90 protein-coding genes and 1 tRNA gene (1 of these 91 running past the window's edge) are annotated in these 115,343 nt (G+C 64.3%); 62 read left to right on the top strand and 29 right to left on the bottom strand.

The window, feature by feature from the left end:
• From ARADN35_RS28595 to ARADN35_RS0120570, 5 genes are all read right to left on the bottom strand, one after another.
• Window positions 1-203, bottom strand: partial view of an RHS repeat domain-containing protein gene (locus ARADN35_RS28595; protein ID WP_010465571.1) — the 5' end (the start) only. The gene continues 721 nt to the left of window position 1, outside the view; only the first 203 of its 924 coding nucleotides appear in the window; its start codon is at window positions 201-203; its stop codon lies beyond the left edge, outside the window.
• Window positions 200-3,574 (bottom strand): RHS repeat domain-containing protein, encoded by a 3,375-nt coding sequence (locus ARADN35_RS28405; RefSeq protein ID WP_208856831.1) that lies wholly within the window; start codon window positions 3,572-3,574, stop codon window positions 200-202. The genes ARADN35_RS28595 and ARADN35_RS28405 overlap by 4 nt, the downstream gene beginning before the upstream one ends.
• Window positions 3,575-4,146: 572 nt before the next feature.
• Window positions 4,147-5,271, bottom strand: a complete 1,125-nt coding sequence (locus tag ARADN35_RS0120580) for a DUF72 domain-containing protein (protein WP_029414242.1) — start codon at window positions 5,269-5,271, stop codon at window positions 4,147-4,149.
• Between the two features lie 41 nt (window positions 5,272-5,312).
• The gene (locus tag ARADN35_RS0120575; protein ID WP_010465564.1) at window positions 5,313-5,723 is read right to left on the bottom strand and encodes a hypothetical protein; all 411 of its coding nucleotides are present in this window, start codon (window positions 5,721-5,723) and stop codon (window positions 5,313-5,315) included.
• Between the two features lie 233 nt (window positions 5,724-5,956).
• Window positions 5,957-7,612, bottom strand: a complete 1,656-nt coding sequence (locus ARADN35_RS0120570; protein WP_010465562.1) for an IPTL-CTERM sorting domain-containing protein — start codon at window positions 7,610-7,612, stop codon at window positions 5,957-5,959.
• A gap of 364 nt (window positions 7,613-7,976) precedes the next feature.
• On the opposite strand from ARADN35_RS0120570, the gene ARADN35_RS0120565 reads away from it, so the two are divergent.
• The 3 genes from ARADN35_RS0120565 to ARADN35_RS0120555 all read left to right on the top strand — a co-directional run bounded on the left by ARADN35_RS0120565 (window position 7,977) and on the right by ARADN35_RS0120555 (window position 12,494).
• On the top strand, window positions 7,977-10,346 hold the full coding sequence (locus ARADN35_RS0120565; protein WP_010465560.1) for a Tex family protein: 2,370 nt from the start codon (window positions 7,977-7,979) through the stop codon (window positions 10,344-10,346).
• Between the two features lie 71 nt (window positions 10,347-10,417).
• Window positions 10,418-11,245: an HDOD domain-containing protein gene (locus ARADN35_RS0120560; RefSeq protein WP_010465558.1), complete on the top strand. Its 828-nt coding sequence runs from the start codon at window positions 10,418-10,420 to the stop codon at window positions 11,243-11,245.
• A 49-nt stretch (window positions 11,246-11,294) separates the two neighbouring features.
• Window positions 11,295-12,494: a patatin-like phospholipase family protein gene (locus ARADN35_RS0120555; protein ID WP_010465556.1), complete on the top strand. Its 1,200-nt coding sequence runs from the start codon at window positions 11,295-11,297 to the stop codon at window positions 12,492-12,494.
• A 32-nt stretch (window positions 12,495-12,526) separates the two neighbouring features.
• Here the strand turns inward: ARADN35_RS0120555 and ARADN35_RS0120550 are convergent, their stop codons facing one another.
• Window positions 12,527-15,361, bottom strand: a complete 2,835-nt coding sequence (locus tag ARADN35_RS0120550) for a bifunctional diguanylate cyclase/phosphodiesterase (protein WP_010465554.1) — start codon at window positions 15,359-15,361, stop codon at window positions 12,527-12,529.
• Between the two features lie 514 nt (window positions 15,362-15,875).
• Window positions 15,876-17,012, bottom strand: a complete 1,137-nt coding sequence (locus tag ARADN35_RS0120545; RefSeq protein ID WP_010465552.1) for an iron-containing alcohol dehydrogenase — start codon at window positions 17,010-17,012, stop codon at window positions 15,876-15,878.
• Between the two features lie 199 nt (window positions 17,013-17,211).
• Between ARADN35_RS0120545 and ARADN35_RS0120540 the strand changes: the two genes are divergently transcribed.
• Genes ARADN35_RS0120540 through ARADN35_RS0120530 form a run of 3 tightly spaced genes read left to right on the top strand, consistent with a single transcriptional unit; the run spans window position 17,212 to window position 19,969 of the window.
• Window positions 17,212-18,081 (top strand): 2-keto-4-pentenoate hydratase, encoded by an 870-nt coding sequence (locus tag ARADN35_RS0120540; protein WP_010465550.1) that lies wholly within the window; start codon window positions 17,212-17,214, stop codon window positions 18,079-18,081.
• Window positions 18,082-18,140: 59 nt separating this feature from the next.
• Window positions 18,141-19,103: an alpha/beta hydrolase gene (locus ARADN35_RS0120535; protein WP_010465549.1), complete on the top strand. Its 963-nt coding sequence runs from the start codon at window positions 18,141-18,143 to the stop codon at window positions 19,101-19,103.
• A gap of 8 nt (window positions 19,104-19,111) precedes the next feature.
• On the top strand, window positions 19,112-19,969 hold the full coding sequence (locus ARADN35_RS0120530) for a YbgC/FadM family acyl-CoA thioesterase (protein ID WP_029414241.1): 858 nt from the start codon (window positions 19,112-19,114) through the stop codon (window positions 19,967-19,969).
• A gap of 64 nt (window positions 19,970-20,033) precedes the next feature.
• Here ARADN35_RS0120530 and ygfZ read toward each other — a convergent pair whose 3' ends face one another.
• Window positions 20,034-20,945, bottom strand: coding sequence for a CAF17-like 4Fe-4S cluster assembly/insertion protein YgfZ (ygfZ, locus tag ARADN35_RS0120525; RefSeq protein WP_029414240.1), 912 nt, complete (start codon window positions 20,943-20,945; stop codon window positions 20,034-20,036).
• Between the two features lie 45 nt (window positions 20,946-20,990).
• On the opposite strand from ygfZ, the gene mltG reads away from it, so the two are divergent.
• The 6 genes from mltG to ARADN35_RS0120495 all read left to right on the top strand — a co-directional run bounded on the left by mltG (window position 20,991) and on the right by ARADN35_RS0120495 (window position 25,729).
• The gene (gene mltG, locus ARADN35_RS0120520) at window positions 20,991-21,977 is read left to right on the top strand and encodes an endolytic transglycosylase MltG (RefSeq protein WP_373404758.1); all 987 of its coding nucleotides are present in this window, start codon (window positions 20,991-20,993) and stop codon (window positions 21,975-21,977) included.
• Window positions 21,978-22,036: 59 nt separating this feature from the next.
• Window positions 22,037-22,714, top strand: a complete 678-nt coding sequence (tmk, locus tag ARADN35_RS0120515; RefSeq protein ID WP_010465541.1) for a dTMP kinase — start codon at window positions 22,037-22,039, stop codon at window positions 22,712-22,714.
• Entirely contained in the window at window positions 22,711-23,721 is a 1,011-nt protein-coding gene (locus ARADN35_RS0120510; RefSeq protein ID WP_010465540.1) for a DNA polymerase III subunit delta', read from the top strand. The genes tmk and ARADN35_RS0120510 overlap by 4 nt, the downstream gene beginning before the upstream one ends.
• Window positions 23,722-23,737: 16 nt before the next feature.
• Window positions 23,738-24,097: a PilZ domain-containing protein gene (locus ARADN35_RS0120505; protein ID WP_010465538.1), complete on the top strand. Its 360-nt coding sequence runs from the start codon at window positions 23,738-23,740 to the stop codon at window positions 24,095-24,097.
• A 154-nt stretch (window positions 24,098-24,251) separates the two neighbouring features.
• Window positions 24,252-25,058: a TatD family hydrolase gene (locus tag ARADN35_RS0120500; RefSeq protein ID WP_010465536.1), complete on the top strand. Its 807-nt coding sequence runs from the start codon at window positions 24,252-24,254 to the stop codon at window positions 25,056-25,058.
• Window positions 25,055-25,729 carry an ankyrin repeat domain-containing protein gene (locus ARADN35_RS0120495; RefSeq protein ID WP_010465534.1) on the top strand — a complete coding sequence of 225 codons (675 nt, stop codon included), beginning with the start codon at window positions 25,055-25,057 and terminating at the stop codon, window positions 25,727-25,729. The genes ARADN35_RS0120500 and ARADN35_RS0120495 overlap by 4 nt, the downstream gene beginning before the upstream one ends.
• 45 nt (window positions 25,730-25,774) lie before the next feature.
• On the opposite strand, the gene msbA is transcribed toward ARADN35_RS0120495, so the two are convergent.
• Window positions 25,775-27,580, bottom strand: a complete 1,806-nt coding sequence (msbA, locus tag ARADN35_RS0120490) for a lipid A export permease/ATP-binding protein MsbA (protein WP_029414239.1) — start codon at window positions 27,578-27,580, stop codon at window positions 25,775-25,777.
• 187 nt (window positions 27,581-27,767) lie between these two features.
• On the opposite strand from msbA, the gene tolB reads away from it, so the two are divergent.
• From tolB to ARADN35_RS0120465, 5 genes are all read left to right on the top strand, one after another.
• Window positions 27,768-29,087 carry a Tol-Pal system beta propeller repeat protein TolB gene (gene tolB, locus ARADN35_RS0120485; RefSeq protein ID WP_029414238.1) on the top strand — a complete coding sequence of 440 codons (1,320 nt, stop codon included), beginning with the start codon at window positions 27,768-27,770 and terminating at the stop codon, window positions 29,085-29,087.
• Between the two features lie 44 nt (window positions 29,088-29,131).
• On the top strand, window positions 29,132-29,671 hold the full coding sequence (gene pal, locus ARADN35_RS0120480) for a peptidoglycan-associated lipoprotein Pal (protein ID WP_010465528.1): 540 nt from the start codon (window positions 29,132-29,134) through the stop codon (window positions 29,669-29,671).
• A complete protein-coding gene (gene ybgF / locus ARADN35_RS0120475; RefSeq protein WP_010465526.1) occupies window positions 29,671-30,462 on the top strand; it encodes a tol-pal system protein YbgF in 792 nt (263 codons plus the stop codon). Before pal ends, ybgF begins: the two co-directional genes overlap by 1 nt.
• Window positions 30,462-31,292: a tRNA threonylcarbamoyladenosine dehydratase gene (locus ARADN35_RS0120470; RefSeq protein WP_010465524.1), complete on the top strand. Its 831-nt coding sequence runs from the start codon at window positions 30,462-30,464 to the stop codon at window positions 31,290-31,292. Before ybgF ends, ARADN35_RS0120470 begins: the two co-directional genes overlap by 1 nt.
• 44 nt (window positions 31,293-31,336) lie before the next feature.
• A tRNA-Lys gene (locus ARADN35_RS0120465) sits at window positions 31,337-31,412 on the top strand.
• Window positions 31,413-31,554: 142 nt separating this feature from the next.
• Here the strand turns inward: ARADN35_RS0120465 and ARADN35_RS0120460 are convergent.
• Complete coding sequence (locus ARADN35_RS0120460) at window positions 31,555-32,613, bottom strand: AI-2E family transporter (protein WP_010465522.1); 1,059 nt, start codon at window positions 32,611-32,613, stop codon at window positions 31,555-31,557.
• A 244-nt stretch (window positions 32,614-32,857) separates the two neighbouring features.
• Between ARADN35_RS0120460 and ARADN35_RS0120455 the strand changes: the two genes are divergently transcribed.
• The 5 genes from ARADN35_RS0120455 to ARADN35_RS0120435 all read left to right on the top strand — a co-directional run bounded on the left by ARADN35_RS0120455 (window position 32,858) and on the right by ARADN35_RS0120435 (window position 40,465).
• Window positions 32,858-35,737 (top strand): 2-oxoglutarate dehydrogenase E1 component, encoded by a 2,880-nt coding sequence (locus ARADN35_RS0120455; protein WP_010465520.1) that lies wholly within the window; start codon window positions 32,858-32,860, stop codon window positions 35,735-35,737.
• Between the two features lie 51 nt (window positions 35,738-35,788).
• Window positions 35,789-37,063, top strand: coding sequence for a 2-oxoglutarate dehydrogenase complex dihydrolipoyllysine-residue succinyltransferase (gene odhB / locus ARADN35_RS0120450; protein ID WP_010465518.1), 1,275 nt, complete (start codon window positions 35,789-35,791; stop codon window positions 37,061-37,063).
• Between the two features lie 90 nt (window positions 37,064-37,153).
• Window positions 37,154-38,581: a dihydrolipoyl dehydrogenase gene (gene lpdA / locus ARADN35_RS0120445; RefSeq protein ID WP_010465516.1), complete on the top strand. Its 1,428-nt coding sequence runs from the start codon at window positions 37,154-37,156 to the stop codon at window positions 38,579-38,581.
• 85 nt (window positions 38,582-38,666) lie between these two features.
• Complete coding sequence (zapE, locus tag ARADN35_RS0120440) at window positions 38,667-39,764, top strand: cell division protein ZapE (RefSeq protein WP_010465513.1); 1,098 nt, start codon at window positions 38,667-38,669, stop codon at window positions 39,762-39,764.
• On the top strand, window positions 39,761-40,465 hold the full coding sequence (locus tag ARADN35_RS0120435) for a hypothetical protein (protein WP_010465511.1): 705 nt from the start codon (window positions 39,761-39,763) through the stop codon (window positions 40,463-40,465). The genes zapE and ARADN35_RS0120435 overlap by 4 nt, the downstream gene beginning before the upstream one ends.
• Before the next feature lie 155 nt (window positions 40,466-40,620).
• Here ARADN35_RS0120435 and ARADN35_RS0120430 read toward each other — a convergent pair whose 3' ends face one another.
• The gene (locus ARADN35_RS0120430; protein WP_010465509.1) at window positions 40,621-41,427 is read right to left on the bottom strand and encodes a PP2C family protein-serine/threonine phosphatase; all 807 of its coding nucleotides are present in this window, start codon (window positions 41,425-41,427) and stop codon (window positions 40,621-40,623) included.
• A 105-nt stretch (window positions 41,428-41,532) separates the two neighbouring features.
• Here ARADN35_RS0120430 and ARADN35_RS27500 point away from each other — a divergent pair, with 105 nt between their 5' ends.
• Both ARADN35_RS27500 and yoaA read left to right on the top strand, forming a co-directional pair.
• A complete protein-coding gene (locus ARADN35_RS27500; protein WP_081474686.1) occupies window positions 41,533-41,736 on the top strand; it encodes a YdcH family protein in 204 nt (67 codons plus the stop codon).
• The gene (gene yoaA, locus ARADN35_RS0120420) at window positions 41,736-43,784 is read left to right on the top strand and encodes a DNA repair helicase YoaA (protein ID WP_010465506.1); all 2,049 of its coding nucleotides are present in this window, start codon (window positions 41,736-41,738) and stop codon (window positions 43,782-43,784) included. The genes ARADN35_RS27500 and yoaA overlap by 1 nt, the downstream gene beginning before the upstream one ends.
• On the opposite strand, the gene ARADN35_RS0120415 is transcribed toward yoaA, so the two are convergent.
• A complete protein-coding gene (locus tag ARADN35_RS0120415; RefSeq protein ID WP_010465504.1) occupies window positions 43,747-44,544 on the bottom strand; it encodes an outer membrane protein assembly factor BamD in 798 nt (265 codons plus the stop codon). The two genes, yoaA and ARADN35_RS0120415, sit on opposite strands and share 38 nt — an antisense overlap.
• A gap of 188 nt (window positions 44,545-44,732) precedes the next feature.
• Here ARADN35_RS0120415 and dnaE point away from each other — a divergent pair, with 188 nt between their 5' ends.
• The 4 genes from dnaE (at window position 44,733) to ARADN35_RS28590 (ending at window position 52,584) form a co-directional block, all read left to right on the top strand.
• On the top strand, window positions 44,733-48,266 hold the full coding sequence (gene dnaE, locus ARADN35_RS0120410; RefSeq protein WP_010465503.1) for a DNA polymerase III subunit alpha: 3,534 nt from the start codon (window positions 44,733-44,735) through the stop codon (window positions 48,264-48,266).
• A 97-nt stretch (window positions 48,267-48,363) separates the two neighbouring features.
• On the top strand, window positions 48,364-48,732 hold the full coding sequence (gene clpS, locus ARADN35_RS0120405) for an ATP-dependent Clp protease adapter ClpS (RefSeq protein WP_029414237.1): 369 nt from the start codon (window positions 48,364-48,366) through the stop codon (window positions 48,730-48,732).
• A gap of 57 nt (window positions 48,733-48,789) precedes the next feature.
• The gene (clpA, locus tag ARADN35_RS0120400) at window positions 48,790-51,138 is read left to right on the top strand and encodes an ATP-dependent Clp protease ATP-binding subunit ClpA (RefSeq protein WP_010465500.1); all 2,349 of its coding nucleotides are present in this window, start codon (window positions 48,790-48,792) and stop codon (window positions 51,136-51,138) included.
• A gap of 300 nt (window positions 51,139-51,438) precedes the next feature.
• Window positions 51,439-52,584, top strand: a complete 1,146-nt coding sequence (locus ARADN35_RS28590) for a hypothetical protein (RefSeq protein WP_010465496.1) — start codon at window positions 51,439-51,441, stop codon at window positions 52,582-52,584.
• 30 nt (window positions 52,585-52,614) lie between these two features.
• Here ARADN35_RS28590 and ARADN35_RS0120390 read toward each other — a convergent pair whose 3' ends face one another.
• Window positions 52,615-53,985 carry a lytic murein transglycosylase gene (locus tag ARADN35_RS0120390; RefSeq protein ID WP_081474692.1) on the bottom strand — a complete coding sequence of 457 codons (1,371 nt, stop codon included), beginning with the start codon at window positions 53,983-53,985 and terminating at the stop codon, window positions 52,615-52,617.
• A 214-nt stretch (window positions 53,986-54,199) separates the two neighbouring features.
• Here ARADN35_RS0120390 and sbcB point away from each other — a divergent pair, with 214 nt between their 5' ends.
• The 11 genes from sbcB to ARADN35_RS0120330 all read left to right on the top strand — a co-directional run bounded on the left by sbcB (window position 54,200) and on the right by ARADN35_RS0120330 (window position 70,398).
• Window positions 54,200-55,642, top strand: coding sequence for an exodeoxyribonuclease I (gene sbcB / locus ARADN35_RS0120385; RefSeq protein ID WP_010465493.1), 1,443 nt, complete (start codon window positions 54,200-54,202; stop codon window positions 55,640-55,642).
• A 150-nt stretch (window positions 55,643-55,792) separates the two neighbouring features.
• Window positions 55,793-57,040: a cystathionine gamma-synthase family protein gene (locus tag ARADN35_RS0120380; protein ID WP_010465491.1), complete on the top strand. Its 1,248-nt coding sequence runs from the start codon at window positions 55,793-55,795 to the stop codon at window positions 57,038-57,040.
• A 31-nt stretch (window positions 57,041-57,071) separates the two neighbouring features.
• Entirely contained in the window at window positions 57,072-58,409 is a 1,338-nt protein-coding gene (locus tag ARADN35_RS0120375; RefSeq protein WP_010465489.1) for a protein kinase domain-containing protein, read from the top strand.
• Between the two features lie 1,065 nt (window positions 58,410-59,474).
• Window positions 59,475-60,314 carry a putative hydro-lyase gene (locus ARADN35_RS0120365; RefSeq protein ID WP_081474685.1) on the top strand — a complete coding sequence of 280 codons (840 nt, stop codon included), beginning with the start codon at window positions 59,475-59,477 and terminating at the stop codon, window positions 60,312-60,314.
• A gap of 15 nt (window positions 60,315-60,329) precedes the next feature.
• Window positions 60,330-61,295 carry a TRAP transporter substrate-binding protein gene (locus ARADN35_RS0120360; RefSeq protein WP_010465486.1) on the top strand — a complete coding sequence of 322 codons (966 nt, stop codon included), beginning with the start codon at window positions 60,330-60,332 and terminating at the stop codon, window positions 61,293-61,295.
• A gap of 61 nt (window positions 61,296-61,356) precedes the next feature.
• Entirely contained in the window at window positions 61,357-61,905 is a 549-nt protein-coding gene (locus ARADN35_RS0120355; RefSeq protein WP_181147578.1) for a TRAP transporter small permease, read from the top strand.
• An 11-nt stretch (window positions 61,906-61,916) separates the two neighbouring features.
• Entirely contained in the window at window positions 61,917-63,227 is a 1,311-nt protein-coding gene (locus tag ARADN35_RS0120350; RefSeq protein ID WP_010465482.1) for a TRAP transporter large permease, read from the top strand.
• A gap of 81 nt (window positions 63,228-63,308) precedes the next feature.
• Window positions 63,309-64,274, top strand: coding sequence for a TRAP transporter substrate-binding protein (locus ARADN35_RS0120345; protein WP_010465480.1), 966 nt, complete (start codon window positions 63,309-63,311; stop codon window positions 64,272-64,274).
• 51 nt (window positions 64,275-64,325) lie between these two features.
• Complete coding sequence (locus tag ARADN35_RS0120340; protein WP_010465478.1) at window positions 64,326-64,895, top strand: hypothetical protein; 570 nt, start codon at window positions 64,326-64,328, stop codon at window positions 64,893-64,895.
• A 46-nt stretch (window positions 64,896-64,941) separates the two neighbouring features.
• A complete protein-coding gene (locus ARADN35_RS0120335) occupies window positions 64,942-68,598 on the top strand; it encodes a hydantoinase B/oxoprolinase family protein (protein WP_010465476.1) in 3,657 nt (1,218 codons plus the stop codon).
• 105 nt (window positions 68,599-68,703) lie between these two features.
• Complete coding sequence (locus ARADN35_RS0120330) at window positions 68,704-70,398, top strand: methyl-accepting chemotaxis protein (protein WP_010465474.1); 1,695 nt, start codon at window positions 68,704-68,706, stop codon at window positions 70,396-70,398.
• A 72-nt stretch (window positions 70,399-70,470) separates the two neighbouring features.
• Here ARADN35_RS0120330 and ARADN35_RS0120325 read toward each other — a convergent pair whose 3' ends face one another.
• Window positions 70,471-72,171, bottom strand: a complete 1,701-nt coding sequence (locus ARADN35_RS0120325) for an electron transfer flavoprotein-ubiquinone oxidoreductase (protein ID WP_010465472.1) — start codon at window positions 72,169-72,171, stop codon at window positions 70,471-70,473.
• Window positions 72,172-72,312: 141 nt separating this feature from the next.
• On the opposite strand from ARADN35_RS0120325, the gene ARADN35_RS0120320 reads away from it, so the two are divergent.
• Both ARADN35_RS0120320 and ARADN35_RS0120315 read left to right on the top strand, forming a co-directional pair.
• On the top strand, window positions 72,313-73,095 hold the full coding sequence (locus ARADN35_RS0120320; RefSeq protein WP_010465470.1) for an SDR family oxidoreductase: 783 nt from the start codon (window positions 72,313-72,315) through the stop codon (window positions 73,093-73,095).
• 139 nt (window positions 73,096-73,234) lie between these two features.
• Window positions 73,235-73,660 carry an acyl-CoA thioesterase gene (locus ARADN35_RS0120315; protein WP_010465469.1) on the top strand — a complete coding sequence of 142 codons (426 nt, stop codon included), beginning with the start codon at window positions 73,235-73,237 and terminating at the stop codon, window positions 73,658-73,660.
• A 79-nt stretch (window positions 73,661-73,739) separates the two neighbouring features.
• Here ARADN35_RS0120315 and ARADN35_RS0120310 read toward each other — a convergent pair whose 3' ends face one another.
• Together ARADN35_RS0120310 and ARADN35_RS0120305 are read right to left on the bottom strand one after the other, a co-directional pair.
• Window positions 73,740-74,312 (bottom strand): peroxidase-related enzyme, encoded by a 573-nt coding sequence (locus ARADN35_RS0120310; RefSeq protein WP_010465468.1) that lies wholly within the window; start codon window positions 74,310-74,312, stop codon window positions 73,740-73,742.
• A gap of 178 nt (window positions 74,313-74,490) precedes the next feature.
• A complete protein-coding gene (locus ARADN35_RS0120305; protein ID WP_029414234.1) occupies window positions 74,491-75,318 on the bottom strand; it encodes an IclR family transcriptional regulator in 828 nt (275 codons plus the stop codon).
• 146 nt (window positions 75,319-75,464) lie between these two features.
• Here ARADN35_RS0120305 and ARADN35_RS0120300 point away from each other — a divergent pair, with 146 nt between their 5' ends.
• The 9 genes from ARADN35_RS0120300 (at window position 75,465) to ARADN35_RS0120260 (ending at window position 84,352) form a co-directional block, all read left to right on the top strand.
• The gene (locus ARADN35_RS0120300) at window positions 75,465-76,460 is read left to right on the top strand and encodes a Bug family tripartite tricarboxylate transporter substrate binding protein (protein ID WP_010465464.1); all 996 of its coding nucleotides are present in this window, start codon (window positions 75,465-75,467) and stop codon (window positions 76,458-76,460) included.
• A gap of 51 nt (window positions 76,461-76,511) precedes the next feature.
• A complete protein-coding gene (locus tag ARADN35_RS0120295) occupies window positions 76,512-77,450 on the top strand; it encodes an amidohydrolase family protein (protein WP_010465462.1) in 939 nt (312 codons plus the stop codon).
• Between the two features lie 20 nt (window positions 77,451-77,470).
• Window positions 77,471-78,490: a Bug family tripartite tricarboxylate transporter substrate binding protein gene (locus ARADN35_RS0120290; protein ID WP_010465461.1), complete on the top strand. Its 1,020-nt coding sequence runs from the start codon at window positions 77,471-77,473 to the stop codon at window positions 78,488-78,490.
• 66 nt (window positions 78,491-78,556) lie between these two features.
• Window positions 78,557-79,243, top strand: a complete 687-nt coding sequence (locus ARADN35_RS0120285; protein ID WP_010465459.1) for an RraA family protein — start codon at window positions 78,557-78,559, stop codon at window positions 79,241-79,243.
• Entirely contained in the window at window positions 79,240-80,181 is a 942-nt protein-coding gene (locus tag ARADN35_RS0120280; protein WP_010465457.1) for an NAD(P)-dependent oxidoreductase, read from the top strand. The genes ARADN35_RS0120285 and ARADN35_RS0120280 overlap by 4 nt, the downstream gene beginning before the upstream one ends.
• Window positions 80,182-80,335: 154 nt before the next feature.
• Complete coding sequence (locus ARADN35_RS0120275) at window positions 80,336-81,337, top strand: Bug family tripartite tricarboxylate transporter substrate binding protein (protein WP_029414232.1); 1,002 nt, start codon at window positions 80,336-80,338, stop codon at window positions 81,335-81,337.
• Window positions 81,338-81,379: 42 nt separating this feature from the next.
• On the top strand, window positions 81,380-82,336 hold the full coding sequence (locus tag ARADN35_RS0120270; protein WP_010465453.1) for a Bug family tripartite tricarboxylate transporter substrate binding protein: 957 nt from the start codon (window positions 81,380-81,382) through the stop codon (window positions 82,334-82,336).
• Between the two features lie 171 nt (window positions 82,337-82,507).
• The gene (locus ARADN35_RS0120265) at window positions 82,508-83,410 is read left to right on the top strand and encodes an amidohydrolase family protein (RefSeq protein WP_010465451.1); all 903 of its coding nucleotides are present in this window, start codon (window positions 82,508-82,510) and stop codon (window positions 83,408-83,410) included.
• Window positions 83,411-83,428: 18 nt separating this feature from the next.
• Window positions 83,429-84,352 carry an SMP-30/gluconolactonase/LRE family protein gene (locus ARADN35_RS0120260; protein ID WP_010465450.1) on the top strand — a complete coding sequence of 308 codons (924 nt, stop codon included), beginning with the start codon at window positions 83,429-83,431 and terminating at the stop codon, window positions 84,350-84,352.
• Window positions 84,353-84,413: 61 nt separating this feature from the next.
• Here the strand turns inward: ARADN35_RS0120260 and ARADN35_RS0120255 are convergent, their stop codons facing one another.
• A complete protein-coding gene (locus ARADN35_RS0120255; protein WP_010465448.1) occupies window positions 84,414-85,538 on the bottom strand; it encodes an NADH:flavin oxidoreductase/NADH oxidase in 1,125 nt (374 codons plus the stop codon).
• A 134-nt stretch (window positions 85,539-85,672) separates the two neighbouring features.
• Here ARADN35_RS0120255 and ARADN35_RS0120250 point away from each other — a divergent pair, with 134 nt between their 5' ends.
• The 3 genes from ARADN35_RS0120250 (at window position 85,673) to ARADN35_RS0120240 (ending at window position 89,420) form a co-directional block, all read left to right on the top strand.
• Entirely contained in the window at window positions 85,673-86,614 is a 942-nt protein-coding gene (locus ARADN35_RS0120250; protein WP_029414231.1) for a LysR family transcriptional regulator, read from the top strand.
• Between the two features lie 93 nt (window positions 86,615-86,707).
• Window positions 86,708-88,903, top strand: coding sequence for a catalase/peroxidase HPI (katG, locus tag ARADN35_RS0120245; RefSeq protein WP_010465443.1), 2,196 nt, complete (start codon window positions 86,708-86,710; stop codon window positions 88,901-88,903).
• 124 nt (window positions 88,904-89,027) lie between these two features.
• Window positions 89,028-89,420: a carboxymuconolactone decarboxylase family protein gene (locus ARADN35_RS0120240; RefSeq protein WP_010465441.1), complete on the top strand. Its 393-nt coding sequence runs from the start codon at window positions 89,028-89,030 to the stop codon at window positions 89,418-89,420.
• 15 nt (window positions 89,421-89,435) lie between these two features.
• Here ARADN35_RS0120240 and ARADN35_RS0120235 read toward each other — a convergent pair whose 3' ends face one another.
• The gene (locus ARADN35_RS0120235) at window positions 89,436-89,981 is read right to left on the bottom strand and encodes a PAS and helix-turn-helix domain-containing protein (RefSeq protein ID WP_010465438.1); all 546 of its coding nucleotides are present in this window, start codon (window positions 89,979-89,981) and stop codon (window positions 89,436-89,438) included.
• Window positions 89,982-90,057: 76 nt separating this feature from the next.
• On the opposite strand from ARADN35_RS0120235, the gene ARADN35_RS0120230 reads away from it, so the two are divergent.
• Together ARADN35_RS0120230 and ARADN35_RS0120225 are read left to right on the top strand one after the other, a co-directional pair.
• A complete protein-coding gene (locus ARADN35_RS0120230) occupies window positions 90,058-90,765 on the top strand; it encodes a CoA transferase subunit A (protein WP_010465436.1) in 708 nt (235 codons plus the stop codon).
• Between the two features lie 2 nt (window positions 90,766-90,767).
• A complete protein-coding gene (locus tag ARADN35_RS0120225) occupies window positions 90,768-91,406 on the top strand; it encodes a 3-oxoacid CoA-transferase subunit B (RefSeq protein WP_010465434.1) in 639 nt (212 codons plus the stop codon).
• A 124-nt stretch (window positions 91,407-91,530) separates the two neighbouring features.
• On the opposite strand, the gene ARADN35_RS0120220 is transcribed toward ARADN35_RS0120225, so the two are convergent.
• The 9 genes from ARADN35_RS0120220 to ARADN35_RS0120180 all read right to left on the bottom strand — a co-directional run bounded on the left by ARADN35_RS0120220 (window position 91,531) and on the right by ARADN35_RS0120180 (window position 104,113).
• Entirely contained in the window at window positions 91,531-91,824 is a 294-nt protein-coding gene (locus tag ARADN35_RS0120220; RefSeq protein WP_010465432.1) for a hypothetical protein, read from the bottom strand.
• 51 nt (window positions 91,825-91,875) lie between these two features.
• On the bottom strand, window positions 91,876-92,169 hold the full coding sequence (locus tag ARADN35_RS0120215) for a hypothetical protein (RefSeq protein WP_010465430.1): 294 nt from the start codon (window positions 92,167-92,169) through the stop codon (window positions 91,876-91,878).
• 274 nt (window positions 92,170-92,443) lie between these two features.
• Window positions 92,444-97,123 (bottom strand): Ig-like domain-containing protein, encoded by a 4,680-nt coding sequence (locus ARADN35_RS0120210; RefSeq protein WP_010465428.1) that lies wholly within the window; start codon window positions 97,121-97,123, stop codon window positions 92,444-92,446.
• Between the two features lie 282 nt (window positions 97,124-97,405).
• Window positions 97,406-98,587, bottom strand: coding sequence for an ABC transporter substrate-binding protein (locus ARADN35_RS0120205; protein ID WP_010465426.1), 1,182 nt, complete (start codon window positions 98,585-98,587; stop codon window positions 97,406-97,408).
• A 9-nt stretch (window positions 98,588-98,596) separates the two neighbouring features.
• Complete coding sequence (locus ARADN35_RS0120200; RefSeq protein ID WP_010465424.1) at window positions 98,597-99,445, bottom strand: class I fructose-bisphosphate aldolase; 849 nt, start codon at window positions 99,443-99,445, stop codon at window positions 98,597-98,599.
• Window positions 99,446-99,502: 57 nt separating this feature from the next.
• The gene (locus ARADN35_RS0120195; RefSeq protein ID WP_010465423.1) at window positions 99,503-100,507 is read right to left on the bottom strand and encodes an aldo/keto reductase; all 1,005 of its coding nucleotides are present in this window, start codon (window positions 100,505-100,507) and stop codon (window positions 99,503-99,505) included.
• Window positions 100,504-101,538, bottom strand: a complete 1,035-nt coding sequence (locus ARADN35_RS0120190) for an ABC transporter permease (RefSeq protein WP_010465421.1) — start codon at window positions 101,536-101,538, stop codon at window positions 100,504-100,506. Before ARADN35_RS0120190 ends, ARADN35_RS0120195 begins: the two co-directional genes overlap by 4 nt.
• Complete coding sequence (locus ARADN35_RS0120185) at window positions 101,535-103,052, bottom strand: sugar ABC transporter ATP-binding protein (protein WP_035198427.1); 1,518 nt, start codon at window positions 103,050-103,052, stop codon at window positions 101,535-101,537. Before ARADN35_RS0120185 ends, ARADN35_RS0120190 begins: the two co-directional genes overlap by 4 nt.
• An 11-nt stretch (window positions 103,053-103,063) precedes the next feature.
• Window positions 103,064-104,113 carry a substrate-binding domain-containing protein gene (locus ARADN35_RS0120180; protein WP_029414229.1) on the bottom strand — a complete coding sequence of 350 codons (1,050 nt, stop codon included), beginning with the start codon at window positions 104,111-104,113 and terminating at the stop codon, window positions 103,064-103,066.
• A gap of 180 nt (window positions 104,114-104,293) precedes the next feature.
• Between ARADN35_RS0120180 and ARADN35_RS0120175 the strand changes: the two genes are divergently transcribed.
• The 7 genes from ARADN35_RS0120175 to ARADN35_RS26630 all read left to right on the top strand — a co-directional run bounded on the left by ARADN35_RS0120175 (window position 104,294) and on the right by ARADN35_RS26630 (window position 114,342).
• Window positions 104,294-105,847, top strand: a complete 1,554-nt coding sequence (locus ARADN35_RS0120175; protein WP_010465415.1) for an FGGY family carbohydrate kinase — start codon at window positions 104,294-104,296, stop codon at window positions 105,845-105,847.
• Entirely contained in the window at window positions 105,844-107,625 is a 1,782-nt protein-coding gene (locus tag ARADN35_RS0120170) for a glycerol-3-phosphate dehydrogenase/oxidase (protein WP_010465413.1), read from the top strand. Before ARADN35_RS0120175 ends, ARADN35_RS0120170 begins: the two co-directional genes overlap by 4 nt.
• Window position 107,626: 1 nt before the next feature.
• Entirely contained in the window at window positions 107,627-108,382 is a 756-nt protein-coding gene (locus ARADN35_RS0120165) for a GntR family transcriptional regulator (RefSeq protein WP_010465411.1), read from the top strand.
• Window positions 108,383-108,939: 557 nt separating this feature from the next.
• The gene (locus tag ARADN35_RS0120160; RefSeq protein WP_035198430.1) at window positions 108,940-109,539 is read left to right on the top strand and encodes a sigma-70 family RNA polymerase sigma factor; all 600 of its coding nucleotides are present in this window, start codon (window positions 108,940-108,942) and stop codon (window positions 109,537-109,539) included.
• Window positions 109,540-109,589: 50 nt separating this feature from the next.
• Window positions 109,590-112,112 (top strand): serine/threonine-protein kinase, encoded by a 2,523-nt coding sequence (locus tag ARADN35_RS27055; RefSeq protein WP_010465407.1) that lies wholly within the window; start codon window positions 109,590-109,592, stop codon window positions 112,110-112,112.
• Window positions 112,109-113,266 (top strand): glycoside hydrolase family 5 protein, encoded by a 1,158-nt coding sequence (locus ARADN35_RS0120150; protein WP_159103203.1) that lies wholly within the window; start codon window positions 112,109-112,111, stop codon window positions 113,264-113,266. The genes ARADN35_RS27055 and ARADN35_RS0120150 overlap by 4 nt, the downstream gene beginning before the upstream one ends.
• Before the next feature lie 2 nt (window positions 113,267-113,268).
• A complete protein-coding gene (locus tag ARADN35_RS26630) occupies window positions 113,269-114,342 on the top strand; it encodes a glycoside hydrolase family 5 protein (protein ID WP_040420268.1) in 1,074 nt (357 codons plus the stop codon).
• A 204-nt stretch (window positions 114,343-114,546) separates the two neighbouring features.
• Here ARADN35_RS26630 and ARADN35_RS0120140 read toward each other — a convergent pair whose 3' ends face one another.
• Both ARADN35_RS0120140 and ARADN35_RS0120135 read right to left on the bottom strand, forming a co-directional pair.
• Window positions 114,547-114,840 (bottom strand): hypothetical protein, encoded by a 294-nt coding sequence (locus ARADN35_RS0120140; protein WP_010465402.1) that lies wholly within the window; start codon window positions 114,838-114,840, stop codon window positions 114,547-114,549.
• An 82-nt stretch (window positions 114,841-114,922) separates the two neighbouring features.
• Complete coding sequence (locus ARADN35_RS0120135) at window positions 114,923-115,210, bottom strand: hypothetical protein (protein WP_010465399.1); 288 nt, start codon at window positions 115,208-115,210, stop codon at window positions 114,923-114,925.
• Between the last annotated feature and the right edge of the window lie 133 nt (window positions 115,211-115,343).

Genomic DNA, 115,343 nt, shown 5'->3' with positions numbered 1-115,343 from the left:
CCGTAGGGCAGGTAGTTCTCCTTCCAGACCACGGCGCCATCGGCATCGGTGGCGATGGCGGGGCTGCCCAGAATGTCGTTGTGAAAGAACGTGACGGTGGTCTGGGCGCCAGCGCTGGCTGCAAAGGCGCCGAAGGCCAGCAGCAGAGCAAGGCGTGCCAGAAGGCGCAACCAGAAGGAGTGGAGCGTGGAGATCGAGATCATTGTGCGGACTCCTTCTGGGCGATCCGCTTGCCGTTCAGGTAGATGTACTGAACCAGCCTGCGGGAGCTGGGGGAGTAGTCGGCCAGCAGGTTGCCGTGGGCACCATGGAACTCATGCGTAGTGATGCCTCCCTGGATGACCTGGGTGCGCTTTTGGTCACCGTCGTAGGCGTATTGCACGCGGGTTGCGGCGGTGGAGCAGTTGATGCACTTGAGATTGGGAACGCTGTCGTACTCAAATGTTCGGGGGCCGCGCACGATGATGTTGCCCATGGCGTCGTATGAGTGATTTGCGGTGTTGCCTGGCGTTGCCGTCATGCTACTGAGCAGATTGCTGCTGTCGTAGTGGTAGGAAAGTCGTAATCCTGGAATAGTCTGCGACGTGATATTGCCAGCGCCATCGTAGGAAATACTTCCGGAACCTTGCGGTGTTCTCAGGCTGGTCAGGCGATCCAGGTTGTCATATCCAAAGGTGCGGTCATAAGCATTGTCGATGCTGTCTGAAATGCCGGTCAGATTGCCAACGCCGTCGTAGGACAGTGAGGACCGGCTGTAGGGGGTTGATGACCGAACTGTAGAAAATGAACTGGGCCACAGGCGAGAATTTTGGCTGTACTCTGAGGAGACGCCATTCGCATACGTAATCCTGTTGACCTGCCCTGATGGCCAATAACTGACACTGGTGATATACCCGGAGACGGAAGTAGGGCGCCCGAGCGCATCCACGCCGTAGCGCACAATTTCACCGGAGAAAGGGTAGGTAATGGAAGTCAGGTGGTCATTTTCGTTGTATCCATACCTGGCCGTCCAGGTCATTCCATTGGCATTCAATGTTTCAGACTGGAGGTTTCCGTTTCCATCATAGGAAAAGCTGCGGGTAGCATCTGTCGAGAATGTTCGCAGTAAACGGTGCCTGTCATCATAAGTGTGGGTAACAGAAGGCGTGGCGCCTGTGTAATTGATGGTTCTCAGCCGATTCTGGCTGTCGTAACTGTACGTGGTGGTGCCTGAAGATCCCACATTCTTGGATGTCATATTGCCCGCTGCATCCCGGCCGTAGGATGTCGTGCCCGTTTCTGGATGGGTTGCGGAAATCATATATCCACTGCTGTTATAAGAATAGTGCCTTGTTATCCCAGCTTGCTTGGCAGACGTAATAAGGTCCTTGCTGTTGCGGTCGTAGTCCATGCTCGCGCTGGAATCAGGCGTAGTGATGGCCATCAGGAATTTTTTGTCAGGGTCGCCATATGCGCGATAGTAATTAATGGTGGTATTGCCATTTTCATCTCTGACCGATTTGGAGGAAGATCCATAGTTGATGAATTTGGATGTTCCATCTGGATTCCGGATTTGAGCGACGCGATCCAGAATATCGTAGGAGTACGATGTGCCCGAGCTGCTGCCGGGGTTGGATATGAATGTAGTGCGCCCCAGTGCATCTGTGGAGTATGAGGTACTGATACCCCCTCGGGTGACTGAGAATACTCTTCCGAAGGAGTTGTAGTTGATCGTTTCTGTCAGTGATCCACGCGTTGCGGTGCGGCTTCGGCTGGTGTAGCTGATGTTGACGTTATTGCCCTCTGGGTAGTCCACAGAGGTGATCCTGTTCATGGAGTCATATCCATAGCGAGTTGTTTCACCTCCAATGGTTTCGGAGGTTACATTGCCAGCGTTGCTCACTTCTCGTGTTATGGAAATTCCTTCAGGCTGGCTTTCGTTTTGTGCAACACCACGGCTGTAGTTGGAATAACTATGCGTTAGCGACCTTGGGAAGGTGGCGCTGCTTACATTGCCGGCGCTATCGTAGGTTCGGCTGATCGAGGCACCATTTTTTGTCTCATTGGTCATGTTGCCGCTGCTATCGAAATCCCGGGTGATCGAGTGACCCGAGGAACTTTCGTTTTGCGGCTGCCTGATGATCCACTTCGATGTATTTGTATAGTAGCTGACGGTAGTTGTTCTGTCGCCACCCCTTGTGCCTGATTCGGTGATGGTGCGAGGGTTTCCATAACTATCGAAATTGCTATAGGCAGTATCGTAGCTTGCGCCGTCGCGAGTAATGGTTTTGCGTGTGAGCAACGGTGCATTGGTTTCAAGATAATCGAATCTGGTCACAAATGCTCCGGGCCGAACATAGGTTTCCGTGGAAATTCTCTGTCCACTCCAGGTGTATTGTTCAGTTTGTTCGTCGCCAATGCGTTTCTGGATCAACAAACCGACCTTCCAGATGCTGCCAGCGCCAGCATAGTTGGGGCCTACGTGCTTATAGGTCGTCGTTCCTTCTGGCGAGGTGACTCGAGTCGTATCCAAGGAGCTATTGCCCCCGGGGGAATAGTCGAATGACCAGATTCCTCCCGTACTCATTGACTTCTTGCTCACAACATTGGATTTGCTGGCTGGATTGGACTGTGAGTCAAAAAATACGAAATCGTAGGTGTAGGTGATGCTCCCGCCTTGTGGTGTTGTGGCGGAACGCATGAGATAGCTCCCGGCAGAGGCACCATTATTTTCCGAATAATCGTACTCCCAGGTAGCATTGTCTGGCCTGGTAACGGTGCTCAGTTGATAGACTCCTGCGATACCAGAGGGCTTGTAAGAATAATCGTAGGTTTGTCCAGCACTGGTTATGCTGCTAATCCGTGCAGTTGTTTTTCCTGAGTCAATGTATGTAAATGAGGCAGATCTTCCATCACTGGTGCTAATGCTGCGTATCTCTGCGCTAGATGCCGATGCATAATTAATGTTGATGTAGTTTCCATTGCGATCCGTGATTTTTTTGGTGTGCCACTCATACATTGGATTAGCGGTCGACCCGGATCCCAACGCTTGGGTCATGTCATAAACCATCCCGTCGGGTGAGGTAACTACCAAGCCTATGCCACTGGTGCTGCACATAGCTTTCCATCGCTGCGTGGTAATCATCAGCGGAGAATTTTGGCCGGTGAAGGTAAGCAGCTGCCGACTGCCATCTGGAAGTTCTAGGATGGGGTTGTCTGAAACGGACTCAAGATTTTGATTCAGACAAGGGTATGAGTTTCGAGACTTTAGAATGCGACCAAAATGCAGGGTCCATCCCAAGCCAGCGCTCATTCTGGGCTGTGTCGGGTTGGCAGGATCGACACTGCTGCTGTTGTAAGAGCGGACAATGGTTAAATCCATTCCACCGTTGCCAGGAATTCTGAGGTCTATGTAGTGTCGCTGGAGTGCACCCGTAAACGGGTCGATATTTTCATTTTGGCTTTGATTGACGAATGCCCTGTTGGGCTGAATGCCAGGTTCTTTGTAGAAGTCTGGAATCGCCTCTTGTGCGTGTCCGATAGCGGTTGTGGAAAATAAAATGGCCCATAGCCATTTTGCGGATTTATTTTTCAAAATTTCCTCCCTGTGATTAATATTGCTTGGTGCTTGCTATCGATGGATGGTTTTGCTTCACCGCCTTGTAGTGAAGTCAATTTCATCGATAAAATTAATGGTCATCAAAAATATAGGTGGTGCGGCGCATGCGCAGAAGCGGGTGCCAATTAGAGAATCCCCATCAAGAGTTTGTAACTACCAACTCTGGTAGGTGTTGTTTGCTGGCATTGAGGTTAGGTCCTTTCGGTGTTGACGTCTGGGGTCTAGACGATGCTCGCTAAGTCCCCCCCAAAAAATCACCGGGCAATGACGTGATCGTGCCGGCCTTTCTTTCAATAGGCCCGAGCAACTGCGATGACTTGTTCTCGGTCGTATGGCCGTTTGGGCCTGTCTGCCTAAGGCCTGATGCCTGGGCAGTACAGTCGGGCGTTTGGAGTCACGCTGAGCGAACACAACCTAGGGCGTTTCCCCCAAAAATTCGGATGAAAATTGGCCCTGACGCTTATGGTGCGAGTGCTAGCAGCTATGAATATGTGAGTAGCTGGCTGCACAAAGCTGGCTGCGGCTTCGGGCCTCCATCGTGCCCACTTTCAAACGCCTGGACGTCCCTGCCGTACATGCGTCGCCAGCACCGCAGCCACTTCTTCTGCCACGCCCCGCACCGTCAGCGGCGCGCAGCCCTCGGCGTGGTTGCTGATGGTCACAAACGCGTTCTGCCCCCGGCGGGTGATGCCCGCAATCACGCTGGCAAGCTCGGCGCGGGTTGGCAGGTCGGGGTGGTGCAGGCGGTCATACGGGTCGTACAGCCGTTCCGCCTCTTCATAGCCATAGGGGCCGTGCACCGGGTTCAGGTTCCAGCGGCACACCAGGGGGCCTGGCCACAGCGCGCGCAGCATGGGCAGCTGTTGCTGCAGTGGCGGCATCTTGGCGTGCAGGCCCAGGCAGTAGGTGGCACCGGCTTCGCGCAGCACGGCGGCAAAGTCGGGGGTCAGCCATTCGGGGTCGCGCACTTCCACCGCAATCACCCCATCGGGCGCCGTGGGCGCGAGGGCTGGCAGGGCGAGCAGCATGGTGCGCAGGCGCTCCAGCAGCAGCGGCAGGCGGTCCAGCTGCGCCAGCGGCAGCGGGCTGAGCTGGAACACCAGTGCGCCCAGCTTGTGCCCCAGGCCTTGCAGGGCAGGCTCCACACACTCGCTGAGTGCCAGTTCGGGGCTCAAAAATGCCGGGTTGGCCTGGCGGCCCCGGCCGTCTTCGCTGCGCACCAGGGCGTCGGTCACCACACTCGGCGCCTTCACCACAAACCGGAAGTCGTCGGGCGCCTGCGAGGCGTAGCGCTCGTACTGGCTGACGGTGAGCGGCCGGTAAAAGCTGCGGTCAATGCTCACGGTGCGCATCAGCGGGTGCTGGGCATATACCGCCAGGCCTTGCTTGGACAGTTGCGTGTCGGAATGTTCGCCCTCCCACACCAGGCCTTTCCAGCCGGGGTAGGTCCAGCTGGATGTGCCCAGGCGTAGCTGCGGGGGCAGGGTGGTGGCAAGGGCGGTGAGCGCGCCGTCGGGAGCCATGGCGGTTACTTGGCTGGAGCGTTTGCGCTGGGCAGGCGGTGCGGCGTATTCTGCGGCTTCGGGGGCATCGGCTTTGGTGGGCCGGGTGGAATGCCGGGAAGGCGCGGGAGGTGTCGGGGCTTCGGGACTGCCGAACAGATCGTCTTGCATGCGGCGGGCAGGGCGGGTGGGTGAAGGGCGGCTGCGCGGGGTCACAACCCCGAGAACAACCCGCCCTCGTTCAGCAGCTCGTACGTGATCTCCGGCCGCTGGTCCATGCCCTTCTTGATGGCGGCCGGGATGGCCTGGCGCGTCTTGCGGCACAGGCCGCGCTGCTCATGGACCAGGATGGTGATGCCGCGCAGGGTGCGCACTTCGTTGGGGCTGGGGGCGATGGTCAGGCGCAGGCCCAGCTGCTGCTCCATGCGTTCCTGTATGCGGCGCAGGTCGTTCAGGCTGCTGACGTTTTCCAGCCGCTGCAGCAGCTTTTTCTCTTCGGCCTGGGTGAGCTGCAGGATGCGCGTGTCGCCACCGGGCGATTGCAGGAGGGCGTCCCGGTCACAGACACAGGCGCCGGGCGGGCATTCTGTGCGGATGGGGAAGGAGAGGGAGGGGGCGTCCATGCAGGGGCGGGGGCTCGGTGGCCTGCGCATTTTAAGAGCGCGAGGGAAACGTTGTCGCTCGGTCGCCTCGTTCTCGCTGGATCCAATGCCGGGCAGTGGCTCACGCGCGCGACCCATCAGGTTGAAGGAAGGCTTTGGCGGCAGGCTTCAATACCGCTGCCAGAAACGACTAGCGCGCCCAGAAGGCGCGCCAGTCGAGTCCCTGCCGATGCAGTTATTTCAGACGATGCAGATCAGCGAAGGTTGCCCCGCTTGCGTTGCAGCCACACCGAGCCCATGAGCGCCAGGCCCAAGAGCATCATGGCGTATTCGCTCAGGGTCGGGATGTTGCTGATGGGCCCTACGCCCCGGGTGATGGTGTAGAAGGCTCCGGTGGTGAAATTGCCGTCACCCACCGTGGGTCCGCCCAGGAGAGAGCCACCGGCATTGATCGTATTGTCGTCATTCACGTCCAGGCGCAATGTGCCGCTGCCTGTTCCTGTATTGACGGTCACGGTGTAGACGGCGCCTGCGCCACTGACGCCGGTGACGGAGGCACCTGCGATGGTTCCGGTGGATGTCAGCACAAAATCCGACGCATCCACGCCGGTGACCGGGGTCGTAAAGGTGACGGTGTAGTTGACCGACGCCGCTACAGTGGGGTCCGCATCGGCACGAACAATGGATTGCACGAGCGGGCAGCCATCGGTACAGCCAACGACTTCAAAGACCCCCCCGCCTTGTGGAAGGCCCTCGATCACGATGCCCAAGCGGTAGCTGCCCGTTTGCTGGATCCCCAGCAGGAACCGGACGTCGATGGAGGCGCCTGCGGCCAGAGGGGTGCCCAAGCTCACAGCCCCGACGGACATGGTGGAGTTGAAGCCACCGCCGTTGGGTTGCGAAGGCGGTTGCTCTAGCGTGGTGCCTTCCACGGTCACGTTGCTCGTGCCAGAGCCGCAGGGCGCGCGGTCTACGGTGACCACCACGCTCGAAGATGTGCGGGGGCGCAGATCCGCAATGCCGGAAGGAGCGGGGAACGTCGTCAGGTCAATGATCTTGAAGCGCAGCCGCGTCAGGTTGCCACCACTCGTATTGGTGAAGGTCCGGCGGACGTCCAGCGTGCCAAACGTGGAGTTGTTGGCGGGGTCGCTCGTCAAGTCCCGCACCGAGTTGGGCGGCGCTGGCGCGGCCACACAAGGGTCGAGCAAGGCGGGGCTGACGATGCTGCCGATGACGGGGCTGCTCAGGTTGGAGGGCGATGGTGCCCCCAGCCGCTGTCCGGCGCCTGCCGAGGTACCGTTGGTATCTACAAAATAGAAATCGGTGGCGTTGTTGTTGGTATCGATGGCCACGCCCGTGGTCGCGCAGGCCGTGAAACTGGCGATGGCGCCTTGTTTTCCACAAATGTCGCGGGTAAACGAATAGTTGATGGAGAAGGGGGTCAATGCGGAATACCCCGTGCCTTCCTTGTACAGCGTGTTGGCCTCCGACGTGGAGCCCACGGCATCAAGGCGGTTGGCCAGCAAGAACTCGGCGGGGGTATTGCTGCTGAACAAGGCAATCCCGGCATTGTCGGGAATGTCCGTGACGTAGGTGGCGTCGCCCGTGGCCGTTGTGCCATTGCCAGCGGGGTAGCCGCCGATGGAATAGGCACCGCTGTTGGTGCACAGGTAGTGCCCGTGGGCGGGGATGACCGTGCCATTGGGGACGGAACACCGCAGCACGCCATCCGACGCTGCAACGCCGTACCCGGTACCGGTGCCGGTGGCGACTACGGTCAGTGGTGCAGCAGTTTCGTTGTAAAGCTTGATGAATTCATCATTGGCGCCACTGGGGCCGCGCACCCGAAATTCCCCGATGATCAGTGCAGAAGCCTGGGGCGCTGCGATGCACAGCAGGATGAAGGCCATCGCACTGAAGCGGCGACGCACCAAAGCAAAAAAACTTCGAACAAGACAGTCGAATCTCATACATCCTCCGGCACAAAGTGCGTGGTTTAAGGCCGCAAGTGGATGTGTAAATGAGAAAGGAGGCTGTCTACCAGTTCACATACAAAAGCAATTTTTACGGGGCTTTTACAGGATGCGCCTTATCTGTAGCCCGCGCAATAGGTACAGGCCAGAAGGGGGCCAGTTGCATTGCGGTCATTTCTGAGGCTTTTGAATATCGGCCCGGTGCGTCCATCCGGGCTATTGCGCCCGTGTAGCCCGAAATGCCTGTGGCAAACTCGCGCGCTTCGCGTATTTTTTCGAGTTTCAGAGAGTTCGCCCACCCATGCAGCAGATCGTCCGGCAGTTGGCCGCAGAAATCAAAATCAGTGAACAACAGGTGCGCGCAGCGGTGGAGCTGCTCGACGGTGGCGCCACAGTGCCTTTCATCGCCCGCTATCGCAAGGAAGTGACGAATGGGCTGGACGATATCCAGCTGCGCGAGCTGGAAGCGCGCCTGTCCTACCTGCGCGAGCTGGAAGACCGCCGTGCCGCCGTGCTCAAGAGCATCGACGAGCAGGGCAAACTGACCGACGCTTTGCGCGCCGCCATCGCCGCGGCCCCCACCAAGCAGGAACTGGAAGACCTCTACCTGCCTTTCAAGCAAAAACGCCGTACCAAGGGCCAGATGGCGCGCGAATTCGGCATCGAACCCTTGGCCGACAAGCTGTTTGCCGATCCCACGCTGGACCCTGCGGCCGAGGCCGCCGCCTTCACCAAGCCCCCCGAAGTGCTGGACGATGGAAAGACGGGCGCCGATTTCTCCACCGTGCCGGCCGTGCTCGACGGCGTGCGCGACATCCTCTCCGAACGTTGGGCCGAGGACGCCGTGCTGGTGCAGTCGCTGCGCGAATGGCTGTGGGCCGAGGGCTTGCTGCGCAGCAAGAAGGTGGAGGGCAAAAACGAGAACGACCCCGAGGTTTCCAAGTTTCGCGACTACTTCGAATACGACGAGCCCATTGGCCGCGTGCCATCGCACCGGGCGCTGGCGGTGTTCCGGGGCCGTGGGCTGGAGATCCTGGAAGCCAAGCTGGTGTTGCCCGTCGAGCCCGAGCCCGGCAAGCCCAGCCTGGCCGAAGGCAAGATTGCCCTGCACCTGGGCTGGAGCCACGCAGGCCGCCCGGCCGACGACCTGCTGCGCAAGTGCGTGGCCTGGACTTGGCGCGTGAAGCTGTCGCTCTCGACCGAGCGCGACCTGTTCGCCCGCCTGCGCGACGACGCCGAGAAGGTCGCCATCAAGGTGTTTGCCGACAACCTGCGCGACCTGCTGCTGGCCGCACCTGCCGGGCCGCGCGTGGTGATGGGGCTGGACCCGGGCATCCGCACCGGCGTGAAGGTGGCCGTGGTGGACGACACCGGCAAGCTGGTGGAGACCGCCACGGTGTACCCGCACGAGCCCAAGCGCGACTGGGACGGCTCTCTGTTCACGCTGGCCAAGCTGGCCGAAAAACACGGCGTGAACCTGATCGCGATTGGCAACGGCACGGCCAGCCGTGAGACCGACAAGCTGGCTGCCGACCTGATCAAGATGGCCGCCAAAGCCGAGCGCGCCATCGAGAAGGTGGTGGTGAGCGAAGCCGGTGCATCCGTCTATTCCGCCAGCGAATACGCGTCGCAAGAGATGCCCGATGTAGACGTGAGCCTGCGCGGTGCGGCGTCCATCGCCCGCCGCCTGCAGGACCCTCTGGCCGAACTGGTCAAGATCGACCCCAAGAGCATCGGCGTGGGCCAGTACCAGCACGACGTGAACCAGAGCGAGCTGGCCCGCACCCTGAGCACGGTGGTGGAAGACTGCGTGAACTCGGTGGGCGTGGACCTGAACACGGCCAGCGTGCCGTTGCTCAGCCGCGTGTCGGGCCTGTCGGGCAGCGTGGCCAAGGCCGTGGTGCGCTGGCGCGAGGCCAATGGTGCGTTCAAGAGCCGCAAGCAGCTCATGGATGTGGCTGGCCTGGGCGCCAAGACCTTCGAGCAAAGCGCGGGCTTCCTGCGCATCCGCGGCGGCGAGAACCCGCTGGACATGACCGGCGTGCACCCCGAAACCTACCCCGTGGTCGAGCAGATCATGGAGAAGACCGGTAAGCCCGTGGCCGAGATCATGGGCCGCGCCGACATGCTCAAGACGCTGAAGCCCGAGCTGTTCGCCAACGACAAGTTCGGCGTCATCACCGTCAAGGACATCCTGGGCGAGCTGGAAAAGCCCGGCCGCGACCCGCGCCCGGACTTCAAGGTGGCGCGCTTCAACGACGGCGTCGAGGACATCAAGGACCTCAAGGAAGGCATGATCCTGGAAGGCACCGTGAGCAACGTGGCCCAGTTCGGCGCCTTCATCGACCTGGGCGTGCACCAGGACGGCCTGGTACACGTGAGCCAGCTGGCGCACAAGTTCGTGAACGACGCACGCGAAGTGGTCAAGACCGGCGACATCGTCAAGGTCAAGGTCATGGAGGTGGACGTGGAGCGCAAGCGCATCGGCCTGTCGATGAAGCTGGGCGACGCGCCACCGCGCCAGGGTGGCGACCGGGGCGCGCCGCGGGACAACCGCTTCGAGGGCGCGGGCCGGGGCTACGCCCAGCCCCAGCGCCGCGCGCCCGAGCCCACACAGCAGTCGGCCATGGCATCGGCATTTGCCAAGTTGCAACAGGCCAAGGGCCGTTGACCGATTGGGGCGGGATTGCGGCGGTATGGGGGCCATAATCGCCAGCAACCCCAACTCTGGTGCCTGACCCCATGGAGCTGAACGCACTGCTCGCCCAACCCGTGGCTCTGCCCAGCCTTCCGCGCACGGTGGCACTGCTGATGAGCGAGCTGGCCCATGAAGAACCCAGCCTGCGGCGCCTCAACCAGCTTTTTGGCACCGACCCGGCACTGGCCGGGCGGCTGCTGGAGCTGGCCAATTCCCACACTTTCCAGGTACCGCGCCAGATTGCGGGCATCCCCGAAGCGCTGACGCTGCTGGGCATGGCCCAGGTGCGCGCGCTGGTCACGTCGGCGCCGCTGGGCACCACCTCACGCTCCGTGCCTGGGGTGAACATGCAGCAGTTCTGGCGCTACAGCCTCAACACCGCCAAGCTGGCGCGGTCGCTGGCGGGCATCGTGCACCAGAACCAGATCGCCGCGTACACAGCCGGCCTGCTGCATGCGCTGGGCGAACTGGTGATTCATCTGGCCGACCCGGAGAAGGCCCAGTCGGTCAACACCCTGGTGGCGCCGTTCGACCTGCGGCGCGGCAAGATCGAAGAACGCATCTTTGGCTACGGCTACGGCCATGTGACGGCCGGGCTGGCACGCCGCTGGCGGTTGCCGGAGGTGGTGGTGGACGCCTTGCAGCACCAGAGCGCGCCGTTTGACAACAATGCCTACGAGCCCCTGGCGGGCGTGATCCATCTGGCCGCCTGGCGTGCCCGGGCCCGCGAGGCGGAGCTGGGCGAAAAGGAACTGGCCGTGTCCTTCCCCGGCGAAGTGGGCCTGGCGCTGGGGCTGGACATCGACATGGTGCTGCAGCAAGACCCTATCGACTGGACAGCGAAGCCCGAGGCTGCCGACTACGTGGTCTGAGAACCGGTTCTGAGGACGCAGCCCTTGTGGCTTTGCGAAAATTCCGCCCATGAAAGCCCTGCGCATCCATGCCGGCCCCCGCGCCCGCCAACACCTTGAAAACCACGGCCTGCAGCCCGGCGATGTGGGCGTGATCCCTGCTGCAGCCGGAGGGCCGAAGGGACTGATCCTGGGGCCATTGGACCGTTTCATCTTTGGTGAATGGCTGCCCCAGTCCAGCCAGCCGGTGCACCTGGTGGGCGCCTCGATTGGTGCCTGGCGCATGGCCACGGCCTGCCTGCAGCAGTCGGTGGCGGCCTTCGAGCGGCTGGAGCACGACTACATCCACCAGAACTACGACCTGCCGCCTGGCAAGAAGCGCCCCACGGCCGCGCATGTGAGCGAGCGGTTTGGCCAGAACCTGCAGGCGTTTTACGGCGGGCGCATCGACGAGGTGCTGAACCACCCGCGCTACCGCCTGCACATCGTCACCTCGCGCGGGCGGCATCTGCTGGGGCGCGAGCACCGCGTGGCCACGCCGCTGGGCTATCTGGGCGCCTTTCTGACGAACACGGTGCACCGCAAGGCGATGGGGGCGTGGCTGGAGCGGGTGGTGTTCTCCTCGTCCGATGCGTCCAGGACCTCCGCCGAGGGGGCGGGGGCTGCGTGTGCTGCATTGCCCTTTGGCACCTCGGACTACCGCACCCGCCAGGTGCTGCTGCACGGCGGCAACTTCATGCAGGCGCTGCAGGCCAGCTGCTCGATTCCGTTTGTGCTGCAAGCGGTGCACAACATTCCGGGTGCGCCCCGTGGGGCGTATTGGGACGGCGGCATCACCGACTACCACCTGCACCTGGCCTACGGCCGGCAAAAACAGGATGCTATTGAATTAATAGCTGATGGCGCTTATCCATCCAGCGCTGGCGGCCAAAAAGACTTAAATTCTGGACCCACTGCATCGCCCGGCCTGGTGCTGTACCCGCATTTTCAGCACCGCGTGGTGCCTGGCTGGCTGGACAAGGGGCTCAAGTGGCGCCACCACTCCACGCCCGCGCTGGACAACATGGTGGTGCTGTCACCCAGCCCCGATTGGGTACAAAGCCTGCCCAACGCCAAGCTGCCTGACCGCAACGATTTCACCCACTACGGCGCCGACGGCGCCGCACGCGCCAAGGCCTGGTTTGCGGCCACGCGGGCCAGCCAGCAACTGGTGGACGAGTGGCAGGCATGGCTGGCGCGGCCGGACATGAACGCCGTGCAGCCTTTGTAGGGGCCACGGACCGGCCACGCGCCCAGAAGTACTCAGGTCGATGCAGGCCGCCGTGCCGCCTCCTGCACGGCCCGGGCCGCGTGGCGGGCCGCGTGTTCCCGGGCCCAGGTCAGCACCTCGTGTGCCGGCATCGGCCGCGCAATGCCAAAGCCCTGGGCGCGCTCGCAGCCCAGCTCCAGCAGCCGGGCCGCCTGCGCGGCCGTCTCCACGCCTTCGGCCACCACATGCCGGTGGAAGGCGGCGGCCAGCGCGACGATGGCGCTCACGAGCGTGAGGTCGTCGCCATCTTCCAGAATGCCGCGCACGAACGACTGGTCGATCTTGATCGTCTCGGCGGGCAGGCGCTTCAAGTAGGACAGCGAGGAGAAGCCGGTGCCGAAGTCGTCCAGCGCAAAACGCACCCCCAGCGCCTGGCAGCTTTGCATCATGTGGCGCATGTACTGCATGTCTTGCAGGGCCGCAGATTCGAGGATCTCCAGCTCCAGGCGGGTGGGCGACACCTCGGGGCAGGTGTGCAGGATGTCCTTGAGCCGCTCGACAAAATTGGGCCGGTGGAAATGGGGCGCCGAGATGTTCACGCTCACCTCCCACAGCATGCCGGCGTCCGTCCACTGCCGCATCTGCGCCAGGGCCTGTCGCAGCACCCATTCGCCCACTTCCACCTCCAGTTCGGCATCCTCGATCAGCGGCAGCACATGCTGCGGGCCCAGCAGGCCCTGGTCGGGGTGTTGCCAGCGCAGCAGGGCCTCCAGCCCCAGGATCTCGCCGGTGCGCAGGTGGATCTTGGGCTGGTAGTGCAGCACCAGTTCGCCCGCATGCAGCGCCTGGGCCACGCGGGTCTGGCGGGTGTGCTGGGTCTGTACGGCGTGGTCCAGCTGCACGTCGAACACATGCATCTGGTTGCGGCCAAAGCTCTTGGCCTGGCACATGGCCTGGTCGGCGTGGCGCAGCAGGGTGTCGGGGTTGGCGTCGTCCTGCGGAAACACGGCCACGCCCACACTCACGGTGGTGTGCAGCACGCGGTCGTCAATGGCGTAGGGGGCGGCCAGCTGTTGCATGAGCACGCCCACGCGCGCCTCGATGGCGGGCACATCGGGCAGTTCGCCCAGCAGCAGCACGAATTCGTCGCCCCCCATGCGCGCCACGGCGTCCTGTGGCGTGATGAAGGCACCCAGGCGCCGCGCGGTTTCCTTGAGCAGGCGGTCGCCCACGCGGTTGCCATGGGTGTCGTTCACGGTCTGGAAATGGTCCAGGTCGAGCATGCACACTGCCAGCAGCAGCCCCTTTTGCCGTGCCACGAAGATGGCATGGGTCAGGCGCTCGGCCAATGCGGCGCGGTTGTACAACCCGGTGAGCGGATCGTGCCGGGCATGCCACGAAATCTGGTGGCGCAGGTTGCGGGTTTCGGTCACGTCGCGGAACACCAGCACGCAGCCCACGGCCATGCCGTCGCCCTTGCGGATCGCCGACGCGGTGTACTCGATGGCGTAGCGTTCGCCCGAGCGGTGGATCAACACCTCGTACGTGACCTGCTGCAGGGCGCCGGGCACGGTGTCCCGCTCGGCGGCCGAACTGGCGTTGCGGCTGGCAAGCTCTTCGTACAGGCGAAAGACGTCGTCCAGCTGCCGCCCCAGGGCCTGGTCGGCCGTGAAGCCGGTCATGAGCTGTGCGGCCTCGTTGATGGTTTCGATGCATCCCGAAAGGTCGGTGGTGATCACCCCATCGCCGATGGAGGCGAGCGTGACCTCAGCCCTTTCTTTCTCTGCGCGCAGGGCCTCCTGAGCGCGTTTGCGTTCGGTCACATCGACCAGGGTGCCGATGGTGCCGGCCAGCGTGCCCCGGGTGGTGGTGAAGGGGGCCTCGTAATAGGCCATGTCCCGTGGGGGCTGGTGGTTGGCGGGTTGCACGCGGATCTCGTTGTCCTGCGCCTGCGCGATCTGGGTAGAACGCTCGGGCGACAGCTCCTCCGGATACGCCGGTGGCGAGGCCTGTGCACTGCCTGCGCTGGCAGGTGCGTGAAAAATTCGCTGCCAGGCACGGTTGACTTCGAGGGTGACGCCGCTGGCATCCCGCACGAACACCGGCAGGGGGAGGGCGTCGATCAGCTGGCGCGTGAAATGCAGTTGCTCGCTCTGCTGGTGCTGGGTTTCGCGCAGCGACAGCACCAGCGACTGGACCTTGCCCGCCATGTCATTGAAGGTGGCCGCCATGGCGCGCGATTCGAGTGTGCCCGTGACCTCCATGCGCGTGTCCAGGCGGCCCTGGCGGAACGCATCCGTCGCTTCGGCCAGGCGGCGCAGCATACGGGCATTGGCCCGAAGCAGCAGCGTGAGCAGAAACAGGATGGTGAAAATATTGAGCGCCGAGATGCGCAACTGCACTACCACCGTGCTCCAGACCTGGCTGACGAGGGGCGCTGCTTGCAACGTCACCGTCAGGCGCCCAGGCGGCCCGCCATCGGCCAGGGCCTGACCGAACTGCTGCGAGGGTGGCGTGATGTTGACCCATTGGGCAAACCAGTCCGGTGCGGTGGCGGCCATGCGGGGCGCCCGGGCTTCGGTGGGGGGCTCGTTGCCCACTTGCCATTTCAGCGAATGGATGCCCGGCCCGAAGCTGGCAAGCCCTTGGCTGAGCAGCGTGGCCTGGGCTTCGCGGTGGGAAGGGGGCAGGGCCACCAGCGAGGGCAGCAGTGCATCGGCCGCGCGCCGCAGTTCGGTGGCGGCGTGGCGGCGCACCTCATCGGTCTCCGTGGCCACAAGGTAGTGATAACGCACTGCACTGACCAGCACGATGATCAGCGCGATGGGCACATACAGCCGGGGATAGGTGCCCCGCAGGAGCCAGGTGCTGAGATTTCCGGTGCGCATGGACAGTGGCCCTCCCCCTTGGAACACGCTCCAGTACCCAGGGTAATAAATTGTTAATTAATTGTTGATTGGTCGGAGTCTAGCGCGTAGTGATGCGCGTCGGATGGGTTTGGACAGCGCAATCCTGCCCGGTGTGGTGACAGCAGGAAGGCCAGTGTGGGGAATGGGGAACTGAGCGCGCCGGACGCTCCGGCGTCGCATCTCGACCCTCAAATATCGCCGGTGTGCTTCGAGCCTGATAAAAGTCTTTTTGGAGATCGCATTGGAGTGCAATGGGGATGAATGGATGCCTTGGATGCGCCGCATGGGCTTGTGCCCATGCAAGCAGCCGGAGCGTCAAACCACTCAAGTTCATCGGCCCGATTTCACTCCAACCCTGCGGGCAAGTGCCTTGCAGGGCGGTCTGCGGCGTTGCGGCGTTTGCCAATAGCCGAGTTATTCGCTGCACCCCGCGCCTAGCATCCCATCCCGGCAAGGCACTTGTGCGACTCCAAAAAAGACTTTGAACAGGCTCTTACAGCGACTGGGCCAGCATGTCGCGGTACTCCTCGGGCGTGGCAATGCGCGGATTGGTCTTGTGGCAGTGGTCGGCCATCGCGCCCTTGATGATGTCGTCGAACATGCCCTCGGTCACCCCCATGGCTGCCAGGCCCGTGGGTAGGCCCAGGCGGGCGTTCATGTCGCGGATAGCTTCAGGGATGTCGCCCGCACTGGCCAGGCCCATGGCGTGGGCCATGCGCTCCAGGCGTTTTTCCTTTTGTACCGATTCGGCCGTTGCATTGAAACGGATGACAGCGGGCAGGAACATGGCGTTGAGGGTGCCATGGTGCAGGCGCGGGTTCACGCCGCCCAGGCTGTGGCTGAGTGAGTGCACGGCGCCCAGGCCCTTCTGGAAGGCCATGGCGCCCTGCATGCTGGCGCTCATCATGTGCAGGCGCGCGTCGCGGTCGCTGCCGTTTTTGGTGGCTTGCTCGATGTTGGCCCAGCCGCGCGTGAGGCCATCAAGCGCAATGCCATCGGCCGGGGGGTTGAAGGCGGCCGACATGAAGGTCTCCATGCAGTGCGCAATCGCGTCCATGCCGGTGGCGGCTGTCAGCATGGGGGGCAGGCCCAGCGTGAGTTCGGGGTCGCAGATGGCGGTTTTGGGCACCAGGTTCCACGAGTGAAAGCCCAGCTTTCTGTGGTCATCCACGATGATGATGGCTCCACGCGCCACCTCGCTGCCCGTACCGCTGGTGGTGGGCACGGCGATCAGCGGCGCTGCGCGGTCGGTGATGCGCGGCGAGCCGCCTTCGATGGTGGCGTAGTGGGTCAGCGGCCCCTCGTGCGTGGCGGCGATCGCAATGCCCTTGGCGCAGTCGATGGCCGAGCCGCCTCCCACGGCGATCAGGCCGTCGCAGCCCTGGGCCTTGTACATCTCCACGGCGGCGCGCACGGCGGCTTCGGTGGGGTTCGACGGCGTCTGGTCAAACACCGCCACGGTCAGGCCGGGCAGGGCGTCCAGCGCCTTTTGCAGCACGCCTGCGGCCTTCACACCGGGGTCCGTAACGATCAGAGGGCGTGTGATGCCGACACGCTCGCATTCCTGCTGGAGCAGCTTGACCGCGCCGAATTCAAACTGGATCTGGGTGACGTAGTAGATGAATGCCATGGTGCAACAGGATGTGTGAATAAAAGCGCCAGCGATTACGATAGCCCGCCAGCCTTCAGAGCGGTCAACAAAACTCAGCGAACCGGTTCTGGCTAGGCGCTGCGTCGCAGGCAGTACGGGTAGTACGACAAGACGCGGCAACGACACCAGAAGAGTTTTGTTGGCCGCTCCAATCCCACTTTATAAGGAGGAGACACGCATGCATACGAAGCAAACCCTGATGGCAGCCCTGATGGCCGTCGCATCTGTGACAAACGCCCAGGCCCAGTGCCTCACCGATGCGCAGGCCGCCGACATGGTGGCCAGCTACATCGCCAAGACCCCCGCAGCCAACCCCGAGAACCTCTCGGACGCCGATGGCGCCTGCACGCGCGGCAAGGTCAACGCATTGCTGGCGCAGCGCCTGGGCAAGGTGATTGGCTACAAGGCGGGCCTCACCAACCCTGCCGTGCAAAAACGCTTCAACACCGACAAGCCCGTGTGGGGCAAGCTGTATGAGGGGATGGTGCTGGAGAACGGTGCCACGGTGGACGCGGCGTTTGGTGCCCGTCCGCTGTACGAGGCGGACATGCTGGTGCGCGTGAAAAGCGCCGCCATCAACCACGCCAAGACCCCCATGGAAGTGCTGGAGGCGGTGGACCAGATCATCCCTTTCATGGAGTTGCCCGATCTCATGGTGCAGGCCCCACCCAAGCTCAACGGCGCGGGCGTGTCGGCCATCAACGTGGGCGCGCGCCTGGGTGTGGCCGGCGCGCCCCTTGCAGTGCCAGCCTATCGCGGCGAGCGTTTTGTGATGTTGAAGGCGCTGGCGGATATGAATGTCTCGCTCAGCGATGGCAGTGGTGCGCGACTGGGCGGCGGCAAGGGCAGCGACATCCTGGAGCATCCGCTCAATGCTGTGGTGTGGCTGGCTGGCGCCTTGGCGCAGGAAGGGCTGGCCATGCAGCCGGGCGACCTGATCAGCCTGGGCTCGTTTTCGCCGCTGCTGCCGCCCAAGGCAGGCCTTGTGGTCACCGCGACCTACGACGGCCTGCCGGGCGCCGCGCCCGTGCGTGTGACCTTCAAGTAAACGACCCAAGCCTTGCCCGCACGGTGCGGGCTGTTCCCCTGTTGCCGAGACCTTGACCGTTGACCGATCTGCACATCCACCACACCCGCCTCACCCCCCAGATGCGCAGCGTGCTCGAACGCATGGCGCGTGCGGGGCACGCCCCGCTGCACACCCGCTCGCCCCAGGATGCACGCACTGCCTACCAGGCGGGAGCCGATGTGCTGGAGGTGCCCAAGGCGGCCCTGGCGCGGGTGGAGGACCTGCACATCCCCGCGCGCGATGGCCATGCGCTGCCCGCGCGGCTGTACGCACCGACCACGGAAGTTGGCCTGCCGGTGCTGCTGTACACCCACGGCGGTGGCTTCACCATCGGCAACATCGCCACCCACGACATCCTGTGCCGTGAGCTGGCGCGCCTGGCCGGCTGCATGGTGGTGTCGCTGGACTACCGGTTGGCGCCGGAGCACCGCTTTCCGACGGCCAGCAACGATGCATGGGATGCGCTGAAGTGGCTGGCAGCGCAGGCCACCACCCTGGGGGCGGACCCGGCGCGCCTGGCCGTGGGTGGCGACAGCGCCGGCGGCACGTTGGCTGCCGTCAATGCCATCCTGGCGCGGGATGCGCGGCTGCCCCTGGCGCTGCAGCTGCTGATCTACCCGGGCTGCGCGGCCCACCAGGACACGCCGTCCCACAGCACTTTCGCGCATGGTCTGGTGCTGGAGGAGCCCGCCATCAGCTGGTTCTTTGGCAACTATGTGCATAGCCGCGCCGAGCGTGAGGACTGGCGCTTTGCCCCCCTGCTTGCACCGGATGTGGAGGGCGTTGCCCCGGCCTGGGTGGGCTTGGCCGAATGCGACCCGCTGGTGGACGAGGGCATCGAGTACGCCGACAAACTGCGCCTGGCCGGTGTGCCCGTGGACCTCGACATCTACCGGGGCGTCACCCACGAATTCATCAAGATGGGCCGCGCCATCCCCGAAGCGCGCAAGGCCCATGCCGACGCAGCCCGTGCGTTGCGCCGGGCCTTTGGAATGGAGTGAAGACCACCATGCAACGCAAAGACTTCCGCTGTTTCCACCGCCTGCGCGTGCGCTGGGCCGAGGTGGACATGCAAAAAATCGTGTTCAACGCGCACTACCTCATGTACATCGACACGGCCATGAGCGACTACTGGCGTGCGCTGGGTTTGCCCTACGAGGCGAGCATGCTCATCCTGGGTGGCGAGATGTATGTGAAGAAAGCCACGGTCGAGTACCACGCCTCGGCGCGTCTGGATGACACGCTGGACGTGGGCCTGCGCTGCACACGCATCGGCAATTCGTCCTGCCTGTTCACGGCGGGCATTTTCAACGGCGACCGGCTGCTGATTTCGGCCGAACTGGTCTATGTGTTCGCCGACCCGGCCACGCAGACCTCGCGCCCGGTGCCACCTTCGCTGCGCGCCATCTTTGAGGGCTTTGAGGCCGGTGCCGACATGGCGGAGGTGCGCACGGGCGACTGGAACACGCTGGGCCGCGATGCAGGCCGCGTACGCACGGAGGTGTTCGTGCACGAGCAGGGAATCCCTGCCGAAATCGAGGCCGACGTGCAAGACATCTCGGCCCGCCATGCCGTGCTCTACAACCGGCTGGGCATGCCCATTGCCGCCGGCCGCCTGCTGCAGCCACAGCCGGGCCTGGGCCGTATTGGCCGCATGGCGGTGGACCGATCGGCGCGTGGCGCGCAGTGGGGGCGGCTATTGCTGGATGCGCTGGTCGCCGCTGCGCGCGCCCGGGGCGATACGGAGGTGCACCTGCACGCCCAGCGCAGTGCTGAAGGCTTCTACCGCCGCGCCGGGTTTTCCGTGGTGGGGGAGCCCTATGAAGAGGCCGGCATTGCGCACATTGCGATGGCGCAGCGTTTGTAGCTGATTTGCTATTGAAAAGTGAGCTATTGGCGCTTGTCTGAAGAGCGCCAGGGCCTGTTTTTATTCAAATATCGTCGAGCAGGGCGTAGGGCAGGGGCAGCAGGGACAGCGCCACGCCGTCCGTGGAACCCACCTGCAGGCTGGTCGCCTCTTGCGCCGCCGAGATCTGCAGCGAGACGATGGCATCAAAGCCGCCGTCCGGGGCTGGTGCCACTTGCACCACCGTGCCGCAGGGCTGTTCCAGGTCCGCCGTGCTGAACACTTCGGCACCCACCACCACGTCGGCCGCCGCATGGGCCACATAGGCGCGCCGCTTGAGCGTGCCCCGGAACTGGCTGCGCGCCACCACTTCCTGGCCGGGGTAGCAGCCCTTCTTGAAGTTCACGCCGCCCACCGATTCGTAGTTGAGCATCTGGGGCACGAAGGCTTCGGCCACGGGCGTTGTCAGAGTTGCCACGCCACTTTTCACTTCGCTCCAGCGCCACAGGTCTGGCGCCAGAAGAGCCCCCGGTGGGGCGGGTTCGGAGACTGGCGCCACCCACAGTGCACGGGGCTGGCCATCGGCGGGATACAGGTGGACCACCGACGCGGTGCCCACATCGGCCTTGGTCCAGGCGGGTTGGCTGCCGCCGGGCACGGCATCCCCGGCCAGGCCGTACAGGGCAAAGTCGTGGGTCGCGTCGGTCAGCTTGGCCTTGGCGCGCAATACGAACATCGACAGGCGCTTGAGCGTGGGGGGCAGCAGGTCGCTGCTGCAGACCAGCAGCACCTCCGTGGCGCTGCGCTTGAAGCCGATAAAGCTGGCCTGCATGCGGCCCTTGGCCGACAGGAACGCAGCCAGGCGGGCCTGGTCCATGCCGAGCAGGGCGAAATCCTGGGTGAGCTGGCCGTGCAGAAACTTGGCAGCGTCTTCGCCTTCCACGCGAATCACGCCGAGGTGGGACAGGGGGGCAATGCCGTTCAAGGGATAAGTCATCGCTGAATTATGATGCCCGCTCCCATTCATACAGGTATCAGGGTTGTGCGACGTTTACTGGCTTTGATCGTGTTGGTTCTGATCGCATCGGGTGGTGCGGCTTTCTGGTGGCTGCACCAGCCGCTGGTGGCTGGCACCGAGCCTCTGGAGCTTGCCATCGAGCCCGGTACCACACCCCGGGGCATCGCCCGCGACGTGGTGGCCGCAGGGGCGCGTGTGGATGCCCGTGTGCTTTACGCCTGGTTCCGCGTCTCGGGCCAGGACCGTGCCATCAAGGCCGGCAACTACGAAATCCCCCCCGGCACCACGCCCCGCAGCCTGCTGCAAAAGCTGGTGCGCGGCGAAGAGAGCCTGCGCGCCATCACCCTGGTCGAGGGCTGGAACTGGCGCCAGGTGCGCCAGGCGCTCGCCAAGGAGGAGCAGCTCAAGCGCGACGCCGCCACGCTGACCGACGAGGCGCTGATGGCGCAGTTGGGCCGCCCCGGCGTGGCGCCCGAGGGACGTTTCTTCCCGGACACCTACGCCTATGCCAAAGGTTCCAGCGACATCGCTTTGCTGCGCCGGGCCATGCATGCCATGGACCGCCGCCTCGAAGCCGCCTGGGCGCAGCGCGCTGCGGACACGCCCCTCAAGTCGGCCGAAGAGGCCCTGACCCTGGCCAGCATTGTCGAGAAGGAAACCGGCAAGGCCAGCGACCGTGGGCAGATTGCGGGCGTGTTCGCCAACCGCCTGCGCGTGGGCATGCTGCTGCAGACCGACCCCACGGTGATCTATGGCCTGGGCGAGAAGTTTGATGGCAACCTGCGCCGCCGCGACCTGCAAACCGACACGCCCTGGAACACCTACACCCGCGCGGGCCTGCCGCCCACGCCGATTGCCATGCCCGGCAAGGCATCCCTGCTGGCGGCCGTGCAGCCCGATGCCACGCGCGCCCTGTACTTTGTGGCCAAGGGCGATGGCACCAGCCACTTCAGCGCCTCGCTGGAGGAGCACAACCGCGCCGTTAACCGCTACCAGCGCGGCCAGCAGTAGTGCAGGGTGGTAGAGACTCCGGTCTCTCGCCAGAGCCACAGATTCAACCCAAGGTTTCCATGTCACGACCCGGTCTGTTCATCACCTTTGAAGGCATCGACGGTGCCGGCAAGTCCTCGCACATCGAGGGCCTGGCCTCCGCCTTTCGGGCGCAAGGCCGTTCCGTCACCGTCAGCCGCGAGCCAGGCGGCACGCCGCTGGCTGAAAAACTGCGCGAGATGGTCCTCAACGACCCGATGGACGCGCTCACGGAGTCCTTGCTGATCTTTGCCGCCCGCCGTGACCACCTGCGCAATGTGATCGAGCCCGCCCTGGCGCGGGGCGATGTGGTGCTGTGCGACCGGTTTACCGATGCCACCTTTGCCTACCAGGGCGCAGGGCGTGGCTTTGATCTTGGTGTGCTATCAGTATTAGAGCGTCTTGCGCAGACTGGACTTGCGCCAGAGGCTGATTTGATGCGTGAACCTGATCTGACGGTGTGGTTTGACCTGGCACCTGAGGTGGCGGCCGAACGCCTGGCCGGTGCGAGGGTGCCCGACCGTTTCGAGGCCCAGCCTGTCGAGTTCTTCCGCCGCGTGGCCCAGGGCTATGCCGACCGGGCCGCCGCAGCGCCGCAGCGCTTTGCGCGCCTGGATGCAGCGCAGGAGCGCCACCGGGTGTGGCAGCAGCTCACCAGCGTGTTTGTGCGCAAGGGCTGGCTGGCCATCATGGTGGCCACGCAAGGAGGGCCGCAATGAGCGAGTTGGCCGTGCCATTGGCACCCTGGATCGCCGCGCAGCGCACCAGCTTGCTGGCCCAGCGCGGCCATGCGTGGCTGCTGCAGGGGCCGTCGGGCCTGGGGCAGTACGCCCTGGGGCTGGAGTTGGTCCGCGCATGGCTGTGCGACGCGCCGACAGAGCGGGGCGCCTGCGGCCAGTGCGGCAGCTGCCATGCCATCGATGTGCGCACCCATGCCGACCTGTGTGTGCTGATGCCTGAGGTGCAGATGATGGCGCTGGGCTGGCCCCTGTCGGAAAAGGCCCAGGCCGACATCGACGACAAGAAGCGCAAGCCCAGCCGCGAGATCCGCGTGGAAGCCATGCGCGATGCGGTGGAGTTCTCGCAGCGCACCTCGGCGCGTGGCAAAGGCAAGGCGGTGCTGGTGTACCCGGCCGAGCAGATGAACCACATCACGGCCAATGCGCTGCTCAAGACGCTGGAGGAGCCGCCGGGCGACGTGCGCTTTGTGCTGGCCAGCGAGGCGGCGCACCAGCTGCTGCCCACCATCCGCAGCCGCTGCCTGGGCCACTCCATGGTCTGGCCCGCAGAGGAGCAGATGCTGCAGTGGCTGCAAGGGCAGGGCATTGCTGCGGATGCGGCTTTGGCGTTTCTGCGGGCCGCAGGCGGGCGGCCTGACGATGCGCTGGCGCTGGCCCGCTCCGGCCGCAGCCCACAGGCCTGGTCGGCCCTGCCGCAGGCGGTGGCCAAGGGCGACGTGACCGCACTGGGAGACTGGTCGCCCGCGCAGGTGATCGATGCGCTGCAGAAGCTCTGCCATGACCTGCTGGCGGCCAGCGTGGGCGGCGCACCGCGCTACTTTGCGCCTGCAGACCTGCCCAAGGCACTGCCGCCGCTGGGCGCGCTGACGCGCTGGTCGCGCGCGCTGGCCAAGGCCGCGCGCACGGCAGACCATCCCTTCAATGCCGGCCTCATGCTGGAGGCGCTTGTCGCCCAGGCGCGAAACACCCTACACTCCAAGCACTGAGCCGCACCACAGATCCATGAGCAGTCCATCCACCGCCCCCCGCCCCAGCGTCATGCAGCTGGCCATCAAGGAAAAGGGGGCCCTGTACGCGGCCTACATTCCCTTTTTTGCCGAAGGGGGCATTTTTGTCCCCACCCAGCGGGACTACAAGCTGGGCGATGATGTCTATGTGCTGCTGACGCTGCCGGATGACACGCAGCGCTATCCAGTGGCCGGGCGCGTGGCCTGGGTTACCCCGGCGCGGGCTGCGGGCAATCGCACGCAGGGCGTGGGCATCCAGTTTCCCAAGGACGAAAAGTCGCGCCAGCTCAAGGCCAAGATCGAAGAGCTGCTGGGCACGTCCCTGGGGTCCGACCGGCCCACCCAGACCATCTGAGCCTGGCCCACTGACCGTGCCGACCCGCGCAGGCTGGTCGGCATTTTTTATGGGTGCCCACGGCGAGGGCGCGGATGGCGTATCTTCACCACGGAGCGCTGCGCCGTCGCCGATGGCACGCGTTGCGCCCCAGAAACGATTAATTTGAAACTGCATGTTCACTGATTCGCATTGCCATCTCAATTTTCCGGAGCTGGTGAGCCAGTTGCCCGCCATCCGCCAGGCCATGGCCGAGGCGCAGGTTGACCGCGCCCTGTGCATCTGCACCACGCTGGAAGAATTCGACGGGGTGCATGCCCTGGCCATGGCCCACGACAACTTCTGGAGCACGGTGGGTGTGCACCCCGACAACGAAGGCATCGCCGAGCCATCGGTGCAGGACCTGCTGGACCGTGCTGCCCTGCCGCGCGTAGTGGCCATTGGCGAAACGGGGCTCGATTACTACGGCATGGAAGACCGCAAAGGCGGGCGCAGCATCGCCGATCTGGAGTGGCAGCGCGACCGTTTCCGCAACCACATCCGCGCGGCCCGGGTGTGCGAAAAACCCCTGGTCATCCACACGCGCAGCGCATCGAACGACACCCTCGCCATCCTGCGCGAGGAGGGCGAGGACGGCCCCGGCAACCGGGCCGGTGGCGTTTTTCACTGCTTTACCGAATCCATGCAGGTGGCGCGTGCGGCGCTCGATCTGGGCTACTACATTTCGTTCTCGGGCATCGTGACATTCAAGAGCGCCCAGGAGCTGCGCGACGTGGTGGCCTTTGTACCGCTGGACCGTACCCTGATTGAAACCGACAGCCCCTATCTGGCGCCCGTGCCGTATCGCGGCAAGACCAACAACCCCTCGTATGTGCCCTACGTGGCCAGGCAGGTGGCCGAGACCAAGGGGCTGGCGCTGGAAGAAGTGGCCGAGGCCACCAGCCGCAACTTTGACATCCTGTTCAAGGGGGTGACCGCATGATTTGCCATCGCCGCAGTGTGTTGGCGACCTTGGCGCTGGGGCTGACTGCCCCTGGCATCTGGGCCGGAGCCTACGAGGATTTTTTTGTCGCCATCCTGCGCGATGACGATGCTGCGATTGCCGCGCTGCTGCGCAGGGGTTTTGATCCGAATACGCGCGATCCGAAAGGGCAGGTGGGCCTCACCATCGCCTTGCAAAATGGTTCGGTCAAGGCCTTTGCGGCTTTGTTGGCCTCCCGCCAGGTGGATGTCGAAGCACGCAATGCGCAGGACGAAAGCCCCTTGATGATGGCGGCCCTCAAGGGCAACGTAGAAGCCGTCAAGGCGCTGCTGGCACGTGACGCCGACGTGAACAAGACGGGCTGGACGCCTTTGCACTATGCGGCCTCTGCGGGCTCACGCCAGCATGCAGCCATCATCGCATTGCTGCTGGAGAACCATGCCTACATCGATGCAGCCTCGCCCAACGGCACCACGCCCCTCATGATGGCTGCGCATTATGGCTCCAGCGAGGCCGTGCAGCTTTTGCTGGACGAGGGCGCTGATCCAGCACTCAAGAACCAGCTGGGCCTCACGGCTGCAGACTTTGCCCTGCGTGTGAGCCGTACCGAATCTGCCGACAAGATCGCCGCAGCCATACGCAAGCGGCAACCCAACCGGGGGCGCTGGTAGGCGCCTTGCGATGAGCCATCGCGCAGCAGGCGCGGTGTTTTCAGATCATTGCAATGCGGCAGCTTCGCCCGAGGCAGGCCGCGTCTGAAGGCGTGCATACAGCCCGCCCATCGCCATCAGCTCCGTGTGGGTGCCTTGTTCGGCAATGCGCCCACGTTCCATGACGACGACCCGGTTCGCATGCTCGATGGTGGACAGGCGGTGCGCTATGACCAGGGTGGTGCGCCCTTGCATCAGGCGCTGCAGGGCATCCTGTACCAGCCGCTCGGATTCGGTGTCCAGCGCCGAGGTGGCCTCGTCCAGAATCAGGATAGGGGCATCCTTGTACAGTGCCCGCGCAATCGCCAGCCGCTGGCGCTGCCCTCCCGACAATTGTGTGGCGTTGTGGCCCACCACGGTGTGCATGCCCCGGGGCAGTGCTGCCACGTGCTCGGCCAGGTTGGCAGCGGCCAGGCACGCCTGCACGCGCGCCTCATTCACCTCATGGCCCAGTGCTACGTTGGCCGCGACGGTATCGTTGAACATCACTACGTCCTGGCTCACCATGGCGAATTGCGAGCGCAGCGATCCGAGGTCCCACTCTGGCAACGGGTTCCCGTCGACCAGGATTTCACCCGAAGCGGGCGTCACAAACCGTGGCAACAGGTTGACCAGCGTGGTCTTGCCCGCACCGGACGGGCCGACCAAGGCAACGATTTCGCCAGGCTCCACGCGCAAGCTGATGTGGTCCAGCGCCGGGGCGTGGTCTGGACCGAACGACACCGTCACCTGCCTGAGCTCCAGTGCTCCCTGGGCGCGGTCTTTGCGGAACTGGCCACCTGTTTCGGCGCCCGTGTCTCCCAGCAGTGCCAGCCCCCGCTCCAGGGCGGCGACGCCCCGTGTGATGGGACTGGCGACATCGGCCAAGCGGCGTATGGGGGCGATGAGCATCAGCATGGCCGTGATGAACGACACGAAGCCACCGACGGTGACATCCTTGGCGTCCACAGTGCCGCGGCTTTGCCACAGTGCAATGCAGATCACCACGGAGAGCGCTGCAGCGGCCAGCAGCTGGGTCAGCGGCGTCATGGCGGCGGAGGCGATGGTGGACTTGATCGCCAGGCGCCGCAGGCTCTGGCTCAGGGTGGCGAAGCGCCCGGCCTGCCCAGGCTGCGCGCCGTGCAGCCGCACCATGCGGTGGGCCAGCACGTTTTCTTCCACCACGTAGGCGAGTTCGTCGGTGGCCTGCTGGCTGCTCTTGGTCAGGTGATAGAGGCGCCGGGACAGCGTTTTCATGATCCAGGCCACGCCCGGCACGACCACGGCAACGATCAGCGTGAGCTGCCAGTTGAGGTACAGCAGATACACCAGCAGCGCCACCAGCGTGAATCCGTCGCGCGATACCCCGAGCAGTGCCTGCACGAGCAAGGTTGCCCCGGTTTGCACCTCGTACACCACCGTGTTGGACAGCGTGCTGGCCGACTGCCGCGAGAACAGGCCCATCTCGGCAGCAAGAACCCTGTCGAACAGCGACTGGCGCAGCGTCAGCATGCCTTCGTTGGCAATGCGTGCCAGCGCGTACTGGCCGACGAACTGGGCAACTCCACGCACGAAGAACACGCCCAGGATGGCCAGTGGCACCATCCACAGCTGCAGGGTTCCCTGGGTGAAGCCTCGATCGAGCAGAGGTTGCAGCAATGCTGGAATCAGTGGCTCGGTGATCGCGCCCACGAGGGTCGCTACCACCGCGAGGCTCCAGGCCATTCGCTGGTTGCCAAAATAAACGGACAGCCGACGCAGGCGAGTGGCCAGGCTTGCAGCGGGCGGGGAGGGAGTATTGGGAGGCGCGGCGCCCGTGTCTGTGGCTTGCATGTGGCCCGGATTCTACGGTTGTGGGCTGTGACGGTGCCGGTGGGACATTTCTTCGCAGCAGGTTGTGCGCTTCAAAAAATCGGCACGGATATGTCCTGAGGTCGCACGTTTTGTCACAGGGGTTTCCCTGCTGTGTGTAACATTCGGGTTTGCCTTTCGGCATTTGTTCGGCTACCGCTGGATGCCAATGACCACAGATCGAATCTCTACACACCCATCTCCTGCGGCTTTGCCGCATCCCTTGCGCCGCCACATGTTGGCAGCGCTGCTCTCGACCCCCGCACTGCCAGCCCTTGCGCAATTTCGCGTCGAGGTCACAGGTGTTGGCTTGACCCAGTTGCCCATCGCGATTGCACCGTTCAGGGGCGAGGCGCAGTCACCCCAGAAGATTGCGGCCATTGTCCAGGCTGACCTGGAGCGCAGCGGCCAGTTCCGCGCTGTGGATGCTTCCGGTGCGGTGCTGGACGAAACTGCCCGCCCGGATGTAGCCCTGTGGCGCCAGAAGAGTGCGGACTCTCTGGCCACCGGCAGTGTCACGCGCCTTGCGGATGGGCGCTTCGATGTGCGGTTTCGCCTTTGGGATGTGGTGAAGGGACAGGACCTGGGTGGCCAGAGCTTTGTGGTCACCCAAGGCGATCTGCGCTTGGTGTCGCACCGCATTGCGGATTTCATCTATGAAAAGCTGACGGGCGAGCGCGGCATTTTCTCGACACGCATTGCCTATGTCACCAAGACAGGTTCCCGGTACAGTCTGTGGGTGGCAGACGCTGATGGCGAGAATGCCCAATCGGCACTGTCAAGCCCCGAGCCCATCATCTCTCCCGCGTGGTCGCCCAATGGCGGGCAGCTGGCCTATGTGTCGTTTGAATCGCGCAAGCCGGTTGTCTATGTGCATGATGTGGCGTCCGGCCGCAGGCGCCTGATTGCCAACTTCCGGGGGTCCAACAGTGCCCCGGCCTGGGCTCCGGATGGTCGATCCCTTGCGGTGACGCTCAGCCGCGACGGGGGGTCCCAACTCTACACCATCGACGCCAACGGCGGCGAGCCGCGCCGCCTCATGCAGAGCGCAGGCATTGATACGGAGCCCATGTTCTCCGGTGACGGCCGCAGCATCTACTTTGTCAGTGACCGTGGTGGCGCACCGCAGATCTACAAGGTCTCCACATCCGGTGGCAATGCGGAGCGTGTGACGTTTACCGGCAGCTATAACATCTCCCCCAGCGTCAGTCCCGATGGTCGCTGGCTGGCCTACGTCTCCCGTGTCGGTGGGGCTTTCAAGCTGCACGTCATGGACCTGTCCTCTGGCACCGTGAATGCGGTCACGGACACGACGGCCGACGAGAACCCCAGCTTCGCGCCCAATAGCCGCCTTATCGTTTATGCCACCCAGCAGCAAGGTCGTGAGGCGCTCATGACCACGACGCTCGACGGCAAGATCAAGGCCCGGCTTGCCGGTCAGGCGGGTGATATCCGCGAGCCCGACTGGGGTCCGTTTCAAAAGCAATGAACTTATCCGCACTTTCAAATATCAAGTTTTCAGGAGAATTTTGGATGATCAAACGTTTTACCCTTGCCCTTACCGTTGTCGCACTGGTTGCCGGATGCAGCTCTGGCGTGAAGCTGGACGACGTGCCTGTCGAAGACAAGAACGCCACCTCCACCATGGGTGGCAACAGTGGCGCCAACTCTGGCAATACCGCACAGAGTGGTGTGGCTGGTGTGGACCTTGGCCAGTCGGGCCGTGATGCTGCGGGGCCTGTCGGCGTGAGCCGCATTGTCTATTTTGACTACGACAGCTATGTGATCAAGCCGGAGTTCCAGTCGCTGATCGAAGCCCATTCCCGCTTCATCAAGGCAGGTACCAACCGCAAGGTGATGATTGAAGGCCACACGGATGACCGTGGTGGTCGCGAGTACAACCTGGCGCTGGGCCAAAAGCGTGCCGAAGCGGTGCGCCGTTCGCTGGCTCTGTTGGGCGTGCAAGACAGCCAGGTGGAAGCCGTGAGCTTTGGGAAGGAAAAGCCTGCAGCCCAGGGTAACTCCGAGGACGCGCATGCGCAGAATCGCCGGGCAGAACTGTCCTACCGTTGATGCGCGCGATTTTTTTGTCCTACCGTCTCAAGGCGTTGGCGGCAGTAACGCTGTCGGCCGCCTTGGTGTCCACGGGCCACGCCGCAATTTTCGAGGATGGCGAAGCTCGCCGTGCGATCCTCGAAATGCGGCAGCGTGTGGACAGCATGCAGCTGTCTCAACAACGGACTGCGGAAGAAATGCGCAGGCTTGGCGAAGAGAACGGCCAGCTGCGGCGCAGCCTGCTGGATCTGCAAAGTCAGATCGATGCACTGCGCGCGGAGCAGTCAACGCTTCGTGGTCAGAATGAACAGCTGTTGCGCGATGCGGCTGATCTGCAGCGGCGCCAGAAAGACATTGCCCAAGGGGTAGACGACCGTCTGCGGCAGTTTGAACCGGTCAAGGTGACCTTGGATGGGCAGGAGTTCCAGGCAGATCCTGCGGAGAAAAAGGACTTTGAAACGGCGTTGGCCGTGTTTCGTTCGGGCAAGTTTCCAGAAGCCGGTGCGGCTTTTGCAGCCTTTGTCCGACAGTATCCACGCAGCGGCTTCGTGCCTTCGGCGCGCTTCTGGCTCGGGAACGCACAGTACGCTACCCGCGAGTACAAGGAAGCGATTGGCAATTTCAAGCTGATGTTGTCTGATGCCCCGAGTCACGCACGTGCGCCAGAGGCTGCCTTGTCCATTGCCAACTGCCAGATTGAACTCAAAGACACGCGAACGGCTCGCAAGACCCTGGAGGATCTCGTGCGCGCGTACCCGCAGTCCGAAGCTGCTGTGGCGGCCAAGGAACGCCTGTCGCGCTTGAAGTAATGGTCAGCGAAGCGCGTTTGCAGGCAGCACCACCCGCCGCGGGGGTGCTCGAAGATATAGCGCTTGAACGCCGTTTTGGCGGGCTGGAGCGACTGTATGGCGTAGAAGGGTCACGCCGCATCCGCCGGGCGCATGTGGTGGTGGTGGGTATCGGGGGGGTGGGCTCGTGGGCCGCGGAGGCCTTGGCGCGCAGTGGGGTGGGGGAGGTCACCTTGATCGACCTCGACCATGTGTCCGAGTCGAACATCAATCGCCAGATTCACGCGCTTACCGAAACGGTCGGTCAGGCCAAGGTTCTGGCAATGCGCGACCGGATTGCTCAAATACACCCCCAATGCAAGGTCCACTGCATAGAGGATTTTGTGGAGCCCGGGAACTGGCCCAGTCTGCTTTCCCTGCCCGTTGATGCGGTGATTGATGCATGTGATCAAGTTCAAGCCAAGACGGCCATCGCGGTCTGGGCCCAAGCCCAGAAGGTTTTGCACATCACGGTTGGCGCGGCTGGGGGCAAACGCCATGCGCACCAAGTGGATGTGGACGATCTGGCCCGGACGACCCACGATCCTTTGCTGGCGCAACTTCGTTATCGCATGCGCAAGCACCACCGCGCAGCACGCGATGGTAAAAAGATAGGAGTGAATTGCGTTTTCAGCCGGGAAGCGGTGGCGCCGCCCGATGCGTCATGTAATTTGGAAGGAGATGGTTCCCTGAACTGCCATGGGTATGGCTCGGTCGTTGCGGTGACGGCCACCTTTGGTCAGTGTGCTGCGGGGTGGGTGCTGGACAAACTCGCCGCAACTTCCCAAAAGGCCGAAAAAACGACGCTATAATTCAAGGCTTTGCAGCAGTCTGCCAAGATTGGTTGCAATCGGTTGGGACGTTAGCTCAGTTGGTAGAGCAGCGGACTTTTAATCCGTTGGTCACTGGTTCGAATCCAGTACGTCCTACCACCCGATTCAAAGCATCAGTCGTTTGGTGCAAACAAAGGCCTCCTTGCGGAGGTCTTTGTTTTTTGCGCGATCCGCCTAGGCGGATGCACGCTGCCATGCAGCGTTGTTCCTGGCGCGCACTGGGTCGTATCAAGCCGCTGTATTAGGTTGTCTCATTGTGGGTGCCTGGGGAAAACAGATCCCAGCTGGCAATGAACAGGGCTGCGATGACTGGTCCGATCACGAAGCCGGTCAGGCCAAACAGCCCCATGCCTCCCAGGGTGGATATCAGCACGACGTAGTCTGGCATTTTGGTGTCCTTGCCCACCAAAATGGGGCGCAGGACGTTGTCCACGAGGCCGATTACGCCAACGCCAAATGCGGTCAGTACCACGCCCTGCCATACAGCACCTGTAGCCAGAAAATAGATGGCCACCGGCACCCAGATCAGCCCGGCCCCCACAGCGGGCAGGAGTGACAGGAATGCCATGGATACGCCCCACAGCACGGGCCCCTGGATGCCCAGGATCCAGAAAATCAAGCCACCCAGTGCTCCTTGTGAAGCGGCCACAACGATGTTGCCTTTGACGGTGGCGCGGATGACGGTAGTGAACTTGCTCACCAGTTGGCGCTTGTGTGTCTCGTCCAGTGGCGTGGCTTGGCCAATGCGCAAGGCCAGGCTCGATCCGTCGCGGAGCAGGAAAAACAGCAGATACAGCATGATGCCGAAGCTCACGATGAATTGCAGTGTGTTTTGCCCAATGCTCAGTGCTTGGGCGGCAATAAATTGGCTCGCCTGGACGGCCACGGATGAAAACTTTTGTTGCAGTTCGCCAACGGTCGTGAGATTCAATCGGTCCAGCAGATTGGCTGCCCAAGTGGGCAGGGCGGCGATCACCTGCTGCAGATAGAGCCCAAAATTGAGCTGGCCGGAACGCATCCGCTCATATATCAGGGTGGCTTCCTGGGCCAGCGATACCGTGATGGCCGTCATGGGCAGGATGACTACGATCAGGCACAGTCCCAGCGTGCACAGCGCGGCAAGATTGTGCCTCCGGGGCATGCGCCGCAGCAGTTTGCGGTGCAGGGGGGCAAACAAGATTGCCAGGATAACGCCCCAGAAGACGGCTCCATGGAACTGCCAAAGGATGGCTCCGAAGGCGATGGTGACCAGGGCCAGCAGCAGCAAAAAGACTTTGTTCTGAAGGGTAGGTGGCGTCATGTGGGTAGGTGGCATTGAGATACCCGGAATGTACGCGAGCCCGGATTTCTATCTGATTTTTGCGCCAGCCCTGCCACGTCTGCCAAACCTTTTCCGTTGGGCGGTTGGCTGTTCAGTGGCACAATGGCGCCCGTACCAAGGCCCTTCCCCAGCCACAGTCGCATCCGCCAATCGGTTCAGCCGTGTCGCGGAAGGTTTCTCAACCAGCTAATGCTTTCCCAAGGAAAGCGGAGGTCAGCGGAATATGAGCGATACGACGTCCGTCTATCAAGCCTACCAAGGCAATACTTACCTCTTCGGCGGCAATGCGCCCTATGTCGAAGAAATGTACGAGAACTATCTCGCCAATCCAGGCAGCGTGCCTGACAACTGGCGTGAGTATTTCGATGCATTGCAGCATGTGCCTGCCGTTGATGGCTCCAACGCCAAGGACGTACCCCACCTCCCCGTCATCAATGCTTTTGCCGAGCGCGCCAAACAAGGCGGTACCAAGGTCGTGGTCGCCACGGGGGCTGATTCGGAACTGGGCCGCAAGCGCACTGCCGTTCAGCAACTGATCGCAGCCTACCGCAACGTTGGCCAACGCTGGGCCGACCTGGATCCGCTGAAGCGCACAGAGCGCCCCGCAATTCCTGAACTCGAACCTTCTTTCTATGGTTTCAGCGATGCTGACCAGGAAACCGTGTTCAACACCAGCAACACGTTCTTCGGCAAAGAATCGATGCCGCTGCGTGAGCTGATCAACGCGCTGCGCGAAACGTACTGCGGCTCCATCGGCGCTGAGTACATGTACGCCACCGACCAGAACCAGAAGCGCTGGTGGCAGGAAAAATTGGAAAAGATCCGCAGCAAGCCCAGCTTTGGTGTGGACAAGAAAAAGCAGATTCTTGACCGCCTGACGGCAGCCGAGGGTCTGGAGCGTTTTCTGCACACCAAATACGTCGGCCAGAAGCGTTTCTCCCTCGAAGGGGGCGAAAGCTTCATTGCCGCCATGGACGAACTGATCCAGTCTGCCGGCGCCAAGGGTGTGCAGGAAATCGTGATCGGCATGGCCCACCGTGGCCGCCTGAACGTGCTGGTCAACTCGCTGGGCAAGATGCCCAAGGACCTGTTCGCCGAGTTCGATCACACTGCCCCGGAAGAATTACCTGCCGGCGACGTGAAGTACCACCAGGGCTTCAGCTCGGACGTGACCACCCCCGGCGGCCCGGTTCACCTGTCGCTCGCGTTCAATCCATCCCATCTGGAAATCGTGAACCCTGTGGTCGAAGGTTCCGTGCGTGCCCGCATGGACCGCCGTGCCGATCCCCATGGCAAACAAGTGCTGCCCGTGCTGGTGCACGGTGACGCGGCCTTTGCCGGCCAGGGGGTGAACCAGGAAACCCTGGCGCTGGCCCAGACCCGTGGCTACTACACGGGTGGCACGGTGCACATCATCATCAACAACCAGATCGGCTTCACGACGTCCGATCCGCGTGATACGCGCTCCACGCTGTACTGCACCGACATTGTCAAGATGATCGAGTCGCCCGTGCTGCACGTGAACGGTGATGACCCCGAGGCCGTGGTGCTGGCCACCCAGCTTGCTCTCGAGTTCCGCATGGAATTCAAGAAGGATGTGGTGGTGGACATCATCTGCTTCCGCAAACTGGGCCACAACGAGCAGGACACCCCAGCGCTGACCCAGCCGCTGATGTACAAGAAGATTGGTGCCCACCCTGGCACCCGCAGGCTGTATGCCGACAAACTGGCCGCGCAAGGCCTGGGCGAGACGCTGGGCGACGACATGGTCAAGGCCTACCGCGCCGCCATGGACGCTGGCAAGCACACGGTTGATCCGGTGCTGACCAACTTCAAGAGCAAGTACGCCGTGGACTGGAGCCCGTTCCTGGGCAAGAAGTGGACGGACGCAGGTGATACCGCCATCCCCTTGGCCGAGTGGAAGCGTCTGGCCGAGAAGATCACGACCATTCCTGAGAGCGTGACGCCACACCAGCTGGTCAAGAAGGTGTACGACGACCGCGCTGCCATGGGCCGTGGCGACATCCCTGTGGACTGGGGCATGGGCGAGCACATGGCGTTCGCGTCGCTGGTGGCCAGCGGCTACCCCGTGCGCCTGTCCGGCGAAGACTGTGGTCGTGGCACGTTCACGCACCGCCACTCGGTCATCCATGATCAGAAGCGCGAGAAGTGGGACATCGGTACCTACACGCCGCTGCAGAACGTGGCCGAGAACCAGGCTCCTTTTGTTGTCATCGACTCCATCCTGTCGGAAGAGGCGGTGCTGGGCTTTGAATACGGCTACGCATCCAACGATCCCAACACGCTAGTGATCTGGGAAGCCCAATTCGGCGACTTCGCCAATGGTGCACAGGTTGTGATCGACCAGTTCATCGCCTCGGGCGAAGTGAAGTGGGGTCGTGTCAACGGCATCACGCTGATGCTGCCCCACGGCTACGAAGGCCAGGGCCCCGAGCACAGCTCGGCCCGCCTGGAGCGTTTCATGCAGCTGTCGGCCGATGCCAACATGCAAGTGGTGCAACCCACCACGGCCAGCCAGATCTTCCATGTGCTGCGCCGCCAGATGGTGCGAGATCTGCGCAAGCCGCTGATCATCATGACGCCCAAGTCGCTGCTGCGTAACAAGGACGCGACCTCGCCGTTGTCCGAGTTCACCAAGGGCAGCTTCCAGACCGTGATCCCTGAGCAGGATGAAGCCATTGTGAAAAAGGCTTCCAAGGTCAAGCGCATCATTGCCTGCTCGGGCAAGGTGTACTACGACCTGGTCAAGAAGCGCACCGAGCGCGAAGACGATGACGTGGTCATCCTGCGCGTGGAGCAGCTCTACCCCTTCCCGCACAAGGCGTTTGCCGCTGAAATCAAGCGCTATTCCAACGCCACGGATGTGGTGTGGTGCCAGGACGAGCCGCAAAACCAAGGTGCCTGGTTCTTCGTGCAGCACTACATCCACGAGAACATGCTCGAAGGCCAGAAGCTGGGCTATTCCGGCCGCGCGGCTTCGGCGTCGCCTGCCGTCGGTTACTCGCACCTGCACCAGGAACAACAAAAGGCGCTGGTGGACGGCGCGTTTGCCAAGCTCAAGGGTTTTGTCCTGACCAAATAAGGCCAGCTGCGACCCGACAACAGAACAAAACCCCATTCCGAAAGAATTGATATGGCTATCGTAGAAGTCAAAGTCCCCCAGCTGTCCGAATCCGTGGCCGAAGCCACCATGCTGACGTGGAAGAAGAAGGCCGGTGAGGCCGTGGCAGTGGATGAGATCCTGATCGAGATCGAAACCGACAAGGTTGTGCTCGAAGTGCCCGCACCCTCCGCAGGTGTGTTGACCGAAATCGTGCAGGGCGACGGCGCCACCGTGGTGGCCGACCAGCTCATCGCCAAGATCGACACCGAAGGCAAGGCTGGCGCTGCGGCTCCTGCCGCCGCTCCAGCGGTTGCCGCATCGGCACCCGTCGCTGCTGCCCCCGCACCTGTGGCCGCTGCTGGCGGCTCCAGGGGTGACGTGGCGATGCCTGCCGCCGCCAAGCTGCTGGCCGAGAACAACCTGTCCGCATCGGCCGTGGCCGGCAGCGGCAAGGATGGCCGCGTGACCAAGGGCGACGTGCTCAGCGCCGTGGCGGGTGGTGCTGCCAAGGCTGCTGTGGCCGCTCCAAGCGCTATTCCCACGGGCGTGCCCACCAAGGCACTGCCTCAGGTGTCGGCCCCTGCCGCCAAGGAAGACCTGGGTGACCGCCCCGAGCAGCGCGTGCCCATGAGCCGCCTGCGTGCCCGCGTGGCCGAACGTCTGCTGCAATCGCAGTCGACCAATGCCATCCTGACCACGTTCAACGAAGTGAACATGGCGCCGGTGATGGACATGCGCAAGAAGTTCCAGGACACCTTCACCAAGGAACATGGCGTGAAGATCGGCTTCATGAGCTTCTTCGTGAAGGCGGCTGTGCACGCCCTCAAGAAGTACCCTGTGCTGAACGCCTCGGTCGATGGCAACGACATCGTCTACCACGGCTACTTCGACATCGGTATCGCCGTGGGCTCGCCCCGTGGCCTGGTGGTGCCCATCCTGCGCAACGCCGACCAGATGAGCTTTGCCGACATCGAGAAGAAGATCGCCGAGTTCGGCAAGAAGGCCGCAGAAGGCAAGCTGGGTATCGAAGAAATGACCGGCGGCACGTTCTCGATTTCCAACGGCGGCACCTTCGGCTCGATGATGTCCACCCCCATCATCAACCCGCCCCAGTCGGCCATTCTGGGCGTGCACGCAACCAAGGACCGCGCGGTGGTGGAAAACGGCCAGATCGTCGTCCGTCCGATGAACTATCTGGCGATGTCCTACGACCACCGCATCATCGACGGCCGCGAAGCCGTGCTGGGCCTGGTGGCGATGAAGGACGCGCTGGAAGATCCATCGCGCCTGCTGTTCGACATCTGACCCCCTGACCTTGTTGACCCACCCGCGTGGCCTGGCCTCTGGTCCTGCCCGCCGGTGGGTCTTTCTCCAACAGACTGAGCGAGATTTACCATGAGCAAACAATTCGACGTGATCGTCATCGGCGGTGGCCCCGGCGGCTACATTGCCGCCATCCGCGCTGCCCAGTTGGGCTTCAACGTGGCCTGTATCGACGAGTGGAAGAACGAAAAGGGCGGCCCGGCACCCGGAGGCACCTGCACCAACGTGGGCTGCATTCCCTCCAAGGCGTTGCTGCAGTCGTCCGAGCATTTCGAGCACGCCAACAAGCACTTTGCCGACCACGGCATCACGGCTACCGGCGTCAAGATGGACGTGGCCAAGATGATCGCCCGCAAGGACACCGTCGTGAAGCAGAACAACGATGGCATCCTGTACCTGTTCAAGAAGAACAAAGTCAGCTTCTTCCACGGCCGTGGCTCGTTCGTCAAGGCCGCCGAAGGTGGCTACGAGATCAAGGTGGCTGGCGCCGCTGAAGAGTCGATCACCGGCAAGCAAATCATCATCGCCACCGGCTCCAACGCCCGCGCGCTGCCCGGCACGCCGTTCGATGAAGAGTTCGTGCTGTCCAATGACGGCGCGCTGCGCGTGGGCGCGGTGCCCAAGAAGCTCGGCCTCATCGGCTCGGGCGTGATCGGGCTGGAAATGGGCTCGGTGTGGCGCCGCCTGGGCGCCGAAGTCACCATCCTCGAAGGCCTGCCCACCTTCCTGGGCGCGGTGGATGAGCAGATCGCCAAGGAAGCCAAGAAGGCGTTCGACAAGCAGGGCCTGAAGATCGAGCTGGGCGTGAAGGTCGGCGAGATCAAGACCGGCAAGAAGGGCGTCTCCATTGCCTACACCAACGCCAAGGGCGAGGCCCTGTCGCTGGACGTGGACAAGCTCATCGTCTCCATCGGCCGCGTGCCCAACACCATCGGTCTGAACACCGAAGCCGTGGGCCTGGCCCTGGACGAACGCGGCGCCATTGTGGTGGATGCCGACTGCAAGACCAACCTGCCCGGCGTGTGGGCGGTGGGTGACGTGGTGCGAGGCCCGATGCTGGCGCACAAGGCCGAGGAAGAAGGCGTTGCCGTGGCCGAGCGCATTGCCGGCCAGCATGGCCACGTGAACTTCAACACCGTGCCCTGGGTCATCTACACCAGCCCCGAGATCGCCTGGGTGGGCCGCACCGAGCAGCAACTCAAGGCCGACGGCGTCAAGTACAAGGCGGGCACCTTCCCGTTCCTGGCCAACGGCCGGGCACGTGCGCTGGGCGACACCACCGGCATGGTCAAGATGCTGGCCGATGCCGACACCGATGAAATCCTGGGCGTGCACATCGTGGGCCCGCAGGCCAGCGAGCTGATCTCCGAAGCTGTGGTGGCCATGGAGTTCAAGGCCAGCAGCGAAGACATTGCACGCATCTGCCACGCGCACCCCAGCCTGAGCGAGGCCACCAAGGAAGCGGCCCTGGCGGTGGACAAGCGCACGCTGAACTTCTGATATCTTGAATGAAAAAGGGCTCCAGCGCTTGATAATCAAGCGCTGGTAGCTATTAAATTCATAGTATCAGAGTGGTGCCCATCCAGTGACTGTCAAACAGGCTTACCTGGCCGAGCTGGCCGCCAAAGGCTACCAAAGCGACCCCGCCCAACTGCGGGCCGTGGACGCTCTGCAGCGCTGCGCGGACGAATGGGCTGCCTACAAAGCCCGGCGTTCCAATGCGCTCAAGAAGCTGATCAACCGCCCTGACATTCCGCGCGGCGTGTACATGTACGGCGGGGTGGGGCGTGGCAAGAGCTTCCTCATGGAGTGTTTTTTTGATGCCGTGCCCTTGAAGCGCAAGGTGCGCCTGCACTTTCACGAGTTCATGCGCGAGGTGCACCGCGAGCTGGCAGCCCTGCAGGGCACGGTGAATCCGCTGGATGTGCTGGGCGAGCGCATTGCGCGGCGCTACAAACTCATCTGCTTTGATGAATTCCATGTGGCGGACATCACCGACGCGATGATCCTGCACCGCTTGCTGGCGGCACTGTTCGACAACGGTGTGGGTTTTGTCACCACTTCCAATTTCAAGCCCGACGACCTGTACCCCGGCGGCCTGCACCGCGACCGCATCCTGCCGGCGATTGCACTGCTCAACGAAAAGCTCGAAGTGGTCAATGTCGACAACGGCACCGACTACCGTCGGCGCACTCTGGAGCATGTGAGGCTGTACCACACGCCGCTGGGCCCCGAGGCGGATGCCGAGATGGGCCAGGCGTTCGACCAGTTGGCCGAAGTGCACGACGAAGATCCGGTGCTGCACATCGAGGCCCGCGAGATCCGGGCCCGCCGCAAGGCCGGCGGGGTGGTGTGGTTCGACTTCAAGACCCTTTGCGGCGGTCCCCGGTCGCAGAACGACTACCTGGAAATTGCGACGCAGTTCCATACCGTGCTGCTGTCCGACGTGCCCTACATGCCGGTGAGCATGGCTTCGCCTGCGCGGCGTTTTACCTGGCTCGTGGACGTGCTGTACGACCGGAGGGTCAAGCTCATCCTGTCTGCTGCGGTACCGCCCGAGCAGCTGTACACCGAAGGCCCGCTGGCGCATGAGTTTCCGCGCACGATTTCGCGGCTCAACGAGATGCAGTCGAAGGAATTCCTGGCGCTGGAGCGTCGCACTGTCGATACGGGGCTGACATGATCTTCAGGCGCTTGGTCTTCTCCACCATCTTCTCGCTGCTTGCCTGCGGGCTCACCGCTTTGGCCATCGCGCAGCCGGCGGCCCCGGGCGCGGAGGTCCACCGGCAGCAGCAGGCGGCTGCCACGGCAGCGCATCGCAAGGCGGAACACGATCGCATCCGCCACGAACGCGAGATCATCAAGGCCAAGCGCCAGCAGGACGAGTCGGCCTGTCACCAAAGATTTTCCGTGGAGGACTGCCTGCGCACTGTGCGGGCTGGAGTGCGCGACGCAGAAGCCCGTCTGCGCGCCCAGGAAATTGAGCTCAATGATGCCGAGCGCAAGGAAAAAGCTGCGGAACGCCTCCAATCCATCGAAGAAAAGCAGGGGGCGGTACCGAGTCGTCCTGCAGAGGGCAGCAGCGCTGCCAGCGCCGTGTTGCGCAAGCCGTCGCAAGACCCCCAGGGCCTGAAGTCACAGCGTGACCATGAGGCTGAACAGCGGGCACAGCAGCAGCGCAGCAAGGTGCAAAAGCAGGCACAGGAGCAGGCAGCACGCACCAGTGGCAATGCCGAGCGTGCCGAAGAGGCTCGCGCACGCCATGCGCAAACACTTCAAGCGGCAGAGGAACGCCGCGCACGTGTCGAGAAATCCCGCTCAGAGGCCGCCGCCCAGGGGCGCCTGCCCGCCGCGCCATTGCCAGCAGGCTCGGCAGCACGCTGACAGGGCGTGTGTCTCAGGGCGCTTGGCACGGTGCGTCGAGTCGGAGAGACGCCTGAAGAAGCAACGGCCCGGAAGGAATGGCGCCTGCGCCGCGCTGTTCGGTGGGGGTGCAAGCCTTTTGCTTGCCCGGCCAACACGTACGAATGAAAACTATTTCAAGGGCGGCCTGCGTCAGCGGGCACCAGGCGGACGACCTTTTTTTCTTCCGCCAGGGCCTCCATCTTCACGATGACCAGCGAAAGGTTGTCGCCACCGCCTCGCGCGCGGGAACGGGCTTTTTCGATCAGGAATTCCGTGGCTTCCCGTGGCGAGAGAGAGTCCACCACGGAGCCGAGTTCGGTGGGGGAAAAGTAGTGCCATACCCCATCACTGCAGGCCATGAGCACATCGCCGGGCTGTAGCTGCGGGATCACATGGGTGGTGATGGGCGGGTCGCTTTCGGTGCCCAGACAGCCGACCAGTATGTTCGAGTGTGGATGGTTGTTGGCCTCGGCTTCCGTCAGCTCTCCGCGGTCGACCAGGGCCTGGACATAGGAGTGGTCGCTGGTGCGGAACACCATGCGCGCGCCTTGGAAGTGATACAGGCGCGAGTCGCCAGCATGCACCCAGTGGCAGTCGCCCCGGGGGTTGATGAGGAAGGCCGCGATGGTGCTGTGTGGTTCCTGCTCGGCAGAGATGGCTGTGAGCCGGATCACGATGTGAGCTTCTTCCACCATGCTCTTGAGCATCGCCACGGGGTCGTCGGTGTCTGGCGAATAGCGCTCGAAGAGTTGGCGGGCGGTCATCATGACCTGGTCAGACGCCTTGCGCCCGCCACTTCGGCCCCCCATGCCATCGGCAATGACACCCAGCACGCAGCCGTTGTGCCGCTCGTGGGAGATCAAGGCCACCTGATCTTGCTGGTACTCCCGGTCACCCTTGTGGATGCCGGTGGACGCGATGAGGCGAAACGCTTTGGTCATGCTGGTGATTGTGGGGGCGCGTACGCAAACGGCCGTCGCGGAAAGGGTGCCAAACGCGTATTATCCGCCCGCCTGTGGCATTTTTGCCATCCCACGGCCCCCGCCTTGAACCCTAGCCTCCATTCCCCCCAGCGACAACTCATTGAGCTGCGCATCGAGCATGCTGATCTGGATGCGTTGATCGACCTGTGTGCACCTGAGGGGGCGCCGGACGAATTCACGCTGCGCCGCCTGAAAAAGCGCCGCCTCGCTCTGCGCGATGCCCTGGATCGCTTGGAACGGGATCTCCAGCCCCAAGAGCCCGCCTGATGGCTCTGATGGAGATGGTGCAGGAGGTGTTTGCCCCCGGCGGTGTGTTGGCGCGGGCGGATGTGCACTTCCAGCCCCGGGAAGGGCAGACGGAAATGGCCATGGCCGTGGCGCACACCATTGAAATGGGTGGCGCGCTGGTGGTGGAGGCGGGTACGGGGGTGGGCAAGACTTTCTCCTATCTCGTGCCCGCACTTCTGAGTGGCGAGCGGGTGCTGCTGTCCACTGCCACCAAGGCGCTGCAGGACCAGCTGTTTGCGCGCGATCTTCCGCGCCTGGCGCAGACCCTGGGCCTGCCGGTGCGCATGGCGCTTCTCAAGGGCAGGGCGAGTTATCTGTGCCTGTACCGGATGGAGCTGGCGCGCCAGGACGTATCCGCCCGTGAGCCTGGCGTGGCGCGTGTGCTGGCCAAGGTGGAGGGTTGGTCGCACGCCACGCGCTCGGGCGATCTGGCGGAACTGACGGGGCTGGACGAACGGTCGCCCGTGATACCGCTGGTCACTTCCACCCGCGAGAACTGCCTGGGCTCGCAGTGCCCCCGCTTTCGCGAATGCCATGTGCATCTGGCGCGGCGCGAGGCGTTGGCTGCGGACATCGTGGTCATCAATCACCACCTCTTTTTTGCCGATGTAGCCGTGCGCGAGTCGGGTATGGCCGAGCTTTTGCCGACGGTGCGTGTGGTGGTATTTGACGAGGCGCACCAGATTAACGAGACGGGCGTGCAGTTTCTGGGGCTGACGCTGTCCACGGGCCAGTTGATGGATTTCGGCCGGGATCTGCTGGCGGCCGGGCTCCAGCTTGCGCGGGGCCTTGCCGATTGGTCAGGGCTTGCCAGCCAGGTAGATCTGTCTGCCAGGGATTTGCGCCTGGCGGCGGGAGATATGCGGGGCGGTGCAAAGCTGCGCTGGACCGATGAAACACCCGAGGGGGTCAGGCAGGATGAATGGCTCGTGGCCATCCGCCGCATGGCGCTAGCCTGCGCCCAGGCTCAGGAGGCACTCGACACCGTCAGCGAAATAGCGCCCGACTTCGTGCGCTTGTACGAGCGGGGGACAGAGCTGCTGGCGCGCTTGGCCCATTTTTCTGGTCCTGGCAACCCGGATACGGTGCGCTGGGTCGATGTGGGGGCGCAATTGCGCTTGACGGAATCCCCCCTCGACATTGCCGAGGCCATGCGCACGCGCCTGCTGGCTGCACCCGCAGAACCGGTGGGAGAAGATGGATGGCCCGGGGAGCCTGCCGCAGGGCCCGGCAGGGCCTGGATTTTTACCTCGGCCACCTTGGGCGATGACGAACACTTGAGCTGGTTCACGGAGCGGGCGGGTTTGCAGGACGCACAGGTCCTGCGGGTCGCGAGTCCGTTCGACTATGCGTCCCAGGCGGCCCTGTATGTGCCACGCCACCTGCCGCCTCCGGCCGACCCTTCGCACAGCGCGGTGCTTGCGCAATGGGTGGCACATGCTGCAGCGCAGCTGGGCGGCCGCACACTGGTTCTGACGACGACACTCAAGGCCCTGCGCACGATTGGCGACGCGCTGACAAGTCAGTTTGTCGCGTCAGGGGCGCTGGAAGTGCTGGTGCAGGGCGAATGGCCCAAGCGCCGGCTGATGGAGCGCTTTCGCGAAGGCAGCGATCATGGGCAGCGAGGCTGCGTGCTGGTGGCGTCTGCCACGTTCTGGGAGGGTTTTGACGTGCCGGGCGATGCGTTGCAACTCGTCGTGATCGACAAGCTTCCTTTTCCTCCTCCGGGCGATCCCTTGGTGGAGGCACGCACGCAGCGCATTGAAAAATCTGGTGGAAAAGCGTTCAAGTCGTACGCGCTGCCCGAGGCGGCCGTCGCGCTCAAGCAGGGGGCGGGGCGGTTGATACGGCGTGAGTCCGACCAAGGCATTCTGGTGGTGGGTGACACCCGCCTGGTCACCATGGGCTATGGCAAGCGCCTGCTGGCGGCCTTGCCTCCGATGCGGCGCCTGGAGTCGGAGCCAGAGTTTGACGCCGCCCTTCAGGTGCTTACCAGACCTTCCACCACGGTTCAGCCTTTTCCTTGAGGCCGCCGCGCAGATAGGCGCTTTGGGGGTAAGAGGTGTCCATCACGCGGCGCGCATCGTCACGCAGCTGTGTCATGCCCAGCGCGTCGTAGGACTGGATGAGGATGTACAGCGCTTCTTCCAGGGCTGGCACGCCCTGGTAGTCCGCCAAGGCCAGCTGCGCGCGGCTGATGGCCGCCACGTAGGCACCGCGCCGGAAGTAGTAGCGCGCCACATGCACTTCATACTGCGCCAGCGAGTTCACGATGTAGGTCATGCGCTGGCGTGCGTCCTGCGCGTAGCGGGATTCCGGGAAGCGGGTGGCCAACTCGCTGAAAGCTTCGAAGGAGTCCTTGGCCGCTTTCTGGTCGCGCTCGGAAAGATCCTGGCGAGAGATGAACGAGAAGAGTCCGAGGTTGTCGTTGAAATTCACCAGGCCCTTGAGGTACAGCGCATAGTCAAGAGCGGGGCTTGCAGGATGCAACTTCATGAAGCGGTCCAGCGTCGCGATGGCCTGGGCTTTCTCACCAGCCTTGTAGTGCGCGTAGGCCTTGTCGATCTGGGCCTGCTGGGCCAGTGGAGTGCCTGCGGCACGTCCTTCGAGCTTTTCGAGCAAGGGAACGGCCTTGTCGTAGGCTCCGCTGTTCATTTCGTCCTGCGCCTCCGAATGGATGCGGTTGGGGCTCCAGCTGGCCGTTTTGTCTTCGGTCGTGCTGGAGCAACCTGCCAGCAGACCGGCAAGCAGCAGGGCAGAAACGAGGGGCAGTGGGGCACGCAGCATCGCAGGCAGCTTTCAGCAAAAGAGGAAACAGGGGTGCAGGATATCTATGTCTGGGCTGGTCCAGCGGACCGACCGCCCTTGGTATCCGGGGCACGAAAAAGCATTGTACCGGGGGCGGCACCTGTCAAGAGGCGTTGCGCGGCGAGCTTTCGCCCGGGGAGAGGTGCCGGGCTTTCTACAATGGCCCCATGTTTGTTCACTTGCGCCTGCACACCGAGTTTTCCGTCGTCGACGGTACCAATCGAATCGATGAGGTGGCCAAGGCGGCTGCCAAAGACGGCCAGCCTGCCCTGGCCATCACCGATCTCAACAATCTTTTTGGCGCGATCAAGTTTTACAAGGAGGCGCGGGGCAAGGGCGTCAAGCCTATTCTCGGGGCCGAGATTTTTCTGGAAGGCGAGGCGGGTGTAGCGCCCTCGCGCTTGATAGTCTTGGTGCAGAACCGGCAGGGCTACCTCAATCTGTCCGAACTGCTGGCGCGAGCGTGGACGCGCAATGTCGTCAAAAATCTGGCGCTGTGCACCTGGGCCTGGCTGGAAGAGTTATCCGAGGGGCTGATTGCCCTGGCCGGGGCGCAGGCAGGGCCTGTGGGGCAAGCACTCCTGAAGGGTGATGAGTCGGGGGCCGCCCAGGTTGCCCTGCGCCTAGCGGGGTTGTTTCCTCACCGGTTTTACATCGAGTTGCAGCGGGCGGGCCGCGTGGACGATGAAAGCCATGTGGTAGCCGCAGCCCAGTTGGCAGCGCGCCTGAGTTTGCCGGTGGTGGCGACCCATCCGGTGCAATTTGCCACGGCGGACGACTATGAAGCCCATGAGGCCCGCATCTGCATCGCCGAGGGCGAGATCCTAGCGAACCCGCGCCGGGTTCGCAAGTTCACCCGGGATCAGTATTTCAAATCGACGGCCGAGATGGAGGCCCTGTTTGCCGATGTGCCCTCTGCCATCGCGAACACCGTGGAAATTGCCCAGCGCTGCAACCTCACCCTGGTGCTGGGCAAGCCGCAATTGCCAGACTTTCCCACGCCCAATGGCATGCCGATCGACGAGTATTTCCGCGTGGCATCGTTCGACGGTCTGGAGGAGCGGCTGAAGCTGCTGTTCCCCAAAGAGGCTGAGCGGGACCAGCAGCGCCCGCGTTATGTGGAACGCCTGGAGTTCGAGATCGGAACCATTCTCAAGATGGGTTTTCCGGGCTACTTCCTCATCGTGGGGGACTTCATCCAGTGGGCCAAGAACAATGGCTGCCCCGTGGGGCCTGGCCGGGGGTCGGGCGCGGGTTCTCTGGTGGCGTATGCCCTCAAGATCACCGACCTGGACCCCCTGCAGTACAACCTGCTGTTCGAGCGGTTTTTGAACCCTGAACGGGTGTCCATGCCCGACTTCGACATCGATTTTTGCCAGTCCAACCGCGACCGGGTGATCGACTATGTGAAGGATAAGTACGGCAAGAACGCCGTAAGCCAGATTGCCACCTTCGGGACCATGGCTGCCAAGGCGGCCATCCGCGATGTGGGCCGGGTGATGGACATGAGTTACATGTTCTGCGATGGCATCTCCAAGCTTGTGCCGGGCAAGCCCGGCATGTCCTACACCCTGGCATACCCGCCCGAGGTGAAAAAGGACGGCGACAAGAACAACTATGCGCTGGAGTTGGAGCCCATGCTCTACGAGCGCGTGCAGAAGGAAGAGGACGTCAAGACCATCATTGAGATGGCGCAGAAGCTCGAAGGCATGACCCGCAACATCGGCATGCACGCGGGCGGGGTGTTGATTGCACCTGGCAAGCTCACGGATTTCTGCCCGCTCTACCAGCAGCCTGGCAGCGAATCGGCCGTGAGCCAGTACGACAAGGACGACGTGGAAGCCATTGGCCTCGTGAAGTTCGACTTCTTGGGCTTGGCCACCCTCACCATTCTGGAAATCGCGCGTGAGTTCATCATCAAGCGCCACAAGGGCCAGGAGAACTTTGCCTTCGAGACCATTCCGCTGGACGATGGTCCCACCTACCGGCTGTTTTCCGATGGCAAGACCGAGGCCGTGTTCCAGTTTGAAAGCCGCGGCATGCAGGGCATGCTCAAGGAGGCGAAGCCGAGCCGGCTGGAAGACTTGATTGCGCTGAACGCGCTGTACCGTCCGGGTCCCATGGACCTGATCCCGAGTTTCGTGAACCGCAAACACGGCAAGGAAGTGGTGGAGTATCCCCATCCGCTGGTGGAGCCCGTGCTCGCCGAGACCTACGGGATCATGGTGTACCAGGAGCAGGTGATGCAGACCGCCCAGGTGCTTGGGGGGTACAGCCTGGGTGGTGCCGACATGTTGCGCCGCGCCATGGGCAAGAAGAAGGCCGAGGAGATGGCCGAGCACCGGGAGATCTTCCGAAAGGGTGCGGCCGAAAAGAACATCAGCCAGGAGAAGGCTGACGAAGTGTTCGATTTGATGGAGAAGTTCGCAGGCTACGGCTTTAACAAGTCACACGCGGCTGCTTACTCCCTGTTGGCTTATCACACGGGTTGGCTCAAGGTGCACTTCACCGCAGAGTTCTTCTGCGCCAACATGACGGTCGAAATGGACGACACCGACAAGCTCAAGGTGCTGTTTGAAGACGCGCAGAAAATGGGGCTCTCGTTCGAGCCTCCGGACGTCAACCGAGGTTTCTACCGGTTCGAGCCCGTGACCGACAAAATCATCCGCTATGGCCTGGGCGCCGTCAAAGGCACCGGCCAGCAGGCCATCGAGGCCATGGTGGCTGCGCGCGAAGGACGCGGTGAGGGGCCGCATGGCACCACTACCGGGCCCTTCAAGAGTTTGTTCGAGTTCTGTCTGCGTGTGGACAAGGCGCGCATGAACAAACGCACGGTGGAGGCGCTGATCAAGGCGGGTGCTTTTGATTCGATCAACATGAACCGGGCAGCGATGGTGGCGTCCATCGACCGGGCTTTTGACTTTGCGGCCGCCACGCTGGCCAACGTGAACCAGGGTGGGTTGTTCGACATGATGGGTGACGATGCCCATGGTTCCAGCACGCAGGAGCCTGAACTGGTGGACGCGGTTCCCTGGGGGATCAAGGAACGACTCACCCTGGAGAAAACGGCGGTCGGGTTCTATCTGTCGGGCCATTTGTTCGATGAAGTGGCCACCGAGGTGCGCCGCTTTGTGCGCACCCAGATCGACGAGTTGCTGGACAGCCGCGAACCCCAGGTTCTGGCCGGAATCATCAGTGATTTCCGGGTCATCAATGGACAGCGGGGCAAACTGGGCCTGTTCAAACTGGATGACAAGTCTGCCGTCATTGAGGCGTCTGCCGATGAGGCCTTGCTCAACACGTACCGAAATCAGCTCAAGGAAGATGAGTTCGTGGTGATGATGGGACGCCTGCAACTTGACCACTTCAGCGGTGGCCTGCGCGTGAAAGTGCAGCAGGTGTGGGACTTGGCTGGGGCACGCTGCCGGTTTGGCAAATACCTGCATGTGATGGTGGGGGACAAGGTGCCGGATGTTCCGCGTTTGGTGCAGGAGTTTCCTCCCCGGCGGGAGGAGGTTGCCGAAGGCGAATTGATGCATGGCCTGCGCGTGCGCATGGGCGTGCGCTGCAAGGCCGAAGATGCAACTGCCGTCGCTGAACTGCAATTGGGCGAAAACGCACGCTTTTTCCCTACTGACGCCGCTTTGGCTGCCTGGACGGCGCAGGTGGGGTCGGGGTCGGCTGCGGTGGTTTACGAGTAAGGCAGCGCTTCCCAAAATATCCGGGGCAACTTGGCTTGAAAAATACAGGGTCAACAACCAACTTCTCTTGCGGCAGCCCCTCGCGTGGGTCGCTAGAATGATTTTCATGGCAACAAAACCACCTTCACCCCCCACCGCGCCGCCCGTGACCCGGCCAGCGCGGGATGATGGCGGTTCGGTCGTGCTCGAAAGACGCACCCAGAAGACCCAGCCGCCCCAGATGTACCAGGTGGTCATGCTCAATGATGACTACACCCCCATGGAGTTTGTCATCGTCGTATTGCAGGAGTTTTTCAGCAAGGACCGTGAACAAGCCACCCAGATCATGTTGAAGATCCATCTCGATGGCAAAGGCGTCTGCGGCGTGTACTCCCGCGACGTGGCTGCCACCAAGGTGGAACAAGTGCTTGACGCCGCCCTCAAGGCGGGCCACCCACTGCAATGTGTCAGTGAGCCTGTTGAATAACAGGTTTTTGATCCCGATCTACAGTTATCCCTTCCACGCAAGCACAAAGGAGTTCACATGATTGCCCAGGAACTGGAAGTCAGCTTGCACATGGCCTTTGTTGAGGCCCGTCAGCAGCGCCACGAGTTCATTACCGTGGAGCATCTGTTGCTTGCATTGCTCGATAATCCCAGCGCAGCGGAGGTGCTGCGCGCTTGTTCTGCCAACATCGATGATCTGCGTTCATCGCTGGCGAATTTCATCAAAGACAACACGCCTCAGGTGGCTGGCACCGATGAGGTGGACACCCAGCCTACGCTGGGCTTCCAGCGTGTGATCCAGCGCGCCATCATGCACGTGCAGTCCACGGGCAATGGCAAGAAGGAGGTGACGGGTGCCAACGTGCTCGTGGCCATCTTTGGCGAAAAGGATTCGCACGCCGTGTACTACCTGCACCAGCAGGGCGTGACGCGCCTGGATGTGGTCAATTTCATTGCCCACGGTATCAAGAAGGGCGAGCCGCCGGAGCCGGCCAAGGCCGAAAACCCGTCTGAAAGCGAAGAGGGGGGCGCGTCCGAGCGCAACGAGAAAGCGTCGCCACTGGAGCAGTTCACCCAGAACCTGAACCAGGCCGCCAAGGAAGGCAAGATCGATCCGCTGATCGGTCGCCACTACGAGGTGGAGCGCACCATTCAGATCCTGTGCCGCCGCCGCAAGAACAACCCGCTGCTGGTGGGTGAAGCCGGCGTGGGCAAGACCGCGATTGCCGAGGGCCTGGCATGGCGCATCACGCAGAACGACGTGCCCGAGATCCTCGCCGAGGCCGTGGTGTATTCGCTCGACATGGGTGCGCTGCTCGCGGGCACCAAGTACCGGGGCGATTTCGAGCAGCGCCTGAAAGGCGTGCTCAAGTCGCTCAAGGACAAACCCAACGCCATCTTGTTCATCGACGAGATTCACACCCTGATCGGTGCGGGTGCGGCCTCGGGTGGCACGCTCGATGCGTCGAACCTGCTCAAGCCCGCGCTCTCCAGCGGCCAGCTCAAGTGCATCGGCGCGACCACTTTCACGGAATACCGTGGCATCTTTGAAAAGGATGCAGCGCTGTCGCGCCGTTTCCAGAAGGTGGACGTGGTCGAGCCCAGCGTGGCCGAAACCATCGACATTCTCAAGGGCCTGAAGTCGCGCTTTGAAGAGCACCACAGCGTCAAATACGCGGCGGCGGCCCTGCAGGCGGCAGCTGAGCTCAGCGCCAAGTACATCAATGATCGCCATCTGCCCGACAAGGCCATCGACGTCATCGATGAAGCGGGTGCGGCGCAGCGCATCATGGTGCCGAGCAAGCGCAAGAAGACCATTGGCAAGGCCGAGATCGAAGAGATTGTGGCCAAGATCGCGCGCATACCGCCCGCCAATGTCTCCAATGACGACCGCGGCAAGTTGCAGACGCTGGAACGTGACCTGAAGAGCGTGGTGTTCGGGCAGGACAAAGCCCTGGAAGTGCTTGCCAGTTCAGTGAAGATGGCGCGGTCTGGCCTGGGCAAGGGCGACAAGCCGATCGGCTCGTTCCTGTTCAGCGGCCCCACGGGCGTGGGCAAGACCGAAGCCGCCAAGCAGCTGGCCTACATCATGGGCATCGAGCTCCTGCGCTTCGACATGTCGGAATACATGGAACGCCATGCCGTGAGCCGCCTGATTGGTGCGCCTCCGGGCTATGTCGGGTTCGACCAGGGCGGCCTGTTGACCGAAGCCATCACGAAGAAGCCACACGCTGTGCTGCTGCTCGACGAAATCGAGAAGGCGCATCCGGACATCTTCAACGTGCTGCTGCAGGTCATGGACCACGGCACGCTGACGGACAACAACGGCCGCAAGGCCGACTTCCGCAACGTCCTGATCATCATGACGACGAACGCCGGCGCCGAGACCATGAACAAGGCGACCATCGGCTTCACCAACCCGCGCCAGGCGGGCGACGAGATGGGCGACATCAAGCGCCTGTTCACGCCCGAGTTCCGCAACCGGCTGGATGCCATCGTTAACTTCAAGGCGCTGGATGAGCAGATCATCCTGCGCGTGGTGGACAAGTTCTTGCTGCAGCTGGAGACGCAACTGGCCGAGAAGAAGGTGGAAGTCACCTTCACCGACACGCTGCGCAAGCACCTGGCCAAGAAGGGCTTCGATCCGCTGATGGGTGCCCGCCCTATGCAACGCCTGATCCAGGACACGATCCGCCGTGCGCTGGCCGATGAGTTGCTGTTCGGTCGCCTGACGGAAGGTGGACGCCTGACGGTCGATATCGAGCTGAAGACCGACGACAAGGGCGTGGAAACCTCCGAGGTATTGCTGGATATCCAGCCGCTGGCCAAGAAGGAGCGCTCCGCGAAGTCCGAGCCCGCCGAGCCTGAGGAAGCCACGGCAGACTGATGGGCATTGGCGCCGCTGGCGCTTTGGCAACACGCACCGGCCCCCTCCCGAAGCCAGCCATCATTGCGATGGCTGGCTTTTTTTCGCCCCTGCGTCGCGCACCGGTTTCGCCATCCGTCATGCTGCATCTGCAGCTTGGTTGCGAAACCTGCAGGGACAGGCATTGATCCGCCGCGTCAGCGAATCGGTGGGTGCGGACGCCGTGCGCAGTCCCAAGGTCTTTGAAACGTTTTCGTACAGTTCTGCAGCAGGCTGAGGGGGTCGGGGCGGGATACTGCGAGCTCATTCAGGAGACAACCCATGACCATTCCCACCCCGACACCCTCCGCCCCGATTGTCCAGGGTGCCGCCTTTCGCGCGCAGCGTCTGGGCGCGATCAGCCGGTGCATCGCCATCGCCAGTTTGGGCGCGGTGGTGGCCGGTTGTGGTGGAGGCGGAGAGGGTGACGCGTCGCCGGTTTCGGCGCCTCCCGTTTCGCCAGCGCCAGGCGCACCCGCGCCTGCACCCGCACCAGCCCCTGGGGTCAATGTCTATGGTGATGTGCGGGGCGCAACCCTGGGCGTGGGCGCACCGCTGAATGGCGCACTGCCGTTCCCTGCCGACAATGCCTGGAACGCGGACGTCACCATGCGCGCGGTGGACCCCAACTCCGATAACCTCATCGCCAGCATCGGCCTCACCCGGGGCTTGTTTCCGGACTTCGGCGCGGGCCTGTGGGAAGGCGCGCCCATCGGTATTCCCTATGTGGTGGTGGCGGGTACCCAGCCACGTGTGGCTGTGCAGTTCACCGACTACGGCGACGAGAGTGATGCAGGCCCGTACCCGATTCCGCCCAACGCGCCTATCGAAGGCGGCCCTTCCAGCGCGGGTGACAGACACGTGATCGTGATCGACCGCGACAACAACCGCCTGTATGAAACCGGCAACAGCTACCCGCAGCCCGATGGCAGCTGGCGTGCGTCAGGTGGTGCCGTTTTTCACCTGGACAACAACAACGTGCGCCCGACCGCGCAGCCGCGATGGACCAGCGCGGACGCCGCGGGCCTGCCGATCTTCCCGGGCCTGGTGCGCTATGACGAGGCTTCGCTGGGCCCCGGTGGCATCCGCCACGCGCTGCGCTTCACCGTCAGCCAGACCCGACGCGCCTACGTGCCGCCCGCCACCCACTGGGCGTCGAGCAATACCAGCCTCAACCTTCCTCCCATGGGCATGCGCGTGCGCCTGAAGGCGGGCTATGCGATCCCGGCAGGTTTCTCTGCCGAGACACGCGCCATCCTCACCGCCCTCAAGACCCACGGGATGATGGTGGCCGACAACGGCTCCAACTGGTACCTGAGCGGGGCGCCGGATGAGCGCTGGAACAACGACCGCCTGAAATCCGAGCTGCGGCAGGTGTTGGGCCGTGACTTTGAGGTTGTGCGCATGGACGGGCTGGTGACGCCGTAAGGCCGCCTGCTGGGGAGGCCGTCGCGCTGTTTATTCGGGCGCCGTAAGCCGCTCCAGCAGTTCCACGGTGGGATAGCCGTCCGCCACAACGCCCATGCTGCGCTGATAGCCCCGCAGCCCTGCGCGGGTGGCGGGGCCCATCACGCCATCCGGGGTGCCGGCCGCAAACCCTTTGCGGTTGAGTGCCTCCTGCAGCTCCTGCAGTTGCTGCCGCGACAGGGGCGCGAGGTCGCGGGGCCATGCGGCAACCACCGGTCCGCCGCCGCCGATCTGGCGTGACAGCAGTGCCACGGCCAGCGCGTAGTTGACCGAATTGTTGTAGCGCAGGATGGCCCGGAAGTTGGCTCCCACCAAGAAGGCCGGGCCGCGTGCGCCTGCGGGGCTCACGATGAAAGCCCCGCTCAGGGTCGGCAGCGCTTGGCCGTCGGTGGCCTTCACGCCTTCTGCTTCCCATTGCGCCGTGGTTTGGCGCGTGCCCGGGTCTGCCCGGGCATGGTCAAACGAGGGCGGCAGCAGCACTTCGGCGCCCCAGGTTTCGTGGGCTTGCCAGCCGGACCGAGCCAGAAAGTGGGCTGTGGATGCCGCCACATCGGGGACACTGCCCCAGATGTCGCGGTGGCCGTCGCCATCGGCATCCACGGCGTAGGCCAGAAACACCGAGGGCAGGAACTGCGTGTGCCCCATGGCGCCTGCCCAGGAGCCGAGCATGCGGTCCGCTGCGATGTCGCCCTGGTCCACGATGCGCAGCGCGGCAAGCAGCTCGGCCTGCGCCCAGGTGCGGCGGCGGCCTTCATAGGCCAGCGTGGACAGTGCGTCCACGGTGCGGAATGTCCCGAAGTTGCTGCCGTAGTTGCTCTCCATGCCCCAGATGGCGGTGACCACGGTGGCCGGCACGCCATAGCGGGCGGCGGCGGCCTCCAGCGTGGCGCTGTGCTCGGCCAGCTTGGCCTGCCCCTGGGCAATGCGTTGTGGTGAGACCGCGCTGTCAAGGTAGGCCCAGGGTGCGCGCGTGAATTCGGGCTGGGCCCGGTCAAGCTCCACCACGCGCGGTTGCCATTGCGCCCGACCCAGCACATCGCGCACCGTGCGAGGCTGGATACCTGCCTGCAAGGCTTGCGCCGAAAATGCGTCGCGCCATGCAGCAAAACCCGCAACATGGTCCACGCCCATGACTGGGCCGCCCGTGGATGCGGGCGCGTCCAGGCTCGGTGCACCAACCGTTGCAGGTGGCGCGGTGGGTGGCAAGGGTGCTTTTACCGCTTCCGGGCGAGGGGTGGGCGTTGGGGCTGAGGCGCAGCCCGCCAGGGCCAAAGTCGCCACCCACGCTACCAGCGGGAGCGAGAACGCCAGGGAAGGGGAGGGCCGTGGGACCGAGGAATCTGCTGGAGGGGTACGTTGCATGCGCCATTGTCCTGCGCGGCGGTGCCCGAGCCCTGCCGCAGGTGTATCACTGCGTGAAAGGGCTGCCAGGGTGGCAATGTGCATTTGCTATAAAACCAATAGCTGCTTGCGCTTTTACAGTATGCGCTAGGGGTCAAAAAGTGCCTACGAATCAGGGTACAGTTCGATGTCTTCTTTGCCCTGCCCTTGTCCCGCCCCTGTTTGCCCACCGACCATGGCCTCCCATACCTTCCTCTGGCACGACTACGAAACCTTTGGTGCCAACACGCGCCGTGACCGGCCTGCGCAGTTCGCGGCCATCCGGACCGACGCTGAGCTCAATGAGATCGGCGAGCCGCTGATGTTCTATTGCCAGCCCGCCAACGACTACCTGCCTGATCCCGTCTCGTGCCTGATCACCGGCATCACGCCGCAGCTCTGCCTGGAGAAGGGGGTGCCCGAGTACCAGTTCGCTGCGCGCATCGAAGCTGAATTTGCCCAGCCCGGCACCATCGGTGTGGGCTACAACACCATCCGGTTCGATGACGAGATCACGCGCTTCATGTTCTGGCGCAACCTCATCGACCCCTATGCGCGCGAGTGGCAGAACCAGTGTGGGCGCTGGGACCTGCTGGACGTGGTGCGCATGACCTATGCGCTGCGGCCCGACGGCATCACCTGGCCCAAAAAAGAAGACGGCTCGCCCAGCTTCAAGCTGGAGCATCTGTCCAAAGCCAACGGCCTGCTGCACGAGGCGGCGCACGATGCGCTGTCGGATGTGCGCGCCACCATTGCGCTAGCACGGCTCATTCGCCAGCACAACACCAAGCTGTTTGACTTTGCACTCAGCCTGCACAAGAAGGACCGTGTGGCGGCTGAACTGCGCCTGCCGGCCACCGCCATCACGACTCGGCCGTTCCTGCATGTGTCCGGCATGTTCCCTGCCGAACGAGGTTGCCTGGCTGTCATGTGGCCGCTGGCCAGCCACCCCACGAACAAGAATGAACTCATCGCCTGGGACCTGGCCCATGACCCCGCACCCCTTGCCACCATGGGCCCCGACGAGATCCGCCTGCGCATGTTCAGCAAGGCCGATGCGTTGCCCGAGGGCGTGACACGTCTGCCGGTCAAGACCATCCACCTGAACAAGTCACCCATGGTGGTGGGCAATGTGAACACGCTCACGCCCGCGCTGGCGCAGCGCTGGGGTATCGACATGGCGCAGGCCGCCCAGCACGCCGAGGTGGCGCACGCGCTGCCCGACATGAGTGGCATCTGGCCCGCCGTGTTTGCCCGCCCGCAAGAACCTGCACCGGATGTGGACCAGGATCTGTATGGCGGTTTTGTGGGCAACAACGACCGGCGTTTGCTGAACGATCTGCGCGCCCTGGGGGGCGACAAGCTGGCCAAGGCCCGGGCGAATTTTGATGACCCGCGCCTCGCAGAGCTGCTCTGGCGCTACCGGGCGCGCAACTTTCCGCAAACGCTGTCGCCCGAAGAGGCAGAGCGCTGGGAGGCGCACCGCGCAGCCTGCCTGTTTGATGGCGAGGGCGGGGCGCGCACGGTCGAGCAACTCTTCACCGAGATCGATGAAATGTCGGAAACTGCCGATGACCGCGCGCAGGACATCCTGGGCGCCTTGTACGATTACGCTGAGCACATCGCGCCGGAGCGCTGACCCCCCTGAGGCGCTGCGCGCCTTCCCCCCTGAGGGGGACGCACCCGGTGGCCTGGCGGAGCCAGTTCCACGGGTGCGCTGGTATTGGGACGCGCCAGTATTCATCGCCATGCCTTGCACGCAGACCAGTAAAAACAGCCGCAGATTTTTATGACGACACCGCAGAACCAACGTTTTACCACCCAGATCCTGCACGCAGACCGCCAGGGCGGCGCTGAGCATGGGGCCATCCACAAGCCGATCCATACGTCCGTCCAGTACGGCTACGACAAGGTCGAGGACCTGATCGCCGTGTTCCAGGGCACGGCCAAAGGCGGCTTCAACTATGCGCGGCAGGGCACGCCCACCACGGCGGCGCTGGAGGCCAAGATCACGCAGATGGAAAAAGGGCAGGGCACCATCGTGTTCGCCACCGGCATGGCGGGCATCTGCGCCATCTTTCTCACGCTGCTGAAGGCGGGCGACCATCTGGTGGCCAGCCAGTTCGTGTTTGGCAACACCAACAGCGTGTTCGGCACGCTGGCTGACCTGGGCGTTGAAGTGACCCTGGTGGACGTGACCGACGCCGCCAACGTGGCCGCTGCGGTGCGGCCCAACACCCGTATGGTGTTTGTCGAGACCATCGCCAACCCCGGCACGCAGATCCCCGACCTGGAAGCCGTGGGCACCGTCTGCCGTGAGCGCGGCGTGCTGTACGTGGTGGACAACACCGTGGCGTCGCCCTACCTGTTCCGTGCGTCCACGGTGGGCGCGGGGCTGGTGCTCAACTCGCTCACCAAGAGCATTGGCGGGCAGGGCGCGGCGCTGGGCGGCGCCGTAACAGACACCGGTCTGTTCGACTGGAGCACGTACCCCAACATCTTTGCGCCCTACCGCAAGGGCGACGCCAAGGGCTGGGGCCTGCAGCAACTGCGCAAGAAGGGCCTGCGCGACATGGGTGGCACGCTGTCATCCCACGCCGCGCACCAGATCGCGCTGGGTGCTGAAACCCTGTCGCTGCGCATGGACCGCACCAGTGCCACGGCCCTGGCTTTGGCGCAGTGGCTGGAGCAGCACCCTGCAGTCTCCCGCGTGCTCTATCCCATGCTGCCCTCGCACCCCCAGCATGCCTTTGCCCAGAAGCACCTCAAGGCCGGTTCGTGGCTGCTGTCGTTCGAGCTGCGCGACCCCGACCAGTGCCTGCCCGTGTGCAACCGGCTGCAGCTGCCGATCAAGGCCACGGGCCTGGCAGACACGCGCACGCTCATCATCCCTGTGGCCCACACGATTTTCTGGGAAGCTGGCCCCGCCGTGCGAGCCACCATGGATATTGCCGACAGCATGATCCGCGTGTCCGTGGGCCTGGAAGACTCCGAAGACCTGCTCGCCGACTTTGAGCAGGCCCTTGCGGGGGGCTGACCCGCCAAAGACCTTCCCAGGAGCCCCACACATGGCTACAGCAACCTCGGCACCCCCCGCCAGCATTGGCAAGTACCGTATCGAGCGCGAACTGGGCCGGGGTGCCAGCGGCATCGTATTCCTGGGGCTCGACGGCTTTCGGGGCCGCAAGGTGGCCATCAAGCAGACGCATGCCCACCTGCTGAAAGTGCCCGAGCAGGCTGAGCGCTACCGCAAGCTGCTGCGCAACGAGGCCGCGCTTTCGGGCCGCCTGCGCCACCCCAACATCGTGCGCCTGCTCGATGCGGACGAGGAGGCGCTGCCACCCTACCTCGTGCTGGAGTACGTGGACGGACAGCCCCTGTCGGCCTATGCCACGCCCGATACATTGCTGCCCGTGCCGCAGGTGCTGGACATTGCCTTCAAGTGCTGCAATGCGCTGGAGTACGCCTACCGCGAAGGCCTGGTGCACCGCGACATCAAGCCCGCCAACCTCATGCTGGCGCAGGATGGCGACATCAAGCTGACGGATTTTGGTGCGGCGCTGTCGCTGCGCAGCGATGCCACGCAGCTGTCGGGCCTGGTGGGCTCGCCGTCGTACATGTCGCCCGAACAGGTGCGTGAACAGGACCTCACCCACCACAGCGACATGTTTTCTCTGGCCGTGGTGGTGTACGAGCTGCTCACGGGCCGCCGCCCGTTCGACGGTGACACCGACTTTGCCACGCTCTACAAGATCAGCAACGAGGCACCCACGCCGCCGAGCCTGCTGCGTGCATCGCTGCCAGCCCATGTGGACGCCGTGCTGTTGCGCGCCCTGGCCAAGCAGCCCTCAGACCGTTTTGAGACCTGGGACGATTTTGCGCAGGCGCTGCTGACTGCGCACCAGGGCCTGCCGCGCCAGCGGTCACAGGACACCGAGGCCGAGCGTTTTGCGCGCTTGCGTGCGCTGCCGTTTTTTGCCGACTTTCACGACGTGGCCTTGTGGGAGCTGATGCGCCTGGGCAACTGGCGCAGGCTTGGGGCGGGCACGGTGCTGATGCGCGAAAACACGCCGGGCGATTCGTTCTGCATCCTGATCGAGGGCCAGGTGGCCGTGAGCCGCCAGGGCTGGAACCTCAGCACGCTGGGCGCGGGCGTCACCCTGGGTGAAATGACCTACCTGCGTCCCGACAACAGGCTTCGCACCGCCACCGCCGTGACCGAGACGGAGGTGCTGGTGCTCAAGGTCCGCAACCCGGCGCTGCGGGGGGCGTCTGAAGACCTGCAGTCGTGTTTTGACAAGGCCTTCATCAAGCTGCTGGTGGGGCGGCTGATTGCGACCAACGAACAGCTGGCAGAGTGGGAGCTGGTGGCTGCCCCTGCATCGCCCTCGGCACCGCGGGGTTGAAGCGCCGCGTTCCCGTCAGTCGTGTGCATGCCTGGACCTGCAACAGCACCTACTGCAATCGAGGATGGAAAACCACTGCCAAGGCGGAACTCAGCGCAGCCGCTGCGATCCTGCGTCCCCGCTCTCTCCAAAGGACTGGCGGTCGGCATGTCCTACATCGGAATTGAAGTCTGTTAAAAGTGTCACGCATTCACGACAATGCTATGTGCTGGGAAAAAGCTATTCAAGAGACATCGGTTGCGTTCAATTTGAAGACATCCGTCCACAGCTCGAAAGCGCGCAGGAAATCCCTGTGGGTAACTCGGTGCAAAGTGTTTTGCGTGGCGCCGTCCCGGCTTGGGAACGAATACTAACTGCGCATGATTGCCTGCGGCGCAATAGAAACCTTGGGCGACATGATCGTCCCGTGAAGCGAGCTACGCTTCCTCTGGGCGACATCCTTGCGCTGGATGTGGAGAGCAGCTTGCATCGTTGCAGAAAAACAGGGGCTGGCCTGGAGCCGTGAGAGGTGTTCGAACACCGGCCTGCAGTTCACCCATCTGGCGTTCTTGGCACTACTGCTTCATAGACCTTGAACAGGTTCAAAAAAGTGTTGAAAAACCCGCCATGCCCGCTCCTTTCGAAAAACGCATCACCCTTGGTGCGTTGCCAATGTTCGCTATAGCCCGTGTTGTTGGCTCCACCTTGTGCCTGAATGGTGCGTGTGTGTAGGGTCCACTAGACACGCTGGATCTATTCATTCCTTCTGAGCCTGGGACGCTGCGACCCTCCTTTTCCTGTCTCCACCATCGAAGTGCGCTGCCTGAATTTCCCACTCCCTTGCGTACTCCGCATCCAAAAGAAGCACCGAGTGTCCTGCAACCGTGTTTGTGTAGCCCATCCTTTTAGTGGTACTGGTTAACCCTTTGATTTGATTAAAGGGTTAACCCTAAGCACCAAATTGGTTTGCCTCGCCCCAATGAAGTGCATCGAAAAAATCGATGAGCTAAGAGAAATTTTTTGAATTTGCCAGCACAGTTACACCCCAACACAATCCGTCCAACGTCATGCAATTGACTTTTCTCAATGCAAGGAAATACGGTGGACTTAGCTCAAGAAAATTCGCTCGCGGTGTTTGGCCCTGAGGGCACCAGCAACCCGAACCATGTCCGCGACACCATCCGCAAAGGACTGTGGACATCGCACACCAGCGGTCTCGCAGACGGCCATGTTCAAGGCAACGTGGTCATCCTGCCCGAGGTGCTTGCCAGTGACTTCCTGCGGTTCTGCCAACGCAACCCCAAGCCATGCCCCGTGCTGGCGGTCAGCGAGCCTGGCCAGTTCGCCCTGCCTTCGCTGGGCAAAGGCATCGACATCCGCAGCGATGTGCCGCTGTACCGTGTTTGGCGCCACGGTGAAATGTCGGAGGAGGTGGCGGACATTGCCAGCCTCTGGCGGCCGGACCTGGTCACCTTCATTCTCGGCTGCTCGTTCTCGTTCGAATCGGCGTTGATCGAAGCAGGCATCCGCCTGCGCCACATTGACGAAGGCAAGAACGTGGCCATGTTCCGCACCAACCTGCAGACCGAGCCCGCCGGCCCCTTCGGCGGTGCCATGGTGGTCACCATGCGTCCCATGCCCGCCGCGGAGGTGATCCGTGCCGTGCAAGTCACCTCGCGTTTTCCCAATGTGCATGGAGCCCCTGTGCATATCGGTGACCCCGCCCTGATCGGCATCGCCGATCTGGCCCATCCCGACTACGGGGACGCCGTAGCGCTGATGCCCGGTGAGATCCCTGTTTTCTGGGCCTGCGGCGTGACACCGCAATCGGCCATCTTGAACGCCCAGCCCGCGTTCTGCATCACGCATGCGCCGGGTTGCATGCTGGTCACAGACCTTCTCAACCACCAACTTGCCAGTTTTTAAACAAGGAGCTACCCCATGAAAAAAATTACTTTTGGTCTCTGCGCCGTTGCCTTGGCGGGACTCTCGCAGGCCCAGGTCAAGTGGGATCTGCCGTCCGGCTATGCCGTGAACACCTTCCAGGTGCAGAACCTGCAGCAGTTCGTGCAGGACGTGGACAAGGCGACGGGGGGCAAGCTCAAGATCGCGGTGCATCCCAATGCCTCGCTGTTCAAGGCCAACGAGATCAAGCGCACGGTGCAGTCCGGCCAGGTGGCTTTGGGTGAGTTCATTTTGTCGGGCGCTGCCAATGAGGCGCCCGTCTACGGTGTGGACTCCATTCCGTTCCTGGCGACGAGCTATGCGGACTCCAAGCGCCTGGACCAGGCCTCGCGCCCGCTGCTGGTCAAGACGCTGGGTGCACAGGGCATGAAGCTTTTGTACACCGTGCCATGGCCTGCACAGAGTCTGTACTCGGTCAAGCCCGTCACGGCGTTAAAAGATCTCAAGGGCACCAAGATGCGTGCCTACAACCCAGCCACCTCGTACATCGCCACGGCGGTGGGTGCGCAGCCCGTCACCATCCAGCTGGCGGAGCTGTCCGCAGCATTGGCCACGGGCACGGTGGACAACTTCCTCACCTCCAGCGCCAGTGGTGTGGACAGCAAGCTGTATGAGACCGTGAAGTACTTCTACGGTGTGGCTGCCTGGCTGCCCCGCAATGCCGTGGTGGTGAACCAGAAGGCGTTCGACGCGCTGGACAAGCCGACCCAGGAATCCCTGCTGGCCCAGGCTGCCGTGGCTGAACAACGGGGTTGGGCCATGAGCGAGAAGAAAGACCAGGAATATCTGAAGGAACTGGCAGCCAAGGGCATGCAGGTGGATGTGAGCGCCACGAGCCTGAAGGCAGAGCTCAAGGCCGTCGGTGAGCGCATGACCGCAGACTGGATCAAGACCGCTGGCGATGACGGCAAGGCTGTCATCGACGCCTACAACAAGAAGTGAGATGGACGTGTCTATCCTGTCTCAAACCCCTTTGGCCGTGGGCGATGCCGCCACGGTGAAGATGCCGCGGCACCTGCTGCGGCGCATGCTGGACGGTGCCTACCTTGCCGCCGGTGGCGTGGGTGCCGCCTGCATTGCGGTCATCTGCGTACTGATGGTGGTGCAGTCCCTGGGGCGCCAGTTCGGGTTTCCCACTGGCGCCATCAACGACGTGGTGGCCTGGCTGTGCGCGGCGGCGGCTTTTCTCACCATGGCGCATGCCTTCAAGCACGGCGATTTCGTGCGCGTGACGCTGGTGCTGGAAAAGCTCTCGCCCGGCATGCGCCGCAAATACGAAGTGGCCTGCCTGAGCATCGCGGCGCTGGCCATCGGCTACCTGACCTGGTGGGCCTGCATCTTCACCTATGAGAGTTGGCAGTTCCATGAACTGGCCCAGGGGCTGTGGGCGATCCCCATCTGGATCCCGCAACTGAGCTTTGCCTTGGGCTCCCTGCTGTTCTTCGTGGCTGTCATCGATGAATGGTGGATCGTGGTGCGGGGCGGCATTCCTACCTTTGTGCGGCTGGTGGAAGAGCGCCACGCCAAGGGTGACTTTTCTTCGGACCTTTAAGGAGCATCACCATGGACATTCTTTCCATCGGCGCTTTCCTGCTGCTGCTCATGCTCCTCATGCTGTCCGGCGGTGTCTGGATCGCCATGACGCTGGCCATCTGCGGATGGGTCGGCCAGGCCTACTTCACCAACAGCCAGCCCGGCTTGAACCTCTTCTCCGCGTTTTGGGAGAGCAATGCCAGCTGGGAACTGGCCGCGCTGCCCTTGTTCATCTGGATGGGTGAAATCCTGTTCCGCACCCGCTTGAGTGAAGACATGTTCACGGGGCTGGCCCCCTGGCTGGGCAAAGTGCCCGGGCGGCTGTTCCATACCACCATCCTGGGCTGCGGCATTTTCGGCTCAGTCTCGGGATCGTCGGCGGCCACTTGCGCCACCATTGCCAAGGTCTCGCTGCCTGCGCTCAAAAAACGTGGCTACGACGAGAGCATCGCCATCGGTTCGCTGGCCACCGCAGGTACCCTGGGCATCCTGATTCCCCCGTCCATCACCATGGTGGTGTATGCGGTGGCGGCCGATGCCTCCATCATTCGCATCTTCCTGGCAGGCTTTCTGCCAGGGCTGCTGCTGATGCTGCTGTTCTCCGGCTACATCGCCTGGTGGTCGGTGCGCAACAAGGAACGCATGCCTGCGGACGAACCACCCACCACGTTCCGCGAAAAGCTGCATCTTTCGCGCAACCTGATTCCCTGCGCGCTGCTGATCGTGTTCATCTGCTGGTCTTTGGTGGCCGGGTGGGCGACGGCCACGGAATGTGCCGCGTATGGCGTGGTGGGGGCACTGGCCCTGGCCGCATGGTGCAAGGCCCTGACCTGGCAGAACTTCAAGGAAGGCCTGGCGGGCTCGGCCCGCACCAGCTGCATGATCATGTTCATCCTGGCGGGTGCTGCCTTCTTGACCAAGACCATGGCTTTTACCGGCATCCCACGCGAGCTGGCCGAATGGGTGGACTCCATGCACCTGTCGCCCTATGCGCTGATTGCCTGCCTGGTGGGGGTGTACCTGGTCCTGGGCACCGCGCTGGATGGCATCAGCATGATCGTGCTGACCGCTGCCGTGGTCATGCCCATGATCGAAAAGGCGGGTTTTGATCTCATCTGGTTTGGCATCTTCGTGATCCTGCTGGTGGAGATCGCCGAGGTCACGCCACCTGTGGGCTTCAACCTCTTCGTGCTGCAGAACATGACAGGCAAGGACAGCAACCTCATTGCCAAGGCGGCCATACCGTTCTTCCTGTGCCTGGTGGTCTGCATCGGCCTGATCACGGCCTTCCCGCAGATCGTCACCATCGTCCCTGACCTTGTCATGGGGCAGTCGAAGTAGCCAGCCACCCGGCTTTTCACTGTGTCCTCCAGCGCACCCGGTCTGCGCTGGCGTCCACTTCCCCCCCTTCAGGAGCTTGCCATGAAGAACATGGTCTTGTTGGCCGCGCTTGCCGTGGCCCCGGTGGTGCACGCCCAGACCCAGTGGAAGCTGGCCACGGGCTACCGTGCCGAGTCGTTCCATACGCGCAACGTTGTCCAGTTTGCGCAGGATGTGGAGCGTGCTTCGGCAGGCGCACTGCGCATCGAGGTGCATGCCAACAATGCCTTGTTCAAGCTGGGGGAAATCCCGCAGGCGGTGCAGGACGGCAAGGCCCAGGCGGGGGAGACCATCATGACCAGCCTGGTGCGCGAAATTCCCCTGGCTGGGGCCGATTCCGTGCCTTTTGTGGTGCGCAGCTATGCCGACGCGCGGCGCATGTGGGACGTGCAGCGTCCGCTGATCGAAGCGCACATGGCGCGCAAGGGGCTCAAGGCACTGTATGCCGTGCCCTGGCCCCCGCAGGGGCTGTTCACCACGGCCTCGGTGCGTTCGTCGGTGGATTTCAAGGGCACCCGCATGCGCACCTACAACCCGGGCACGGTGCGCATTGCCGAGTTGCTCGGTGCCACGCCGGTGGATGTGCCCATGGTCGAGGTCAACCAGGCCTTGGCGGCCGGAAAGCTGGACTCGATGATCACCTCGGCCCTGACTGGCGTGGAAAACCAGGTCTGGGGCCAGATCAAGCAGTACTACGGCATCAACGCCTGGTTCCCCAAGAACATCGTCTTTGTGAACCAGCAGGCGTTTGATGCACTGCCCGCCCCGGTACGCCAGGCCGTCAGTCAGGCTGCGGCCGAGGCCGAAAAACGGGGGTGGGCGATGAGCGCTGCGGTGGCCGAGGAATCGGTGACCGAGCTGCAGCGCAAGGGCATCAAGGTCGAACCCCCCTCGGCCGTGCTTGACACCGAGCTCAAACGCCTGGGCGAGCGGTTTTCCCGCGAATGGGTGCGGTCCGTGGGGAGCGAGGCCAACCAGCTCTTCATCCCGTACTACACGCAGCGCTAGGTCGTCGCAGGAATCACCCAGCAAGCACACGGCAATCACCAAGGAATCACCATGCAAACCCCTTCAGACACCATCGAGATGTATCTGCTGGCCAAGGATGGCAACCGGCCCCACCTGATGGAGCGGGCCTTCGCTGGCGGCGCACTGTTGCGCATGGATGTGCGGCAGGGCGACATGGGTTTTCCGCCCCTGGCCCACGGCCGCGACGCCATTGCCGAAACCCTGGTGCGCCACTTTGGCCGCACCTATGAAAACGTCTACAGCTTCTGCCTCGCCGATCCTCCGGATCCCGCGTGCTCGGAGTTTCACTGCCCATGGCTCGTGGCCATGACAGAAAAAGACAGCCGCGCCGTGCGCCTGGGTTGCGGCCAGTACCACTGGCGCTTTGCGCCGGGTACGCGCCTGGCGCAGGAGCTGAGCATCGTGGTGGACAGCATGCAAACCCTGCCGCCCTCGGACATCCATGTCGTGATGCCCTGGATCGCGGCGCTGGACCGCCCCTGGTGCGATACAGACCGGGCGATAGCGACGGCACCTTCCATCCCTTCGGTGCATGCGGTGCTGGAGGCGTTGGCCCGAACACCGGTTTTGGCCCCTTCCTCCCTGGCCCTGGCCGCCTGAGCGGCGCACCGAACACTTTCTTTTCACCTTTGCAAACCATCACACCATGACCCAACTTGCACCCTCCATCCACATCCCCCGCTGGCAGTTCTGGATTGACCGTGGGGGTACATTCACCGACATCGTGGCCAAGCGACCCGATGGCTCGCTGACCACCCACAAGCTGCTGTCGGAAAACCCTGAGCAGTACAAGGATGCCGCCGTGGCGGGCATCCGCCACCTGCTGGGTCTCAAACCCGGTGAGCCTGTTACACCCGCGCTGGTGGAATGCGTGAAGATGGGCACCACCGTGGCCACGAATGCGCTGCTGGAGCGCAAGGGCGAGCCCACACTGCTGGTGACCACGCGCGGTTTTCGCGATGCACTTCGCATTGCCTACCAGAACCGCCCACGCCTGTTCGACCGCCATATCCAGTTGCCCGAGCTTCTGTACACCGAGGTGATCGAAGCGCGCGAACGTGTGGGCGCCCATGGCGACGTGTTGCAGGCACTGGACGAGCCCAGCCTGCGGGGTGACCTGCTGGCGGCTTACGCGCGTGGGCTGCGCAGCGTGGCCGTCGTTTTCATGCACGGCTACCGCTACACCCAACACGAGCAGGCTGCCCAGCGCATTGCCCGGGAAGTGGGCTTCACGCAGATCAGCACCTCGCACGAAACCAGCCCCATGATGAAATTCGTGAGCCGGGGCGACACGACAGTGGTGGATGCCTACCTGTCGCCCATCTTGCGCCGCTATGTGGAGCAGGTGGCCAGCGAGATGCCGGGCGTGAAGCTGTTCTTCATGCAATCGTCGGGTGGGCTCACCGATGCCGGAACGTTTCAGGGCAAGGACGCGATTCTGTCCGGACCCGCGGGCGGCATTGTGGGCATGGCGCGGACTGCAGGGCTGGCGGGGCACGAAAAAGTCATCGGCTTTGACATGGGCGGCACGTCCACCGACGTGAGCCACTACGCCGGTGCGTTCGAGCGTGAGTTCGAGACCCATGTGGCGGGTGTGCGCATGCGTGCGCCCATGATGAGCATCCACACGGTGGCCGCTGGCGGCGGCTCGGTGCTGGCCTATGACGGTGCCCGTTTTCGCGTAGGCCCTGAAAGTGCGGGTGCCAACCCGGGGCCGGTGAGCTACCGCCGGGGGGGGCCACTGGCTGTGACCGATGCCAATGTGATGGTGGGCAAGGTGCAGCCACGTTACTTCCCCAGCGTGTTTGGCCCTGCAGCCAACGAAACACTGGATGCCGACGCAGTGCGCGCGCGGTTTGAAGCCATCGCCGCCCAGACCCAGCGCAAACCCGAAGAAGTGGCCGAGGGTTTCATCCAGATTGCCGTCCAGCAGATGGCCAATGCCATCAAGAAAATCAGCGTGGCGCGGGGCTACGACGTGACGCGCTACACCCTGCAGTGTTTTGGTGGTGCGGGTGGCCAGCACGCCTGCCTGGTGGCCGATGCCCTCGGCATGACCCGTGTGTTCGTCCATCCGCTGGCCGGGGTGTTGAGCGCTTACGGCATGGGCCTTGCCGACCAGACCGTGATTCGCGAGCAAGCGGTGGAGATGCCGCTGGCCACCGCGTCGCTGCCGCTGATTGCCGAACGCCTGGACACCCTGGGCTCCGCAGCCCAGGCCGAGCTGGAGCGCCAGCAGGTCAGCGTCAACCCGGTGCAGGTGCGCCACAACGTGCATGTGCGCTACGAAGGCACCGATTCAGCCCTGGTGGTGCCATTTGGCGACATGGCCAGCATCCAGTCCGCCTTTGAGACGGCCTACCGCCAGCGCTTTGCCTTCCTGATGGCGGGCAAAGGGCTGGTGGTGGAGGCCGTCTCGGTGGAGGCCATGATTGCAGGCGACGCTCCTGCAGAGCCGCGCCTGGCGGTGCACCCGCACCGCAAGCACCCGCTGCGCGAAACGGTGAAGATGTACTCGGGCAGCGAGTGGCACGACGCCGCGCTGGTGGTGCGCGAAGACCTGCACCCCGGCGATGTGATTCCCGGTCCGGCCATCATTGCCGAGAAGAACACCACCACGGTGGTGGAGCCCGGCTGGTCCGCCCGCCTGACCGACCTGGATCACCTGGTGCTGGACCGCGTCACGGCCCGCAAGGTGCAGTACGCGGCCGGCACCACGGTGGACCCGGTGCTTCTGGAGGTGTTCAACAACCTGTTCATGAACATCGCCGAGCAGATGGGCCTGCAGCTGCAGAACACGGCGTACTCGGTGAACATCAAGGAGCGCCTGGACTTCAGCTGCGCGCTGTTCGATGCCACCGGCAACCTGATTGCCAACGCGCCGCACATGCCCGTGCACCTGGGCTCCATGGGCGAGAGCATCAAGACCGTGATCCGCGAGAACGCGGGCAAGATGCACCCGGGTGATGTGTACATGCTCAACGACCCGTACCACGGTGGCACCCATCTGCCCGATGTGACGGTGATCACCCCGGTGTACGTGGCCGAGGGCTCCGAGCCCACGTTCTATGTGGGCAGCCGGGGCCACCATGCCGACATCGGCGGCACCACGCCGGGCTCGATGCCACCGTTCTCCACGCGCATCGACGAAGAGGGTGTGCAGATCAACAACGTGAAGCTGGTGGACCGGGGCATCTTCCTGGAAGAAGAAGTGCGCAGCCTGCTGACGACGGGCGGCGGCACCACGTCGTATCCCAGCCGCAACCCCCAGCAGAACCTGGCCGACCTGCGTGCGCAAATCGCCGCCAACGAAAAAGGCGTGCAGGAACTCTCGAAGATGGTGGACCAGTTCAGCCTGGATGTCGTGCAGGCCTACATGCGCCATGTGCAGGACAACGCTGAAGAGTCCGTGCGCCGCGTGATCACGCAGCTCAAGGACGGGCAGTTCACCCTGCCGCTGGACAACGGCGCGCAGATCAGCGTGTCGGTCAAGGTCAACGTGGCCGAGCGCAGCGCGGTGATCGACTTTGCGGGCACCAGCGCGCAGCAGACCAACAACTTCAACGCGCCGCGTGCGGTGTGCATGGCCGCGGTGCTGTACGTGTTCCGTACGCTGGTGGACGACGACATTCCGCTGAACGCCGGGTGCCTGAAACCTCTGCAGGTGATCATCCCGCAGGGCTCCATGCTCAACCCGAATCCGCCGGCGTCGGTGGTGGCGGGCAACGTCGAGACCTCTACCTGCATCACCAATGCGCTGTTCGGCGCCTTGGGCGTGATGGCGGGCAGCCAGCCCACCATGAACAACTTCACCTTTGGCAATGCGCAGTACCAGTACTACGAAACCATTGCCGGCGGCAGCGGTGCGGGTGCGGTGTTCGATGCTTCAGGCCGCACGGTGCGCGGGTTTGACGGCACCAGCGTGGTCCAGACGCACATGACCAATTCGCGCCTGACCGACCCCGAGGTGCTGGAGTTCCGCTTCCCCGTGGTGCTCGACAGCTACGAGATCCAGCGCGGTTCTGGCGGGGCAGGCCGCTGGGCGGGTGGCGATGGCGGCGTGCGGCGCGTGCGCTTTCTGGAGGCGATGACGGCCAGCATCCTTTCCAACGGCCGGCTTAACCCCGCCTTTGGCATGGCAGGCGGCCAACCCGGCCGGCCCGGCGCCAACCGTGTGCTGCGTGCCAACGGCCAGGTGGAAGAACTGGGCCATATCGGTGCGGCACTGATGGAGCCCGGCGATGTGTTCGAGATATCGACCCCCGGTGGTGGCGGCTACGGCGAAGAGTGCACCGTGCATTGACACGCAAGCCGGAGGCGCGTTGCCTCCGGCCCTGCTCAGTGGCACGGCGTTTGCGTTCTTTCCCATGCTGCTTTGCGGGCAGTGGGATGCAACCAGGAGAAATTCATGAACTATCTGCCAGCCACTTCCCATGCCGAACGGTACGCGCAGCCGCGTACGGCCCCCACGGCGAGCGGCACCTCTGCGTCGGATGCGCCTGCAGGCGCTTCCCGCTCCGGCCCTGCATCGGCAGAGGCTGCGCCCGCTGGTGGCCGACGCAACCTGAGCGTGGGGCAGAAGCTTGCGGCCAGCTTTGGCCTGCTGGGCTGCGCCGTGGCACTGCTGGGAGCGATGACGTGGATGACCGGCGAGGGCACCCGCCGCCAGGCCACGTTGCTTGCCAGCGAGCAACTGCCCATTGAACGCTCGGTGCGCGACTGGAAGACGCAGTCGGTCACCATTGGCCAGATTGCGTTGCGCACCACGGTGTCCTCCGACGTATTTCCCCTGGTGGCAGAGATCCGCAAGCAACTGGCGACCGAAGACGCGATGCGCAAGCGCATCGAAGAGGCTTTGGCAGGTGCATCCACAGCCGAGCACACCAAACCCCTGTGGGCCGAGGCCCAGGCGCAGCGGCAGCAATACGCGGCGCTGCGCGACGCCCTGGTGCAGAACGCCCTGGAGGCCAAGATCATCAGCCAGAAGGAGCTGCAGGACCACGCCGCCGCACTGACGCAATACCTGCGGGCCATTGATCAGTTGCTCGGGGCGTCCGAGCAGGCGTCCCTCCAGGCGGCGGACGCCATGATCAGCGACGCCTCGCGCGCACAGTGGATCAGTGCCATCGCGGTGCTGGTGGTGGTGGGGCTGTCGGCGCTGTTTGGCTGGCTATTGCGGCGCTCCATCGTGCTGCCGCTGCGCCAGGCCTGCGAGGCTGCGGACCTGGTGGCACATGGCGACCTGACCGTGCGCATGCAGACGCAGCGCACCGATGAAATCGGCCAGTTGCTCACGGCGCTGGACAAGATGGTCGAGTCCCTGCACTACGTTGTGACCGAGGTGCGTGACTCGGGGGAGTCCATCCACGTGGCCAGTTCCGAGGTGGCGGCGGGCAACACCGACCTGAGCGCACGCACCGAACATGCCGCCAGCAACCTGCAGCAGACGGCGGCGAGCATTGCCCAGCTAGCACAGATGGTGGCGGCCAATGCGGACAGCACGCGCCAGGCCAATGCGCTGGCCCTGAATGCCACACAAGTGGCCAGCAAGGGCGGCGAGGTGGTCAGCCAGGTGGTGAAGACCATGGAAGAGATCAACGCCAGCAGCAAGAAAATTGCCGATATCGTGGGCATCATCGATGGCATTGCGTTCCAGACCAACATCCTGGCGCTCAATGCGGCCGTCGAGGCTGCCCGCGCGGGCGAACAGGGGCGTGGTTTTGCGGTGGTGGCCAGCGAGGTGCGGGGCCTGGCCGGGCGCAGCGCCAACGCGGCGCGCGAGATCAAGGCGCTGATCTCCACCAGCGTCGAGAAGGTGAGCGACGGCGCCAGGCTGGTGGTGACGGCAGGCTCCACCATGGGCGACATCGTGCAGAGCGTGGAGCGCGTGACCACGTTGATGTCCGAGATCAACGAGGCCAGCAGCGAACAGAGCACGCAGATCGGCCAGGTGAGCCAGGCCGTGGACCAACTCGACCACATGACGCAACAGAACGCCGCGCTGGTAGAGGAGGGCGCTGCCGCGGCCCAGAGCCTCAAGGACCAGGCACACCGCCTGGCCGGTGCCATGGGGCAGTTTCAGCTCGTTCGTGCAGCGGTTTGATCCCGGAAATTCAATAAAAAAGGCCTACAGCGCAGGCCCATAAAGCGCCAGGCGCTATGAATTTTGATGTGACTACATGCCCGCGTAGTTCGGGCCACCGCCACCTTCGGGCGTGACCCACACGATGTTCTGCGTCGGGTCCTTGATGTCGCAGGTCTTGCAGTGCACGCAGTTTTGCGCGTTGATCTGCAGGCGTTGCGCATCGCCGCCCTTGGCCACGTCGGGCACAAACTCGTACACGCCCGCGGGGCAGTAGCGCGCCTCGGGACCGGCGTACTTGGCCAGGTTGATGTTGACTGGCACGCTCGCGTCCTTGAGCGTGAGGTGGGCCGGCTGGTTCTCTTCGTGGTTGGTGTTGCTGATGAACACGCTGGAGAGGCGGTCGAACGTGAGCTTGCCATCGGGCTTGGGGTAGACGATAGGCTTGCACTCGGCCGCGGGCTTCAGATACGCGTGGTCGGGCTTGTCGCGGTGCAGGGTCCAGGGGATGTGGCCGCGCAGCACGAACTGCTCGAAACCGTTCATCAGCGTGGCGGCGGTCAGGCCGTACTTGAACCAGTTCTTGAAGTTGCGGTCTTTGTTCAGCTCGGTGTAGAGCCAGCTTTCCTCGAAGGCCTTGGGGTAGGCCGTCAGTTCGTCGTGCTGGCGGCCCGCCACGATGGCGTCGTAAGCGGCCTCGGCGGCCAGCATGCCGGTCTTGATGGCGGCGTGGCTGCCCTTGATGCGGCCCACGTTCAGGTAGCCTGCATTGCAGCCCACCAGTGCGCCACCCGGGAAGACCGTCTTGGGCAGGGCGTTGATGCCGCTGGCGTTGATGGCGCGTGCGCCATACGACAGGCGCTTGGCCGTGATCTCGCCCTTTTCGTTCTCAAAGTAGTAGCGGACGTTCGGGTGGGTCTTCCAGCGCTGGAATTCCTCGAACGGGCTGAGGTACGGGTTGGTGTAGCCCAGGCCCGTGACGAAGCCCAGGGCCACCTTGTTGCCCTCCAGGTGGTACAGGAAGGCGCCGCCGTAGGTATCGTTCTCCATGGGCCAGCCGGCGGTGTGCATCACAAAGCCGGGCTGGTGCTTCTTGGGGTCGATCTCCCACAGCTCCTTCACGCCAATGCCGAAGCTCTGCGGGTCGCGGTCCTTGTCGAGGTGGAACTTGGCGATCAGCTGCTTGCCCAGGTGGCCGCGTGCGCCTTCGGCAAACACGGTGTACTTGCCCAGCAGCTCCATGCCCAGCTGGAAGTTTTCGGTGGGCTCGCCATCCTTGCCGATGCCCAGATTGCCGGTGGCCACGCCCTTGACGGAGCCGTTGTCGTTGTAGAGCACTTCTGCGGCGGTGAAACCGGGGAAGATTTCCACGCCCAGGGCTTCGGCCTGTTCACCCAGCCATTTGGTCAGGTTGCCCAGGCTGATGATGTAGTTGCCGTGGTTGTGCGCAAACGGCGGCAAGAACATGTTGGGCACGCGAAAGCCCGATTTTTCGCCCAGGAAGATATAGGCGTCGTCGGTCACGGGCTGGTTCAGCGGAGCGCCGCGCTTTTTCCAGTCGGGGATCAGTTCGGTCAGCGCCTTGGGGTCCATGATGGCGCCCGAGAGAATGTGCGCGCCGGGTTCGGAGCCTTTTTCCAGCACCACGACCGAGACATCCTGGCCTTTTTCAGCCGCCAATTGCTTCAGGCGGATCGCAGTGGCCAAGCCGCCCGGGCCACCGCCGACGACGACGACGTCGTATTCCATGGATTCGCGGGGGCCGTATTGGGCGAGGATTTCTTCATTGGTCATGGGCTTCTCGTCGGGCGTTTGATAATGGGCTATTTTCTACAGAGCAGGGTGCAATGCCCTGTCTGGCTGGCGACTGATTGTATTCACGGAATACAGACAATCGAACGACCGTTCTATTTTGATCCAGTAGGGAGACTCTAAATGGCATACAGCATCGACTTGTCCGGCCGCGTGGCCTTCATCACAGGTGCCTCCAGCGGCCTGGGCGCACAGTTTGCCCGCACGCTGGCCCGCGCGGGCGCCGGCGTGGTGCTGGCCAGCCGCCGGGTCGAAAAGCTCAAGGAGCTGCGTGCACGCATCGAAGGCGAGGGCGGTGACGCCCATGTGATCGAACTCGACGTGACCGACCACGACTCGATCAAGTCCGCCGTGGCACACGCCGAGACCGAGATGGGCTCCATCGACATCCTGGTCAACAACTCGGGCGTGAGCACCACGCAGCGTATCCAGGACGTGACGCCGGAGGACTACGACTTCATCTTCGACACCAACGTGAAGGGCGCCTTCTTCGTGGCGCAGGAGGTCGGCAAGCGCATGCTGGCTCGCTCGCGCGGTGCCGCGCCGGGCAGCTTCACCGGGGGGCGCATCATCAACATCGCCTCGATGGCAGGCCTCAAGGTGCTGCCGCAGATCGGCGCCTACTGCATGAGCAAGGCCGCCGTGGTGCAGATGACCAAGGCCATGGCCATGGAGTGGGGCAAGTTTGGCATCAACGTGAACGCGATATGCCCTGGCTACATCGATACCGAGATCAACCACCACCACTGGCAGACCGAGCAGGGCAAGAAGCTCATCGACATGCTGCCCCGCAAGCGCGTGGGCAACGCGCAAGACCTGGATGCCTTGCTGGTCATGCTGGCCAGCGACCAGAGCCACTTCATCAATGGTGCGGTAATTGCGGCCGATGACGGCTTTGCTGTATAGGAAGCCCCCCTGAGGCGCTGCGCGCCATCCCCCGAGGGGGACGCCACCGGTGGCCTGGCAGAGCCAGTTCCACGGTGGCACTGGCATTGGGGCGTGCCAGTTGCGGAGCGCGTGGACGTGCCAACAACCTGGACTACCGATGAAGCTTGAAATTCCCGAAATCAAGAAGCTGGTCTTTGAGATGCGGTTCCCCGTGCGCTGGGGCGACATGGACGCCATGGGCCATGTCAACAACACGGTGTACTTCCGCTACCTGGAAACCGCGCGCATCGACTGGATGGTGTCGGTGGGCTGCAACCCCGACCCGCGCGGACAGGGGCCGGTCATCGTCAATGCGTTCTGCAATTTCTACAAGCAGCTCGAATACCCGGCCGACGTGTTGCTCAAGCTTTACGTGAGCGACCCGGGCCGCACCACGTTCGAGACCTGGGGCACGATGGAGCGGGTGGACCAGCCGGGCGTCATCTGCGCTGCGGGCGGGGCCACCACCATCTGGGTGGACTTTCCGCAGCAGAAAGCAGCGCCCTTGCCGGACTGGATGCGGGCGCTTGTCACTGCAGACTGAATTTGAAAGAAATAGGGCTCTAGCGCTCATTGGATAAGCGCTATTAGCTATCAAATATGTAGTAAATGCGCCAGGGCACTTACTTCTGCTTGGGCACCCGTCCCATCAAGTAGAACTCTGGGTTGGGCAACATGCCCGCAAAGCTGGCCATGCGGTTGCTCAGGCCAAAGAACGCGGTGATGGCCGCGATGTCCCAGATGTCCTCATCGTCGAACCCGTGCGGGTGCAGGGCCTCGAAGTCAGCGTCCTCGATCTCGTGCGAGCGCTGGCAGACTTTCATCGCAAAGTCGAGCATGGCGCGCTCGCGCGGGCTGATGTCGGCCTTGCGGTAGTTGACCGCCACCTGGTCGGCGATGAGCGGCTTCTTCTCGTAGATGCGCAGGATGGCACCGTGGGCCACCACGCAGTACAGGCACTGGTTGGCGGCGCTGGTGGTGGTGACGATCATCTCGCGCTCGCCCTTGGTCAGGCTGCCTTCTTCCTTGAGCATGAGTGCATCGTGGTACGCAAAGAAGGCGCGCCACTCGGCCGGGCGGCGCGCGAACGCCAGGAACACGTTGGGGATGAAGCCGGCCTTTTCCTGCACTTCCACGATGCGTGCGCGGATGTCGTCGGGCAGGGTGTTCAGGTCGGGGAAGGGATAGCGGCTCACGAAGGTCTCCTTGGCTGTGTTGTGTTGTGTCGTGGATGCCAGTATCCGCGATGCATGCGTCGCGCTGTGCGCATGAAACTGGCGCCGCCCCGCCAGTGCACCCGTGGATCCGGCTTTGCCGGTCCATCGGGTGCGTCCCCCTTAGGGGGAAGACGCCGCCAGGCGGCTCAGGGGGAGCTCAAGGATGCCAGTGCGTGGCCCGTACCGGGCTTTGCGCGGGCGCTGCCGTGTTGCCCGCCAGCGCATACGACAGCTGCGTGGCCGCGGCGATCACCGTCTGGGCCAGCGCTTCGAGCTTTTCAGCGGGCAGGCGTGAGGCGGGGCCTGAAATGCACACGGACCCCATCAGGCGCCAGTGCATGCCGAACACCGGCGCCGACACCGTGGCCACGCCTTGTTCGCGTTCGCCGATGGACCAGTGGTAGCCCTTCTTGCGGATGTCCTCATAGGCCTTGCCCGGCTCGCCCGAGAACGCCAGGATCACGCGGCCCGGCGAGCCTTTGTCCAGCGGCAGCCCCTCGCCCATGCGGGCGTGGTGGCGCAGAGCCTGCGGCCCCTCCACGCGCACCAGGCAGGTCCGCACCTGGCCTTCGCGCACGTAGAAGGCCGCGCTTTCGCCGGTGGCGTGGGTCAGCTCGCGCAGCGCGGGTTCCAGCACGTTCTGCACGTCAAAGCCCGCCTGGTAGCGCGCGCCCAGCCAGCCCGCGGCGGGCCCCAGGCGCCAGTCGCCGTCTTCGCGCTGCACCATGAAGCCCGACTGCGCCAGCGTGCGCGCCAGGCGCAGCACCGTGGTCTTGTGCAGGCCGCAGCGGCGGCTCAACTCGGCCAGCGGCAGGCTGGATTCGCCCAGGGCAAAGGCTTCGAGCACCTGCAGAGCGCGCGTGACGGCGATCACGCCGCCGGCAGCATCGGGCTGCGGGGCGGTGGCTGATGCGGGTGCTGACACGGAGGGTTCGGTCGTTGGTAGTGGCGCGGGGACCGGGGGCTTGCGGGGTTTGTTGCTCATGGCGCTATACGTTTCACTGTGTGCAACTGCATTGTATGGGTTGAAACGTCTGCGTAAAGTCGCGGCCACGGCGCCGGGCCAGAACACGTATCACAACAAAGGCCCTGCAGACCGGCGTGACGAACCACCACAACGGAGACAAATTCATGACCGCCTTCACTTCGCTTTCGCGCTTCCTGTGCGCTGCCTTCCTGGGCTTTGCGGCCGCAGTTGCACCCACCGGGGCCGCTCTGGCGCAGACCGCTTACCCCAGCAAACCCATCCGCCTGATCGTCCCGTTCCCACCCGGTGGCGGCACCGACATGATCGCGCGCACCGTGGCGCAAAAGCTCACTGACCAGAACAAGTGGAACGTGATCGTGGACAACCGCCCCGGCGCAGGCGGCAATCTGGGTGTGGATGCGGCCGCCAAGTCCGCTCCTGACGGCTACACGCTGGTCATGGGCCAGACCAGCAACCTGGCCATCAACCCCACGCTGTACCCCAAGCTGCCCTACGACCCCATCAAGGACCTGGTGCCCGTGGCGCTGGTGTCGTCGTCGCCCATCGTGATCGCCGCGCCGGCCAATTCGCCGTACAAGACCTTTGCCGACGTGGTGGCTGCATCCAAGGGCAAGCCTGACGCGCTCACCCTGGGCTACTCGGGCAACGGCACGGTGGCCCACCTGGCCGGCGAGCTGGCCGAGAACGCGGCGGGCATCAAGCTGCGCCACATCCCCTACAAGGGCGCGGCCCAGGCCATGACCGACCTGGTGGGCGGGCAGATCGATCTGTACATGTCCTCCGTGCCCACGCTGCTGGGCCAGGTGCGCAACGGCAAGCTCAAGGTGCTGGCCATCACGTCGGCCAAGCGCTCGTCGCAATTGCCGGATGTGCCCACGCTGGCCGAGTCGGGCTACAAGGGCTTCGAGGCCGTGACCTGGTTCGGCATTCTGGCGCCCGCCGGCACGCCCGCGCCCATCGTGGCGCAGCTGAATAAGGCCATCAACCAGGCACTGCAGCACGCCGAAGTGGCCGACAAGCTGCGCTCCGAAGGCGGCGACATCCTGGGCGGCTCGGCCGATCAGTTCGGCCAGCTGCTGCGCACCGAAGTGCCGCGCTGGGGCAAGATCGTCAAGGACTCGGGCGCAAGCCTGGACTGACCGACAGCGCCGCCACAGCGACCGCTTCACTCCCCTCAAAGAGTCCGCGCCATGCACCGCGACAGCCTTGTCACGCCTGTGCGTACCGCCCATGCGGTGCGGTTTTCAGCCGGTACTGCCGTGCCGCGCACCGTGGCGCCGGCCGGCGCCTGCGACTGCCATGTGCATGTGTACGACAGCCGCTTTCCGGCTGCGCCGCAGGCCAAACTTCTGCCGCCCGATGCGTCGGCGCTGGACTATGCCGTGTTGCAGCAGCGCATCGGCACCACGCGGGTGGTGCTGGTCACGCCATCGACCTACGGCACCGACAACCGCCCGATGCTCGAAGGCCTGGCCGCACTGGGCGCCATGGGCGTGCAAGCCCGTGGCGTGGCGGTGATCGACGGCACCGAGAGCGATGGCGAGCTGCTGCGCCTGCAGGCCGCCGGCGTGCGCGGCGTGCGGCTGAACCTGTCGCTGGGCGTGTCGGGCACGGCAGATTCACTGCTGCCGCTGGCCCGCCGCATCGCGCCGCTGGGCTGGCACCTGCAACTGCTGATGGCGGCCGATGTGCTGGTCGCACAGGCCGACGTGCTGCACCAGTTGCCCGTGCCGGTGGTGTTCGACCACTTCGGCCGCATCGCTCCCGCGCAGGCGGGGCGGCACCCTGCCCATGCGCTGCTGCTGGCGCTGCTGCAGGGCGGGCAGGCGTGGATCAAGCTGTCGGGCGGCTACATCGTGAGCGAGCAGCACTCGGTGGAAGACCCCGCGCTCGACGCCCTGGCCGCCAGCTACCTGCGCTGCGCGCCCCACCGCGTGGTGTGGGGCAGCGACTGGCCGCATGCCACCGCATCGGCCGGCGTGCAGCCCCTGCCCGACGACGCCCGCCAGGTGGACCGGCTGGCCGACTGGGCGCGCGATACAGGCGACAGCGCCACGCTGCAGCGCGTGCTGGCGGACAACCCGGCCGCGCTCTACGGCTTCGCGCCAACCATTTCTTCATTGCCTTGACGACACCGGGAGACCTGCCCATGACCGAATCCGCAACACACACTCAATCTGCCGGCCTGCCGCGCCGCAGCGTGCTCGCCGCCAGCGGTGCCGCGCTGCTGGCCCCCTGGCTGTCGGCCCCTGCATTGGCCCAGGCCGACTGGCCTGCCGGCCGCGTCATCACCTGGGTGGTGCCGTACCCCCCGGGCGGCAGCACCGACGTGCTGGGCCGCAATGTGGCGCAGCGCATCGGCGCGGCGCTGTCCACCAACGTGATCGTGGACAACAAGGCAGGTGCCACCGGCACCATCGGCGCGGCCTTTGTTGCCAAGGCGGCGCCCGACGGCTACACGCTGCTGGGCACCTCCATCGGGCCGCAGGCGATCGCGCCGCACCTGATGGGCAAGCTGCCGTACGACCACATCACGGCCTTCGAGCCCGTGGTCATCATCGGCACCATTCCGCACATTTTGGTGGTGGGTGCAGACCAGCCGTTCAAGACGGTGGCCGACCTGCTGGCCGCTGCCAAGGCCCAGCCGGGCAAGCTCGCCTTCGCCTCGGGCGGCAACGGCACCATCTTGCAGATGCAGGGCGAGCTGCTGCAGCAGCAGACCGGCGCGCGCTTCATCCACGTGCCCTACAAGGGCGACACCCCGGCGCTGCAGGACACGCTGGCCGAGCAGGTGCAGTTCATGTTCGCGCCGGCCGCCGCCGCGCTGCCCCATGTGCAGGCGGGCAAGCTGCGCGCGCTGGCCGTCACGTCGGCCCAGCGCCTGAAGTCCCTGCCGGCCGTGCCCACGATGGCCGAGGTCGGCATGAAGGACTTCGTGGTGGAGCAGTGGCAGGCCGTGTTCGCGCCCGCCAAGACACCCACGGCTGTGGTGCAGCTCCTGAACCAGGAAATCAACAAGGCCCTGAAGGACCCCGCCTTGGTGGCCCTGGCCGACAAGCTGGGCGTGACGCTGGTCGGCGGCACGCCCCAGCAGCTGGGTGACCTGCAAAAGGCCGACTCCGCCAAGTGGGCCAAGGTCATCAAGGACGGAAACATAAAAGCTGAGTGAGACGGCCTTTGCAGCCGGCATCCCCTGCACCCATTTCTTCTTCATTCTTCAAACGGACAGAACACCATGAGCCAACTCCCCGACATCATTCGTGACATCGAGCGCGTGAGCGCCGACGTCGTGAGCAAAGCCGCGACCTTCCAGGCCGCGATCCTGGCCGACGTGGCGGGCCGCCGCGGCACGATGCACGGCCGCGTGGCGCCGGTGCACCAGAGCATGAAGGTCGCAGGCCCGGCCTTCACCGTGGAAGTGCGCCCCGGCGACAACCTCATGATCCACGCCGCCATTGCGCTGGCCCAGCCGGGCGACGTGCTGGTGATCGACGGCAAGGGCGACCTGACCGCCGCGCTGATGGGCACGCTGATGCTCAGCGCCTGCAAGAAGCGTGGCCTGGCGGGCGTGATCGTGGACGCCGCCATCCGCGACAAGCTGGAGATCCTGGAGCTGGACTTCCCCGTATTCAGCGCAGGCTTCAACCCCGCCGGGCCCACCAAGTACGTGCCCGGCCGCATCAACCACCCTATCTCTGCCGGCGGCGCGACCGTGAACCCAGGCGACCTGGTGGTGGGCGATGCCGACGGCGTGGTCGTGATCGAGCGCGCCAAGGCCCCCGGCATGATGGCCCTGGCCGACAAGAAGGTGGCCGACGAGGCCGCCCGCATCGAGGCCATCGCCCGTGGCGACACGGCCTCGAAGTGGTTGCCCGCCGCGCTGCGTGCGGCTGGTGTCCTGGCGGAAGGGGAATCGCTGTGAGCACCAACCCCACCATCATCGTCACGGGCGCTGACCTGGCGCAGCAGGCGCTCGGCCTGCTCACCGGCTACGACATCGTCTACGCCGGCAAGACGCCGACCGAAGAAGACATGGTCGCCTTGGCCAAGCAACATGACCCCGTGGCCATCATCGTGCGCTACGGCAAGGTGGGCCCAGCCGTGATGGACGCGGCGCCTTCGCTCAAGGTGATCTCCAAGCACGGCAGCGGCACCGACACCATCGACAAGGTGGCGGCCCAGGCGCGCGGCATCGAGGTGGTGGCTGCCGTGGGGGCCAATGCCGCAGCCGTGGCCGAGCAGGCGCTGGCGCTTCTGCTGGCCTGCGCCAAGTCCGTGGTACAGCTGGATGCACGCATGCATGCCGGCCACTGGGACAAGGCCACGCACAAGAGCCTGGAGCTGGGCGGCCGCACGGTGGGCCTGGTGGGCCTGGGCGCCATCGGCCTGCGCTTTGCCAAGATGGCCGACGCGTTGGGCATGCGCGTGATCGGCTTCGACCCGTTTGCCAAGAATCTGCCGGACTATGTGCAGAGCGTGAGCCTGGAGACCATCTGGCGCGAGGCGGATGCCGTGTCCTTGCACTGCCCGCTGACCGACGAGAACCGCGGCATGCTGAACGCCGCCACGCTCGCACAGTGCAAGCGCGGCGTGATCGTGGTCAACACCGCCCGCGGCGGCCTGATCGACGAAGCCGCATTGCTCGCAGCCGTGCGCTCGGGCCAGGTGATGGCGGCGGGCCTGGACAGTTTTGCGGTGGAGCCCATGGTGGCCGGCCACCCGTTCCAGGGCGAGAAGAACTTCATCCTCAGCCCGCACATTGGCGGCGTGACGAGCGACGCCTACGTGAACATGGGCGTGGGCGCTGCCCAGAACCTGCTCGCCGTGCTGGCCCGCGCGCCGGCCGCCGCGGCGGCATGAGCCGGCGCTGGCCCTGCCGCAGCAGGGCCGGCCGCAGAGTGAACCGTAGCAGGCAGACCCCGGGCCGGGCAGGGCACACCAGCGTTGTGTGTCCGCACCGGATGGCGCCACAACCGGCGGCTGCCGCACCGCAGCCATGACAGGAGACACTTCCATGCACAGGAATTTTGATAAAAAAATGCGTCTACCGCTCGTCCATCAAGCGCTAGAAGCTACGTTTTTTATAGCGTCTGGCGCTTGCTTCGCACAGGCTAGCGACTACCCCGCCAAGCCCGTGAAGCTGGTGGTGGGCTTTGCCGCCGGCGGCCCCACCGACGTGGTGGCCCGCGCATTCGCAGACCAAGCGAGCCGCGCGCTGGGCCAGCCCTTCATCATCGACAACAAGCCCGGCGCCAACACCATCCTGGCCGCGCAGGCCGTGGCCAGTGCGCCGGCCGACGGCTACACGCTGCTGTTCGGCGCCACCAACCACACCATGATCCCGGGGCTGTACAGCAACCGGGTCAAGTTCGATGCGGTGAAGTCCTTCAAGCCGCTGTGCACGGTGGCCACGAGCCCGACGGTGCTGGTGGTGGGCCCCGGCATGCCGGTCAAATCGCTGGCCGACTACATGGCCCGTGCCCGCAAGGAGCCGGGCGTGACCACGGCCGGTACTGCCGGCGTGGGCAGCTCGGGCCACTTTGCCACCGAGATGTTCGCGCGGGCCAATGGCCTCAAGCTCAACCACGTGCCGTACAAGGGCGCGGCGCCGGTGGTCACGGACCTGATGGGCGGCCAGCTCGACAGCTCGTTCGCCACGCTGGGCTCGGTGCTGCCGCAGATCAAAAGCGGCAAGCTCACGGCCCTGGCTGTGGCGTCGCCCAAGCGCTCGTCGCTGCTGCCCGACGTGGCCACCTTCGCTGAAGCCGGCGGCGGCAAGTATTCGGCCGATGCCTGGTACGGCGTGCTGGCGCCCGCCGGTGTGCCCGACGCCGTGGTGCAGAAGCTCGAACGCGCGGCCGTGGACTTTGCGAAGAGCGCCACCGCGGTGGACAAGCTGCGCGGCCTGGGGCTGGATGCGGACTCGAGCTGCGGCACTGCGTTTGCGGCGCAGGTGGAACGCGAAGTCGCCACCTATACCCAGATCGCCAAGGACCTGGATCTGAAGGCAGAGTGACCGAACTACGACTGAACAACGATTGATGACCGGAGACAAGATATGTTGCGTTTTCTCAAACCCCTGATCGCCGCCTGCGCCCTGGCCACGGGCCTGGCCCATGCTGCGTTCCCTGAGCGCCCGATCACCATCGTCGTGCCGTACGCCCCGGGCGGCGCCGCCGACGCCGTGGCCCGCGTGCTGGCCACGCGCCTGGGCGCCAAGCTGGGCACCAGTGTGATCGTGGACAACAAGGCCGGCGCCAGCGGCACCATCGGCGCCAGCTACGTGGCCAAGGCCAATGCGGATGGCTATACGGTGCTGTACGACGCCACGCCGTACTCCATCAACCCGCACCTGTTTCCCAAGATGCCGTATGCCGCCAACGCGCTGCAGCCGCTGTCGCTGGTGCTGCTGGCGCCCAATGTGCTCATCGTGAAGGCGGACTCGCCGCTCAAGAACATCAACGACCTGGTCGCCAAGGCCAAGGCGGCGCCGGGCAAGCTCAACTTCGCCTCGGGCGGCAGCGGTACGGTGCAGCGGCTGGCGGCCGAGCTGATGCGCCAGCAGCTGAACCTGGACATGGTGCACGTGCCGTACAAGAGCGGCGGCCCGGCCATCACCGACGTGATCGCAGGGCAGGTGGACTTCATGTTCGGCACCGTGGCTGCCACCTACCCGCACGTGTCCGGCGGCAAACTGCGCGCGCTGGCCGTGTCGGCACCCGAACGGTCCAAGCGCCTGCCGGATGTGCCCACGGTGGCCGAGACGGTGATCCCCGGCTACGAGGCCTATGAGTGGAACGGCCTGTTCCTGCCCGTCGGCACGCCCGAGCCCATCGCCGCCAAGCTGCGCGAGGCCGTGCAGGAGGTGATGAAGGAAGACGAGTTCAAGCAGCGCCTGGCCGACATGGGCGCGCAGCCTGTAGGCTCCACGCCCGCCGAGTTCGCGGCCTTTCTCAAGAAGGAAGACGCGAAATGGGGCGAGGTGGTGCGCAAGGGCAACATCAAGCTGGACTGAAATGAAGTACACCCCCCTGAGGCCCTGCGGGCCTTCCCCCCGCTCTCGCGGCGCTGTGCGCCGCGGGCAGGGGGACGCCGCCAGCGCGGCGGGACGGCCCTTGCGCGGCGGCTGCTGGCCCGGGCTGCGCGAGGTGAAAAGGCTGGCGCGGTGAATGGGCGACGGCACGCGATGAATCTTCCTGAACTCACCGAGCCCGTGCCGCATTCGGCGGGCCTCCACCGACCGTCGCGCGTGCTGCCCGCGCTGGCGTGCGACAGCCACATGCACATCTTCGATGCGCGCTTTGCACCGTCGCCGCACTGGCCACGCACGCCGCCCGATGCGCCCGTGGCCGCCTACCGGCAGCTGCAGCAGCGCCTGGGCACGTCGCGCACCGTGGTGGTCACGCCGTCCACCTACGGCACCGACAATGCCTGCACGCTGCATGCGCTGGACCAGCTGGGCGACAGCGCCTGCGGCGTGGCGGTGGTGGATGCGGCGGTGGACGGCGCCGAACTCACCCGCCTGGCAGCACACCGCGTGCGCGGGCTTCGGGTGAACTTCGTCTCGCCGCAGTCCTGGGGTACGACCACGCCGGCCATGCTGTCCACCCTGGCGGACAAGGTCGCGCGCCATGCGGACTGCGGCGGCTGGCACATCCAGGTGTTCGCGCACCCGGAGCAGATCGTGGCGCTCGCACCCGTTCTCCGGGCCTTGCCCGTGCCGCTGGTCATCGACCACCTGGGCCGCATCGACCCGGTGCAGGGCCCGTCTGCCGAGGCTTATCGCGTGCTGCGCGGGCTGCTGGACGGTGGCAACACATGGGTCAAGCTCTCGGGCGCCTACATGCGCTCCACCGTGCAGGGCCCGAGCTACGCCGACACGCTGCCGCTGGGACGCGCCCTGGTGCAAGCCGCGCCCGAGCGCCTGGTGTGGGGCAGCGACTGGCCGCACACCACCGAGGCACCGGGTTCGGTGAACGATGCTGACCTGGTGGATTTGCTGCGCGCCTGGGCGGGCAGCGACGCCGCGATGGACCGCGTGCTGGTCGACAACCCGGCGCGGCTGTATGGTTTTGCCACCGCGTCCTGAACAAGAAAGACCTTCTCCATGTTTTTGCTGCAGCCTCCCCAGGTCCGTGACCTGGATGTGTTCACCTCCATGCCCGACCACTTTCGCCGCCGCGAGCGCAGTGCCTGGGCCGATGCCAACCGGGGCGGCGCCGTCACCGATTCGTTCCTCGAAGGCCCGGTGTTCGACGGTGCGGGCCACCTGTACGTGACCGACATCCCCTGGGGCCGCATCTTTCGCATCAGCCCTGAGGGCGAATGGACACTGGTGGCCGAGTACGACGGCGAGCCCAACGGCATGAAGTTCCTGGATGCAGGCACGCTGCTGATCACCGACTACAAGAACGGCCTCATGCGGCTGGATATGGCCTCCGGCAAGGTCACGCCGTACCTGGAGCGCCGCAACAGCGAGCGCTTCAAGGGCGTGAACGACCTCATCTTTGACGCCGAAGGCAACCTGTACTTCACCGACCAGGGGCAGAGCGGCCTGCACGACCCGAGCGGCCGCCTGTACCGCCTGCGCCCGAACGGCCAGCTCGACCAATTGCTGGCCAACGTGCCCAGCCCCAATGGCGTGGCGCTCTCGCCCGACGGCCGCGTGCTGTACCTGGCCGTCACGCGCGGCAATTGCGTCTGGCGCGTGCCGCTGCTGCCCGATGGCAGCGTGGCCAAGGTGGGGCAGTTCTTCACGTCCTACGGTCCGAGCGGCCCCGACGGGCTGGCCGTGGATGCGCAGGGCCGCCTGCTGGTGGCCAACCCTGGCCTGGGTTATGTCTGGGTGCTCAACCACCGCGCCGAGCCCGAGCTGGTGCTGCGCGGGCCGGCCGGGGCGTCGACCACCAACCTCGCCTTTGGCGGCGAGGGCGGTCGCACGGTCTACGTCACCGACTCGACCCACGGCCAGGTGCTGCGCGCGCAGCTGGATGCGCCGGGTCTGCCGCTGCACCGCCTGACCGAGCGCTGAGGGGGGGCGGCACAGGGCGGCCGGGACGGCGGTAGGGAAGGGTACGTGCCGTTCTTGCGGGCTATTGCGCTGCAGCCACCTTGGCCGCGCCCCGGTAGCGCGACAGCCAGTGGGCATACGGCGCGGGCAGCGTAGTCCATTCGGGCTTGGGCTCGCCGAGCACCTGGGCCAGGTGGTAGGTGTAGTGCGGGTTGGCCAGGTGGGCGCGGCCGATCATCACCAGGTCCATCTGGCCGTCGGCCACTGCGCGCTCGGCGACCTGCGGATCATCGATGCCCCAGGACGAGGCCACCGGCAGGCCGGCTTGGCTGCGCACACGTTGGGCTATCGGGGCCAGGAAGGCGGGCGTGGCCCAGGGGATCTGCGTCTCTGCGATCACGAAATTGGCGCTCACGTTGACCATGTCCAGGCCGCGCTCGCGCATCTGGCGCACCAGCTCGATGGACTCGCCCACGGTTTCCTCATCGCGGCCGTCGTATTCGATGACGCCAAAGCGTGCCGTGAGCGGCAGGTGCGCGGGCCAGACCTTGCGCACCGCTTCCACCGTTTCCAGCAGAAAGCGCGCGCGGTTGTCGAAGCTGCCGCCGTACTGGTCGGTGCGTTGGTTGCTGTGGGGCGAGAAGAAGCTTTGCGCCAGGTAGCCGTGGGCAAAGTGCAGTTCCAGCCATTCAAAGCCTGCTGCTAGCGCGCGGTGGGCGGCGGCGACGAAGTCGGCCTGCACCCGGGCGATGTCCTCCAGCGTCATGGCCTTGGGCACGCGGGGCAGGCCGCCGCCATAGGCAATGGCGGACGGGGCGATGGGTTGCCAGGCACGCGGATCGCTTTCGGGAATGTGGTCGTCGCCTTCCCACGGGCGCTGGGCGCTGGCCTTGCGGCCGGCGTGGCCGATCTGAATGCCGGGCACGGCGCCAGCAGCCTTGATGTTGGCGGCGATGCGGGCCAGGCCTTCGACCTGCTGGTCGTTCCACAGGCCGGTGCAGGCCGGGGTGATGCGGCCTTCGGGCGACACGCCGGTGGCCTCGACGATCACGAGACCTGCGCCGCCACGGGCAAGGCCGGCGTAGTGCGTCTGGTGCCATTCATTGGTCAGGCCGTCGGTGGCGCTGTACTGGCACATCGGCGGGATCGCGATGCGGTTGCGCAGGGTGACGCTTTGGAGCTGGAACGGGGTGAACAGGGCAGACATGCAGCTTTCTTTCTTGTGGGAGGCTGAAAAGGGGGGTGAAGCGGGAGGGCCAAAACAAGTCATGGCCACACACGGTGAGGATGGTGGGTACGATGCAGCCATAAACCAAATCGATATTTCTTATTCTTGAAATCATGGCAATCGATATCAGGGCCATGGACCTGAACCTGCTCAAGGCGCTGGATGCCTTGCTCGACGAGCGCAGCGTGACCCGCGCCGCCCGGCGCCTGTCGCTCACCCAGCCCGCGGTCAGTGGCATGCTGACCCGTCTGCGCGAAAGCTTCGACGACCCGCTTTTCGTGCGCACCCAGCGCGGCATCACGCCCACGCTGCGCGCGCAGGAGCTGGCCGCGCCGGTCAAGGAGCTGCTGGGCGGGATCGAGTCGCTGCTGCAGCCCCAGGCCTTCGACCCTGCCACGGCGCAGATGACCGTGCACCTGGCATCCACCGACTACGCGCTGCAGGCGGTGGTGGTGCCGTTTCTTGCCAAGCTGCGGCGCCGCGCGCCAGGCGTGCGTGTGGCCGTGGTGCCTGCCCAGCACCTGCCGGTGTACGAGCGGCTGGAGCGCGGCGATATCGACCTGGCCCTGATCAGCCCGGAGAACACGGCGCCCGACTTGTACGCCCGCCACCTGTTCGACGAGCGCTATGTCTGCGTGATGCGCGAAGGGCATCCGGATGCACAGGGTGACGTCCTGTCGCTCGACCGTTTCTGTGCGCTGGACCATGCACTCATCTCGTACACCGGCGGCAGCTTCTACGGCGTGACGGACGAGGCGCTGGCGCGCCTGGGGCGGTCACGCCGGGTGGCGCTGTCGATCACCAGTTTTCTGGTGCTGCCGCAGATTCTGCGCACCAGCGATTTGATCGCGGTCGTGCCGCAGCGGGTGGTGGCCGATGCGCCGGGGCTGGTCGTCATGGAGCCGCCGGTGGCCATACCGGGATTCGTGAAAACTGCCGCCTGGCACGAACGCACCCACCGCTCCGCGGGGCATCGCTGGGTGCGCTCCGTGCTGTTCGATACCTGTGGTTGCGGGGAGCCTGAAGCTCCGTTGAAGCTCGCCAGTTTTCAATAAAAACTATCGTCTTGATGAATATGATTGCCTTTTCAATGGAGTGTACATTTTTTAGGATCGGAGCCGTTCATCAGCCATAACAAGGAGTGACCCATGACGACAGACGCAAAGTGCCCCTTCGATCACACCCAGGCCGCCGCGCCCAAGGGCCGTGGCAACGCCGACTGGTGGCCCAACCAGCTCAACCTGCGCCCCCTGAACCAGAGCTCGCCCCTGGTGGACCCCATGGGTGACGGCTTCAACTACGCCGAAGAGTTCAAGAGCCTGGACCTGGCCGCTGTGAAAGCTGACCTGCACGCGCTGATGACCGACTCGCAGGACTGGTGGCCGGCCGACTTCGGCCACTATGGTCCGCTCTTCGTTCGCATGGCCTGGCACAGCGCCGGCACTTACCGCCTTGCTGATGGCCGCGGCGGTGCCGGGGCAGGGCAGCAGCGTTTTGCGCCCCTGAACAGCTGGCCCGACAACGCCAACCTGGACAAGGCCCGCCGCCTGCTGTGGCCCATCAAGCAGAAATACGGCCGCAAGATCTCGTGGGCCGACCTGTTGATCCTGACCGGCAACGTCGCGCTCGAATCCATGGGCTTCAAGACCTTCGGCTTTGCCGGCGGCCGCCCCGACGTGTGGGAACCCGATGAAAACGTGTATTGGGGCGCAGAGAGCACTTGGCTGGGCGGCGACAAGCGCTACAGCGGCGAGCGCGACCTGGCCAAGCCCCTGGCTGCCGTGCAGATGGGCCTGATCTACGTGAACCCCGAAGGCCCGAACGGCAACCCTGACCCCCTGGCCGCAGCGCGCGACATCCGCGACACGTTTGCCCGCATGGCCATGGATGACGAAGAAACCGTGGCACTGATCGCCGGTGGCCACACCTTCGGCAAGACGCACGGCGCAGGCGACGCGGCCCTGGTGGGCCTGGAGCCCGAAGGCGGTGGCATCGAGGACCAGGGCTTCGGCTGGATCAGCAAGCACGGCAGCGGCTTTGGCGGCGACACCATCACCAGCGGCCTGGAAGTCACCTGGACCACCACACCCACGAAGTGGAGCAACAACTTCTTCGAGAACCTGTTCGGCTTTGAATGGGAGCTGACCAAGAGCCCGGCCGGCGCGCACCAGTGGACGGCCAAGGGCGCGGCGGCGACCATTCCCCACGCCCACGACCCTGCCAAGAAGCTGGTGCCCACCATGCTGACCACCGATTTGTCGCTGCGCTTCGATCCGGCCTACGAGAAGATCTCGCGCCGCTTCCTCGACAACCCCGACCAGTTCGCCGACGCGTTTGCCCGTGCCTGGTTCAAGCTGACCCACCGCGACATGGGCCCCCGTTCGCGCTATCTGGGCGCAGACGTGCCGGCCGAGGTGCTGGTGTGGCAAGACCCGGTGCCGGATGTGGACCATGCGTTGGTCGACGCGCAGGATGTCGCGGCGCTGAAGGCTCAGGTGCTTGCATCGGGCCTGTCGATCGCCGAGCTGGTGTCCACCGCCTGGGCTTCAGCCTCCACCTTCCGGGGTGGCGACAAGCGCGGCGGCGCCAACGGTGCCCGCATCCGCCTGGCGCCGCAAAAGGACTGGGAGGTGAACCAGCCCGCGCAGCTGGCCAAGGTGCTGGGCCAGCTCGAAGCGACCCAACAGGCCTTCAATGCTGCGCAATCCGGCGGTAAGAAGATCTCGCTGGCCGACCTGATCGTGCTGGCTGGTGGCGCAGCCGTGGAGGCCGCAGCCAGGAAGGCCGGGCAGGACGTGACGGTACCGTTCACGCCAGGCCGCACTGATGCCTCGCAAGAGCAAACCGATGTGCCCTCTTTCGAGGTCATGGAGCCTGCGGCCGATGGTTTCCGCAACTACGTGAAGCCAGGCCTGGAAGGCGCCGTGTCCGAGTTGTTGATCGACCGTGCCAACCAGCTCACGCTGACCGGGCCGGAGATGACGGTGCTCGTCGGCGGCCTGCGCGTGCTGGGGGCGAACGTGGCGTCGTCCGCCGCGCACGGTGTGTTCACGCAGCGCCCGCAGACCCTGAGCAACGACTTCTTCGTGAACCTGCTGGACATGCGCACCAAGTGGCAGAAGTCTGCCTCGGCCCCCGGCGTGCTGGAAGGCGTGGACCGCAGCGGCGGCACCCCGAAGTGGACGGGCACGGTGGCCGACCTGGTGTTCGGCTCCAGCTCGCAACTGCGCGCCCTGGCCGAGGTGTATGGCAGCAGCGATGCGCAGGCGGTGTTCGTGCAGGACTTTGTGCGCGCCTGGGCCAAGGTCATGAACCTTGATCGTTTCGATCTCGCGGCTGCATAAGCCAACGGCGGAGCCATTGACCGCGCCACTTGCCTGCCCCACGTGGGGGACGGCAAGTGGCGTTGTGCTTTTTGCCCAGGCGCTGCGGCTAACATGGCGGCCCCAACCGTATTGGAGAGCCCGCATGACGCAACCCCCATCCACCAAGGACTTCGACAAAGGCCTGGCCACGCGCAAGCAGGTCATGGGCGAGGACTTCGTGGCCAATGCCTTTGGCAACGCCACGGAATTCACCCAGCCGATTCAGGAGTTCATCACCCGCAATGCCTGGGGCGATGTGTGGCAGCGTCCGGGGCTCGACCTGAAGACACGCAGCCTGATCACCGTGGCTTTCTTGACCGCTTTGGGCAAGCAACACGAGCTCAAGGGCCATGTGCGCGGCGCACTCAACAACGGCGCCACCGCGCAAGAAATCCAGGAAGTGCTGCTGCACGCCAGCATCTACTGCGGCTTGCCCACGGCCGTGGAGGCGTTCCGTACAGCGGCTGAGGTGATCGACGGGCCCAAGAAGGGCTGAACCCAGTCGCGGCCTTCAGCCCCCCGCGAGCAGTTTGTGCACCAGGTCCGCTGCGGTGGATGCGTTGTACTTGCGCATGAGGCGGGCACGGTAGATCTCCACCGTGCGGTGGCTGATCTCCAGCGCCCGGCCGATCTCCTTGGAGGTCAAGCCCTCCAGCAAGCGTGCGGCCACCTCGCGCTCGCGGCCCGTCAGCTCGGCCTTGACGGGGCGCTGCGAACTGAGGTCTTCAAAGCTCCAGATGCCCGATTCATGGGGAGCGTCGCGATTGAGCGCACGGCCTGACACATGGCACCAGAACACCTCGCCGTTGGCGCGTTTCATGATGCGGTTGTCGGCGTAGTGGCCCTTGGCGTTCAGGATGGGTTCCATGTGCGCGCCCAGGCGTTCGTATTCGTCGGCGCTTGGGTACAGTACCTGGAACGACTGACCAATGAGCACCTCGCGCGAAGCGCCGAACATCTCGCAGACCTGGCGGTTGCAATCGACCATGGTGCGATTGCGTGACAGCACCAGGCCCACGGGGGCCATGTCAAAAGCGAGTCGGTAATCAACGTCCATAGTGCAAGTCTTTACGGAATACTACTTAATCGGGTACGTAGTATCGTAGCGCATCCAAATTCACAAGGAGATCGTGGTGAACAAGTTATTCCCCTCCGCAGCCGAAGCCTTGAAGGGCGTGGTTGCAGACGGCCAACTCATGGCCGTGGGTGGCTTCGGTTTGTGTGGCATTCCAGAAGCGCTGATCGACGCTTTGCGCGACTCCGGCGCCAAGAACCTCACCGTGATCTCCAACAACGCAGGTGTGGATGGCTTCGGCCTGGGCAAACTGCTGGAGACCCGACAAATCAAAAAGATGATTTCGTCCTACGTGGGCGAGAACAAAGAGTTCGAGCGCCAGTACCTGGCGGGCGAACTGGAGTTGGAGTTCACGCCCCAGGGCACACTGGCCGAGAAGCTGCGTGCTGGCGGCGCTGGCATCCCGGCTTTCTTTACCAAGACGGGTGTAGGCACCATCGTGGCCGATGGCAAGGAACTGCGCGAATTTGACGGCGAAACCTATGTGATGGAGCGCTCGCTGGTGCCCGAGGTCTCGCTCATCAAGGCCGACGTGGCCGACAAGTCCGGCAACCTGCGTTTCAACCTCACAGCGCGCAACTTCAACCCTGCGGCTGCCACTGCCGGCAAGGTCTGCATTGTGGAAGTGGAGCGCATTGTGGAAGTTGGCGAGCTTGCCCCAGACGACGTCCATCTGCCCGGCATCTATGTGCACCGCATCGTGCTCAATGCCAACCCCGAAAAGCGCATCGAAAAACGCACGATCACCGAGAAAGCAGGAGCCTGAACATGCCGTGGACCCAAGACCAGATGGCCGCCCGCGCGGCGCAAGAACTCGAAGACGGTTTCTATGTGAACCTGGGCATCGGCATCCCCACGCTGGTGGCCAATTTCACCGGTGACAAGGAAGTGTGGCTGCAGTCCGAGAACGGCATGCTGGGCATTGGCCCGTTCCCCACCGAAGACAAGGTGGACCCGGATCTCATCAACGCTGGCAAGCAGACCGTGACCACGATCAAGGGCTCGTCGATCTTCGGCAGCGACCAGTCGTTTGCCATGATCCGCGGCGGCAAGATCAACCTGTCGATCCTGGGCGCCATGCAGGTCAGCGAAAAGGGCGACCTGGCCAACTGGATGATCCCCGGCAAGATGGTCAAGGGCATGGGCGGCGCGATGGACCTGGTGGCCGGCGTCAAGCGCGTCATCGTGCTCATGGAGCATGTGGCGAAGAAGAAGGACGGCACCGAAGACTTGAAGATCCTGCCGCAGTGCACCTTGCCCCTCACGGGCGTGGGCGTGGTCGACCGCATCATCACCGATCTGGCCGTGCTGGACGTGACGCCCGAAGGCCTCAAGCTCATCGAGCTGGCCCCTGGCGTGACGTTTGAAACGCTGCAGGCCAAGACCGGCGTGACCGTGCTGCAGTGATCGGTGTGCTGCCGTGCCCTTCACGGGCGCGCGGCGAACAAGACAAAAAGGCCGGGGCCCCGCGAGGGGCCCCGGCCTTTTGCATGGAGGCTGCAGTGCGGTCTGCAGCCTCGCGTTGCGCGTGTTACAGAACGCCGATCTCGCCTGAAGGGATCTGGCCGGTGCGCACGGCTTCGGCGGCAGCGGCACGCACGGCGGCGCGGTCGGCCTTCGACTGGTAGGTCGCTACGCGGGAACCGGCAGGCTCCATGCTGTGTGTGCGGGCCTCCACAGCGGCTTCGGCAGCCACTTCAGCGCGGGTGCGGTTGGTCTCGAACTTCAGGGCGAACTGTGAGTTGTCGGCTTCATCGGCGTAGGCACCAAAGGAGGCGAAAGCGGCAACGGCGGCGATGGACAGGAAACGTGCGGTGTTGTTCATGGTGACTCTCCGATCAAATGGGGTAGGGGGCTTGGTGCGGGGCGGTGCGGATTACAGGTAGCTTGCTTCGCCCGACGAGATCTTGCCGGTGCGCAGGGCTTCGGCAGCCTGGGCACGCACCGCGGCGCGGTCTGCCGTCGATTGGTAAGTCACCACGCGGGAACCAGCGGGTTCCATGCTGTGCGTGCGGGCCGTCACTGAGGCCTCGGCAGCGACTTCGGCGCGTGTGCGGTTGGTCTCGAACTTCAGGGCGAATTGCGAGCCATCGGCCTCTTCGGCGTGGGCGCCGAACGATGCAAAAGCAGCAACAGCGGCGATGGAGAGGAAGCGTGCAGTCGTGTTCATGATGAAAATCCTTGGAAGATCAAAAAAGCGTCTCAAAAACCGGGACAAAAACCTCTCTGAACCGGGTTCGGTGAGTCGCCTTGCGGGTTCGGCTCATCGATGGGTTGAACTGTACGCCTGAGGTGTTCAGAGAAAAACCATCTGGTCGCGAACTGACTGTTCCAGTTTTGGAAATATTGGCGCGGAACTGGAGCGCACAAAAAAAGCCCGCAGTCGCTTGGCGACTGCGGGCCTCGCAGGCCGGACCTTGGGGCGGCGCTGCAGCGCCGCCTGGTCAGGGCAACTGTGTCCAGTTCTGGTTGTTGCCGCCGTTGCAGGTCCAGGTGACCAGTGGAATATCCTGCGCCGTCGAGTTGTTGGGCACATCCAGGCAGGCCCCCGATGCGCGGTTGCGCAGCGTCGACCCCACCATGCTCCACTGCGCCGTGTTGCCCGTGCTGCAAGCCAGTTGCACCACACCAGCACCACTCGCAGCCGCGCTGTCCTGTGCCAGGCACAGGTTGCTGTGCCGCGCCACCAGTTGCACAAAACCGCCCGCCACGGTGCGCACCGTAAAGGTCTCGTTGGCCGCCGTGCCGCAAGGCCACTGGATCGCGACCACACCGCTGTTGGGTGACGCGCCGCGGATGTTGACGCACAGCGTGCTGTGGGCCGAGCGCAGGCGCGTGGTGAAGTCCGTCGCCGTATCCAGCGAGCGCACGTACTCGGTCAGCGCCTGCCTGTCGGCAGCAGGCAGGCTGCCGGCATTGCCGTGGCCCCCCGCCATTACATCCAGCACGCTCGCCTTCTGGCCGTTGTGCAGGTAGGACTTGGCAGCCCAGCTGCCGATCAGCGTGGGCGTATCAAAGCCCAGGCCGGCCAGCGGCTGGTTGCCGCCCTTGCCGGACGATGGCTGGATCGTGCCCACGTCATGCCGCAGCCCGTCGGTGAGCGTCCCGCCCGCGTGGCAGCTGGCGCAGTTGGCACTGGCAAACAGGGTCTGCCCGCGTGCCGCCTCTACCGTGAGATTGCCGTCGGCCGCACGCGCCGGGCTGCGCATGTACTTGTTCAGCGAAGTAAGGTAAGCCGCGAGGTCGTCGAGCTGCGCATTGCGCCCGGCCTTGGGCGCGCCCAGCGGGTCGGACGTGGCTGCAAAGTCGGCGTCGCTCAAAAAGCCCGTGCCCCCAAACGCGCTGCGCATGTCGTTCTCGAAGTCCTGCACCTCGTCGAAGTTGGCGCTCCAGTGCAGCTTGCCGTGGCCCAGGCCGCTCCGGCCCTGCAGGCTGATGGTGCGGCGCAGGCCCTCGCCACGTTGGGTGAAGTCCCACACCATGCCGTCGTCGCCGCCATCGGCGTGGCAGCTTGCGCACGACATGTAGTTGTCCTTGCTCATGCGCCGGTCGGCCGCGTTGTAGAACACCTGCTTGCCGCGCAGTGCCGCGGCCGCCAGGGGCTCTTGCGCCACCGTGGCCACGTTCTGCACAAAGACCGCCGCCGCGCTGCGCGATGCCAGCACATCGGCCACGTCGTGCACGGTGACTGAACGCGCGAGGAAGTTGTTCACGAACAGCCGCTTGCGCGAGGCATCCAGGTACAGTCCGTGCGGCGCGCTGCTGGCATTGATCTCGCCGCGCACGGCGCGGGTGTAGGCATCGACGATGGCGATGTTGTTGCCCTCCATCTGCGCGACAAACAGGTAGTCGCCCACCGGGGAATACAGGGCCGCACGCGCCGGTGCCCGGTCGTCGAAGTCGATCTGCTCGGCCAGCAAATGCGTGCCCTGCGCCAGGTCGACCTGCGAGAGGATGGAGCGCACGGTCTGGTCGTGTGGCAGGTCGTTGCCGTCGCGAAAGCGCCCGCGCACGATGTTGTCCTTCTTGCCCGGCAGCACCGCGCGGCCGCCGTCGGGCGAGATCACCACCTGGCTCAGGTAGTTGGCCACGCCGCGCGAGCTGTTCTCGGTGTCAACCGTGGTGGTGTCCACCGGAAGCGCAATCGTGGACACCAGCGCCATGCTGTTCAAGCCCACCTTGTGCAGCTGCCCACCCGTCATCCTGGACTTGAAGCGCGTGATGTACGCCGTCTGCGAATCGGCCGCCACGGCAATGCCGCGCAGATCGCCTTCCAGCGCCAGCGTGCCCGTGGTGTTGCCGTTGGCGGGGTCGAAGGCAATGAGCGTGGACTTGCTCTCCAGCGTCAGCAGGCCCTTGGCGCCGTTGGGCGTGAAGGCCACGCCGTACGGCCCGCTGCCGTAGGCCAGCGTGATCGTGGTCGAAATGCTGCCGTCCGCGGGGTTCAGCGCCACCAACTTGTCCTCGCCCTGCACCGTGACCCAGATGCGGCCATCGGGTGCGCGCGCCAGGGTTTTGGGTTCGTCGCCCACACGCGTTTCCCAGCGCTTGGCCAGCGACACCGCATCGATGGCGGCCACCGTGCCGCTGTCCGGGTTCACCGCATACACGCTGTTGGCGTCGCCCACGATGTTGCTCGAATGCGTGGGCGCGGTGGCGGTCGCCGGGAAGACCACGGTCACGTTGTAGGTGTAGAAAGTCTCCCGGCCCGCAGCATCGCGCACCGTCAGGGTCACGGTGTAGTGGCCCGGGCGGTTGTAGGCGTAGATGGCATTGGCCTGGGCTGAGAAGTTGGTCTGCGTGCCGTTGCCAAAATTCCACCGGTAGGTGAGGCCCGTGCCGCCGCCCAGGCGGGTTGGGTCGAAGGTCAGCTGCCCATTGACCAGCTGCGGGGAACCGCTTACGGCAACGTCGCCAATGATGGCCTGCGAGCGCAGTTGCGCCACGTCGGCATCGCTGAGCACGCGGCCATAGACCCACACGTCGGCCAGGCTGCCGCGGAAGAAGTCGGCATTGCCCTGTATCTGCCCGAGCAGCGTGAACTTGTTGGACAGTCCCTTGGTCCCGGTGAGCCCGGTCGAGCTGGTCTTGGTGCCGTCGATGTACACCGTCTGCGCGCCCGACGCGGCGTCGCGTGTCATCACCACATGGTGCCAGGCGCCATCGTTCACCGGGGCGGTGGAACGTGTGCCGGGGTTGTTGGCCGCGACGTTGCCCACCGACAGGTTCACGCGCCCGGTGTTGTCGAGCCAGCCCCAGAACACGTCGTCGGCGCCGTTGGCCTGGTCGCGCCCAAAAATGCCCGGCGCGGTCCAGGGGTTCGCCGAGCCTGCCTGTGTCGTCTTCATATAGAACGCAACTGAGGCCGTGCCGCCCAGGGCAGTGGCCAAGCTGTCGTTCTTGAGCGCGACGCCGCCGGTGCGTTGCGCAAAGTTCAGGCCCAGGCCCTCGAAGCGGTCGGCCGCCGAGGCCGTACCGTTGTTCGCACCGATCTCATCGGTCAGCGCGCTGGTCAGCGGCCAGTGGTTGCTCAGGCTGATGTCGGTGGCGTTGCCGGTGTGGAAAACAGCCCTGTACTCTGTAGCGATGCCGTTGCCCGCATAGTCCTTCACTCCTCCGGCCGTCAGCAGAATTTCGTAGCTGGTGCCAGCTGCCAGGGGCTGTGCAGGGTGGAAATTAATGATGCCCAGCTGCACGCTGTAGGTGCCGGCCAGTGTGTTGCCGTTGACCGGCCGCACGATGAAGGTGCTGGCGGTCACGCTCTCGGGCAGGATGCTGTCGGTGAGGCCCACACCGATGCGCGAGGTTAGTGCCTGTTGCTTGGCGCCGTTCGTGGGCGATGTCTGCTTGACGGCGGGTGGCGTGGTGTCGCGCGCCGTCTGGTGCACGATGAAACCGCTGCCCGAACCGTGGTCGTTGCCGATGAACAGCAGGTTGCCCATGGGCGCGACCTGGCCGTGGTCGGAGTGTGAGTAGTCAGGATGGTTGGTGGCGAACAGACTGCCCTGGCCTACCTCGACGTGGTTGAGCGGGTTGCTCACGTCCACCTTGTGCACCTTGAACTGCGCGCCCTGGAACACGTAGTGGTCCTGCGTGCCGCAGTACAGCTGCTCGTCGATCACGAGCCGGTTGTCTTCCACCACGAACTGTGTACGGTCGGACAGGTCATAGCTGTACATCTTGGCGCCATTGCCGCGTGCTGATGCGTGCAGGTTTTTGCCATCAAAACAGGTGGCGTAGTAGTTAGGGTTGGAGCCCACGGTGTCGAGCACCTTGGGGTTGAGCGGGTCGGAAATATCCAGGCTGGCAAAGCCATCGGTGTTGTCCATCGAGGTCAGCACCATGTGGTTGCCCATGGTGAAGATGGGCCCCACACGAAAACCGCCCAGTTCGCCCGTGGGCACGGGGTTGGGCTTGCCGGCGCCGCGGTTGGCGATCACGGCGTTGACCGGGTCGCTGGCGTCCACGATGTATACCCCGTCGTTGGCAGAGGCCACATACAGATACGGCGCCTGCCACCACAGCTGCCAGGCCACGTTGGCGTAGTCGCCACCGTTCACGGTGGGTAGCGCCAGCTTCTTGACCTGCTGGATGTTGTTGATGTCGGTGAAGTCCCAGAACTCGACGCCCTTGATGCTGGGCACCACCACGTATTGCTTGCCGCCGATCTTCGCGGTGCCGAAGGAGTGTGCCTCGCGGAACTCTTTGGTGCGCCCCTCGGGCTCGTAGATCTTTTTTACCAGAACGATGGCGCGCGGGTTGGACACGTCGTACAGCAGAAAGCCCCCAGGGCCTAGCCCGCTGTCCGGCGCAAAAGACGTGAGGAAGTAGCCGTTGAGCATGATGCCCACGTTCAACCCGTAGTCCTTGCGGCCCGGGTAGGTGGCCGGCACATCGCCCGAGGCGCGGGTGATCATGGAGACCGGCTTGAAGAGCTCGGCCGAGGTGTAGGTGAGGTTGCCCAGGCCCGGGCCCTGCAGCGCCAGCGTCGCCTCGCCGGCCCGCGTGACCGTGGTCACCATCGTGTTCAAGGTGGTCATTGGGCTCACGCCCGTGATCGCCGCGTGGGTCATCAAGGTGGCGAACGGCAGCAACAGCGCCAGCAAGTAGTACCGGATCTTCATCGTTGTCTCCTGGTTAGGGTGGGGCCTCGTGGGACCTTTTTTTCTCGGTCTTTCCGACAGGCCGCTGTAGGTCGAGCCCACGCAAACACGCGCAGGCGCTCCCGGCCGATGGCGCGTGTGCCACCGGCCGCAGGGCTCTTCTTTTTCTTTCTTCTCCCTCGCTCCCTCTCTTCTTGTTTTCTTCTCACCCATCGGCGGTGGCGGGACAGGCCCACGGTGTGCCTGTTACGGCACCGGTCGCCAGGGGCGCCCAGGACCAGACGGCCGGGCGCGCTGGGGGACTTACTTCTTTCTTTGCACGAACAGGTTGCGGCGCGCATCCTCGGGATAGGCGAAGGTGACGGCGGAATTGCGCACCAGCCCGACTACCAGCATGTTCTGGCTGATGGCCTCCTTGTCCTCTGGCGAAAAGGGCTTTTCGTACGTGGCAACCACTCCGTAGAAGACGCGGGGAATCGTCTCCAGCGCGTGCTTGACTGCCGGGCCACTCAGGTCGCCGTTGTGGATGCCGAGCAAGGCGTAGGTCAGCAGGTAAGTCGCGTCGTACGCCTGGGCCGCTGCCATGGGCACGCGGATGCGCGACATGCTGAACTTGCGGGCATAGGTGCTGAGGAAGGCGGCGCGGCGCTCGTTGCTCGGCTCGGCAATAAAGGTCTGCGCCATGAGCGAGCCTTCCGCGCCGCCATACGCGCCGTCGATGTAGTTCGGGAAAGAGAGGGGCCAGGCACCGACCTGAGGGACTTTCCAGCCCAGGGTCTTGCGGCCGTTGGCAATGGTGGCGGCCTCGGGGCCCACGGCGTAGCTCAGGATGACGTTGGCGTGGGCTGCCCTGGCCTCGGCCAGCTGCGCCGTCACATCCTTTGCACTGGCTGCGACGCGCGCTACGTACACGGGTTTGACGCCCTGTTGCGCCAGGGCTTGCGTGACGTCGTTCAAGCCGGCACCGCCGTAGTCCGTGGTGTCGGCAAACACAGCCACCCGGCTCCAGCCGCGCTTGAGAATGTCGTCGACGATGAACGACGCCTGGATCGCATCGCGTGCGGCGGTGCGAAAGATGAAACTCTGCGCCGGGGGCACCTTGGTGGTGAGCAGCGTGCCCGTGGCGCACGGGATCACCAGCGGCACCTTCGCTTTCTGGAAGACGTCCACCACCTTCATGCCCACGCCGTTGTCGCAGACACCGATAGTGGCCACCACCTTCTGGGCCACCAGCTCTTTGGCGGCCGCCAGGCCCTTTTCGGGGTCGGCGAAGTCGTCCTTGATGTCGAGTTCCAGCGGGCGCCCCAGATAGCCGCCCACCGCATTGATCTCGTCCACTGCCATGCGGATGCCGTTGAGCATGGTGGTTCCCACATCGGCCGAACCGCCGGTGAAGGGGCCGATCACCCCGATACGCACCGGCGTACCCTGTGCCAGTGCGCCCGCCGAAAACAGCGCTGCTGCAAGGATCCAGGGCGTTTTCATGGGGGGGGGTCAGGCCGGCGTGGATTCGTACTGGTGCCAAGCCTCGGCAGCGCTGGCGCCGCGGTGGATCATGGACATCAGCGCATTCACCACCGCCGAGGGGTTGGCGTGCTGGTACACGTTGCGCCCGTAGACCATGCCGGACGCGCCCTGGTCCATGAGCACGCGCGACCGCGCGAACACCTGCTGCAGGTCTTCCCGGCCGCCGCCGCGCACCAGCACAGGGCAGCGCGCGGCCTGCACCACGCGGTGGAAGTCCGTGGGGTCGGTGGTCGGGTCGGCCTTCACGATGTCGGCGCCCATCTCGCGCGCCAGGCGGACCAGGGTGACGATCTTCTCGGCGTCGCCGTCGACCATGTAGCCGCCCTGGTCGCTGTGCGGGCGCATCACCAGCGGCTCGATCATCAGCGGCATGCCGTAGCGGTCGCAGTCGGCGCGCACGCGCGCGATGTTGGCCACGCACTGGCGGAACAGATCGGGCTCGTTGGGCAGCATGAACAGGTTGACCACCACACAGGCGGCGTCGCGCTGCACGGCGGGCAGGACCGGGTCGTGCTCGTTCTGCAACACGGCCCACATCACGCGGTGGGCGGTGGCGTTGTAGGGGTTGCCCATGTCGATGCGCATCACCAGCGCGGGCTTGTCGCGGCCCGGGCGGTCCTGCAGCAGGTCGGCCTGGCCGTAGTTGAGCTGGATCGCATCGGGCCCGGCGGCCACGAGCTTGTCCATCACCTGGGGCATGTCCTCCAGGCCATTGAGGAACGAGGGTTCGTTGCAGACGCCGTGGTCCAGCGCGATATCCAGGCAACGCCCGTTGGTGAGCAAACGGTTCAGGCGCGCGGTCTTGTCCTTCGACATACGAAGAGGTCCTTGTGAAATTTGAGAAAAGCGGGTGAGAAGGAGGAGCTGGAGATGTCAGCCCAGCGCACGCAGGTGGCGGGCCGCAGCATCGTCGATGCGCTGCACGGCCTCGCGCGGGATGTCGATGGCGCCGGCCGCAGCGTTCTCGACGGCTTGCTGGCGCACGCGGGCACCACACAGCGCGACCGACACGTTGCCGCTGGCCACCGTCCAGGCAATCATCAGTTGCCCGAACGAGCAGCCGATCTGGTTGCGCACGGGTTCAAGCTCTTCAAAAAATGCCTTGAGCTTGGCGCGGTTGGCCGTGCTGAAACGCGGGTTGGTGGCGCGCTGGTCGTCGCCGGTGAACTCGCGCGCCGGATCGATGGGGCCGGCCAGCAGGCCCAGCGCCAATGAGGAATAACCGAGCATCGCCACGTTGTGTTGGCTGCACAGGGGCGTTAGCGTGTGCTCGATCTCGCGGTCGATCAGGCTGTAGCGCTCCTGCGCCGCGTCCACCGGGCCATAGCGCAGGTATTCCGACAGCGTCTCGGCGCTCACATTGCTCACGCCGATGGCGCGGATTTTTCCCTGCTTCTTGAGGGTGAGCAGCGCGTCCATGGTTTCCTCGACCGGTGTGGTCGCGTCCTGCCAGTGCGTGATGTAGAGGTCGATGTAGTCGGTCTGCAGGCGCTTCAAGCTCTCCTCGGCCTCATGAAAGATCGACTCCCGGCCCAGGTAGCGATACACGGGGTGGCCGTCTTCATCAAAGAAGTGCGTGCCCTTTTGGGTGTGCCACACCAGGCCACATTTGGTGGCGATCACGGCCTCGTGGCGCCGGCCCTTGAGGGCTGCACCGACGATGTTTTCGGAGGCGCCCAGACCGTAGGCGGGCGCGGTGTCGATCAGCGTCACCCCGGCGTCGAGCGAAGCGGCAATGGCCTCGGTGGCAGCAGCGCTGTCCTGCCCGCCCCACATCCATCCACCCATGGCCCAGGTTCCGAGGCCAATGGCCGAGCATTCGATGCCCGAGGGCCCGAGGGTGGTGGTCTTCATCTCTGCGTTCAGCACGGCATTCATCGCTTGGTCTTTCGGGTGTTCATGAGGTGGTCAATGGTCACGGCGGCCAGCAGGATCAAACCCTTGATCACGTCCTGCCAGTAGGGCGATACGTCGAGCAGGATCAGCGAGCTCGTGACCACCGAGAGCAGCGCCAGGCCCAGCACGGCGCCCAGCACCGTGCCCGAGCCGCCCTTGAGGCTGGCGCCACCGATCACGGCTGCCGCAATCACGTTGAGTTCCATGCCCACGCCAAAGGTGGGCGTGGCTGCGCCGAAGCGCGCGGTGTAGATCACGCCGGCGAGGCCGGCCGAGGCTGCGCACAGCACCGTGACCCAGAACTTCACATGGCCTATGCGGATGCCGGAGTACAGCGCCGCCTTCTCGTTGCTGCCGGTGTAGAACACGCGGCGCAGCAGGCTCGCGCGGCGCAGCACGAAGTCGCTGACCACCACGATGGTGAGGAAGATCAGGATCACCGCCGGAATGCCAAACAAAGTGCCCTGGCCGATGAACTTGAACTCGGCGGGCAGCGAGAACAGCGACTGGGGCGTGCCCTGCGTGAGCGCAAGGCACAGGCCGCGCACGATGACCATGAAGGCCAGCGAGGCGATGAAGTGGTTGAGTCCAATGCGCACCACGCAGCCGCCAATCATGGCGCCGATGAGCGCGCTGGCGGCAATCGCGATGAGCCCGGCCGTCCACGGATCGAACCCCATCAGGAAAAGCTTGCCCGTGACCACCATGGCAAAACACACCACGGAGCCGACTGAAAGGTCGATGCCGCCAACGATCAGCAAGATGGTCATGCCCACCACCACGATGCCCTCGATGGAGAACGACAGCAGCATGGCGCGGATGTTGTCCCACGTGAGGAAATACGGCGACGCGAAGCTCATGCCCACGCACAGCGCGACGATGATGACCAAAAGGCCCATCTCGCGCATGCTGGTGAGCTTGGTGCCGCCGGGTTTCCCGGGCCCTCCCGGGGCCTGGCGCGGGGGCTGCAGGCCGGCCACGATGCCGGCGTCAAGTTGTGCGGGGTGATTCATGCCATCTCCTCTTGTCGTTCCAGTCCAGAGGCCAGCCGCAGCAGGGCCTCTTCGGTCATGTCTTTGCCTTGCACCTCGCCCGCGATGCGGCCGTCACGGATCACCAGGGCCCGGTCGCACAGCCCGATGATCTCGGGCAGCTCCGAGGAGATGACCACCACGCCCACGCCCTGGCAGGCCAGGTCTCTGAGGATGTGGTGGATCTCTGACTTGGCGCCCACGTCCACGCCGCGCGTGGGTTCGTCCATCAGTAGCACCGCCGGGTTGGTGGCCAGCAGCTTGGCAATGGCCACCTTCTGCTGGTTGCCGCCCGACAGGCTGGCCACTTCGATCTGCACGCCGTCGGACTTGAGCTTGAGGCGCGCGCCCAGCTCCTGCGCCAGCCGGTGCTCGGCCGCGCGCTGCAGCAGGCCGAATCGCGAGCTCACGCGCTGGAGCGCCATCGCCGCGATGTTCTGAGCGATGGGCAGGTCCAGGTACACGCCTGCGGCCTTGCGGTCCTCGCTGAGATAGGCGATGCCGGCGCGCAGCGCGTCGCTGTATTTGCGGACGGTGAGTGGCTTGCCGCGCAGCCGCACGCTTCCACCCGTGGCAGGGCGCAGGCCACACAGGGTCTGCGCCAGTTCGCTGCGCCCGGCGCCCATGAGCCCGGCGATGCCCAGAATCTCACCGCGCTGCAGGGTGAAGGACACGCCGTGCACCCGCTCGCCGTCAGCCAGGTCGGCCACTTCGAGCACATGCTCGCCGCGGTCGGCATCCTGCTGCTTGGGTGGGTAGTAGCTGCCCAGGTCGCGGCCGACCATGCGGCGCACCAAGTCGTCAGCGTTCAACTCGGCCAGCGGGCCCGAATGCACATTGCGTCCGTCGCGCAGCACGGTCACGCGGGTGCAGTGCGCAAAAATTTCGGCCATGCGGTGGCTGATGTAGATGATGCCGATGCCCTGATCCTTGAGGTCGTGCAGCACGCGAAACAGCGCTGCCGACTCGTTGTCGGTGAGCGCGGCCGTCGGCTCGTCGAGGATCAGCACCTTGCAGTCGAGCGTGAGTGCCTTGGCGATCTCGATCAGCTGCTGGCTGGAGATGGAGAGATCACTCACCCGGGCAGCGGGGTCGATGTCCTGGCCCAGGCGCGCCAGCACCTTTGCGGCCCGTGCATTGAGGCTGCCGTAGTCCATCCACGCCTGTTTGCCGGCGTTGATCTCCGACATGAAGATGTTTTCGGCCACGGTGGCGTCGCCGCACAGGGCGATCTCCTGGTGCACCAGGCCGATACCCAGGCGCATGGCCTGGGCCGGACCATCGATGGCCACCACCTGGCCGTCGAGCACGATCTCGCCCGCGTCCGGTTGGTGGATGCCATCAATGATGTTCATCAGCGTGGACTTGCCCGCGCCGTTCTCGCCGCACAGGGCATGGATCTCGCCCCTGTGCAGCGAAAAATCCACGCCCGAGAGCGCATGCGCAGCGCCGAAGCGCTTGCTGATGCCGCGCAACTCGAGCAATGAAGAGCCCATGGCGTTGCTGCTCACTCGTTGATGCCCTTGGTACCGCGGCGGGTGAGGTACTTGTCCCAGTAGAAGTCGTCGGCGTTGGCCTTGCTGACCACCGCCAGGCCGTTGTCCAGGAAAGGCACGGCCATGGGGTTGGCGCCGTTGCGCTTGGCGTCGTTCATCGGGTCGATGAGGCCGGGGTTTTTGGCCAGGAACAACATCATCATCCCCATGTAGCCCTGCATGCCCTGGTTGGGGTTGATCGCGCCGAACACGTCGCCGGACTTGATCATGTCCAGGATCTTGGCGTTCACGTCGCAGCACATCACCTTGATGTTTTTCTTGGACTCCACCTTGGCCTGCGCCGCACCCAGTGCCGAATTGGCCTCGGGCATGAACAAGGCCCCCAGGTTGGGGTTGGCTTGCACCAAGCTCTGCATCGCCTGGTAGGCCTTGTTGGGGTCCTGATTGCTGGCGGCGCGGCCCACCAGCTTCATGCCAGGGTGCTTGGTCTTCATGCGGTTGACAAACGCGGCGATGCGGCGGTCATGGTTGTCCTGGCCAGGGTTCTCCAGCACGGCGAATTCGCCCTTGCCACCCATCGAGGCCGCAATGGCGTCGGCGGCCTGCGCACCCTCGCGGTCATTGTCCGACGTGATGAACGACGTGCGCTTGGAGTTGGGCGAATCGGCCGCGAACGTGACCACCGGGATGCCCATCGCGGCAGCGCGGTTGATGGGCTCGATGAACGGGTCGGGGTTCATGGGGTGCAGCAGGATGCCGGCGGGCTTGCGGGCCAGTTCTTGCTCAAACGACGCCAGCTGCTTGTTCACGTCGTACTCAGGCGTGCCGGTGTAGCGGGTCTTCACGCCCAGCGTGCGACCGAGCTGCTTCATCATTTCGTAGACCGGAAACCAGTACTCCACACCCGAGACCATCACGTTCATCACGTAGACGTCGCTCGCGTTGCCGCGCAGGCCAGCACCCGCTGCGGGTGCGGCGGCTGCCGGTTGCTGCGCGAAAGCGGTGGTACCGGCCAGACCGATACCGGCAGCGGCCGCGGACTTCAAGAAATTACGCCTCATGTTTTGTCTCCTCTTTGTTGAGTGGCACAGCTTGCGATGCTGCTCATTGACAGCAGCGTCGGGTTCTTGGTGTCACGACAGTTGTTATGACAGGTAGAATGTAATCATGGATCGATTCACCAGCTAGTTAGGGGAAACACTACTGGAACTATCGCCTGATCCGGCAGAAGCTGTTATGACATGAAGACCAACATACTCATCGGCATCGACCTGGGGTCGAGCAGCCTCAAAGCCCTGGCCCTGGAGGCCGCGAGCGGCCGCACCGTGGCCCTGTCCCGCATGCCCCTGCTGCACAACCGCCTGCCTGGCGGTGGGTGCGAGGTGCCCGCCTCCGTGATCCGCTCAGCCCTGGCCACCGTGCTGCGCGACGTGTCGCACCAGCTAGGCAACCGCGTGGGCGATGTCCGCGCCATCGGCTGCACCGGCCACGGCGCGGGGCTGTACGCGCTGGGCACTGACCAGGAACTGGTGGGCGGCCGGGCCGTGGCCTCGACCGACCAGCGCGCCGACGCGCGGGCGCAGTCGCTGGCGCGCAGCCATGGCGAGCGGCTGCTGGCCGACGTGGGCTGCCAGCCCTGGCCGGGCCAGCCCACCGTAATTGCGGCCGAGCTGCTGGGCAGCGATGCCGTGCGCAGCGGCGCAGTGCAATGCCTGATGTTTGCCAAGGACTACATCGGCTTTCTGCTCACGGGCGAGATCGCCACCGATGCCAGCGATGTGAGCACGGCAGGGCTGCTTTCGCTGGCCACGGGGACCTGGTCGCCTACGGCGTTTGCCGCCTCGGGCATTGCAGGCTTGTCATCGCAGGCTTTTGGGCCGCTGGTGCCCAGCGGCAAGCCCATCGGCACGGTGCAACCCCTCGCGGCCGCGGAGCACGGCCTGCCCGCGGGCATCCCCGTGGCCATGGGCGCAATCGACCTGCTGGCCTCGATGACCGCCATCTGCGCCGAAGAACGCGGCCGCGCCGTATCGGTGCTGGGCACATGGTGCGTCAACGCCGTCATCGGCCCGGTGATGGAGCCACAGCCTCGCGTGGCTGGCACCGTCAACTTCGGCCCCACCAACCGGCGCCTGTACATGGAGAACAGCCCCTCGTCGATGGCCAACATCGCCTGGCTGGCCGGTGTGCTGGGGCTGCCGGATGCGCGGGCGGTGGTCGACCTGGCGATGTCCGTGCCGCTGGGCGCGGGCGGACTGCGCTTTTTGCCTTTCGTGAACGGCGGTGGCGGTGTCACTGCGGGGTTTGTCGGCCTCAAGAGCCACCACACGCGGGGCGACATGGCCCGCGCGGTGGTCGATGCCACGGCGGCGCTGCATGTGCGCCACACGGCGCGCCTGGCGGCGGCGGGGCTTGCGGTGTTGGAGTCCACCATCCTGGGCGGCGGCGCGAGCGACACGCGCCTGGTACGCCTGCTGGCCGGCCTGCTCGGGCGGCCGGTGGAGCGTTGCGCCGACGATGAGACCGGTGCGCGCGGCGCGGCGATCTACGCAGCGATGTCGCGCGGTATGGATACGGAGCCTTTGCGCGCGCCCTGCGACACGGTCGAACCCGATGCCCGCCAGGCGCGGGCCCATGCGGACTACAACGCTGCCTTCAACGAATTGATTGACACCATGGCGCCTGTGTTTGGCCACCTGGCGGGCAGCGCAGCCCCGCCGCCGTTGCCGCAGCCACAGCAAGAAGCCCCGCAGCGCGCGGCCGCCCCCGCGCCCAGCGTGGAGGTGTTGCCATGAACAGCGCCAGCAGCTTCCCCCCATCGCCCTTCGTGCGCCCGGCCGCCGTGGCGGGCCGGCATTTCTCGACCGTGATCGTCGGCGCCGGCATCAACGGCGTGGGCGTGTTCCGAGATCTTTCTTTGCAGGGCGTGGACTGCCTCATCGTCGACAAGGGCGACTTCAGCGCCGGTGCCAGCAGCGCGCCTTCGCGCATGATCCACGGCGGCCTGCGCTATCTGGAGAGCGGCAGCTTCTCATTGGTGGCCGAGGCCACGCGCGAGCGCAACCTGCTGCTGCGCAACGCGCCGCATCTGGTGCAGCCTTTAATGACCGTGGTGCCGCTATCGAGCTTTTTTGGCGGGTTGATGAGCAGCGCACTCAAGTTTTTGGGCCGCGCACCGCCCCAGCGCACGCGCGGCCTACTGGCGGTAGCCACGGGGCTGCGCCTGTACGACCTGCTGGGCCGGCGCCAGCGTGTGATGCCCAACCACCGCATCGGCCGCGTGCAGCCTGCGGACCGCCTGCTGTTTCGCACGGCGGTGCGTTGGACGGCCACCTTCTTTGACGCCTGGATCAGCCACCCCGAATGGTTGGTGCTGGAGCTGATGCGCGACGCCTGCCGCGACGAGCCGCGTTCGGCCGCCACCAACCACTGCCGCGTGACAGGCTGCGCGGGCAAAACGATCACGCTGCGTGATGAGATCACGGGCGAGGTCGTGCAAGTCACCGCTGACAGCGTAGTGAATGCCAGCGGTGCGTGGCTGGACCGCAGCACCGCGCTGCTTGGCGGCCCCGGCCCGCGCGTGATGGGCACCAAGGGCTCGCACTTGGTGCTCGACCACCCGGCGCTGCGCGACGCACTGAGCGGGCGCATGGCGTACTTCGAAGCGCTTGACGGGCGCGTGTGCATCGTCTACCCGTTCCTCGGCCGCGTGCTGGTCGGTTCCACCGACATCCCCGTGGACGACCCGGACCAGATCAACACAGAACCGGCCGAGGTGGACTACCTGCTCGAGGTGCTGGGCGAGGTGTTTCCCAACCTGGCCTTCGGCCGCCGCGACGTGGTCTACACCTATGTGGGCGTGCGGCCGCTAGCGCGCTCGGACGCCGACAAGCCGGGACAGATCTCGCGCGACCATTCGGTGGTGATCGACCCTCCCTCGCCATTGCGCGATATCCCGGTCGTGGGTCTGGTGGGGGGCAAGTGGACCACCTTTCGCGCGCTGGCCGAGGAGGCAACCGACGAGGTGCTGCGCCTGCTGGCGCGCGGGCGCAGGGCTTCGACCCGGCAGCTGCCCATTGGCGGTGGCACGGACATGCCGCAGGGTGCGGAAGCAACGGAGCGCTTCATCGACCGTATCGCCCAGGATTCCGGCCTGGGCCGTGTCCGCGCCCAGGCACTGCTGCGCCGCTACGGCACCCAGGCCTTGCGCATGGCCCAGCATTTCAAGGTGGCCGGCGACGTGCCGCTGCAGCATGCACCCGACTACTCGGCGGCGGAGGTGGCCTGGCTGTGCACCGAAACCGGCGTGATCCACCTCGACGACCTGGTGATCCGGCGCACGCTGCTGGCCATTCGCGGCCTCGTCACGGACGCGGCGCTGGCCGAAATGGCGGGCAACGCCGCACAGGCGCTGGGTTGGGATGCGGAGCGCGAACAGCAGGAACTGCACAATTGCACCACCGCACTGCGCGAGCGCCATGGCGTGCGCCTGGCCCCCGCAGTCCCCGATTCCGATGCAACGCTGGCTTTCCATGCATCATTGACCAAGCACCCGGCCCTGAGCCCGACCTGACGTGAATTCACCGACCGAACTCCAGCCCCTGCTCGACCGCAACTCCGAATCGCCCCTGTGGGCGCAGTTCCGCGATGCCCTGCGCCTGCAGATACTGCAGGGCGAACTGGCCATTGGGGCCAAGCTGCCCTCCGAAGCGGAGCTGGGCGAGCAGTTCGGCATCTCGCGCATCGTGGTGCGCGAGGCCCTGGCCGATCTGGTGCGCAACAACCTGATCTACAAGATCAAGGGCCGCGGTGCCTTTGTCGCGGCGCGCGAGCGCGACGAGGATTTCGTCTCCACCGTGCTCGGCTTCTCCGACGAAATGGAGCGCAAGGGCCGCTCGGTGCGCACCCAGGTCCTCGTGCAACAGCTGCGTGACCCCACACCACAGGAGATCAGCGCGCTGGGGCTCACGGACGACACCCAGGTGGTCGCGCTCAAGCGGCTGCGCAGCGTCGACGGTGAACTGCGCCTGCTGGTGGAAACCGTGGTGCCCGCGGACCTCGCGCCCGGCCTGCACCGCATGCGCCTGGACGACCGCTCACTGTACGACGTGCTGCGCCGCCAGTACGGCGTGCGCCTGGTGCGCGCCGAGCGCTGGATCGACGCCGTGCTGCCCGACGCCGAGACCTGCACGCTGCTGCAGCTGGAACACCCCGAGCCGCTGCTGCGCATAGAGTCCATCGCCTATGGCGCCAATGGCCGGCGCCTGGAGTACTACAACGCCTTGCACCGCTGCAAGTCGAGCCGCCTGCATGTGCAGACAACGACATAGGAGACTGTGCGGAGTTCATTTTTTAGCATCCCATGGTTGTGGCCGAAATTCCATGACTCGAAAATTTCAGTGCTCCATCGCGCTGTGTATCACCCGCAGCCCATGAAACCGGCGCGGCTGCTATCGGAGGCTACGGTGCAAAGACGGCCGTGTCGCTCTGGTGGCGTCTCCCTTCCTGCTGCGAGAGAAGTCATCCCATGCGAATGATGGCCTTGGTTATGGGTGCAATAGCTCTGGCATGTCTTGGCGCTGCCCTTTGGCTGCTCGCCGCAGCCGCTGGGCTCTACTGGGGGCCTGAGTACGCTCCTGGTTCCGCTGGCATGCCTGGCTACAAGGCTGCAGGTGTGGAGGCCGATGGAGGTGGAATCTTCTTTCCAGGCTTTCTTGTCCTTGCAGTCGGTGTTTTTCTGGGCAAGTTCGCGCTTAATCTGTGGCGCAAGCCCTAGGCTTGTTGAGGGCCGCCCCGGCAGGCTGCGGCTTTGAAGGCCTCAAATCGTGATCGAGAAAAGAGGGCTGAAAACACCCCTATGATCGCGCCGAACAAATCCGGGTTCGCCATGCCAACGATTGCCTTGTCCCATCCTCCTATTACGCAGCTACTGAATGCCTGGTCCGAAGGGAAGGACCAGGCGTTGGAGAAGCTGGTCCCGCTGGTCTACGCAGACCTGAAACGCATCGCCCAGTTTCACATGCGGGGAGAACGCGACGACCATGTGCTGCAGAGGACCGCACTGGTGCACGAGGCCTTCATGCGACTGGGCGAGCAACGCGGCAATGCGTGGTCCTCGCGCAGCCAATTTTTTGGCTGGATGTCCACGTTGATGCGGCGCATTCTTGTGGACCATGCCCGGAGCCGCGATGCGATGAAGCGTGGCTTTGGCGCCACGGACAAGAGCCTGGATTCCATGCAGGAGGAATCGCCCGACGAAATGCTGACTTGCCCCTCGAGCGACCAGTGGCAAAGCCTGCTGCACCTCGACCAGGCGCTGGTGCGCCTGGAGCAACTGGATGCACGGCAGGGCCGGGTGGTGGAATTGCGTTTTTTTGGTGGCTTGTCGGTGGAGCAGACCGCCGAGGCGCTGAAAGTGTCCGAGGCCACGGTCAAGCGGGAGTGGTCCACAGCGCGCGCCTGGCTGCTGCGTGAACTGAACCCGTGACTGGTGTGGCGGAGCGGGGCACTGCAGCGCAAGCATTGCGCTGGCAGCGCATGAAGGTCATCCTGGCCGACGCGCTGGAGCTGCCTGCCGAGCAACAGCAGGCGTTTTTGCAGCGGCAAGCAGGGGATGCCGAAGAACTTCTGGAGCTGCAAGCCCTGAGTGCCGCAGGCCATGCGGAGAGCCGACTTCTCGATGCCGGCTCCGGCGTGTTCCTGGCGGAGGCAGTGGCTTCCCGGTTCGGGGCCGGTTGGTTGGGGCGCGAGGTAGGCCGCTACCGTCTCGTCGAACTGATTGCCCGCGGAGGGATGGGGCAGGTGTATCGCGCAGAACAGCTGGACGGATCCCCGGGCCCGGATGTTGCCGTCAAGCTGATGCGCGACGGCCTGGCGGACGGGGCCTTGGCATCGCGCTTTCTGGCAGAGCGCCAGATACTGGCCAGACTCGAACACCCCCATCTGGCACGACTGCTGGACGGTGGTGTTGCCGACGGTGTGCCGTACCTGGTGATGGAGCTGGTTCGGGGGGTGCCGATTGACGTCTATTGCAGGCATCACGAATTGACGCTGGTCCGGAGAATCGAACTGTTCAGGACCCTGTGCCATGCCGTGCACTATGCGCATGGACAGGGTGTCGTCCATCGGGATTTGAAACCGGACAACGTACTGGTCACCGATCAAGGGGACGTCAAGCTGGTCGATTTCGGTATCGCCAAAAACCTGGGCGATCCACTTGTGGCAGGCACGGCCACCACGGTACGGGTCATGACCCTGGCATGTGCCAGCCCTGAGCAGGTGCGGGGCCAGAAAATCACGCCCGCCAGCGATGTGTATTCGCTCGGTGTACTCCTGTACCAGCTGCTGACGGGGCGGACTCCTTATCGGCTGGATGACTGCGCCGACGATCTGGAGGTGCGCAAGGCGATCTGTGAGACCCCACCCCTTCGTCCCAGCCTGGCCACCGCCGGTGCCGTTCGCCGAGCGCTCAAAGGGAGTCTGGATGTGGTGGTAATGAAGGCGCTGAGCAAAGAACCTGCGCAACGCCATGCGAGCGCGCAAGCGCTCTCCGAGGATTTGCGCCGCTATATGGAAAGCCTGCTGGCGGGGGCACAGCGACAGAGGCTTGGGCGTACGGCCAGCTTTGCCCATCGCAACCCCCGGGTGTGGGCAGGGGCATGGGTGGCAGCCGTTCTGATGGGACTTGGGGGGCTGTGGTGGGGTTGGCATGCCTGGTCTGAGGCAACCCGCAAGGCAAGCGTGGAGATGCAGTTGCTCACCAGTGCCCGCAACGGGCTTGAAGCGGTACTGGTGCGGATGGAGGCAGAGCAAGAGCCATTGGGCTCTGCCCAAGGGCAGCAGGCGCTGGTCCGGTTGGCCCTGGACCAAGTGAGTGGGCTGGCAGCGAAGGCCACTGGTGCCGACGCTGCATTGCATGCCGAGTTGGGGCGTTCCCATCTGCGCATTGCGCGGGTGCAGGGCGGACCACAGGGTGTGCATCTGGATGACCGTGCCGGTGCGATGCGAAACTATGGTGCAGCGGTTGCGGCGGTGGATCGGGCCGTGCACCTGGGTTTGACTGGGAAAGCGCTGCGCCAGGCGCGCCATTCCAGAGCCGCAGCCCGCGGCGCATGGGCGCGCCTGTTGGCACAGGAGGGCCGGCCACAGGAAGCACGGGTGCTGGCTGGCCAGGCCTTGGTCGAGGCGCGGGAGGTCAGCCAGGAGGATCCCAGCTCCTGGGAGGGGCGCTGGTTATTGGCCAGCACGCAGTTGGATATGGCCCACACCCTCAGCCTGAAAGAAGAGGGGCCAGCGATGGAGGATTCCCTTCAATCTTCTCGGGACCTGCTGGAGTTGATGCATGAGGAGCGTCCTTCAGATGGGATGGTGGCCCAGGCGCTGGCGGACAACCACGTGCGGCGTGGTCAGCGTTTCTTGCACGCCGATCTGCCAGCCGTACGCAGTGTGGAGCAGGCGGCAAGTGCTTTCGAAAAAGGACGTGGGCTGCTGGAAATACTCCTGCAGGCACAACCGCGCAGTGTTCACCTGCAGCTGGACCTGGCGCTGGTACATCGCCACCTGGGCGAAGCACTGTGGCGGGCCGGGAGGAGTGCTGATGCCTTGGTAAGCGGCCTGCGTGCACAGGACTTACTGCACACCTTGTGGAAAGGTGCTCCAGACCAACGCCTGTTGCAGTTGCATTGGGCAGAGGCCTCCCAGTCGCTTGGAGAACTCCTGTTGGCCGTTGGGTCGGCCGACCGGGCTGTGCAGGCCTTGGCCCCAGCGGTCTTGGCCCTGGACGCTCTGGAGCCGGGCCTTTCCGGCGATCGCAGGGGGCAGCTTCGGCATGCTTCCTCCCGTTATGCCTTGGGCAAGGCGCTGATGGAGCGGACCCCAGCGTCCGCCAATGCGCTTGCCGACCCCATCCCACCCGATTGGTCGCTGGCATGCAATCATTTTCGGCGGAGCCTTGAGCGGCTCCAACCCATGCAACCACGCTGGACAGGGGACCCACTGCTGCCTGACACCACACGTGTCCTTGAGATGCAACAAGTGCTTCACACATGCCCGAGCGCGTGAAACCTGTGCGTATGCTGGACAAGCCGCACTCCGTACTGCGGGGGGCTTTCCAGGCGCTGCTGTGCTCCATGCTGCTCTTGTGCGCGACGGCGTCACTGGCAAGTGCCCAGGCGGATCGTGCGTCCATTGGATCAGCCCCTGTCTTCCCGCCGCTGGGGGTGGAGCGCGGGGCGTCCCGCAAGGCCTGGGCCGCTGCGGCTGCATTGTCACGCGGTGTCAACCTGGCTGTCTATGCGGCCCCGCGCGAGGGCGACTGGGGACTGCGCATGGACGAGCAGTGGATCGAGACGCTCGCCAAAGCCGGCTTTCGCAGCGTGCGCCTCTCAGTGCGCTGGAGCAACCATGCTTCTGCAGGGCCGCAAGCTGTTCTCGACGAGGCGTTTGCCCGGCGCATTGACCGTGTGGTGGAAGCCTTGCTGGCCAACGATTTGCGGGTCGTGATGAACATGAGCTTCTACAGCCAGCTCAACGGCTGGGCCTTGCACGAAGGGGAAACCCCCGTGGCTGCGGCCGTTGTCCGGACACGCTTCGTCAATATCTGGAGGCAGCTGGCACAGCGCCATGCCCATCGCTCCGACCGCTTGCTGTTCGAGTTGTACAACGCACCGCAGGGAGATGCGCAGGAGTGGAACCGCCTGGCTGCAGTGACCGTGGCCGTGATCCGGCAAAGCAATCCCAGCCGGATCATTGTCATCGCACCCATGCGTAACGATGCTGCGAATCTGCCGTACCTGTCATTGCCCCGTGATGCCCACCTGATGGTCACGATCCACAACCGCGAACCGCAGACGTTCACAAGCCAGGGCTCTCCCTGGTTTGCAGGTTCCGAGGAATGGCTGGGAACCCCGTGCTGCAACGAGCGGCAGCGCCTGGAGCTGGCGCGCAACCTGGATCGCGCCAAAGCATGGTCCGATGTGCACCGCTATCCCGTCTGGCTTGGGTCTTTCGGTGCGGCCAGTACGGCGCCCATGGACTCGCGGGCCCGCTATCTTCGCCAGATGCGCGACGCGGCGGAAGCCCGTGGCATGTCCTGGTCGCATGCAGATTTTGCAGCCAACTTCAATGTGCAGGATCCACCCCTGGACTCGGGTATCTACGACGTGGTGAAGCGCCAATGGCATCGCTCCCTGCTGGATGCGCTGCTGGGGCCTTGAACATGGTCCTGATTCCTTCTTCCTGGGCACGCTGGGGTTTTTTGCTGGCGATGCTTTGGTGTGGGGTCGGGCACGCACAAGCACCACTGCCTTCCGGCTCGCCGCCGTATCCGCTGGGGACGCAGTCGGGTGCTTCGCGGCAGGCATGGGTGGCAGCCGCCGCCTTGTCGCGGGGAATCAGGATCGACGCCGCGCTGGAAACCTCCACCTCGCTTTCGGAGAGCAGTTCCACTGCCGAGACGATTGCCAGGGCCGGGTTCCGGACGGTGCGGTTGACGGTGCCGCAGTCCTCGCTGCATGCAGCCTGGATGGTGGAGCCAGGCCAGGAATCGCGTCTCGCCTTGCTGGACGAAACCATCGAAGCGCTGCTCGCACGGGGGCTGCACGTGGTGCTCGGCGTGCAGGATGGTGGTACGGAGCACGCAGGCAGCCCGCAGATGCGGGAAGAGAGCTTGTCAGCCGCGCAGGCCAGGCATCGCCAGTCCGTGCTGATCTGGCAGCACCTGGCCCGGCGCTATGCCAGCCGTCCCCAGCGATTGTTGTTTGAAGTCTCCTTTGCGCAGGGCGCTGCCAGCACGCTGAAAAACAGGCAAGCAACGTCACTCTTGAAAGCCATTCGCAAGAGCAATCCAACGCGGGTCCTGGTGCTGGGCTGGGCCGATGCCATTGGCCTGCCCCAGTTGGAGCTACCAGGCGACAGGCACCTCATTGTGGGCATCACCCATGTCGAGCCGTTTCGTTTCACCCGCCAAGGGGTTTCCGGTATCTCCGGGGCTGAGCAGTGGCGTGGAACGACCTGCTGCAGCGCCCAGGAACTGCAGTTGATGGCTTTGCCACTGGATATTGCAAAAACCTGGTCACTGGAAAACAGGTACCCCGTATGGGTGCGGGATTTTGTGTCCTACCAGGACATTCCCGTCGAACTTCGTGCTCGCCACGCCCGCCTGGTGCGCCAGGCCGCCGAGGAGCGCGGGTTTTCCTGGGTGTATGGAGATTTTTCTGCTGGTTTCGGTATCTACGAAACGGCTTCCCGTGTGTGGAAAATGCCGCTGCTTCAGGCGCTGCTAGGGCCATAGGGCTTGGAGGTGTGCACCAACAGGTGTTCTTCTATTTTGGGACGACAGCCAGCGGCGCGCGCCCCAAAAAAAAACGGGCTCCCACATGGGAGCCCGTTTTTATGCATGCAATCGTCGTTGCACGTCGTGTGTGGGGAAACACTTCCACATGGTGGCGACATTCACGACTGTGAAATGCCACCACCACGGGAAGGCCCGCATTCTTTACATGGCGCTGAATTCGCCAGAAGAGATCTGGCCCGTGCGCAGGGCTTCAGCAGCCTGGGCACGCACCGCAGCACGGTCAGCGGTGGACTTGTAGGTCACCACACGCGAGCCAGCAGGCTCGATGGAGCGGGTCTGTGCCACGGTAGCGGCTTCAGCAGCCACTTCAGCGCGGGTGCGGTTCGTGTCGAACTTGGTGGCGAACTGCGAAGCATCGGCTTCGTCAGCCTGGGCACCGAAAGAAGCGAAAGCGGCCACGGCGGCGATAGAGAGGAAACGTGCGGTCTTGTTCATGGTGAAACTCCAGTGAAATTCAAAAAATGGGGACGAGGTACTTGGGAATACGAAAACGTGTGAACCGTGGATTCAACAAGAATCAACCACGCTCACCCGAAGGGATCTGGCCGGTGCGCACAGCATCCGCAGCCTGGCTGCGCACAGCAGCGCGGTCAGCGGTGGACTTGTAGGTCACCACACGCGAACCAGCAGGCTCGATGGAGCGGGTCTGTGCCACGGTAGCGGCTTCAGCAGCCACTTCAGCGCGGGTGCGGTTCGTGTCGAACTTGGTGGCGAACTGCGAAGCATCGGCTTCGTCGGCCTGGGCACCGAAAGAAGCGAAAGCGGCCACAGCGGCGATGGAGAGGAAACGTGCGGTGTTGTTCATGATGAAAATCCTTGAAGTTAAAAAAAGCGTCTCAAAAAAAACCGGAACAAAAGAGCGAGAGAGGAAAGCTGCTTCAAACCGGGTTCGGTGAGTCGCCTTGCGGGTTCGGCTCATCGATGGGTTGAACTGTACG

The organism is Acidovorax radicis N35 (assembly GCF_000204195.1).
In the GTDB taxonomy this organism is placed as follows: domain Bacteria; phylum Pseudomonadota; class Gammaproteobacteria; order Burkholderiales; family Burkholderiaceae_C; genus Acidovorax; species Acidovorax radicis.
This window is presented reverse-complemented; position numbering and strand designations above follow the sequence as displayed.

Excerpts from the sequence above, each read along its gene's own strand:
- ARADN35_RS0120180 (WP_029414229.1), bottom strand. The coding sequence starts at position 104,113 with ATGAGGCGTAATTTCTTGAAGTCCGCGGCCGCTGCCGGTATCGGTCTG.
- ARADN35_RS0120320 (WP_010465470.1), top strand. The coding sequence starts at position 72,313 with ATGGCATACAGCATCGACTTGTCCGGCCGCGTGGCCTTCATCACAGGT.
- ARADN35_RS0120235 (WP_010465438.1), bottom strand. The coding sequence starts at position 89,981 with ATGGACGTTGATTACCGACTCGCTTTTGACATGGCCCCCGTGGGCCTG.
- ARADN35_RS0120225 (WP_010465434.1), top strand. The coding sequence starts at position 90,768 with ATGCCGTGGACCCAAGACCAGATGGCCGCCCGCGCGGCGCAAGAACTC.
- ARADN35_RS0120350 (WP_010465482.1), top strand. The coding sequence starts at position 61,917 with ATGGACATTCTTTCCATCGGCGCTTTCCTGCTGCTGCTCATGCTCCTC.
- ARADN35_RS0120550 (WP_010465554.1), bottom strand. The coding sequence starts at position 15,361 with ATGCGCACCGGAAATCTCAGCACCTGGCTCCTGCGGGGCACCTATCCC.
- ARADN35_RS0120260 (WP_010465450.1), top strand. The coding sequence starts at position 83,429 with ATGTTTTTGCTGCAGCCTCCCCAGGTCCGTGACCTGGATGTGTTCACC.
- ARADN35_RS0120255 (WP_010465448.1), bottom strand. The coding sequence starts at position 85,538 with ATGTCTGCCCTGTTCACCCCGTTCCAGCTCCAAAGCGTCACCCTGCGC.
- ARADN35_RS0120300 (WP_010465464.1), top strand. The coding sequence starts at position 75,465 with ATGACCGCCTTCACTTCGCTTTCGCGCTTCCTGTGCGCTGCCTTCCTG.
- ARADN35_RS0120345 (WP_010465480.1), top strand. The coding sequence starts at position 63,309 with ATGAAGAACATGGTCTTGTTGGCCGCGCTTGCCGTGGCCCCGGTGGTG.
- tolB (WP_029414238.1), top strand. The coding sequence starts at position 27,768 with ATGACCACAGATCGAATCTCTACACACCCATCTCCTGCGGCTTTGCCG.
- ARADN35_RS0120355 (WP_181147578.1), top strand. The coding sequence starts at position 61,357 with ATGCCGCGGCACCTGCTGCGGCGCATGCTGGACGGTGCCTACCTTGCC.
- msbA (WP_029414239.1), bottom strand. The coding sequence starts at position 27,580 with ATGCAAGCCACAGACACGGGCGCCGCGCCTCCCAATACTCCCTCCCCG.
- dnaE (WP_010465503.1), top strand. The coding sequence starts at position 44,733 with ATGTTTGTTCACTTGCGCCTGCACACCGAGTTTTCCGTCGTCGACGGT.
- ARADN35_RS0120175 (WP_010465415.1), top strand. The coding sequence starts at position 104,294 with ATGAAGACCAACATACTCATCGGCATCGACCTGGGGTCGAGCAGCCTC.
- ARADN35_RS0120220 (WP_010465432.1), bottom strand. The coding sequence starts at position 91,824 with ATGAACAACACCGCACGTTTCCTGTCCATCGCCGCCGTTGCCGCTTTC.
- tmk (WP_010465541.1), top strand. The coding sequence starts at position 22,037 with ATGTCACGACCCGGTCTGTTCATCACCTTTGAAGGCATCGACGGTGCC.
- ARADN35_RS28590 (WP_010465496.1), top strand. The coding sequence starts at position 51,439 with ATGACCATTCCCACCCCGACACCCTCCGCCCCGATTGTCCAGGGTGCC.
- yoaA (WP_010465506.1), top strand. The coding sequence starts at position 41,736 with ATGGCTCTGATGGAGATGGTGCAGGAGGTGTTTGCCCCCGGCGGTGTG.
- ARADN35_RS0120200 (WP_010465424.1), bottom strand. The coding sequence starts at position 99,445 with ATGTCGAAGGACAAGACCGCGCGCCTGAACCGTTTGCTCACCAACGGG.
- ARADN35_RS0120270 (WP_010465453.1), top strand. The coding sequence starts at position 81,380 with ATGTTGCGTTTTCTCAAACCCCTGATCGCCGCCTGCGCCCTGGCCACG.
- ARADN35_RS0120215 (WP_010465430.1), bottom strand. The coding sequence starts at position 92,169 with ATGAACACGACTGCACGCTTCCTCTCCATCGCCGCTGTTGCTGCTTTT.
- ARADN35_RS0120380 (WP_010465491.1), top strand. The coding sequence starts at position 55,793 with ATGACGACACCGCAGAACCAACGTTTTACCACCCAGATCCTGCACGCA.
- ARADN35_RS0120545 (WP_010465552.1), bottom strand. The coding sequence starts at position 17,012 with ATGGCATTCATCTACTACGTCACCCAGATCCAGTTTGAATTCGGCGCG.
- ybgF (WP_010465526.1), top strand. The coding sequence starts at position 29,671 with ATGCGCGCGATTTTTTTGTCCTACCGTCTCAAGGCGTTGGCGGCAGTA.
- ARADN35_RS0120275 (WP_029414232.1), top strand. The coding sequence starts at position 80,336 with ATGCACAGGAATTTTGATAAAAAAATGCGTCTACCGCTCGTCCATCAA.
- clpS (WP_029414237.1), top strand. The coding sequence starts at position 48,364 with ATGATTTTCATGGCAACAAAACCACCTTCACCCCCCACCGCGCCGCCC.
- ARADN35_RS0120510 (WP_010465540.1), top strand. The coding sequence starts at position 22,711 with ATGAGCGAGTTGGCCGTGCCATTGGCACCCTGGATCGCCGCGCAGCGC.
- ARADN35_RS0120295 (WP_010465462.1), top strand. The coding sequence starts at position 76,512 with ATGCACCGCGACAGCCTTGTCACGCCTGTGCGTACCGCCCATGCGGTG.
- ARADN35_RS0120160 (WP_035198430.1), top strand. The coding sequence starts at position 108,940 with ATGCCAACGATTGCCTTGTCCCATCCTCCTATTACGCAGCTACTGAAT.
- ARADN35_RS0120210 (WP_010465428.1), bottom strand. The coding sequence starts at position 97,123 with ATGAAGATCCGGTACTACTTGCTGGCGCTGTTGCTGCCGTTCGCCACC.
- clpA (WP_010465500.1), top strand. The coding sequence starts at position 48,790 with ATGATTGCCCAGGAACTGGAAGTCAGCTTGCACATGGCCTTTGTTGAG.
- pal (WP_010465528.1), top strand. The coding sequence starts at position 29,132 with ATGATCAAACGTTTTACCCTTGCCCTTACCGTTGTCGCACTGGTTGCC.
- ARADN35_RS0120205 (WP_010465426.1), bottom strand. The coding sequence starts at position 98,587 with ATGAAAACGCCCTGGATCCTTGCAGCAGCGCTGTTTTCGGCGGGCGCA.
- ARADN35_RS0120430 (WP_010465509.1), bottom strand. The coding sequence starts at position 41,427 with ATGACCAAAGCGTTTCGCCTCATCGCGTCCACCGGCATCCACAAGGGT.
- katG (WP_010465443.1), top strand. The coding sequence starts at position 86,708 with ATGACGACAGACGCAAAGTGCCCCTTCGATCACACCCAGGCCGCCGCG.
- ARADN35_RS0120495 (WP_010465534.1), top strand. The coding sequence starts at position 25,055 with ATGATTTGCCATCGCCGCAGTGTGTTGGCGACCTTGGCGCTGGGGCTG.
- ARADN35_RS0120435 (WP_010465511.1), top strand. The coding sequence starts at position 39,761 with ATGATCTTCAGGCGCTTGGTCTTCTCCACCATCTTCTCGCTGCTTGCC.
- ARADN35_RS0120540 (WP_010465550.1), top strand. The coding sequence starts at position 17,212 with ATGCATACGAAGCAAACCCTGATGGCAGCCCTGATGGCCGTCGCATCT.
- ARADN35_RS0120455 (WP_010465520.1), top strand. The coding sequence starts at position 32,858 with ATGAGCGATACGACGTCCGTCTATCAAGCCTACCAAGGCAATACTTAC.
- ARADN35_RS0120460 (WP_010465522.1), bottom strand. The coding sequence starts at position 32,613 with ATGACGCCACCTACCCTTCAGAACAAAGTCTTTTTGCTGCTGCTGGCC.
- ARADN35_RS0120575 (WP_010465564.1), bottom strand. The coding sequence starts at position 5,723 with ATGGACGCCCCCTCCCTCTCCTTCCCCATCCGCACAGAATGCCCGCCC.
- ARADN35_RS0120250 (WP_029414231.1), top strand. The coding sequence starts at position 85,673 with ATGGCAATCGATATCAGGGCCATGGACCTGAACCTGCTCAAGGCGCTG.
- lpdA (WP_010465516.1), top strand. The coding sequence starts at position 37,154 with ATGAGCAAACAATTCGACGTGATCGTCATCGGCGGTGGCCCCGGCGGC.
- ARADN35_RS0120185 (WP_035198427.1), bottom strand. The coding sequence starts at position 103,052 with ATGGGCTCTTCATTGCTCGAGTTGCGCGGCATCAGCAAGCGCTTCGGC.
- ARADN35_RS0120315 (WP_010465469.1), top strand. The coding sequence starts at position 73,235 with ATGAAGCTTGAAATTCCCGAAATCAAGAAGCTGGTCTTTGAGATGCGG.
- ARADN35_RS0120375 (WP_010465489.1), top strand. The coding sequence starts at position 57,072 with ATGGCTACAGCAACCTCGGCACCCCCCGCCAGCATTGGCAAGTACCGT.
- ARADN35_RS0120305 (WP_029414234.1), bottom strand. The coding sequence starts at position 75,318 with ATGAGCAACAAACCCCGCAAGCCCCCGGTCCCCGCGCCACTACCAACG.
- ARADN35_RS0120360 (WP_010465486.1), top strand. The coding sequence starts at position 60,330 with ATGAAAAAAATTACTTTTGGTCTCTGCGCCGTTGCCTTGGCGGGACTC.
- ARADN35_RS0120565 (WP_010465560.1), top strand. The coding sequence starts at position 7,977 with ATGCAGCAGATCGTCCGGCAGTTGGCCGCAGAAATCAAAATCAGTGAA.
- sbcB (WP_010465493.1), top strand. The coding sequence starts at position 54,200 with ATGGCCTCCCATACCTTCCTCTGGCACGACTACGAAACCTTTGGTGCC.
- ARADN35_RS0120415 (WP_010465504.1), bottom strand. The coding sequence starts at position 44,544 with ATGCTGCGTGCCCCACTGCCCCTCGTTTCTGCCCTGCTGCTTGCCGGT.
- ARADN35_RS0120265 (WP_010465451.1), top strand. The coding sequence starts at position 82,508 with ATGAATCTTCCTGAACTCACCGAGCCCGTGCCGCATTCGGCGGGCCTC.
- odhB (WP_010465518.1), top strand. The coding sequence starts at position 35,789 with ATGGCTATCGTAGAAGTCAAAGTCCCCCAGCTGTCCGAATCCGTGGCC.
- ARADN35_RS0120580 (WP_029414242.1), bottom strand. The coding sequence starts at position 5,271 with ATGCAAGACGATCTGTTCGGCAGTCCCGAAGCCCCGACACCTCCCGCG.
- ARADN35_RS0120570 (WP_010465562.1), bottom strand. The coding sequence starts at position 7,612 with ATGGCCTTCATCCTGCTGTGCATCGCAGCGCCCCAGGCTTCTGCACTG.
- ARADN35_RS26630 (WP_040420268.1), top strand. The coding sequence starts at position 113,269 with ATGGTCCTGATTCCTTCTTCCTGGGCACGCTGGGGTTTTTTGCTGGCG.
- ARADN35_RS27055 (WP_010465407.1), top strand. The coding sequence starts at position 109,590 with ATGAAGGTCATCCTGGCCGACGCGCTGGAGCTGCCTGCCGAGCAACAG.
- ARADN35_RS0120285 (WP_010465459.1), top strand. The coding sequence starts at position 78,557 with ATGAGCCAACTCCCCGACATCATTCGTGACATCGAGCGCGTGAGCGCC.
- ARADN35_RS0120330 (WP_010465474.1), top strand. The coding sequence starts at position 68,704 with ATGAACTATCTGCCAGCCACTTCCCATGCCGAACGGTACGCGCAGCCG.
- ARADN35_RS0120140 (WP_010465402.1), bottom strand. The coding sequence starts at position 114,840 with ATGAACAAGACCGCACGTTTCCTCTCTATCGCCGCCGTGGCCGCTTTC.
- ygfZ (WP_029414240.1), bottom strand. The coding sequence starts at position 20,945 with ATGACTTATCCCTTGAACGGCATTGCCCCCCTGTCCCACCTCGGCGTG.
- ARADN35_RS0120195 (WP_010465423.1), bottom strand. The coding sequence starts at position 100,507 with ATGAATGCCGTGCTGAACGCAGAGATGAAGACCACCACCCTCGGGCCC.
- ARADN35_RS0120560 (WP_010465558.1), top strand. The coding sequence starts at position 10,418 with ATGGAGCTGAACGCACTGCTCGCCCAACCCGTGGCTCTGCCCAGCCTT.
- ARADN35_RS0120340 (WP_010465478.1), top strand. The coding sequence starts at position 64,326 with ATGCAAACCCCTTCAGACACCATCGAGATGTATCTGCTGGCCAAGGAT.
- ARADN35_RS0120135 (WP_010465399.1), bottom strand. The coding sequence starts at position 115,210 with ATGAACAACACCGCACGTTTCCTCTCCATCGCCGCTGTGGCCGCTTTC.
- ARADN35_RS0120390 (WP_081474692.1), bottom strand. The coding sequence starts at position 53,985 with ATGCAACGTACCCCTCCAGCAGATTCCTCGGTCCCACGGCCCTCCCCT.
- ARADN35_RS0120365 (WP_081474685.1), top strand. The coding sequence starts at position 59,475 with ATGCAAGGAAATACGGTGGACTTAGCTCAAGAAAATTCGCTCGCGGTG.
- ARADN35_RS0120290 (WP_010465461.1), top strand. The coding sequence starts at position 77,471 with ATGACCGAATCCGCAACACACACTCAATCTGCCGGCCTGCCGCGCCGC.
- ARADN35_RS0120555 (WP_010465556.1), top strand. The coding sequence starts at position 11,295 with ATGAAAGCCCTGCGCATCCATGCCGGCCCCCGCGCCCGCCAACACCTT.
- ARADN35_RS0120530 (WP_029414241.1), top strand. The coding sequence starts at position 19,112 with ATGCAACGCAAAGACTTCCGCTGTTTCCACCGCCTGCGCGTGCGCTGG.
- ARADN35_RS0120500 (WP_010465536.1), top strand. The coding sequence starts at position 24,252 with ATGTTCACTGATTCGCATTGCCATCTCAATTTTCCGGAGCTGGTGAGC.
- ARADN35_RS0120335 (WP_010465476.1), top strand. The coding sequence starts at position 64,942 with ATGACCCAACTTGCACCCTCCATCCACATCCCCCGCTGGCAGTTCTGG.
- ARADN35_RS0120470 (WP_010465524.1), top strand. The coding sequence starts at position 30,462 with ATGGTCAGCGAAGCGCGTTTGCAGGCAGCACCACCCGCCGCGGGGGTG.
- ARADN35_RS0120190 (WP_010465421.1), bottom strand. The coding sequence starts at position 101,538 with ATGAATCACCCCGCACAACTTGACGCCGGCATCGTGGCCGGCCTGCAG.
- ARADN35_RS0120240 (WP_010465441.1), top strand. The coding sequence starts at position 89,028 with ATGACGCAACCCCCATCCACCAAGGACTTCGACAAAGGCCTGGCCACG.
- ARADN35_RS0120505 (WP_010465538.1), top strand. The coding sequence starts at position 23,738 with ATGAGCAGTCCATCCACCGCCCCCCGCCCCAGCGTCATGCAGCTGGCC.
- ARADN35_RS0120325 (WP_010465472.1), bottom strand. The coding sequence starts at position 72,171 with ATGACCAATGAAGAAATCCTCGCCCAATACGGCCCCCGCGAATCCATG.
- ARADN35_RS0120170 (WP_010465413.1), top strand. The coding sequence starts at position 105,844 with ATGAACAGCGCCAGCAGCTTCCCCCCATCGCCCTTCGTGCGCCCGGCC.